Consider the following 111,272-nt stretch of genomic DNA (forward strand, 5'->3'; position numbering starts at 1 on the left):
CTTCCTCGGCGACGATCTCGACCCGCAGACCTCGCACGGCGATCTCTGCATCCAGGCGTGCGCCGACGACCCCCAGGTCGCCGTGCACGCGATCCGCAACCTGAGCCGCATCGCCTTCGGCCGTGCCAAGCTGCGCTGGTCCCAGCTCGGGTTCGGCAAGACGTCCCGCACGACGTCGGCGCAGGCGACGCCCCGCAACCTGTTCGGCTTCAAGGACGGGACCGCGAACATCCTCGCCGATGACTCCGTCGCCCTCGACGAGAACGTGTGGCTCGGCCCCGATGACAGGCCCGAGTGGATGGTCGGCGGGTCGTACCTCGTGGCGCGCAAGATCGCGATGCGGATCGAGACCTGGGACCGCGTGCGGCTCTCCGAGCAGAACACCATCATCGGGCGAGACAAGGGCGAGGGCGCTCCGCTCTCCGGCGGCGACGAGTTCGCGGCGCCGGATTTCGGTACGTCGGCCATCGATCAGAACGCGCACGTGCGTCTCGCGCATCCGGACCAGAACGACGGCATCCGGATCCTGCGGCGAGGATTCAACTACGTCAACGGCAACAACGATCTCGGACGGCTGGACGCGGGGCTCTTCTTCCTGTCGTACCAGCGGGATCCCGCACAGTTCGTCTCGCTGCAGCGCCGGCTGTCGACGGATCGGATGAACGAGTACGTCACGCATGTCGGGTCAGGGATCTGGGCGGTCCCCGGAGGCTCGAAGCCGGGCTCGTTCGTCGGCGCCGACCTCTTCGCCTGATGCCGGTCGAGGGTCAGGAGCGCAGCGTCTCCGCGACGAAGGTCGCGTAGGCATCCGCACCGAAATGGTCGTCGGCTGTGATCGTGACGACGGCATCCTCACCGAATATCAGCAGCTGTCCGTACGCCCCGTGCAGGCGCCACACCTGGCCCGGGCCGTCCCAGCCCGCGAGCGCATAGCGCTCGTAACCGGCATTCTCACCGGCGACCACCCAGTCGGAGTGCATCGCGTCGATGATCTCGGTCGGCACGAGTCGTCGGCCCTGCCATTCGCCACGGTCGCGGATCAGCCGACCGAGGCGCGCCATCTCCTCCGTGCGCAGTGCGATGCCGCCTCCCGCGACGATGCGTCCCTGCGGGCACCGCTCCCACTCGAGGTCGTCGAAGCCCAGAGGCGCGAGCAGCCGGGGGCGCAGATACTCGACGACGTCACCGGTCCGCGTGGCCAGGATCATCATCGCCGCGTACGTGCTGGCGTTGGAGTACTGGAAGACGTGACCGCGAGACGGGCGAGAGAGGAACTCTCGTGCGAGATCGGGCCAGTCCGTCATCATGGTCTCCGACCAGGCGAGATCGACTCCGCTCGACATCGAGAGCAGTCGTCGCAGCGTGAGGTGCTCGACGCCGTCTCCGAAGGTGAGGTCCGGCACGTACTCTGCGATCGGGGCATCGAGCGAGATGAGACCGTCGGCGGCAGCGATTCCGGCCGCGAGGACGCACACGCCCTTCGCAACCGAGTGGATCTCCTCGCGGACGTCGGCAGTCCACCGGTGCTCGGCGACATCGTCGCCCACGAGCACGTGGAGCCCGTGAGCCCCGAACCCCGACGCTTCCGCATGGTCCACGAGGCGGTCGCGGATCATCTCGGCTCTCGTCACTCCTTCAGGCTAGCCGCTGCGCCCTGACGGGGCCGACGAGAGCCGGTCGGGTCGCTGCGGTGGCCCTCGCGTCGAGCCAGCTCGGGGTCTCGGAAGAGCCAGGACGGGCGGGGCTCCACCAGCGGGCGGAAGAGCCAGCGCACGGGCTTGGTGGCGAGCGCGAGAGCCAGCACCACCGACAGCAGCGTCACGAGCGGCAGCCACAGCCACGTCGGGTCGAGGTCGCGCAGCACCCCGGTCTCGCGGAAGGGGTACAGCACGAACGAGTGGAGCAGGAACACGTACATCGTGTACTGGCCGAACTTCGTCCACCAGTAGGTTCCGCGGGGGATCAGGGCGAAGAAGGCGGCGCTCAGGATCACTGCCATCAGCATGAGTGCGACGCGCACACCGCCGGCCCACCACTGCTCTCCGCCGAGGTCCGCGTACGCGTCCTCGTAGAACAGCCAGTGGCGCAGATCGAGCTCCTTCCAGACATCGATCCACCGCCAGGCCGAGAACCCTGCCGCGGCGAGGAGTACGACGCTGACGACGCGGATCCACCACGGGCGGATCTCGAGGAGGCGGAAGCGAGTGACGACGTCGCGTTCGCGCAGCCACCAGCCGAGTGCGAAGAAGGGCAGAAGGCCCAGGGTCCGCGAGAGCGAGAACGTGCTGTCGACGTTGGGCAGATAGCCCACGCCGATCGAGATGATGACGGTCCACAGCAGCGGCCACCGCAGCAGCGCGAGGTAGGGGAGGACGAGGCGGAAGATGCCGAGCGCCAGGAGGAACCAGAGGGTCCAGGACGGTTTGGTGAAGTTCGGGTCGGCCTGACCCTCGACCAGCCATTTCGTGAGGGTCCACAGGAACTCGAAGATCACGTAGGGCAGCAGGATGTCGGTGATCACCCTGGCCATCTGCACACGCGTCGGGGAACCGGACTTCGAGAAGTAGCCCGAGATGATCGCGAACGCCGGCATGTGGAAGGCGTAGAGGGCGAGATAGGCCGCGAGCGCGATGTCGGAGTCGTAGGTGAGGCGCTGGATCGCGTGGCCGAGCACCACGAGGACGATGCACGCATATCGCGCGTTGTCCCAGAACGGCACGCGCTTGCGGGGCTTCTGGACGGATCCGGTGGCGGGGTTCGTCAGGGCGGATCCGTCGCTGTGCATGCTCTGAGGCTACTCGGGGAATAAAGTTGCTCGCATCGCGTTGACTCAGATACATTCAAATGAATAGAACCGGATGCAGGGCACCCGATTCGGAGAAGACGGAGCAATCATGAGTGAGCAGGCAGGCGTCCCGGTGCAGTTCGGCATCATGTCGGTCAGCGACATCACCCGCGACCCGACCACCGGCGAGACGCCGAGTGAGCAGGAGCGGATCAAGGCGACCCTCGCGATCGCCAAGCACAGCGAGGAGGTCGGCCTCGACGTCTTCGCGATCGGCGAGCACCACAACCCTCCGTTCTGGTCCTCGAGCCCCACGACGTTCCTCGCCGCCCTCGCGGCTCAGACCGAGCGTCTGATCGTCTCGACGTCGACCACCCTGATCACGACCAACGACCCGGTGCGCATCGCCGAGGAATACGCGATGCTGCAGCACGTCTCGGACGGGCGCATGGACCTCATGCTCGGCCGCGGCAACACGGGTCCGGTGTACCCCTGGTTCGGTCAGGACATCCGTCAGGGGCTCCCGCTGGCGATCGAGAACTACGCCCTGCTGCACAAGCTGTGGCGTGAGGACGTCGTGAACTGGGAGGGCAAGTTCCGCACCCCGCTGCAGGGCTTCACCTCGACGCCTCGTCCCCTCGACGGAGTCGCGCCGTTCGTGTGGCACGGATCGATCCGCACCCCGGAGATCGCCGAGCAGGCCGCGTACTACGGCGACGGCTTCTTCGCGAACAACATCTTCTGGCCCAAGGAGCACTACCAGCGCCTGATCGAGCTGTACCGCCAGCGCTACGCGCACTACGGACACGGCACACCCGAACAGGCGATCGTCGGCCTCGGCGGCCAGGTGTTCATGGCGGCGAAGTCGCAGGATGCCGTGAATCAGTTCCGCCCCTACTTCGACAATGCCCCTGTATACGGTCACGGACCGAGCATGGAGGACTTCACCGAGATGACCCCGCTGACGGTGGGCTCGCCTCAGCAGGTCATCGACCGCTATGCCGCCATGCGCGAGCACTACGGCGACTACCAGCGTCAGCTGTTCCTGATCGACCACGCGGGCCTTCCGCTGAAGACCGTCCTCGAGCAGCTGGACATCCTCGGTTCCGAGGTCGTGCCCGTGCTGCGCAAGGAGCTGGCGAAGGATCGTCCGGCCGGCGTGCCGGATGCTCCGACCCATGCCGCACGGGTGAGGGCCGAGTTCGGCGACGGACCGACGCGTCAGGCTCGTCCGGGTGCGAACCGCGGTGACAACCTGACGGGGGATTCGCCCTATCAGGACTCTCCCGCTCCGGCGGGAGCCGCGTTCGGACTCAGCCGGAAGGGGGCCTGAGATGACCACTCGTCGTATCGCCGTCGTGTCTGCCGGGCTCTCGAACCCGTCGTCCACGCGCATGCTCGCGGATCGCCTCGCGGCCGAGACCGTGAAGGCCCTCGCGGGGCACGACATCGAGGCGAGCGTCGACGTGATCGAGCTGCGCGACTACGCCCACGACATCACGAACAACCTGCTCACCGGATTCGCACCGCCCGCGCTCGAGACCGCGATCAACACAGTGGTGTCGGCGGACGCGCTCATCGCCGTCACGCCGATCTTCTCGACGAGCTACAACGGGCTCTTCAAGTCGTTCATCGACGTGCTCGATCCCGACGCGCTCACGGGCAAGCCGGTGCTGATCGGAGCGAACGCCGGCACGGCTCGGCACTCGCTCGCCATCGACTACGCCATCCGTCCGCTCTTCGCCTACCTGCATGCCGACGCCGTCTCGACCGGTGTGTTCGCGGCGTCGAGCGACTGGGGCGGGGGCGGCGACGACGTCGCGCCTCTGGCCAAGCGCGTCGAGAAGGGCGCTCGCGAGCTGGCTGAGGCGATCGCGAAGCGCGAGGTGGCTGCGGCCGCCGACCCGTACGACCCGGCGACGTATCTCGGAGAGGGCCGTTCGTTCGGCCACATGCTCGGCGGTCTCGCCGGCGAGTGATCGATCCCCGGCACGACCGGGAATGAGCGCAGGGCCATGAGGCCGTAGACGATGTCCGAAGGGAGTCGTACGGTGACCTCATGGCCCTTCGCTCTGTCCTCGAATCCGCGCGGCATGCCCTGCGCGGCGCTCTCGTCCTCCCCGGCGACGAATCCTTCGACGCGGCGCGTCGTCCGTGGAACCTGGCGATCGAACAGCATCCGGCGGGCGTGGCCGCACCGGCCGATCTGCGCGATCTGCGCGCTCTTCTCGACGCCGCGGGCGACGCGGGCGTGACGCTCGCGGTCCAGCCCACCGGGCACGGCGCCGGCGGAGACCTCGCCGACGCCGTCATCGTCCGAATGGCGGCCTTCGACGAGCTGTCGATCGACCTCGGTTCGGGGGTGGTCCGCATCGGCAGCGGAGTCCGCTGGGGCGCCGTCGTCGAGGCGCTCGAAGGAACGGGCTGGGTGGCTCCTGCCGGCACGAGCCCGGTCGTCGCCGTCGCGGGGTACACCCTGGGCGGCGGCCATTCCTGGTTCAGTCGCACAGCAGGACTCGGGTCGGACAACCTCAGGGCCGCGTGGGTGCTGCGGAGCGACGGGACCCATGATCGGGTCGACGACGAGAGCGACCCGGAGATGATGTGGGCGCTTCGCGGAGCGGGCGGCGTCGTCGGAATCGTGACGGCCCTCGAGATCGACCTGGTTCCCGCGCCGTCGCTGTGGGGAACCGAACTCACTTTCGACGCCGCAGACGCCGGGTCGGTGCTGCGGGCCGTCCGCGATCTGTCCGCTGAGGCCCCGGCATCGCTCAACGTGTTCGTGAGTTCGATGCGTATGCCCGACGCTCCGCAGCTTCCCGAGGAGATCCGCGGACGCAGCTTCCTCAGCGTGCGGGCGCTGTCCACGGTCGGATCCGCCGATGAGCTGTTCGAGCGGGTGCGGCGAGCAGGCACGGTCCGTCGTGAGATGTCGGGGGCCACATCGCCGAAGACCGTCGCGGCGTCGAGCGGCGAACCCACCGAACCGACGCCGGGCAAAGGCGTGTCTGCTGCGCTCTCGTCGCTCGACGACGCGACGATCGACGATCTCTTGCGGTTCCGCGAGCTGCCGGATCAGTGGCCGATCATGGGCATCGACATCCGGATGCTCGGTGGCGCGCTGAACGATCCTCGACGCGCCGGATTCGCGACGCTTCAGGGCGTCGGCTGGCTGCTCCACGCCCTGGTGCCCGTCTTCCCCGGGGTGCCGAGCGAACCGGGGGAGGCGAGCATGGCGGGCTTCCGTGAGGTGCTGGCGCACGCGATCGCCCCGTGCACGATCCCGACGTTCCTGGGTCCGGGTGAGACCCTCGAGCGCTGCGGTGACCCGACGGCGATCGATCGTCTTCGCGCCATCAGGGCCGCCGCCGACCCCGACTCGCTGATCCACGAGGGGCGGCTCCCGCGCTGACACCGGGCTGAGACCGGGCCGCATCCAGCGGAAAGGATCCGCGTCGTTCTAACGATCGGGACGGGCGGGGGTGCCGCGCCGGCATCATTCGTCTCCGTCGACGCGTCTCGTCCAGCGGTACTCCGTCTCCGGGCGTCCACGTGCGCCGTAGCGGGCGCTGCGTGTGATGATGCCCGAATCGGTGAGATGCTCCAGGTACCTCCGTACGGACACGCGTGACATCCCGAGTCGCGCGGCGGCCTCGCTCGCCGAGACCGCGGCGCTGGAGGAGCGCAGCTCTGTCGTCACCTTCTGCAGCGTCGCGGTCGACAGCCCTTTGGGAATCGGGATCGTCCCCGTCGTGCGCCCGAGAAGCGCATCGATCTCCGCCTGGGTCGCCTCTCCGGCCGTCGACCGTGCCTGCTCCCGATGGATGCGATACGCGGTGAGACGCTCGTGGAACACCGCGAAGGGGAACGGCTTGACGAGGTACTGGTAGACGCCGAGAGCTGCCATCTGCCGGACGGTGTCCGCATCGCGCACGCCGGTGATCGCGATCACATCGACGGCAGCGTGTCGGGCACGCAGCCCTCGGAGCACATCGATGCCGGAGCCGTCGGGCATCGTGATGTCGAGAAGGACCAGGTCGAACGGCTCGTCGTGCGGCTGATCGAGCACGGCGGTCAATGCGGCCCTGGCGCCGGTGCACTCGCCGCCCACGATGAAGCCGTCGATCCTCTCGAGGTACGAGCGGTGGAGCTCGAGTGTCAGAGCGTCGTCATCGACGATCAGCGTGCGGATCATGGGCTCCTGCGTCCTCTCGCTGGCGGGAGGGTGACGGTGAACGTGGTCGGATGAGCGGAGAGCTCCACAGTGCCGCCCACTCCGGCCACCACCGCGCGGACGAGAGCGAGCCCGACTCCGCGCCCGTGGTTGTTTGCAGGCTTGGTCGAGAAGCCCTGGGTGAAGACGCGCTCGCGCAGGTCGGAGGGTATGCCGTCACCGCCGTCGGAGACCTCGAGGACGATTCCGCCGTTCTTCGAGGGGCGCAGCGAGACCCCCACCCAGCGCTCGGCGCCGGCGGCGGCGGCATCCATGGCGTTGTCGATCAGGTTGCCGAGCACGGCGACGCTGCCGACGGGGGAGAGCGGGGAGGCGGGAGTGTCCGGGTCGATGCTCACCCGCCAGTCGATCCCGCGCTCCCTGGCCTGCGACGCCTTGCCGAGAAGCAGGGCACCGACGGCGGGGTCGCCGGCCTGTCGTGCGGTGACCTGATCGACGAGCGACTGACTCTGGCGCGAGGTCTCGGTCAGGATGTCGATCGCCTCCTCGCTACGGCCGAGCTCGAGAAGCGCGACCGCCGTGTGCATGCGATTGCCGTGCTCGTGCGTCTGAGCGCGCAGCGCGTCGCCCAGAGTGCGCAGGGATTCGTATGACGACACGGCGTCCCTCACCTGACCCGGCGGCAGGTCTCCTGCGATACCGCGCGTGAACCGGCGAGCGATCCACGCGCCGAGCGCACCGAGAGCGATGAGGCCGACGGTGATGCCGAGTGACAGGGGGAGACGACGGATCAGGGTGTCGGAGATGGTCTCGGTCGTCACGCCGGCCGAGACCCAGCCCACCGGTTCGCCATCGGAGGCGAGTACCGGAACGATGGTTCGCACCGAGGGCCCGAGAGTGCCGGTGAACACCTCGGTGAAGGTTCGAGGCGTGTCGGGGATGGTGCCGAGGTATCTCGCCCCGATCTGCTCGATGTCAGGGTGGGTCACGCGGGTGCCGTCAGGCGTCATGATCGTCACGAAGTCGAGATCCGCGTCCGAGATCACATCGAGCGCATAGGGCTCGAGGGTCTGCGTGGCCGTTGCGGCATCGCCGGCCTCGAGGGTGTCGATCACGAGCGGCGACACGGCGAGAGTCACTGCTGTCGCCGCCGTGACGCGCTCGGCCTCGGCATGCGTGGCGCGTTGCGCATCGATCACGAGGAAGACGGCGACCAGAGCTCCCACGACGAGCGCGGCGACCAGGAGCACGGCGAACACCCGTGAGGCGATGCTGCGGGCAGGTCTCATCGCGTCCTTCCGATCGACGGTGATCGCGGAGTCCGGCATATCGGTAATGACCAATACGACCACAAATGGCTTTGCCGAGTGATGTCCGCGACGGTGAGCTTACCGAAGGCGAGGGCGCCCGAGGGCATGAGACGAAGACGTTCATGATCAAGGAGGAAAACATGGCCATCACGACAGGGTTCTCGCTTCCCGGATTCCATTGGCGGCGCGGCAAGCAGGCATGGGACAGGCATACGTGGCTGTACGTGTCGGTGATCATCGCCGTCGTGCTGGGAGCCGCGGTCGGCCTCATCTGGCCCGAGGTCGGACAAAGCCTCGAACCGATCGGCAAGGGCTTCGTCTCTCTCATCAAGATGATGATCGCGCCGATCATCTTCTGCACGATCGTGGTGGGCGTCGGCTCGATCGCCAAAGCAGCGACCGTCGGCAAGATCGGCGGACTCGCGCTGCTCTACTTCATGGTCATGTCGACGTTCGCGCTGGCGATCGGGCTGGTGGTCGGCAACATCATCCACCCCGGTGCGGGCCTCGATATGGCGAATTCCAGCTATGACGCGACAGCGACCGAGGCGAAGACCACCACGGAGTTCATCCTGGGCATCATCCCGACGACGTTCTTCTCCGCCTTCACGGGCGAGAGCGTGCTGCAGGTGCTGTTCATCGCGCTGCTCGTCGGCTTCGCACTCCAGGGACTCGGCGAAAAGGGCGCCCCGATCATGGATGCGGTCAAGAACCTCCAGAAGCTGGTCTTCCGCATCCTGGGCATGATCTTGTGGCTTGCACCGCTCGGCGCGTTCGGAGCCATCGCCGCGGTCGTCGGCAAGACGGGCATCGCCGCGATCTGGAGCCTCGGCGTGCTGATGGTCGCGTTCTACATCACCTGCATCCTGTTCATCGTGGTCGTGCTCGGAACCCTGCTCTTCGCCGTCACCCGGGTCAACATCTTCAGCCTGGTGAAGTACCTCGCCCGCGAGTACCTGCTGATCGTCGGCACCTCGTCATCTGAGTCCGCCCTTCCCCGGTTGATCGCGAAGATGGAGCACATCGGGGTATCCAAGCCCGTCGTCGGCATCACGGTCCCCACCGGGTACTCGTTCAACCTCGACGGCACGGCGATCTACCTCACGATGGCGTCGCTCTTCATCGCGACCGGCATGGGGCAGCCGATGACGATCGGTGAGCAGATCGGCTTGCTCGTCTTCATGATCATCGCCAGCAAGGGTGCCGCCGGTGTCACCGGAGCCGGACTCGCCACTCTCGCCGGCGGGCTGCAGGCTTACCGTCCCGACCTGGTCGACGGCGTCGGCGTGATCGTGGGCATCGACCGGTTCATGTCGGAGGGACGGGCCCTGACGAACTTCACCGGCAACGCGGTGGCGACGCTGCTCATCGGCACCTGGACGCGCCAGATCGATCGCGAACGCGTGCAGCAGGTGCTGAGCGGCGCGCTGCCGTTCGAGGAGTCCTCGCTCGACGGCGTGGACGATCACGGCATGGCGGACGAGCGCACGGCCGTGGACATCCAGGGCCTCAAGGAATCCGCGCTCGACGAGATGGCGGCGAAGGAGGAGCGGGCACGGGCGCGCGCGGCGCGAAGCTGAGCTGCCTGCTGAGAAGAGGGATGCGGGAGTCGACGGCAGTCGGCTCCCGCATCCGTGTGGTCAACCGCTCTTGCGTCGGAACTCGCGCCGCGTCTGCGGGGCGGGCGCGCCATGGACGGCGGAGTCGCCATCCAGGTGGGCCTCGCCCTGCCGGTGGTGCGCGTTCTTCTTCTCGAGCGCTTCCTTGAACTTGCGCTTCATCTCCTCGCTGGAGGAGGCGCCTTCTTCGGTGCTCATGCTCGCCAGCCTAGGGCACGCATCTGAGGCATGGGTGGATCAGTTCCGTGCTCGGCGCGACACGACATCGATCGCGGCGCCGAGCCCGACGGCGACGATGACGGACACGAGGACAGCGACCAGAGGGCCTCCCGGAAGCAGCATGGCGACGATGGCGCCCACGGATGCCTGGTAGGCGGACCACCCGAACGCCGCGATCGTCACGAGCGGCAGATACCGAGCCGGCGGGATCCGCGAGGCCCCTGCCATGAGGTTGATCGCCAGTCGAGCGAAAGGGACGAAGCGCGCGGTGAAGAGCACGGTGGCGGTCCCGCCTTCCAGACGCAGCCGCGCCCAGGTGAGCGCTCGGCGCACTCGGGGCGTGCGCATCCAGCGCCACCTGTCGACGCCCACGCTGCGACCCACGAGATAGCAGGTGACGTCTCCGGCGACCGCGGCGATGCCCGCCCACAGGATCACACACCACAGCGGAGGATCGCCGGTCGTCGATGCGACGGCGCCGAGCGCGGTCACCGCGATCTCTCCCGGAACCACCACGAAGAACGAGTCGCCCAGCACGAGCAGGCTCATGACCACCAGAGCCCAGGGGCCGTCGAGCAGTTCAGTGGACACATTCCCACCGTGGTCGTCGGAGGTGAACGGGAACCAACGCCGGGATAGCCGGTGAAGAGCCGTCCAGCATCCGGTGAACTTCTGGTGCTCCGACCCGATTCGCGCCTCGGGTGGGAGTCGAGCGCTGCATCCTGAGGACGTGAGAGTCGCGATCGTGACAGAGTCCTTCCTTCCGCACATGAACGGTGTCACCGGATCCGTCCTGCAGATCCTCAGTCACCTCGAACGTGCTGGCCATGATGCGCATGTGATCGCGCCCGATGGGAACGGCGTCCCCGGGGAGGTGCACGGAGCCGCTGTGGAAGCGGTCGCCAGCCTCGCGCTGCCGGGGTACCGCAGTGTGCGCGTGGGAACCCCGCCTGCACGTCAGGTCGCGGCATCGCTGCGACGCTTCCGCCCCGATGTCATCCACCTGGCTTCGCCCTTCGCCCTCGGCTGGCGAGGCGCGCTCGCCGCAGAGCACATCGGCGTCGCCGCCGTCGCCGCGTACCAGACCGATGTCGCGGCATACACGCAGAGGTATCGCATCCCTGTGGCGACCGGTGTCGCCGAATCGCACATCGCGCGGCTCCATCGGCGCGCGACCATCACGCTCGCGCCGTCGCCCGACTCGGCGCAGCAGCTCGCGCAGCTCGGTGTGGATCGCATCCGTCTGTGGGGGAGAGGCGTGGATGCCGAGCGGTTCCAGCCGGCCCGCCGGAGCGCGACACTGCGCGCGGAGTGGGCGAGCGAGGTCGTGATCGGCTACGTGGGCAGGCTCGCACCCGAGAAGCAGGTGGAAGACCTGGCAGTGCTGCAGACGATCCCCGGTGCGCGCCTCGTGATCGTGGGGGACGGACCGAGCAGGCCTCGACTCGAGTCCCTGATGCCCGGTGCGTGCTTCCTCGGGCACCTCGAAGGCGACGCGCTCGCAGCAGCCATGGCATCCTTCGACGTGTTCGTGCACCCGGGAGAGAGCGAGACCTTCGGACAGACCCTCCAGGAGGCCCACGCCAGCGGGGTGCCCGTCGTCGCCACCGGTCGCGGCGGCCCCCTCGGCCTCGTCCGGATGGGAATCGACGGATGGCTCTACCGTCCCGGCGATCTCGGCGACCTGCGGATGCGCGTGGTGGACCTCACCGGCGACGGCCGCAAACGCCGGGCGTTCGGCGCAGCAGGACGCGAGGCCGTGCAGGGTCGCAGCTGGGCGAACGTCTGTTCTCAGCTGATGGGGCATTACGAGGAGGCCCGAGAGCTCAGGATGATCGATGAGGGAGCGCGCGCTCGCCGCCTGACGCGGCCGGAGCCCATCGCCCCGGTGCAAGCGCGCACCTGGCGGCGTTACGTGGCGCTGGGGGACTCGCTCACGGAAGGCCTCTGCGATCCGGCACCGGATGGTGCGCTCCGTGGATGGGCCGACCGGCTCGCCCTGCTGCTCGCCGCACGCGGAGGTCTCCGGTATGCGAACCTTGCCGTCCGGTCGAAGCGTGTGCGTGATGTGTGCGGCACCCAGCTCGATCGAGCGCTCGAACTGCAGCCGGACCTCGTGTCCATCCTGATCGGCGCCAACGATCTGGTTAAGTCGACGGTCGACGTGCCCGCGCTCGCCGCGGAGCTCGAGGGCGCGGTCACCCGGCTCCGCGACATCGGGGCCGACGTGCTGCTCGTCACTCCGTTCCTGCCCCGTCGGAGAGCGGCCGGGATCTACACCAGGAGGTTCGCGGCATTCGCCACGGCACTCTCCGGCATCGCCGCGCGGACGGGCGCGATCCTGATCGACACCGACCTGTACCCGTCGCTTCCGGATCGCCCGAACTGGGGGGAGGACCTCGTGCACCTCAGCAGTCGTGGTCACAGATTCCTCGCGTATCGCGCGGGCGAGGTCCTCTCGGTACCGCACGCCGACGCGCTGGGGGTGCTCGATGCCGCGCTGCATGAGAACGAGCAGATCGGCGCGGGACTGTGGTGGCGCCGCCATGCGCTGCCCTGGGTGTGGCGACGACTGCACGGTCGGGCGGCCGGCGATGGCCGGGTCGCGAAGCACGACGACTACGTCTACCTCGGACGATCGAGCGCTCCGCAGGACGTCAAGGTCCACTGAACGAACCCGCCGCGGACGGAAACGGAGGACATTCAAGACCGCGCTGATAGGCTGGAGGAGGTCGACGTGTGTCGGCCGCACAACTTCATATCGACTCATGGAGCGATCGGCGGAGAGCTGGTCCCCTGTGGTGGGTTCCTCGGCGCGACGTCGGGTGGCTTTCTACTGGTGGCCAGCGCAGGTGAGATTCGCGGGGATGCCCGCGCGCCCGTATCCGGCTGAATCCGCTCCTTCATGAATGCGCTCGCGCGTCACACGGACTCGCGAGTCTAAACAAAGAAGGAGAGACCTCTTGGAAGGTCCTGAAATCACCGCCACCGAGGCCGTTCTCGACAACGGCCGCTTCGGCACCCGCACCATCCGCTTCGAGACCGGCCGCCTCGCGCAGCAGGCTCAGGGCGCAGTCGCCGCGTACCTCGACGGCGAGACCATGCTCCTCTCGGCCACCAGCGCAGGCAAGCACCCGCGCGAGGGCTTCGACTTCTTCCCGCTGACGGTCGACGTCGAAGAGCGTTCGTACGCAGCAGGCAAGATCCCCGGCTCGTTCTTCCGTCGTGAGGGACGTCCCTCGACCGAGGCGATCCTCGTCTGCCGTCTGATCGACCGTCCGCTGCGTCCGTCGTTCGTCGACGGCCTGCGCAACGAGGTCCAGATCGTCATCACCGTCCTGTCGATCGCCCCGGGCGAGTTCTACGACGCCCTCGCGATCAACGCGGCTTCCGCGTCGACGCAGATCTCGGGTCTCCCGTTCTCGGGTCCCGTCGCCGGTGTGCGCCTCGCGTTCATCCCCGGCCACGGCGAGCACGCGGACCAGTGGGTCGCGTTCCCGACGGCTGAGCAGGTCAGCGAGGCCGTGTTCGACCTGATCGTCGCCGGTCGCGTCGTCACCAAGTCCGACGGCACCGAAGACGTCGCGATCATGATGGTCGAGGCTGAGGCCACCGAGGGCAGCTGGAACCTCATCAAGGCCGGCGCCACCAAGCCCGACGAGGCTGTCGTCGCGCAGGGCCTCGAGGCATCGAAGCCCTTCATCGCTCAGCTCGTCAAGGCTCAGGCCGAGCTCGCCGCCAGCGCGTCGAAGGAGCCGGGTGTGTACCCGGTCTTCCCGCCGTACTCCAGCGAGGTCTACGACTTCGTGGCCGAGCGCTCCTACGACGACCTGGTGAACGTCTACCAGATCGCCGACAAGCAGGAGCGTCAGGGCAAGGACGACGAAGTCAAGGACCGCGTCAGGGCGCAGCTCATCGAAGCGGTCGAAGCAGGCAACCTGCCCGCTGGAGCCCCGATCGAGTTCTCCGCAGCGTACAAGTCCGTCACGAAGAAGATCGTCCGCGGCCGCATCCTCACCGAGAGCGTGCGCATGGACGGCCGCGGCCTGGCCGACATCCGTCCGCTCGACGCCGAGGTCCAGGTCATCCCGCGCGTTCACGGCTCCGCGATCTTCCAGCGCGGCGAGACCCAGATCATGGGAATCACCACGCTGAACATGCTCAAGATGGAGCAGCAGATCGACTCGCTGTCGCCGACCACGAGCAAGCGCTACATGCACCACTACAACTTCCCGCCCTACTCGACCGGTGAGACCGGCCGGGTCGGTTCGCCGAAGCGTCGCGAGATCGGGCACGGCTTCCTCGCCGAGCGCGCGCTCGTGCCGGTGCTGCCCAGCCGCGAGGAGTTCCCCTACGCGATCCGTCAGGTCTCCGAGGCGCTGAGCTCCAACGGCTCGACGTCGATGGGTTCCGTCTGCGCGTCGACCCTGTCGCTGCTGAACGCGGGTGTGCCTCTGCGCGCAGCCGTCGCCGGCATCGCGATGGGACTCGTCTCCGATGAGGTCGACGGAGAGACGCGCTACGCGGCCCTCACCGACATCCTCGGCGCAGAGGACGCACTGGGCGACATGGACTTCAAGGTCGCCGGTACCAGCGAGTTCGTCACGGCCATCCAGCTCGACACGAAGCTCGACGGCATCCCGTCGTCGGTGCTCGCCGGCGCGCTGACCCAGGCTCGCGACGCCCGTCTGACCATCCTCAACGTGCTGAACGCCGCGATCGACGCTCCCGACGAGATGGCGCCGACCGCGCCGCGCGTCATCAGCGTGCAGATCCCGGTCGACAAGATCGGTGAGCTGATCGGCCCGAAGGGCAAGACGATCAACGCGATCCAGGACGAGACCGGCGCGCAGATCTCCATCGAGGAGGACGGCACCGTCTACATCGGCGCGACCGACGGCCCCTCGGCCGAGGCTGCCCGTGCTCAGGTCAACGCGATCGCGAACCCGACCAACCCGGAGGTGGGAGAGCAGTTCCTCGGAACCGTCGTGAAGATCGCGACGTTCGGTGCGTTCGTCTCGCTGCTGCCCGGCAAGGACGGCCTGCTGCACGTCACCGAGGTGCGCAAGCTCGCCGGTGGCAAGCGCGTCGAGAACGTCGACGACGTCCTGTCCGTCGGGCAGAAGATCCTCGTGAAGATCACGAAGATCGACGACCGCGGCAAGCTGTCGCTCGAGCCCGTGCTCGACGACGCCCCCGCAGCGGACGCAGCTCCTGCTGACGAGGCTGCTGCCGAGTAATCGCCAGCGCTTCGACACGAGGCCCGGGCTGTCCTCACGGACGGTCCGGGCTTCGTCGTATCCGATGTGATCAAACCGTTATGGGAAGTTCTTGCGCCGTTCCCCGTATTGGTCGGGGAGTTCGCAGATCTCGCCTACTCTCGAAGTACGCACCGGGGGGTGCATTTCAGGCAGTGACGCAGGTCGGTACGCACCGATTGACGCGGGGGTGAGGATATGCGGTTGTTCAGTGTAGGCGCAGGAGCGCCGGCCGATCGCGCGCAGCAGGGCGCCGCAGAGCACCCGTCCGCTCCCATCCCGATCGTCGGACCCGGAATAGGGGAGACCATCCGCGTCCCTCTCGGAGAGACCGGACTCGAGACCTTTCCGCTCATGCTCGGTGCGGCGGAGTTCGGCTGGAACGTCGACCTCGAGACGAGCCATGGGATCCTCGATCGCTACGTGGAATTCGGTGGCAACGCCATCCACACCGCCGACGGATTCTCCGGCGGTCGCAGCGAGCACATCATCGGCCAATGGCTGCAGTCCAGAGGGCGACGCGACCGCGCCCTGCTGAGTGTGCGGATCGGTGCTCACGCAGACAATCCGGGTCTCGGTTCGGTGAACCTCGTCCGCGCTGTCGAGGGGTCGCTCACGCGGCTCGGCGTCGAGCGCATCGACGTGCTGTACCTCGACGCGACGCTCGACCGCACGACGAATCTCGAGGACACCCTCGCGACGGTCGAGTGGATGGTCGACGCGGGCAAGATCGGCGCACTCGGCGCATTCGGCTTCGCACCCGAGCGGCTCGTGGAGGCGCGCATCCTCGCCTCGGCCGGGTACCCACGCATCGAGGTCATCGATTCGCCGTACAACCTCGTCCGCCGTCAGCCGTTCGAAGGGGACCTGCGTCTGGTGGCGGGTGCGCAGAGCCTCGCGGTCACGCCGTCGCACGCTCTCGAGCACGGTTTCCTCTCCGGTCGCCACCGCAGCAAGGCGCTGACCTCGCGGGGCGTACGCGGGGAGCAGCTGCGGGGGCATCTCAACAGGCGTGGCACGAAGATCCTGCGGGCTCTCGACCAGGTCGCGACCGAACTCGAGGTTCCCGTGGCCGCCGTGTCCATCGCGTGGCTGCTCGCGCAGCGGACCATCGCGGCGCCCATCGTCAACACCTTCGCGACCGAGCACGTCGACGAGCTGATGCAGGGCGCCGGCGTCACGCTGTCGCGCGCACAGGTCACCGAGCTCACTCGCGCCGGCAACTGAGCGTCGTAACGCCTCTGTCACAGACCTGGCATAGGGTGGAGTGAATCCCGGCGGACGCTGTCGATGAAGCGAGCGAGTTTGTGACGCATTACATATATCTGGTCAGACATGGTGAACATCAGGACGCCGAGCACGGTCTCGCCGACGGACCCCTGTCGCCGCGTGGCCAGCGTCAGGCCGAACTCATCGCAGATCGGCTCTCGGGACTCCCGCTCGACGCCGTCTGGCACTCTCCGCTCCTGCGCGCCAACGAGACGGCCCGTGCGATCGCCGAGCGGCTCCCGTCGGTCGATCCAGAGCCGACCGCACTGCTGTTCGACTGCGTGCCCACGGGGATGACCGACGAGACCCCGGCCGCCTACGAACCGTTCTTCGGCTCGGTGACCGAGGCGGAGCTCGATGCCGGGCGTGCTCAGATGTTCGACGCGGTCAACGAGTTCCTGGTGCGCAAACCGGGTGACGTGCACGAGGTTCTCATCACGCACAACTTCGTGATCTCGTGGTTCGTGCGTGAGGTCCTCGGTGCCCCCGAGTGGCGATGGATGACCTTGAACCAGGCGCACTGCGGCCTCACGGTGATCGCCCAGAAACAGGGCCGGCCCTGGACGCTCCTCACTCACAACGACACCGGGCACCTCCCAGTCGAGCTGCGCACCGGCATCCCCGATGCGATGCCCGTCTGATTCCCCGTTGATTCCCTGAGTTCCGGCCCGCCGCGCCGGGCGGATCGACGTCGCGAAATAGACTGAACGCATGACCACCCAGGTAGCACTCGTCGGCGGAACCGGGAAGCTCGGATCGATCATCGGTGCGGTGATCGACGAGCTCGACGGCTTCGAGGTGACGCGCGTGCTGACGTCTCGTAGCGACCTCGCCGAGCTCGACGGTGCGGACCTGGTGATCGACGCGACCACGCCTCAGGTCAGTGTCGACGTCGTGCGCGCGGCGGTCGAGCGCGAGATCAACATTCTCGTCGCCACGTCGGGATGGTCCACCGAGCGGATCGCACTCGTGCGTCCTCTGGTGGAGAACGCCGGAACCGGGGCTGTCTTCATCCCGAACTTCTCGCTGGGATCGGTGCTCGGTTCGGCTCTGGCCGCAGCAGCCGCGCCGTTCTTCGGATCGGCGGAGATCGTCGAGGCACACCATGAGGCGAAGGTGGATTCGCCGAGCGGCACTGCGGTGCGCACGGCCGAGCTCATCGCCGCCGCACGCGCCGAACAGGGTCCCGTCAGCGCACCGCACGCCGACCAGCGAGCGCGCGGACAGCAGGTCGGCAGCGTGCCGATCCACTCGCTCCGGCGTCCCGGCGTCATCGCCAAACAGGAGGTCGTCCTGTCCGGCCCCGGTGAGTCCCTCACGTTCACGCATGACACGGTCGACCCCGCACTCGCCTACGCCCCGGGCATCCGTCTCGCGGTGCCGTTCGCGGCCCAGGCGATCGGCGTCTTCGTCGGGCTCGAGAGCATGATCGACATCGGCATCCGCTCGTGATGTCGCGGATCGGCGTCGGCCTGATGGCCGCCGCACTGCTGGTCTACCTCGCCGTCGCCATCTGGTTGGCCGTGATGTTCTTCGCTGTCGGCACACCGGTGTCCATCGGCATGGGCATCGCGCTGATCGTTCTCGCCCCGATCGGGGCATGGGCGCTCGTCCGAGAGATGCAGTTCGGGTTCGCTGCCGACCGGCTCGGGCGTGAGCTCGATGCCGAGGGCGGTATGCCCGCGGCGGAGTCCGAGCTGACGCCGAGTGGCCGAATCGCTCGTGCCGACGCCGACCCGCTCATCGCGAGATACGCGGGGGAGGCGGATGCGGAGCCGACGGACTGGCGCGCGCGCTACCGACTCGGCGTCGTCCAGGATGCCGCTGGCCGCCGCAAGGACGCTCGCGCCAGCATCCGCGAGGCGATTCGCATCGCTCGCGGATGACCGACGTCAGGCGAGCGTGGCCTCGAGCGTGATCTCGATGCCGGCGAGCGCCTGCGATACGGGGCAGCCGACCTTCGCCTCGGCAGCGATCGACTGGAACTCCTCAGGGCTGAGCCCGGGAACGACCGCGTTCACGTTGAGGTGGCTTCCGCTGATTCCGACACCGGGCTTGAAGGTGACGGACGCGCTCGTGTTGACGCGCTCCGGCGGAGTGCCGTTCTCGGACAGCGCGTGAGACAGCGCCATGCTGAAACACGACGCGTGGGCTGCGGCGATCAGCTCTTCAGGCGTGGTGGTGGTGTCGCTGCCCTCGCTGCGGGCCTTCCAGTTGATCGGGAAGGTCCCGAGCTTCGACGAGGAGAACGCGACTGTGCCCGAGCCCTCGGTGAGGGATCCGGTCCAGGTGGTGGTGGCTTCGCTGGTGACGGGCATGATTCCTCCGTTGTATCGCGCGCTGCTCGATGCGGGTCGCGTGTGCGGCCAGCCTATCGAGCGTGGGCGTGCGGCGGAACAGCGCTCAGGCGGTCGACGCCGCGCGACCGAGGATGCCTGCTCGCTGCAGCAGCAGATAGATCTGGCATCCGAGGCAGAAGGAGAACGCCGCATTGAGGAAGGCGGCGATGAAAGCGGCGGCGGTCGCGATGGGCAGCGCCCACGGGACCCCGGCGAGGTGCAGCACGAGACCGATCGTGACGACGACGAGACCGACACCCTGGGCGAACCGCGGTGGACGCGGATCCTCGAGCTCGGTCGGAGCGGCCAGTCTCGGACGGATGACCCTGCGGAACACGACGCCCCATGGTGCAGTCGCGGGTGACAGGACGCCCCACAGGAACAGCAGGGCGATCACGATCGTGAGGAGGAACCCCGGGTCCAGCGCGCGCTGTGCAAGGGTCGCCGACGTCACGGCCCACGTGGCCGAGCCGATGTCGGCCGAGTCGAGCGGCTGATAGGCGAACCAGCCGAAGGTCCGTGCGGTCGAGATGCCGACCAGCGCCAGATATGTCGCGACGAGCAGCAGCACTGTCGTGACCGTCGCTGCGAATCGCGGGCCGCGGGGATCGATGCCGGCCGGTGTCGTCATGTGCTTTCCGTCCTCGTCATACGGTTGCCAGCGCGTCGTTCAGCGCGTGTCGATGGGGCACTCCATGGAAGCGTGCGCGGACGGCTCCTGATCCGTCGACGATGAAGGTCGTCGGTGTCTGCATGACCTTGTATCGAGCCGACAGATCCGGTCGATGCGTCAGGTCGACCTCCACGTGGTCCAGGCCCTCCGATTCTGCGACGTAGCTGCTGAGCATGCGTCGTACCTGGGGGCAGCGGGTGCACATCTCGGTGCTGAACTGCACGACTGTCGCTCTCGCGCCCAGGCGCGACACGCCCGCGTCGTTCGGATCGAAGCGCAGATGGCCGCCTCCGCGACGCCGTCCGTCGAGAAGTCTCAGCACGACACCGATCGTGCCGGCGAGCACGAGCAGCGCTGCGGCGAGGAGAAGGGCGACGGCGGGTGACATGCGTCGAGAATACGGGTGATCCGGCACCGCCCGGGCCGATATGTCGCATCGTGACGATCCGACTCGACAGCCCCCAGGGCGGGTAGTCTGGCACACATGAGCGCAGCCGTCCCGACGCCGTACGAAGACCTTCTCCGAGACGTGCTGGAGTCCGGCACTCACAAGTCCGATCGAACAGGAACCGGCACCACCAGCGTCTTCGGGCGGCAGATCCGCTTCGATCTCTCCGAGGGCTTCCCGCTCATCACCACGAAGCGGGTGCACTTCAAGTCGATCGCCTACGAGCTCCTCTGGTTCCTCAGGGGCGACTCGAATGTGAAGTGGCTGCAGGAGCATGGCGTCACCATCTGGGACGAATGGGCGGATGCCGACGGCGATCTGGGTCCTGTCTATGGAGTGCAGTGGCGCAGCTGGCCGACGCCGGAGGGTGAGAGCATCGATCAGCTCGCTCAGGTGATCGAGCAGATCCGGCAGACGCCCGACTCCCGGCGACTCATCGTGTCTGCCTGGAACCCGGCCGACATCCCCGACATGGCGCTTGCTCCTTGTCACGCCCTGTTCCAGTTCTACGTGGCGGACGGCAAGCTCTCCTGCCAGCTCTATCAGCGCAGCGCCGACCTGTTCCTCGGCGTCCCGTTCAACATCGCGTCCTACGCCCTGCTGACGCTGATGATCGCCCAGCAGGTGGGACTCGAGCCTGGCGACTTCGTCTGGACCGGGGGTGACTGCCACATCTACGACAATCACCTCGACCAGGTGAACGAACAGCTCACGCGCGAACCGTATCCATACCCGACGCTGAGGTTCGCCCGGAAGCCCGAGTCGATCTTCGACTACGGCTACGAGGACTTCGTCGTCGAGGATTACCAGCACCACGCTCCGATCAGGGCGGCGGTCGCGGTATGACCTGGGTCGGGCTGATCTGGGCAGAGGCGCACGGCGGCGTCATCGGAGCAGAGGGCGGCATGCCCTGGAACGTCCCCGAGGATCTCGCTCACTTCAAGGAAGTCACCCTCGGCGCTCCCGTGATCATGGGTCGCAAGACGTGGGACTCGCTCCCTGAGCGCTTCCGCCCGCTTCCAGGGCGAGAGAACATCGTCATCACCCGCCAGCAGGACTGGTCCGCGGACGGCGCCCGTCGTGCCGCGACCGTCACGGACGCGGTGCGGGGCCACGAGAAGGTATGGATCATCGGCGGCGCCGAGATCTTCCGCCTGGTGATCGCCGACGCCGACCGCCTCGAAGTCACCGAGCTCGACATCGAGGTCTCCGGCGACGCGTATGCGCCGTCCAAAGCCGGGTGGCGGCTCGTGAACGAGGGGGAGTGGCAGACGTCGCGCTCCGGCATCCGGTTCCGCTTCCTGGGATACGAGCGCTGATGCCCACCGCACTGATCACCGGAGCGAGCGCCGGCCTCGGCGCAGAGTTCGCGCGCCAGTTGGCCCGGCGCCGAGCCGATCTGATCCTCGTCGCACGTTCCGCCGGCGATCTCGAGGTCGTGGCGGCCGAGTTGCGCAGCGAGCACGGTGTCGCGGTCGAGGTGCTTCCCGCCGACCTGTCGATCGACGAGGATGTCGAGCGCGTGGCCGACCGTCTCCGTGATGCCTCCGATCCGGTCGACCTTCTCATCAACAATGCAGGCTTCGGCCTCCCGCTGCAGTTCGCCGACAACGACATCGACGACGAGGTGCGCCATCTGCGCGTTCACGTCGAGGCGTCGATGCGGCTCATGCACGCGGCGCTTCAGACGATGCGCGGCCGTGGGGGCCGGATCATCAACGTCGCGTCCGTCGCAGGGTTCATCTCGCGCTCCACGTATTCCGCGTGCAAGAGCTGGTTGATCGGATTCAGCCGCTGGGCGAATGTCGAGTACGCACCCGACGGAGTGACGGTCACCGCCGTCTGCCCGGGTTTCACGCACACGACCTTCCACGAGCGGATGGGACTCGAACCGGGGCACGAGGGCGTTCCCGGCTTCATGTGGCTCGACGCGCGGAATGTGGTCCGCGAGGCGCTCCGTGACGCGGCGCGCGGAAGGGCCGTCTCGATCCCGTCGCTGCGTTACAAGGCGATCGTCGCTGTCGCGTCCCTGCTTCCGAGCGCGCTGACCTCCGGCGTCGCACGTCGCGGCCGCGTCTGATCTGAACCGCGACCGCGTCCCGCTGTGGGCGCGCCGTGCGCGAATGAGGGCGCTAGGAGATCAGCGGAATCTGCCCAGACGGATACCGGCGTATCCGATCGCCGCCACGGTCTCTCCATCGGTGATGCGGCCATCGGAGATCATGCCGAGGACGTCGGAGAACGGTACCCAGGTGACGGCGTCGATGCCCTCCTCCGCCTGCGTGTGAGTGGAGTCGTCGGACGGAGTCAGACCCCGAGCGAGGAACACGTGCTCGGGGGCGTGGGCGATCCCGTTCAGGGCGTTCATCGTTCCGAGTTCCGTCCAGTCCTCGGCGACGAAGCCCGTCTCCTCGAGCAGCTCGCGCTGCGCTGCAGCGAGCGGTTCTTCGCCGTCGCTTCCTCCGGCAGGAATCTCTATCGACACTCCGGTCGTGTAGCGCTCGAGAGTGATGAGGCAGACGCGGTCCTCGTCATCGAGTGCGACGACGAAGACCGCCGGATGCCGCATGGTCACCACGCCGTAGATGCCATCGCCCCCGGGCCCCGTGACCTGGTCCTCCCGAACCTCGATCCACCGGTTCTCGTACACCGTCGACGATTCGCGTGTGACCCATGCCATGGAGTCGAGCCTATGTGGATCCCAATCAAGATGATGGTCGCGATCGTCCGGGGAGATGTCATCCGCCGTCCCTCGTCTGGGTGAGCGGCATCCGAACCGATACGCTGGGGGCATGACGCACTCGGGCAACCCCTTCGGACAGGTTCTCGTCGCGCTCGTCACTCCGATGACGGCCGACGGCGAAGTCGATTGGCCCGCCGTCGAGAAGCACATCGATGACGTCATCACCGCCGGTGCTGACGGAATCGTCGTGACGGGAACGACCGGCGAGACCTCGACCCTGACGGACCCTGAGAAGCTCAAGCTCGTCGAGGTCGGAAAGTCGGTCTCGGCCGGACGCGCCAAGATCATCACCGGCGGTGGATCCAACGAGACCGCGCACGCGATCGAGCTCTACAAGGCGAGCGAGAAGGCCGGCGCAGACGCCATCATGATCGTCACGCCGTACTACAACAAGCCGACCCAGGCCGGGATCCTCACGCATTTCCGCCTGGTGGCCGACGCCACCGACCTGCCGGTGATCCTCTACGACATCCCCGGTCGCACCGGCGTGCCGATCAAGTACGAGACCATCCTGCGCCTCGCCAAGCACCCGAACATCCTCGCAGTGAAGGACGCCAAGGGCGACTTCTCCGAGGTGAGCCGCGTCCTGAACCAGACCGACCTCATGTACTTCTCGGGAGACGACGCGAATGTTCTGCCGCATCTCGCCATCGGCGCGACCGGCCTGATCGGCGTGACCGCCAACGTCGCGGCGGCTCCGTACCGCACCATCATCGACGCCGTCAACCGAGGCGATCTGACGACGGCCACGGCAGAGCACAAGAGGCTCGAGCCGCTCGTGCGCGCGGTCATGACGCATGTCCCGGGAACCGTCGCCGCGAAGTACATCCTGCACGGCCTGGGCCGGATCTCCAGCCCCCGCGTGCGTCTGCCCCTGGTGGGTCCCGAAGAGTGGGAGGCCGCGCTCATCGAGGACGAGCTCGATCTCGTGAGGGACGTTCCGGGAGCAGACTTCTCCAACTTCCGCCCCGACCGCAACGCGGCCGCGGGCGGCGCCCTGCCGAAGGTGCACGGCACGACCCGCTGAGAACGCACGCGCCGAGGCGCGTCACCATGAACGAACGGACGCGTGGAGTGTCCGACTGAGGAGACAGCATGTCCATCCCGCTCGCAGAACCCGCAGCTCTCGACGAGGGGACGCTGCGGGTCACTCCGCTCGGCGGACTCGGTGAGATCGGTCGCAACATGACCATCTTCGAGTTCGACGGCAAGATCCTGATCGTCGACTGCGGAGTGCTCTTCCCGGAAGAGCACCAGCCCGGAGTCGACCTGATCCTGCCGGACTTCGAGCCGATCAAGAGCCGCCTCGACGACATCGTCGGAGTCGTCCTCACCCACGGGCACGAGGACCACATCGGTGCCGTTCCCTACCTGCTGCGCCTGAAGAGCGACATCCCCGTGATCGGATCGGGCCTCACGCTCGCGCTGGTCGAGGCGAAGCTCAAGGAGCACCGCATCAAGGCGTACACCCTCACGGTGAAGGAGGGCCAGCGGGAGCAGGTCGGACCGTTCGACCTCGAGTTCGTCGCGGTCAACCACTCGATCCCGGACGCACTCGCCGTGGCGATCCGCACTCCCGCGGGCCTCGTGCTGGCGACCGGCGACTTCAAGATGGACCAGCTTCCGCTCGACGGACGCATCACCGACCTCCGCGCGTTCGCCCGCCTCGGCGAGGAAGGGGTCGACCTGTTCCTCGTCGACTCGACGAACGCCGACGTGCCCGGGTTCACTCCCACGGAGCGCTCGATCGGCCCCGTGCTCGATCAGGTCATCGGCAAGGCGCCTCGCCGGGTCATCGTCGCGAGCTTCTCGAGTCACGTGCACCGCGTGCAGCAGGTTCTCGACGCCGCGCATGCGCACGGCCGACGGGTCGCGCTGCTCGGACGCAGCATGCTGCGCAACATGACGATCGCCGAGGACCTCGGATACCTGAAGGTGCCAAGCGGTCTTCTCATCGACTACAAGAAGGCCCGCGACCTTCCGGACGACAAGATCGTCTACATGTCCACCGGCTCGCAAGGCGAGCCCATGGCCGTTCTGAGTCGCATGGCCAACCTCGACCATGCGATCGAGCCCGGACCGGGTGACACCGTCATCCTGGCCTCGAGCCTCATCCCCGGCAACGAGAATGCCGTGTACCGCGTGATCGACGGTCTGACCAAGCTCGGCGCGAACGTGGTGCACAAGGCGAACGCCAAGGTGCACGTCTCGGGCCATGCTGCAGCGGGTGAGCTCATCTACTGCTACAACATCCTGCGACCCAAGAACGTGCTGCCCGTGCACGGCGAGTACCGCCATCTGATCGCCAACGCCAAGCTGGCGCAGGACACGGGCATCGAGGCCGAGCGCACGATCATCGCCTCGAACGGCACGGTCATCGACCTGAAGGGCGGCGACGCCCGAGTGGTCGGCCAGCTCGATCTCGGTTTCGTGTACGTCGACGGCTCGACCGTCGGCGCGATCACGGACGCAGACCTCAAGGATCGTCGGATCCTGGCTGAAGAGGGCTTCGTCTCCGTGATCGTCGTGGTCGATGCCGCCACAGGTCGCATCATCTCCGGTCCGGAGATCCACGCGCGCGGCATCGCCGAAGACGATTCCGTCTTCGATGACGTCACCCCGAAGATCATTGCCGCCCTCAAGGAGGCCTCCGGCAACGGCGTGCGCGACACGCATGCGCTCTCGCAGGTCATCCGTCGGACCATCGGGCGCTGGGTCAACCAGAAGCTCCGTCGTCGTCCGATGATCGTCCCGCTGGTCATCGAAGCGTGATCGGAGCCCGGTGGTTCGCGGGTTCCCAGTCGACCGACACTCGGCTGTAACGCGAACGGCCTAGGCTCACTCCATGCCGGACGTCTTCTCGATTCGACCCGCCGACCAGGCGGACGGGAGCTTCCTCGGCGACATGGTCGTCGAGGCGGCGAACTGGCGCTCCGGCGGGGCACGCGCTCGGCATGAGATTCTCAGCGCCGTCGAGCACCGGCGCTACATCGCGGGGTGGATGCGGCCGGCGGATGCCGGTTTCATCGCGCTCGACTCCGATCTGCGACCCATCGGTGCGGCGTGGTATCGGATGCTCGCGCCGGACGACGCAGGCTTCGGTTTCGTCGGAACCGCGGTGCCCGAGCTCATCATCGGAGTGCAGCCGATCTGGCGGGCGCACGGAGTCGGACGGACCCTGCTTCGACGCCTCGTCACCCACGCGCGCGAGCAGGGGCACCCTCGGATCAGCCTCAGCGTCGAACGGGACAACTTCGCGCACGCCCTGTATCGGTCGGAGGGCTTCGTGGTCACCGACGCGGGGGATCTCCGTGACACGATGGTGCATCGCACGTCCTGATCTCCCTTCGCGGGCCCGGGAACCGGCCGGAATGCCGCGTCATTACGGGTGAATGTCGGCCTCTGGCCGTAACGTGAGAGCATGGCCAGGAGTACCACGAAGTCCGCGCGCGCGTCCGAGAGCGCCACGCCTCGCCCGAAGCGGCAGGCTGCGCCGAAGGCCCAGGCTGCGCCGAAGAAGTACATCGACGAGATCGACAAGCCTCCGGTGGCGGTACGAGCGTGGAACGGGCTCGCCCACGGCGTCGGCGGTCTGTTCCGGGCATTCGGCCCGGAGACGCTCGAAAAGGATGACCGGCGCGACGGATTCCCCTTCCTGCTGGTGCTTCTGGCGATCGCCGGAGCGGTCAACGAATGGTTCTTCATCGGCAACGAGGTCGCGTCGAACATCAGCGCCTACTCGGTGGGGCTTCTGGTCGGGCGCGTGGCTTTCGTCATGCCCGTGCTGCTGCTGCTGCTGGCAGGGTGGCTGTTCCGCCATCCCTCGTCCGTCCACGACAACGGGCGCATCGGCATCGGCTTCGGACTCTTCGTGCTCACCCTGGCTGGCTTCTGCCACATCGCAGCGGGTCGAGTCGACTCCGCCGGACTGCTCGTTCGTGCGCAGCCCCGGGACGGCATGCCTGCGCTCAGCGAAGCGGGCGGTCTCTTCGGCTGGATGATCGGTGAGCCGCTCTCGTATCTCACTCCGGTGGGTGCCTACATCGTCCTGGCCCTGCTGGCGGGACTCAGCATCCTGATCCTGACCAAGACTCCGCCGAACCGTATCGGGCAGCGCCTGGGCGACCTCTACGCGTGGATGTTCGACGCTGAGCGCACCGAGAAGCCTGCGAAGGAAGCCGCGGCGATCGACGAGTCCGACAAGGTCGACGACCCCGACGTCCTTCCCTGGTGGCGGCGGAACAAGACCGGCCGTGAGGAAGACCCCGACGAGGGGACGCTGGGCTCCGACGACATCACCGCGCTGCTGACGACCTCCGAGCCGACTCCGGCTTACGATCAGGCCGTCGTCGTGGAAGATCCGTATGACGCGGCGACGGAGGTGCTGACGGACGTGCGGTCCGTGACGGAATCCCTGGCAGGGCAGCAGACCACCGCACTGCTCGACGACGAGTCCGACACCGGAGAGATGCCGGAGCTTCCGGGTCTCGACGGCTTCGGCACGGCAGGGCCGGGGGAGCGAGGCCCCCAGGCCCCCGTCGCCCCGTACGTGCTGCCGTCGCCAGGTCTTCTGGTCGAAGGGCCTCCACCGGTCGCGCGCTCCGAGGCGACCGACAAGGTGATCGAGCAGATCACGAGCGTGCTGACGCAGTTCAAGGTCGACGCGAAGGTCACTGGTTTCTCGCGTGGCCCCACGGTCACCCAGTACGAGGTCGAGGTGGGGCACGGCGTCAAGGTCGAGAAGATCCTCCAGCTGAGCAACAACTTCGCGTATGCGGTCGCATCGAACGATGTGCGGATCCTCTCGCCGATACCCGGAAAGAGCGCGATCGGAATCGAGATCCCGAACGCCGACAAGGAGATGGTCGCGCTCGGCGATGTGCTCAGGTCTCCGGCAGCGCACAAGAGCACCCACCCGATGACGATCGGCGTCGGAAAGGACGTCGGTGGGAACATCGTCATCGCCAACCTCGCGAAGATGCCTCACCTGCTTGTCGCCGGTTCCACCGGCTCCGGAAAGTCGAGCTTCGTCAACTCGATGATCACGAGTCTGCTCATGCGCGCCCGACCCACGGATGTGCGGATGGTCCTGATCGACCCCAAGCGCGTGGAGCTGACGAGCTACGCCGGGGTGCCGCACCTGATCACACCCATCATCACGAACCCCAAGAAGGCGGCGGAAGCGCTGCAGTGGGTCGTGAAGGAGATGGACATGCGGTACGACGACCTCGCGTCGTTCGGGTTCCGTCACATCGACGACTTCAACCGTGCCGTCCGCGCCGGCGAGGTGGAGCTTCCCGTGGGAAGCGAACGCGTGCTCAAGCCCTACCCGTACCTCCTCGTCGTCGTCGACGAGCTGGCGGACCTGATGATGGTCGCCCCGCGCGATGTCGAGGACTCGATCGTCCGCATCACCCAGCTCGCACGCGCGTCCGGTATCCACCTCGTGCTCGCGACGCAGCGACCCAGCGTCGATGTCGTGACCGGTCTGATCAAGGCGAATGTCCCCTCGCGCCTCGCGTTCGCCGTCACGAGCGTCACAGACAGCCGCGTGATCCTCGACAGCCCCGGCGCCGACAAGCTGATCGGACAGGGCGATGCGCTGTTCTCGCCCATGGGGTCGTCCAAGCCGTTCCGACTGCAGGGTGCGTGGGTCGATGAGAAGGAGATCGACGCGGTCGTCAAGCACGTGACGCGTCAGGCCCGTCCGGACTACCGCGCCGACGTCCAGGAAGCGCTGGAGCCCACGAAGAAGAAGGAGGTCGACGAGGACATCGGCGACGATCTCGAGCTTCTTCTCGCCGCGGCCGAACTCATCGTGTCGTCGCAGTTCGGGTCGACGTCGATGCTGCAGCGCAAGCTCCGCGTCGGGTTCGCGAAGGCCGGTCGCCTGATGGACCTCCTCGAGTCGCGAGAGATCGTCGGCCCGTCAGAAGGATCCAAAGCGCGCGATGTGCTGGCGACGGCCGAACAGCTGCCCCAGGTCATGGCGAAGCTGCGAGGCGACGACACTCCGCCGAAGCCGCCTGCCCCCTCCTCGGCGGCGACTGCTGCCGGGACGCCGCACGACCCGGTCGAGGCGCAGTTCCAGGGACTCCCTGTGGTCGAGGCTGAAGACGATGGCGACGAAGACGCCTGGGGACTGACGGGACGCGACTGATGGCCATTCCACGGCAGCTTCCCAACGCGATCACGGTCGCGCGCATACCGCTCGCGGTGATCTTCTTCGTCCTCCTGCTGATCGGTGGCACGTTCGGACTCGACGACATCGCTGTCCGCTGGATCGCCGCCGTTCTCTTCATCGTCGCGATCTCGACCGATTGGGTCGATGGCTATCTGGCCCGCCGCTACGAGATCGTCAGCGACTTCGGAAAGCTCTGGGACCCGATCGCCGACAAGCTGCTCACCGGCGCCGGTTTCATCGGTCTCGCGATACTCGGCGAGCTGAACTGGTGGCTGGTGATCATCATCCTCATTCGGGAGTGGGGCATCACGATCCACCGTCTCATGGTGGCGAAGGAGCACGTCGTGGCTGCGGCCTGGATGGGCAAGATCAAGACGGCAGTGCAGGCGGTGGCCCTGTCCTGGGCGCTGCTTCCGTTGCACGTCGTGATCGGGCTGGAGCCGTGGCTGCTCGTGACCGCGATCCTGATGGTGCTCGTGCTGATCCTGACCGTGGCGAGCGGAATCGACTACATCGTCGCGCAGGTGCGAGGCGCGCGGCAGCCCTCGTGACATCTGCGTCGGCCGTGCTCGCCGCGCTGGTCGAGCGTGGCTGGACGCTCGGTGTCGCGGAGTCGTTGACGGGCGGTGCTCTCGCGGCCGAGTTCGTCTCCGTGCCGGGGGCGTCCGCCTCCCTCCGCGGAGCGATCGTCGCGTACGCCACTCCGGTGAAGCACACGCTGCTGGGCGTCGACGACGCGCTGCTCGACGCGCACGGTCCCGTGCACCCCGACGTCGCTCTTCAGATGGCGGCGGGGGTGCGCGGTGCGTTGAACGTCGACGGGGCCCCTGCCGACGTCGGCGTCTCGACCACGGGTATCGCGGGGCCGGACTCACCTGACGGTCAGCCGGTCGGCACGGTGCATGTGGCCGTGGTGACGCCGGATTCCTCGGTGACCGAGTTGTTTCGATTCGCCGGTGATCGTGCCGAGGTGCGGGCGCGGGCGGTCGACGCGGCGATCGATATGCTCGCTCGGGTTCTGCGGGAATAGGGGGTGGGTGCGCTCCGTTATGTCCTATGTGCTCACACCGAAAGCACAGCGTGCGAAGGTAGATTTTGTGAAGGTCGGTAGGACTAGACTGGCGGTCTCTTCGAGGGAGACCTCGAGAAGGCGATCTGGGAGGAGGTTCCGATGATTCTTGTGCGACAGGAAATCGGCGATGTGCTGAGGGACTTCCGCCTGCAGAAGGGGCGGACGCTCCGGCAGGTTGCGAGCAAGGCTTCTGTGGCGCTGGGCTATCTCAGCGAGGTCGAGCGGGGCCAGAAGGAAGCATCGAGTGAGATTCTCGCCTCGGTGGCTGACGCTCTGGATGTTCCCATCTCGATCATCATGCGCGAGGTCGGCGACCGGATCTCGGTCCTCGAAGGCATTCAGGTCTTCCCTGATGTCGTTCCGGACGACCTCGTGGCTTCTGTCGAGCCCGAGCTGTCGCTCCACTGAACGTCGGACTCTCATAGCCTCTGATGCGACGTAGTGAGTTCCTCCGCGCAGTCGACGCGGAATTCGGCGGTCGCGGGTCATCTCTGATCAGCGACCTGGTTCTGACTCAGCTCGCCGGGCGCACTGCCGACGAAGCGCTGGACGCTGGCGTCGCACCGCGCGAGATCTGGCTGGCGCTGTGCGCCGAGACGGATGTCCCCCTGGAGCGGCGACACGGTGCAGGTCGTCTGGAGCCGCGCAAGCGATGACCCTCTGAGGTGTTCGCGGCGAGGGCGCGTTCGAGGCGGTTTCGATTTGCGACACGCCGCGACGGCGTGTCGTCGAATATGTGTTCGAAACGGGCGTAGTCTTCTGCACAAGTGGTTCAGAGACGTTTCTCTCCCTGTTTCGCGGTGCTGACGACGCAATGTCGGAGGCTCCTCCTACGGTGAAGAACAAGCCGAAGAGCCATACGCCTTGTCGGAGAGTTCCGCCCAGCCGGGAGGACCGCGACAGCCTACAGGCGGCACCACGCGAGCATAAGGAGCACGTCATGCCATCACCCGCTGACCGCGAGAAGTCCCTCGAGACCGCCCTCGCCCAGATCGATCGTCAGTTCGGAAAGGGCTCGGTCATGAGACTGGGCAGCGACGAGCGTGCGCCTGTCGCCGTCATTCCGACCGGTTCCATCGCTCTCGATGTCGCCCTCGGCGTCGGAGGACTGCCGCGTGGGCGAATCGTCGAGATCTACGGTCCTGAGTCGTCGGGTAAGACGACGCTCACCCTCCACGCGATCGCCAACGCTCAGCGCGCCGGCGGAATCGCTGCCTTCATCGACGCCGAGCACGCGCTCGACCCTGACTACGCCGCGAAGCTCGGTGTCGACATCGACGCCCTTCTCGTCTCGCAGCCCGACACGGGTGAGCAGGCGCTCGAGATCGCGGACATGCTCGTCCGCTCCGGGGCGATCGACCTGATCGTCATCGACTCCGTGGCCGCGCTCGTGCCTCGAGCCGAGATCGAGGGCGAGATGGGTGACTCCCACGTGGGTCTGCAGGCTCGTCTGATGTCTCAGGCGCTGCGAAAGCTCACCGGTGGGCTCAACCAGACGAACACCACGATGATCTTCATCAACCAGCTGCGCGAGAAGATCGGTGTCTTCTTCGGCTCGCCGGAGACCACCGCGGGTGGAAAGGCGCTGAAGTTCTACGCGTCCGTCCGAATGGACATCCGCCGAATCGAGACTCTGAAGGACGGCACCGACGCAGTCGGAAACCGTACGAGGGTCAAGGTCGTGAAGAACAAGATGGCTCCGCCGTTCAAGCAGGCTGAGTTCGACATCCTCTACGGCGTCGGCATCTCCCGTGAGGGCAGCCTGATCGACTTCGGTGTGGAGCACGGCATCGTCAAGAAGTCCGGGTCCTGGTACACCTATGACGGTGACCAGCTGGGACAGGGCAAGGAGAACGCGCGAACGTTCCTGCTCAAGAACCCCGACATCGCGCTGGCGATCGAGACCCAGATCAAGCAGAAGCTCGGCATCGGAGGAGCCACCGAGGCACCTGCTGACGAGCTCGCCGAGCGCCGCCCGGCATGATCGTGATGGTTCGCGGTTGTGGCGCAACCGGAGCGAACCATGAGTGATGGCGGGGGCGAGCCTCAGGAGCTCGCCCCCATCATCCCTCTGTTCGGCCGTGATTCCGCGCGGATGAAGCCGGTCGATCGAAGCTCTGCCGGGTCCGATGCAGGCACCCCCCGCGCTGCGGAAGACGCAGGCCACGAGGAATCGACGGCGGCAGGAGTCGCATCCACCGGCGACTCGGCTCCAGCTCCACTCGTCGACTCTCGTGGGCCCAGCGAACGGCATCCAGCTCGTGGCGCTGCGGCTCGGTCTGCTCCCCGATTGCGTGCACTGCAGCCGCACGAAGACTCAGCAGATGAGAGCGGAGTCGATCCGTCGAAGCTGCGTGTCGACGCCGAGGAGCTTCTCGTGCGCAAGCTGAGGGCTCGATCGCTCTCGTTGTCCGAGGCGCGGATGGTGCTCAGGGGCTACGAAGAGAACGGCGTCCGGCTCGACTCCGGATCGATCGACGACGTGATCGACGACTTCTGTCGCCGCGGCTACCTCGATGACGCGGTTCTCGCCGATCAGCTCGTGATGTCGGGAATCGAGCGAAAAGGACAGGGGCGCGTCGCTCTGTCGCGGGCGCTCTCGCTGCGGGGGATTCCCCGCGATGTGATCGACGCGGCATTGGGCGATGTTCCCGACGACGACGCGGAGCGCGCACTCGAGTACGCTCGCTCGAAAGCACGATCGATGTCCCGCCTCGACCCGGATACTGCTCTGAGACGCCTCGTCGGTCAGCTATCACGTCGCGGGTACAACGGTTCTGTCGCGATGACGGCTGCGAAGACGGCCCTCGCCGAGGGTTCTTCCGGCTCTTCCTCGTCGCGGGTCCGATTCGTCGATTCGGACTGAGGCGGCGGAGGGCGCGCACCTGCCCGGTAGCCGGCCCGGTCAGCGGCAGCGAGGGGGGAACCGCTCGTACAATGGGGAGATCATGACTATCCCGCGCAGTGAACCGACGATCATCGCGTCGTCGTCAGCCGCAATCGACCGTGACGGGCGCCAGCGTTCGTACGAGGTCCGCACCTTCGGCTGCCAGATGAACGTCCACGATTCCGAACGTCTCTCGGGCTCGCTCGAAAGTGCGGGATACGTCCGAGCCACGGACGGCGCCGAGGCCGATGTCGTGATCATCAACACGTGCGCAGTTCGCGACAATGCCGCGGGCAAGCTCTACGGGACCCTCGGTCAGCTCGCTTCGGTGAAGCGCCGCAAGGACGGCATGCAGATCGCCGTCGGGGGCTGTCTCGCCCAGATGGACAAGCAAGCCGTTCTCGACAAGGCCCCATGGGTCGATGTGGTCTTCGGCACGCACAACATGGGGTCGCTTCCCGGCCTTCTCGAGAGAGCGCGACACAACGGTGACGCCGAGCTGGAGATCCTCGAGTCGCTCGAGGTGTTTCCCTCGACGCTCCCGACCAAGCGCGACTCTGCGCACAGCGGGTGGGTGTCCATCTCGGTCGGATGCAACAACACGTGCACCTTCTGCATCGTTCCGAGCCTTCGCGGCAAGGAGAAGGACCGCCGTCCGGGTGACATCCTGAACGAGATCCGCCTCCTCGTGGAGGACGGTGCCATCGAGGTCACCCTGCTCGGACAGAACGTCAACTCCTACGGCGTGGAGTTCGGCGATCGCCAGGCATTCGGCAAGCTCCTGCGCGCGGCGGGCGAGATCGAAGGACTCGAGCGCATTCGCTTCACGAGTCCTCACCCGGCTGCGTTCACCGACGACGTGATCGACGCGATGGCTGAGACTCCCACTGTGATGCCGCAGCTTCACATGCCGCTGCAGTCCGGCAGCGATCGCATCCTCAAGTCCATGCGTCGTTCTTATCGCAGTGAGAGGTTCCTCGGAATCCTCGACCGCGTCCGTGATCGCATTCCGCATGCCGCGATCACCACCGACATCATCGTCGGGTTCCCCGGTGAGACCGAGGCGGACTTCGAGGACACGATGCGGGTGGTCGAACAGGCCCGCTTCTCGAGCGCCTTCACCTTCCAGTACTCGATCCGCGAGGGCACACCGGCGGCGACCATGGAAGACCAGGTTCCGAAGGCCGTCGTGCAGGAACGCTACAACCGGCTCATCGCGCTGCAGGAGCGCATCTCGCTCGAAGAGAACCAGAAGCAGATCGGCCGCGAGGTCGAGGTCCTCGTCTCGACGGGCGAGGGTAAGAAGGACGCCGAGACGCATAGGCTGACCGGCCGGGGGGAAGACAACCGCCTCGTGCACTTCGAGGTGACCCCGGGGTCGGCTGTTCCCCGGCCCGGTGACGTCGTCTCGGTGACCATCACCCATGCGGCTCCGTTCCACCTGCTCGCCGATGACCCGACGGGCTCCCCGCTCAAGATCCGTCGCACGCGCGGCGGGGACGCGTGGGATCGCGCCCAGGCGGAATCGTGCGCCGTGCCGGCGCCTGCGGCGCCCGACGGCACGCGGGCGGTGTCTCTCGGCCTGCCGACGCTGCGCGTCGGCAGGTGACCGCTGCTCGCGACGAAGCCGGTATCCAAGGGATGACGGGTACGGAGCCGGGCGGCACGCACGATGCGCCGCGGCTCTGGGCGGTCGTCGGCGCGACCGGGACGGGCAAGAGCGATCTCGCGCTCGATCTCGCCGCGGCGCTGCGCCGGCGGGGCAACGCGGCCGAGATCGTGAACGCCGATGCGATGCAGCTCTACCGCGGAATGGACATCGGCACGGCGAAGCTTTCCGCTGCTGAACGACGCGGCATTCCGCACCACCTCTTCGACGTGCGCGAGGTCGACGAGGAAGCGGCGGTGGCCTGGTATCAGCCTCTTGCGCGCTCCGTGATCATCGATATCCAGCGCCGTGGTGCTGACGCCATCCTCGTCGGCGGCTCCGGGCTTTACGTCTCCAGCGTCGTCTTCGACTTCGCCTTCCCGCCGCGCGACCCGGTCATCCGCGCTCGGCTCGAACGCGAGCTCGAGGACGAGGGTGCGGGGGCGATGCTCGACCGGCTGAGAGCGCTCGACCCGGCCACGGCGGCGCGCGTCGACCCGCACAACGGGAGACGGGTGATCCGCGCCCTCGAGGTGCTCGAGCAGGGCAGCGCCACGCACGGTGCCGCTCTGCCGGAACAGCCGTCGCTCTGGCAGGCGGACACCCGACTGATCGGTCTCCATGTCGAGCGCAGCGTCCTCGTCGAACGGCTCGACGCGCGGGTCGAACAGATGTGGCGTGCAGGCCTCGTCGACGAGGTGGCGGGGCTCCGGCGGCAAGGGCTCGAGGATGGCGTCACTGCGCAGCGTGCCATCGGCTACTCCCAGGCTCTGGGGCAGATCGACGGGCGGCTCAGTCAAGACGAGGCGATCGCCGAGACGCAGGCCCTCACGCGTCGGTATGCCCGACGTCAGGTGTCCTGGTTCAAGCGGTATCCGGGTCTCACCTGGCACGAACCCCCGGTCGACGCGACGGCACTCGTCGAGTCCTGAGTCGACATCTCCCTCACCGCCATCGCGCGATGTCGGTGACCGATGAGAAGGTGGATGCATGGCCACCCACTTCTACACGGCGAGCAGCCTCGACGGTTTCATCGCGACTGACCAGCACTCCCTCGATTGGCTCCTCAAGCAGGACATCGACGCCGAAGGACCGATGTCCTATGGGGCGTTCGAGAAGACGATCGGGGCGCTGGCCATGGGGGCATCGACCTACAACTGGGTCATGCAGCACGAAGAGGGGCGCTGGGGCTACGAGCAGCCGACCTGGGTGTTCACGCACAGGGAGCTCGAGATTCCCGTCGGCGCCGACGTCCGCAAGGCGCAGGGCGATGTGACCGCCGTTCATTCCGAGATGGTCACTGCCGCCGGCGGCAAGGATCTGTGGGTCGTCGGTGGCGGAGACCTGGCCGGGCAGTTCGCGGATGCGGGTCTTCTCGATGAGGTGTGGGTGCAGTACGCGCCGGTCACTCTCGGATCCGGGGCACCCCTGTTGCCGCGGATGCTGGACCTCGAGCTCCTCGAGGTGGCTCGCAACCGCAACTTCATGTGCGGGCGTTACCGCGTGCGCCGTGGCTGAGGCGTCAGCCCCTCGGCGCGCAGTCGAGAGCTGGCCGGTCCGGGCGTTCGACCGGGCGCACACCGAGGCGGTTGTCGCGCTCTGGGACGAGGCCGGGCTCACGCGCCCGTGGAACGATCCGCGGCTCGACATCGAGCGCAAGCTCACGGTGCAGCCGGAGCTGTTTCTGGTCGTCGAGAGCACCGAGCCCGAATCGAGCTCAGCGACGATCCTCGGGACGGTCATGGCCGGCTACGACGGCCACCGCGGCTGGCTGTACTACCTGGCGACCGCCAAGTCGCACCGCCAGCGGGGGATCGCGCGAGCACTCGTGCACGAGGCCGAACGGCTTCTCGTCGCCATGGGCTGCCCGAAGGTGCAGCTCATGGTCAGGGAGGGGAACGAAGGCGTCCTCGTTTTCTATGACGACCTGGGCTACGAACGATTCTCCGTGTCGAACACGGGCAGACGCCTGATCGTCGACGCCTAGCCGAGATCTCTAGACTGGACGAATGGTCGCATTCACGAAAGGGCACGGTACGGGCAACGATTTCGTGATCATCGCCGACCCCGACGGCTCACTGGAACTCAGCTCGGAACAGGTCGCAGTGCTCTGTGACCGGCACCGCGGCATCGGAGCCGACGGCATCCTTCGTGTCGTGCGCTCTGCAGCGATCGTGGACGGGCGGGCGTCACTCGCTGAGGAGCCGGCAGCTGAATGGTTCATGGACTACCGCAACGCCGACGGATCGATCGCCGAGATGTGCGGCAACGGCATCCGCGTCTTCGCGCACTATCTCGTGCGATCCGGGCTCGCCACGATCCAGCCCGGCTCGACGCTCCCGATCGGAACCCGAGCGGGCGTGCGCGACGTGACCCGCAGTGAGACGGGATATCAGGTGGATCTCGGCCTGTGGAAGCTCTCCGGCGACGACCCTCTTGTCACGGCGGACGGGCTCCCCGTCACGCGCCCGGGGCTGGGCATCGACGTCGGGAATCCTCATGTGGTGGTCGCCCTCGCATCCGAGGCGGAACTCGCCTCACTCGAACTCCACCGTGCTCCGGTGCTCGAACCCACCCCGCCCGCGGGTGCGAACGTCGAGTTCGTCGTCCCGGGTGAGCCGCTTGTGCGGGACGGGATCGGGCACGTCTCGATGCGCGTCTCCGAGCGCGGTGTGGGGGAGACCCTCAGCTGTGGCACGGGTGTGGCGGCCACAGCTCTGGCGGTGCGCTACTGGGCAGGTGCGAAGGCGCCCGACAACTGGCGGGTCGAGGTGCCGGGTGGCACGCTCGGCGTGCGCATGTTCCCCGCGGAGGACGGCGAGCACGTCGCGCTGTCCGGCCCCGCGCAGCTCGTGTTCAGCGGCGAGGTCGACCTGATCTGATGGGCGCGACCGGTCCGATCGATCTGCTCATCTTCGACTGCGACGGAGTCCTCGTCGACAGCGAGCGGCTCTCGATCGAGGTGGACCGGCGGGTACTCGCCGATCTCGGGTGGGAACTGTCCTCGGACGAGATCGTGCACCGGTTCGTCGGACGTTCTGCCGCCTACTTCCGCTCGGAGATCGAGTCGTTCCTCGGGAGCCCGCTTCGCGATGACTGGGAGGCGACCTATCAGCCGTGGTACGTCGCTGCCTTCGCTGAGCTGATCGCGGTGGACGGCGTCGAGCACGCACTCGACGAGATCGTGACGGCCACGTGCGTGGCTTCGAGCGGTACCCATGCGAAGATCCGGCGAACGCTCGGGATGACCGGTCTCCTTCCGCGATTCGAGGGAAGGATCTTCAGCGTGGAAGACGTGGTCGTCGGTAAGCCCGCCCCGGATCTCTTTCTGCACGCCGCAGATCGGCTCGGGGTGCACCCCGAACACTGCGCGGTGGTCGAGGACAGCCGGTTCGGCGTCCGCGCCGCTCGAGCCGCCGGGATGCGGGTATACGGCTACGCCGGCGGGCTCACCCCAGCCGAGTGGCTCGAACAGGAAGGAGCCGTCGTGTTCGCCGACATGCGCGACCTTCCCGACCTTCTCGGTCGCTGATGTCGCTGCGGCGAGAGGTCAGACGAGAGCGATCGGCTCGGTGGGTGGGGTGCCGTGCTTGCGCACCTTGAGGATGCGATAGCCCTTGGAGGTCGCGGTGCGGTGCACGCTGAAACCAGGATGGAACGTCGAGCCGATCCACCGTTGCAGCGAATCCGCGCCGAGGTTGCGCTGCACGACGAGCCACGCGTCGCTGCGCTCGTCGAGGCGGGGGATCCACTTCTCGAGCAGGCCGTGAAGCTCGTTCTTGCCGACGCGGATCGGAGGATTCGAGCGGATCGAGCGGAAAGTCACGTCAGCGGGAACATCCTCGGGCAGTGAGGCGTTGACATTCTTGAGACCATGAGCCGCGGCGTTGCGACGCACGAGATCCAGAGCCCGCTCGTTCACATCGACCGCCCACACGGTCGCATGGGGCGCGGCCAATGCCATCGACAGCGTGACCGGTCCCCACCCGCTTCCGAGGTCGAGAAGATGGCCTCCCGGCGGAACCGGAGGCGTGTTTGCGAGAAGGACGGCAGTACCGGCATCCAGCCGATCCGGGCTGAAGACGCCGCCAGCAGTGGTGACGTCCAGCTCTCGGCCTGCGAGCGTCACACGGATCGATCGCAGGTTCTCGGGGCTTGCCGGGGCCGCGGTGAAGTAATGGTCGGACCCCATACCGTGAGCGTAGCGGACAGCGCGGGCTAAGGTTAAGGCTCGCAACAAAACCCAGAGATAAGGGACGGATGACGGAGACCAGCACACACTCCACCGGTGACGAAGCAGTCGATCGCGTTCTCGCGAATGCGGAGAAGCGGACGGAGGCACGAGTCTTCGGCGCCGCTCAGGCGCTGCAGGACCAGTCCACCGCGTCACACGCGTTCTCGGACGGCGACCAGTGGGACCTCGAGGATCGTCATGCGCTGCGGCGCGTCGGCGGTCTCTCCACAGAACTCGAAGACGTCACGGAGGTCGAGTACCGCCAGCTCCGGCTCGAGAACGTGGTGCTGGTCGGCGTGTATCCGCAGGGCGCTCAGGAAGACGCGGAGAACTCGCTCCGCGAACTCGCAGCCCTCGCGGAGACCGCAGGAGCCGTCGTCCTCGATGGCGTTCTGCAGAGGCGACCGCACCCGGACGCCGCGACCTACATCGGGCGCGGCAAGGCGCAGGAGCTGAAGGACATCGTGGCGGCCACGGGCGCGGACACGGTGATCGCCGACACGGAACTCGCCCCCAGCCAGCGACGAGCTCTCGAGGACGTGGTCAAGGTCAAGGTCATCGACCGCACCACCGTCATCCTCGATATCTTCAGCCAGCACGCCAAGAGCCGTGAGGGCAAAGCCCAGGTCGAACTCGCGCAGCTCGAGTACCTCCTGCCGCGCCTGCGCGGCTGGGGCGACTCGATGAGCCGTCAGGCGGGTGGCCAGGTCGGTGCCGGCGGTGCCGGAATGGGCTCCCGTGGCCCCGGTGAGACGAAGATCGAGCTCGACCGTCGCCGCATCCGCACCAAGATGGCGCTCCTTCGTCGGCAGATCCGTGACTTCGGCCCGGCGCGAGAGGCCAAGCGTGCCGAGCGCAAGCGCAACACGATTCCTTCCGTGGCCATCGCCGGATACACCAACGCCGGCAAGTCGAGCCTTCTCAACGCTCTCACGAGCGCAGGGGTGCTCGTGGAGAACGCACTGTTCGCGACGCTGGATGCGACGGTCCGCCGCTCGGAGACGTCGGACGGGCGTGTGTACACGCTGACGGACACCGTCGGCTTCGTGCGCAACCTTCCGCACCAGCTCGTCGAGGCTTTCCGATCCACGCTGGAAGAGGTCGGCGACGCCGACGTCGTGCTGCACGTCGTTGACGGATCTCACCCCGACCCCGCCGGTCAACTGCAGACCGTGCGGGACGTCATGGGCGACGTCGGTGTGCGTGATATGCCCGAGCTCGTGGTGTTCAACAAGGCCGATCTGATCGACGACGACGAGCGTCTCGTGCTGCGAGGCCTCGAGCCCACGGCGCATTTCGTCTCATCCCGGTCGGGCGAGGGCATCGAAGAGCTTCGAGCGGCGATCGAAGAGGCGCTTCCGAAGCCGGCCGTGGAGGTGCACGCGGTCGTTCCCTATGACAGGGGTGATCTGGTCGCGGCGATCCACGAGACCGGGATGCTGCTGGCGGTGGACCACAGCGAGCAGGGCACAGTCGTGCACGCGCGTGTGTCGGAGCGACTTGCCGCCGATCTGGCGCCGTTCGCGATCGACGCCTGACCGCTTTGCGGTGCGGGGCGCGGTTCAGCGCGCGACGAATCGCGCCTCGACCGTTGCGGAGATGAGGATCTCGTCGGGTTCGTAGTCCATTGACGGCCCGCCCACGTCCTGGGACTCCTGCATCATCGCCCCGCGCATCTTGGGCATGCCCGCGAGCGGCTGAACGGGTGCGGGGGTTATCAGCCCGACATCGGCGATCTCGACGGGAACGACGGAACCGAGTCCGAGCGCTGTGGCGTATGCCTGCGCGCGCGTCACGGCCGCTCCGACGGCCTGCGCCGCGACCTCCCGTTCGACCCGGGCCCTCGTCTCGGCGGTGAGGTGCCAGTCGACCCAGCCGACCTCGACACCGCCCCATGCCGAGACCTCGGACACCCAGAGCGAGAGCGCCGAGGCTTCGGCGAACGTCGCAGTCAGATCCACGCCGGCGTAGTGAACGGGCGCGAGCTGCGTGCCCTCCGAGTTCCACGGGCGCTCGGCGCGCACGGACAACCGCTTGCTGGACCAGTCGACGACGATGCCCGTGTCCAGCCGCGCGGTGATGCTCTCGCGCACCGTCTCGGTGAGATGCATCACGCTATCGACCACTCCTGCGCGGTCGGCGCCGTCTGCGCGGACACTGACGTGGATGGTGGCGCGCTCGGGCGCAACTCGCGCCTCGTGATCGCCGCGGACGGTGACGGTGACTTCGCTCATGTCGTGACTCTACGCCAGGGCATGGAATGGCGAAGGCCTCGCGAACGTTGTAGTCTGTGAGGCTCGGGGACTCCGGTTCCCGGGATGATAAGTACACAGAGTGACAGCGGCTCCTTCGAGAGAAGGACCACGGGGCTGATCGGTTTCGACAGCGCCTGTGAATCCACGAGAAGCGGGCCGAGGATGCAGAGTTATCTCGTAAACGCTCTCTGCAAAAAAATAGTTGCCGAAACCAAGCGCAACGACTTCGCCCTCGCTGCATAAGCGAGCCCGATAGTCCGTCAGGCCGTAGGTGATTCCGATACGGATCCTGGCGTCATTTAGGAATCTTGCTGCGTGATGGCGTCTGGACGTCACGTGGGACTCTTCCCAGGCTGGGCTCGTCGACTTAGGTGTCTGTGACAAAGGTCGGAGCCGAGCAGAACGTCTTCACAGACTGCGCCCGGAGAAGGCGTGGAGACTCAGCGTTGGACGGGGGTTCGATTCCCCCCAGCTCCACCACGTCGCTGTCACAAGCAAGAAGGCCCGCCTCCCTGGTGAAGATCACGAAGGGAGGCGGGTCTTTTGTGTGCGTGATCGGGAATCGACGCGGCTCAGGCTCGGCCTACGGCGCGCCAGGCAGGGTCTCGCAGGGGATGCCGTCGTTGTCGAAGTCGAGCTTTGCGACGTCGCCGTAGTAGGGGTAGAACCGGTCGAACCATTCCTTCGCTGCAGCGTAGTTCGCGAAGTCCGTGCAATTCCGCGTGTCCCCGGGGTTCCCCGGTTGCTGAGGCGGTTGAGGTTGCTGAGGCGGCTGAGGGACGGGGATGCCTGAGGACGGTACTCGGAAGTTGTCGCCTTCGTAGATCCACACCCGCCACCACTTGGCGAGGACTGCATCTCGTTCGGCCGCGTCCGCGGTGTAGAAGTGATGAGCCGCGGAGTTCGACCAGAACCGCGCGACGGGAACGGTGCCGGCCTGCGTGGAGTCGGCCGGGTAGACGTAGTACGCGATCCCTTCGTCTTTCCAGATGTTCGGCCACTTGGCGATGACAGCCGCGCGCTCGGCGGGGTCTGCGGTGTAGAAATGTCCCGAGTACGTGCTGCTCCAGAACCTGTAGAGCGGGATGGTTCCGGCGACCTGGGTCGTGAACGCGGTGTACCGCTGCCCCTCGTAGGTCCAGACATTCGGCCAACGGGCGATGATCTGATCGCGCTCCGTCGGGTCAGTGGTGAAGAAGTGCCCCTGGTAGACGGGGCTCCAGAACCGGTACACGCCGACGGGGTCTGGCATCGGCGGCGCGGAGGGCCGTCCGACGGTGGGCGTCGCCGGCATCCAGGCGTCCCACTGGGGGCCGCATTCTTGGAGGAGCGTCTGGATGGCGCTCTTCTCGACGGGGTCGACGGACAGGTTCCACCGCCACTTCACCGCGACCCACTCGGAGACATAGGTGCACCGCATCGGCCGGTATGGAGGCAACCAGGATGCAGGATCCTTGTCGGCCTTCGCGGTGTTCACGGCGGCGGTGACCATGGTCAGGGTGCGCTGGTCGTCGAGGTCGTTGGAGTAGCTCTGTCGTTGCGCGTCGGTCCAGGCCCACGCGCCGGACGCCCACGCTTCCTTGAGCGCGACAAGGTGATCCATCTCGATCGCGGCGGGGTCGATGTGCGTGACGTTGTCGTAGTAGGAGAACCACTGACCTCCAGTGACGGTGCACGCGCCGGTGACGGTCGTCGGAATGTCGGACTCCTCGAGCAGCACCTCCTGACGGGTGCGGCATCCGTCCCCGTCGAGATCCGCGCCTTCGAAGAAGAGGTCGCGGTTGTACTTCACGGTGGACGGAGCCTCGACACGCAGCTGATCGAGGAGCGTGCCGACGGGTACCCTTTCCGTCGATGGCGGAGGCGCTGCCACCGCCGCTGACGGAGTGAGCGAGCCTGCGACGACCGCGGTCGCGACGAGGATGGCACTCAGGAACCGATTGCGCATGCCACTCCCTGTGAAATCGGCTCCGCCGTGGAGCCTCGCGCTCAGGATACACACAGAATACCGGTACGCTGTCGAGGTCGTTCGACGGCGCGTGCGTCCGCTGACACGTCCTCCCGCGTCGGTGGTCAGCCGGTGGTGAGCCGGTCGAGAGCGTCCTCTGCGGTGCGGAGATGCTCTTCCGACTCCCGCACTCGCTGCGCGAGCGATTCCTGTTCGGCCTTCGCCTCCTCGGCGTCCTCTCGCGCGCGCTTCGTTTCATGTCGGACCTTCGCCAGGTCAGCTTCGAGTTCACGCTCACGACGTGTGAGGGCTTCGATCCTCACCGCAGCATCGCGGAGTGCTCGGTCGGCCGTCGCCGCTTCGCGTGCCGCCGTGTCGTGAGCCTTCTGGGCTTCTCTGACGGCCCGTTCCGCGTCCCGTCGCTCTCTGCGTGACCGCACCTCGTCGACGGGTGTGGGCGAGATCGCGGGTGGTGCGGGTGCGCCTCCACCCACGAGGGTGTCGGCGATGTCGGCGAACGTGCCGGCCGGTTCCAGCTCGCGCACGAGCCTCGCCGAGGCGACGGCGGCGGCCGCAGTCGGATCGAAGAAGGCCGCGCTTATGGTCTGCTGAACCGCCTCTCTCGTCGAAGCCGTGACGCGCTGTCCGCGCGCTTCAGCGAGCGCAGCGGCATCTGCCGCGAGTCGGCTCGTGAGGGCGCGGCGGTCGCGACCGAGCTGCGCGAGCGCGCGAGCATCCAGGTCCGCCTGAGCTTCGCGGAGCTTTTCGGCGAGTTGAAGCGCTTCTCCGAGTTGCGCGGCGCGCTCGTGTGCGAAGACGTTGACCACCCAGGCGGCGACCGACGGCTTCTTCAGATCGCGAATCTGCGCGGCGAGGCCCGCGTCGTCGGCCTCGGCGGCGCGCGCGTTGCGTGCGCTCACGAACTCTGCAGGTGACCCCGTGTACAGCTCCACTGCGATGTCAGCGAGCGGGGAGTCCATGCGTGCGACGATACACCGGGCAGGATGAGCTCCTCCCTGCCACGTCAGATGCGCGTTCCGAGCCACCTGCGCCAGTATTCTGGTTCGCATGGCAACGCTGTTCTATGGCGCGTCGGACGTTCCGATCCACATCGAGGATCGAGCACTCGCGCATCTGAAGATCGTCATCGCGACCAAGCTCCGCCGTCAGGAGAGCTTCACCCTGTCATGGCGTCATCCCGAGGGAGAGCCCGGCGGGCGATCCACCATCTGGATCCATCCGTCCATCCCGCTGCGCTTCACCTTCGACGAGCCGGAGCAGCCTCAGCTGAACCCACGGTGGATCGACGATCTGATGCAGTCGGTGAACTCGACAGGCGGCATCTTCCTCGTCGACGAGGTGATCGATTCTCCGGTCGAGTGAGCGTCAGCCGGCCCACTCGATCAGGATGAGGCCCTGGCGCGTGTCCGCGAACTTCACCCAGCCGTCGCCGAACAGATACGTCATGCCGTAGCCGTCTTCGTCGGTGCCCATCGCGAACTGCGGGTTCTCGGTGATGTAGATGCCGTCGGGCCCGTCCTCGCGGGTCCAGCCTTCTCCGAGGAGGGAGGTCTGTGCGGCAGTGGCGTCTTCAGCGCTGATCGTCGACCACCCGTAGAGCTGACCGTGATCTGAGGCGACGCTGTAGTCGGCCCAGAAGCAGAGGAGCCCGTCGGCGAGCGTCACGCCACCCACCACGAACTCCTTCTCCTCGAAGGTCCAGCCCTGATCGGTGAGTGCCTGCACGGTTCCGGCCGAGACGATCGTGTCGCAGGCTGGCTCCACCGCCGCGGAGGGTGTGGGAGTGGCTGCCGGCTCCGCAGTCGCCGTGGGGGAGGGCTTCGGCGAGTCGGGGGTGGGCGACGGCGCTCCCTCGGGCGTCGCTGCGCAGGAGACGAGCGCGACGGTGAGCAGGAGCGCACCGAGTGCGGCGGAGGTGAAGCGGTTCATCGCGCGTGCCTTCATCGGGGGTCAGTCGTGCAGAAGTGCGAGGAACGCGTCATGGAGGATGCCGTTGGTGGCGAGCGCCGAGAGGTCGGAGATCGTCTCTGCGCCGTCGAAACCGGTCATCCGACCGCCCGCCTCGCGCACGATCGGGACTGCGGCCGCGACGTCGTACTCCTTGACGCCGAATTCCGCGACCATGTCGATCCGCCCCTCGGCCAGGAGCATGTAGGCGTAGATGTCTCCGTAGGCACGGTCGCGCCATACCCGGTCGGCCAGCTTCAGCAGTTGGTCGAGGTGACCGGACTCGGCCCACTGGGTGATGCTCTGGAAGCTCACGCTCGCGTCGTCGAGAGATGACACGGAGGATGCCGAGACGCGGCGCGGTTCGGCATCGGTCGCCGTCCATGCCCCTGACCCTGACGCCGCCCACCAGCGGCGTCCGATCGCGGGCATGCTGACCACTCCGACCTGCGGTACGCCGTCGACCGCGAGGGCGATCATCGTGCCCCACAGCGGCACTCCGCGGAGGAAGTTCGCGGTGCCATCGATGGGATCGATGATCCACTGCCGATGGGTGCTGCCCTCGGCGCCGAACTCCTCGCCGAAGATGCCGTCATCGGGCCGTTCGGTCGACAGGATGGCGCGGATCGCCCGCTCGGTGGCGAGGTCCGCATCGGTGACATGAGAATTGTCCGCTTTGGTCGAAATCTCCAGGTCGGAGCTGTCGAACCGGGGGAGCGACTGCGCATCTGCGGCGTCGGCGAGTCGAAGGGCGAGTGCGAGGTCGCGAGAGAAGTCGTCGACGCGGGGGGAGGCGGTCACATCTCCAGGATAACCGCCCCGCCCGGGGACCCGAGGGCTCGTGACACGGGGCGACACGCGCGGCGAACACGTGGGACCCGACTCGATTTCGCACCGCGGCGATCGGCTGGTAATGTAATTCCTCGGCCGGGGAATACCGCGCCACGCACCTCTAGCTCAATCGGCAGAGCAACTGACTCTTAATCAGTGGGTTCTCGGTTCAAGTCCGAGGGGGTGCACGGATCAGCCCTGATGACTCTCGCCAGTCATCGGGGCTTTTCTGCGTCGCGATGATGCCGCCGACATCGCTTTCCGTGCGCTAGTTTGATGCAAACGCTAAGGGGTGGCGATGCGCGCACGGGTGAAGAGACTCGCAGTCGGTGCGATCGTGGCCGTCTGCAGTCTTCCGCTCACCGCATGCTCGGCTGGGCTCGAGACGAGCATCGACTACACGGCCTCTTCGGTGACGCTGGCCCCGGATGAGGCGCTCGTGGTCGACTTCGGTGACATCAATCCCACCGTCGGTGAGGAGTGGGTGCTGACGCGGGAGCCCGATCCGGCGGTTCTCGGACCGGGCGACGAGCGGTCGCGGTACCTGGGCGAGGAGGGTGAGACCGGAGCGCCGAGCGCGCTCACCTACCGCTTCGCGCCCGTGGGTGAGGGAACCACCGTGATCCAGTTCGAGTACCGATTCCGCGGCGCCGTTCCCGAGGACCTCGACGACCAGAAGACCGCGGAGATCACGGTCACCGTCAAGTAGGTCGATCAGGCGACTGCGATGACAGCGCCGCCGGTGGGCCTGCTGCGCTCTGAGAGCTCGCTCATCGCCCCACGGCATCGAACGCAGCAGGCTGGCGTGTCACCCGGCGTCGCCGAGCAGGATGGCCTGCGCGTCCTCGATCGCGGCGTCGTCGGGTTCGTCGTCGATGTGCGCGAGGATCTTCCTGCCGCAGAAGATCGTCGCCGCTGCGATGAGCACGGCGAGAGCGGCGACCAGATACGGGATCGTCGCGTTGAACGCGTGCCAGAGAGCCGCTGCGAGGGGCGGCGCGATGGCTCCGCCGAGGAATCTCACCGACGAGTACGCCGACGATGCGACCGAGCGAGGCAGGTCCGTCGCCTCCATCACCGCTTCGGTGAGCACGGTGTTCATCACACCCAGCAGCAGTCCGCCGATGACGATGCACACGACCAGCGCAGTGGCGGATTCGACCAGCAGGCCGGCGATGATCAGATCCACGGCGAGAAGCGGCAGGACGGTGAGGATCACGCTCGTGCGGGACATCCGGCGCATGAGCAGGGGAGCCACCCAGACGCTCGTGATGGCGAGGGCGAGGCCCCAGCCGAAGAACGTGAAGCCGATCCCCATGGCCCCGAAGCCCAGAGGGAACGGCGAGAACGCGAGCAGGATGAAGAAGCCGATGTTGTAGAAGAATGCCGCGATCGCGAGAATCGCGAGCGCAGGACGACCCAGGGCCCTGAAGGGTGCCGAGAACGGGATGGGCGCGCGCTTGTTCTCGGGTCCGCGCAGAAGCACGAGCACGGCGAGGAAGGCGATCGCCATGAGCACCACCACTCCGAAGAACGGGGCGCGCCAGCTCTGCTCGCCCAGCAGGCCGCCCAGAAGCGGACCGATGGCGATACCGAGCCCGAGGGCTGCCTCGTAGAGGACGATCGCAGCTGAGCTGCCCCCCGACGCCGCGCCCACGATCGTCGCGAGAGCGGTGGAGATGAACAGCGCGTTGCCCAGACCCCATCCTGCGCGGAAGCCGATGACCGCGTCGACGCTGCCGCTGAGCGCGCAGAGCAGGGCGAACACCACGATGAGCGCCAGCCCGATTAGAAGCGTCTTCTTGGCGCCGATGCGGCTCGAGATCCAGCTGGTCACGAGCATCGCGAGACCGGTAACCGCGAGATAGCTCGTGAACAGGAGCTCCGTCTCGAACGGGGTCGCCTGCAGGGATTCCGCGATCGCGGGGAGGATGGGATCCACGAGTCCGATGCCCATGAATGCGACGACGCATGCGAAGGCGACGGCCCAGACCTGGGCTGGTTGCTTCCACACTGAGGTGGCGGGGGTGTTCACGCTGCTGCTCCTGTCGAGTCGGTGGTGGTGTGCGCCGCGAGGATCTCGGCGGCGCGCATCAGGATGCTCCATTCGTCGCCGTCGAGGTCGGCGAAGCGAGGGGCGAGCGTGTCACGGAACTCTTCGCGCCATGACTGCAGCGCGTGGGACCCGGCCGCGGTGATGGCGACGGCTGTCGCGCGAGAGTCCTCGGCGACGGGGGAGCGAAGGACCAATCCCTCGCGCTCGAGATTCCCGATGAGCCGGGTCATCCCGGGCTGGGTCGTGCGTGCGGCTGCCGCGAGCTCTCCGACCCGCTTGGGCCCGGACTGCTCGAGCAGACTCAGCACCCGCCACTGCGCGGCAGGCGCATCATTGCCGGCGTCCTGTGCGGCGATCCGGCCGAGCGCATACCCGGAGAGCACGAGCGAGGGGATGACATCCTGACGATTCATACCAGAAAGTATATACCCACTGGTATGTATAAGTCGGGGTCAGCGCCGAGCCCCCGCGATCCGAGCCGAGAGCTGGTGCGCATGGGCGAGGAGCGTCCTGCCCAGCTCGCCGATCCGATCAGGGCCGAAGCGGAATCCCACGCCGGTCAGGCTCAAGGCCCATTCCGGTCGACCCGAGCGATCGAAGACCGCCGCGCCGAGACCCCAGCTGCCCTCCACGATCAGCCCCGGATTCACCGCATAGCCTCTCTCCTTCGTCTCGGCCAGCCGTGTTCGCAGAGGTGCGGCGCCGTGAGATCTGCCCCAGTTGGCCTCGAGCTCCGGATGACGTTCCAGATAGGCGTCCACATCGTGGTCAGGGAGGAATGCCAGGATGGCGAGCCCGGCGCTTGCTACGCCGAGCGGAAACCGCACGCCCTCGCTCAGCACGAATGACCGGATCGGGAAGGAGCCCTCCTCGCGGACGAGGCACACCGTCTCATCGGCACGGCGCACCGAGAGGAAGGCGCTCTCCTCGGTCTTGACCGCGAGCGAGCGGACGATATCACGCCCCAGTGCAGTCACGTCGTAGCGGGCTGCGGCGACGGATCCCATGAGATAGAGCTCCGGCCCGGGCATCCAGCGAGTGGAGGACTCGTCGCGGTCGACCAGACCCTCGGCGCGAAGTGCGGAGAGCAGGCGATGCGCGGTCGAGCGGGACAACCCGGCGGACGCGGACAGCTCCTGGAGCGACGCACCGTCGTGGCCGCTGGAGGTCACGAGCCTCAAGAGCTTCGCGGCGCGCGCGATCGCCTGCGTTCCGGGAATCGAGGCGGAGGGTTCCATAATGTGGACGCTATTCGTTGATGTGTCCACATCGCAAGAGTGTTCTTCCCTCGAGGATGCCGGAGAGCGGATGCTGAAGGAACGAGCGTCATTCGAAGGAGCATGCGTGATCGACAAACAGTGGGCGAGCGCCGAAGAAGCGGTCGCAGACATCGAGGACGGTGCGTCTCTCGCCGTCGGAGGATTCGGGCTCTCCGGGAATCCGACTGCGCTCATCGACGCACTGCTCGCCCGGGGCACGAGCGGGCTCAGCATCGTCAGCAACAACTGCGGAGTGGACGACTGGGGGCTCGGCATCCTGCTCGCCGCTCGCCGGATCCGCAAGATGACCTCGTCCTACGTCGGGGAGAACAAGGAGTTCGAACGGCAGTTCCTCTCCGGCGAACTCGAGCTCGAGCTGACACCGCAGGGAACCCTCGCCGAGAAGCTCAGGGCGGGAGGGTCTGGGATCGCCGCATTCTTCACCCAGACCGGCGTCGGCACGCAGGTCGCCGAGGGTGGGCTCCCGCGACGCTACAACCCCGACGGCAGCATCGCGGTGGCGTCTCCGGTGAAGGATGTTCGTACCTTCGACACCGCGGCAGGGCCGCGTAAGTATGTGCTCGAAGAGGCCATCACCACCGATTTCGCGCTGGTGCATGCGCTGGCGGGGGACAGGCACGGGAATCTGATCTTCAACAAGGCGGCGCGCAACTTCAACCCGCTCGCGGGGATGGCCGGACGAATCTGCATCGCGCAGGTGGAGCAGCTCGTCGAACCGGGGGAGCTGGATCCGGACCGCGTCCATCTGCCGGGCGTCTTCGTGCACCGCGTCGTCGAGGTCGGCACCGACATCCCGAAGCGCATCGAACGTCGAACCGTCACGCCGGAAGGAGCCTGACATGGCGCTCACACGCGATGAGATGGCCGCTCGCGCTGCCGCAGAGCTGCGGGACGGCTCCTATGTCAACCTCGGCATCGGGTTGCCCACGCTCGTGCCGAACCACGTGCCCGACGGCGTGACCGTCGTGCTGCAATCCGAGAACGGCATCCTCGGCGTCGGACCGTACCCGCACGAGGGCGCGGTGGATCCGGACCTGATCAACGCCGGCAAAGAGACCGTCACGGTGCTGGCCGGTGCCGCGTACTTCGACTCCGCGACGAGTTTCGGCATGATCAGAGGCGGCAAGATCGACGCGGCGATCCTCGGCGCCATGCAGGTGTCCGCCACCGGAGACCTCGCGAACTGGATGATCCCGGGCAAGATGGTGAAGGGACCCGGCGGCGCGATGGATCTCGTGCATGGTGCCGCGCGCGTCATCGTGCTGATGGAGCACACCGCGAAGGACGGATCGGCGAAGATCGTGCACGACTGCTCGCTTCCACTCACAGGCCGCGGGGTCGTCGATCGCATCATCACCGACCTGGCGGTGATCGACGTGACACCGGACGGTCTCTCGCTCGTCGAGCTCGCACCGGGCGTGACGGTGGAGCAGGTCGTGGCGGCGACGGAGCCGACACTCACGGTCCCCGAAGAACTGCACGACCGATGAACGCACAGAACGGAGAGGCGGAGATGAACGCCCCAGACCACTCGAGCGACGCGGACGTCGTGATCGTCGCCGCGGCACGCACTCCCCAGGGCCGCCTCAAGGGACAGCTGGCGAGCTTCAGCGCGCCGGAGCTCGGCGCATTCGCGATCCGAGGTGCCCTGGAACAGGGGTCCATCGATCCCTCGGACGTGGACGCCGTGATCGTCGGCCAGGTCCTCGCGGCCGGCTCGGGACAGAACGCAGCGAGACAGGCGGCGATCGGAGCCGGTATCGGCTGGGACGTTCCCGCCCATTCCGTGAACAAGGTGTGCCTCTCAGGTCTCACGGCGATCATCGACGCGGCTCGGATGATCCGGACGGGAGACGCGGCGGTCGTCGTCGCGGCGGGCATGGAATCCATGACCAGGGCTCCGCACCTGCTCATGGGGTCGCGGGACGGATGGACGTACGGCAGCGTGGAGGTGCTCGATCACATGGCCCACGACGGCCTCACCGACGCGTACGACAAAGAGAGCATGGGCGCGTCCACCGAGCGCCACAACACCCGCTACGAGCTGACGCGCGGGGCTCAGGATCAGGTGGCGGCGCTGTCGCATCAGCGTGCTTCGGCGGCTCAGGCCGCCGGCGTCTTCGACGATGAGATCGTGTCCGTCGCCGTTCCCCAGCGGCGGGGGGAGCCGACGCTCGTCACCGCCGATGAGGGCATCAGGCCCGACACGACCGTCGAGTCTCTCGCGGGCCTTCGGGCGGCGTTCGCCGAGGGCGGCTCGATCACGGCCGGCAATTCGTCTCAGATCTCCGACGGAGCGTCGGCGGTCGTCGTGACGACCCGCGCCACGGCGGCGACCAGAGGCTGGCCGGTGCTCGTCACCGTCGGCGCCAGCGGGCAGACCGCAGGGCCGGACAACTCGCTGCAGGCGCAGCCCGCACGGGCCATCGAACGCGCGTGCGAGAAGCAGGGCATCACGGCCGCAGACCTCGATGTCGTCGAGATCAACGAGGCCTTCGGAGCGGTCGTCGCCCGATCGCAGCTCGAGCTCGGGCTCTCCAGCGACATCGTGAACGTCCACGGCGGCGGCATCGCGATCGGTCATCCGATCGGCGCGTCAGGCACACGTCTGGTCGTCCACATGGCACACGAACTCGCTCGCAGAGGAAGCGGTGTCGCGGCTGTGGGGCTGTGCGGAGGAGGCGGTCAGGGCGAGGCGCTGATCCTCACTCGCTGAGACTCAGCGCTTGATCGGCTTGACGCCCTCGGAGCGCTGCTTCTTGGCTTCCTTCTCGCGCTCCTTCTGCTGCTTGGCATAGACCGGCGAATCGGGCGACACGGGGCGACCCTGCTTCGCGCGGCGGGTGTCGATGACAGCGCCGATCGACAGCGCGAGCGTGATTCCCCAGCTCACCCACGCGAGGGCGGAGCGCCAAGTGATCTTGGTGTCGCGGGATCCGCGGAGCAGAGTGACGCCCGTCATGATCGCGCCGACGATTCCGGTGCCCGAGAGGTAGTTCATGACTTCACGCTACCTGTCGACGGCTGCGTCGCGCCCCGCCTTGACAACTCGGCGGGGAATCTGTCAGAGCCGTCCGTCGATGAGGCGGCCCGGGAACCCAGGCGTCGTTCCGTCGACCGCGCTACCATGGAAGGGTCGCGGCTGGTCCGCGGCCGCAATCCGTGTATCTACCGGCCGCCGGCTTCCCGGCGGACAGCGGCGGCACCCGACCCCGCGTCCGCGGACGCGCGAGAGCCCATGACACACGCAACTCCCATTCCCGAGCACCCTGCCCCGATCCCCGCGGCTGAGGAGCGAGGACTGCTCCGCATCGCGGGGCTCCCGTATTTCATCATCGCGTTCATCGCCCGGCTTCCGTTCGCGATGATGGTCGTCGGAGTGCTCACGGTCGTCGTTTCGGCGCGCGGTTCGCTCTCGCTCGGCGGACTCACCTCCGCGGCCGTCGGACTCGGCACAGCATGCTTCGGACCTCTGCTCGGCGCCGCCGCCGATCGGTTCGGACAGCGCATGGTGCTGCTGATCCTGGCGATCGCCAACGGGGCGATGCTGGTGCTCTTCACCGTCGTCGTCTACACGGGGGGAGCGGACGCGCTGGTGCTGATATCCGCGTTCGGCATCGGCGCCACCGCTCCGCAGGTCGCTCCGATGTCTCGATCCAGACTCGTGACGATGATCGCCGATCGGATGCCTGAGGCGGCGCGCACGCGCACCGTCTCAGGGACCATGGCGTATGAGTCCGCCGCCGATGAGACCGTGTTCGTATTCGGCCCGTTCATCGTCGGCATCCTCGCCTCCGCCATCGCGCCGTGGGCCCCGCTCATCGGTGCGGCGGTGCTCACGGTCGTGTTCGTGGGCGCGTTCGCCCTGCATCCGAGCGCGCGTGTCGTCTCGGTGCACCGAGGCGAGGACGGGCGGGCGCCGTCGGCCGTGACCGAGCTCTTCAGCCCGCGTCTCCTGATCGTCGTCGTCGGCATCCTCGGCGTCGGCATGTTCTTCGGCACGATGCTCACATCGCTCACCTCCTTCATGGCGGACCGCGGCGCCGCAGAACAGGCAGGGCTCCTCTACGGCGTGATGGGCGTCGGGTCGGCGATTCTCGCGCTCGGCGTCGCGTGGCTCCCGGTGCGGTTCTCGCTCCGCGCGCGCTGGCTGCTGTTCGCCGGCATCCTGCTCGGCGGAAGCCTGCTGCTGCTCCTCGTCGACTCGCCGGCGACCATGATGATCGCTCTCGGGATCATGGGGATCGGCATCGGCCCGACCCTCGTCACGCAGTACAGCTTCGGGGCTGCGCGCAGCCCTCTGGGGCGCTCGGCGACCGTGATGACGATGCTCGGCTCGGGGATCGTCGTCGGCCAGTCCCTCGGCGCGGCCGTGGCGGGAGAGCTCGCCGAGAGCGCGGGAACGACCAGCGCTCTCGTGCTGCCGATCATCTCTGCGGCGATAGCCTTCGTCGCCGGGCTTGTCAACTGGTGGCTGAGCGGCACCCGACCTCGCGTAGCCTCGGTCTGAGCTTCTGTAGCCTGAGGAGCACCCCCACTGCATCGTCAGGAGCACTCACCCATGTCAGTCGCAGATTTCGTCGTCGTCGCCAACCGACTTCCCGTCGACCGGGTCGTGGGTCCTGACGGAGACGAGGAGTGGCGGACCTCCCCGGGCGGTCTGGTCGCCGCACTCGAGCCGATGATGCGCAGTGCGCGCGGAGCCTGGGTCGGGTGGGCCGGCCAGCCGGATGTCGAGCTGGATCGATTCGAGATCAACGGCATCGACCTGATCCCGGTGCCGCTCAGCGCCGAGGAGGTCGCCGACTACTACGAGGGCTTCGCTAACGACACGATCTGGCCGCTGTACCACGACGTCATCGCGCCGCCGCAGTACCACCGCGAATGGTGGGAGGCGTACGTCAAGGTCAACCGCCGTTTCGCGGAGGCAGCCGCCGACGTCGTCGCACAGGACGGCACCGTCTGGGTGCACGACTACCAGCTGCAGCTGGTGCCGCAGATGATCCGCGAACTGAGGCCCGATGTCACGATCGGCTACTTCCACCACATCCCGTTCCCTGCGCACGGGCTCTATGCCCAGCTCCCGTGGCGTGATCAGGTGCTCAAAGGCCTGCTCGGCGCTGATGTCATCGGCTTCCAGCGCGCACAGGACGCCACCTACTTCCTGACCGCTGTGCGCCGTCGTCTGCGTCACGAGGTGAAGGGGTCGGCGGTCACCATCCCGACCGAGGGGGGCGGCACGCGCACCGCCGTCGCTCGGGCCTTCCCGATCTCGATCGACACCGCTCCGTACCTCGAGCTCGCGGCACGCCCCGATGTCCGAGCGCGCGCGGCCGAGATCAGAGCGAGCCTCGGCAACCCGAAGAAGATCCTCCTGGGCGTCGACCGCCTCGACTACACCAAGGGCATCCGGCATCGCATCAAGGCGTACGGCGAGCTCCTCGAAGACGGCAAGCTGAGCGTCGACGACGTCACCTTCGTGCAGGTCGCGAGTCCGAGCCGAGAGCGTGTCGACGCGTACGTGCATCTTCGCGATGAGATCGAACTCGCGGTCGGGCGCATCAACGGCGATCACGACACCATGGGGCACACCGCCATCCGCTATCTGCACCAGGGCTACCCGCGCGAGGAGATGGTCGCACTGTACCTCGCCGCCGACGTCATGCTCGTGACCGCGCTGCGCGACGGCATGAACCTCGTCGCGAAGGAGTACGTCGCGACGCGGGCCGACAATCGCGGGGTGCTCGTGCTGAGCGAGTTCACGGGCGCCGCCGACGAGCTGCGGCAGGCGGTGCGCGTCAACCCGCACGACATCGCCGGGTTGAAGGACGCGATCATGACCGCGGTCACCATGACGCCCGCTGAGCAGGGCAAGCGGATGCGGTCGCTGCGACGTCGCGTGCTGGAGAACGACGTGAACGCGTGGTCGTCGTCGTTCCTGCGCGCACTCGCGGACGTCCGCGGACGCTGATCGGCCGGGTCGCACCGTTCCGCCGGGTCATACTGGGAGGACACCGCCTCGATTGGAGACACTGTGACCCGTAGCTGGACCCCCGGAGCCGCAGACCCGGCGCTGAGCGCCATCGCCGCCACACCCAGACTGATCGTCGCGCTGGACTTCGACGGCACGGCATCTCCGCTCGTCCCCGATCCGATGGCCGCCAGGGCTCTGCCCGAGGTCGCGGTGCAGGTCGCCCGTCTCGCGGCGCTCCCCGACACGGTCGTCGCCTACGTCTCCGGGCGCAGCATGCACGACCTGCGGGTGATCACCGAGCACACGGATGACTCGCTGATCGCGCTGGCCGGATCGCACGGTGCGCAGTACTGGTATCCCGGGGTCGGCGCCAACGAGGCCGACGGCGACACCGCTGAGGGGTCGCGAGAGGAGCTGTGGGAGGCCGCGCGGCCGATCATCGATCGATACGAGGGGGCGGAGCTCGAGCCCAAGACCTTCGGAATGGGTGTGCACACCCGCACGGCCACACCCGAGGTCGAGAAGGCGGTGTTCGCCGAGATCGATGCACTCGTCGCGGAGCGCTTCCCGCACTGGCGACGCCGCTCGGGGCACCGCGTGCTCGAGTTCTCGTCGCGGAACGAGGGCAAGGATGCCGCGATGACGGCGCTGCGCGAGCATTTCGACGCCACCGCTATCCTTTTCGCCGGCGATGACGTCACGGACGAGGACGCCATGCGCGTGCTCAGCGGCGACGATCTGGGCGTCCGCGTGGGACCGGGGGAGAGCGCCGCCGAGCTTCGTGTGGAGAACCCACAACAGATCGCCCTGCTTCTGGAGGCGCTCGCGGACGAGCGCACCTCCCGGCGGGAATAGACTTCCGTCATGTCCTCGCATGATCCCTCCACCAGCGCGCCCATCGACATCAAGCCCCGCAGCCGCGTCGTCACCGACGGCATCGAGGCGACGACCTCCCGAGGCATGCTCCGTGCCGTCGGCATGGGCGACGCCGACTGGGACAAGCCCCAGATCGGCATCGCCTCCAGCTGGAACGAGATCACACCCTGCAACCTAAGCCTCGACCGGCTCGCGCAGGGTGCCAAGGAGGGCGTGCACTCCGGCGGCGGGTACCCGCTGCAGTTCGGCACGATCTCGGTCTCGGACGGCATCTCGATGGGCCACGAGGGCATGCACTTCTCGCTCGTGTCGCGCGAGGTCATCGCCGACTCGGTCGAGACCGTGATGATGGCCGAGCGACTCGACGGATCGGTGCTGCTCGCCGGTTGCGACAAGTCGATCCCCGGGATGCTGATGGCCAGCGCCCGGCTCGACCTGTCGAGCGTGTTCCTCTACGCAGGCTCCATCGCACCGGGCTGGGTCAAGCTCTCGGACGGCACCGAGAAGGACGTCACGATCATCGACTCGTTCGAGGCCGTCGGCGCCTGCCGCGCGGGACTCATGAGCGAAGAGGACCTCAAGCGCATCGAATGCGCGATCGCACCGGGTGAGGGCGCCTGCGGTGGCATGTACACGGCGAACACGATGGCGTCGGTCGCCGAGGCCCTGGGCCTGAGCCTTCCCGGGTCTGCCGCTCCGCCCGCCGCAGATCGTCGTCGTGACTACTTCGCGCACCGTTCCGGCGAGGCCGTCGTCAACCTGCTCCGCCAGGGCATCACGACCCGCGACATCCTCACCAAGGAGGCGTTCGAGAACGCGATCGCCCTCGCGATGGCCCTGGGCGGTTCGACCAACGTTGTGCTGCACCTGCTCGCGATCGCGCGCGAGGCCGAGGTCGAGCTGAGCCTGCACGACTTCAACCGCATCGGCGACAAGGTGCCGCACGTCGCGGACATGAAGCCGTTCGGCAAGTACGTCATGAACGACGTCGACCGCCACGGCGGCATCCCCGTGATCATGAAGGCGATGCTCGACGAGGGCCTGCTGCACGGTGACGCGCTCACCGTGACGGGCAAGACGCTCGCCGAGAACCTCGCGGACCTCGACCCGCAGCCGATCGACGGCGAGGTCATCCACACCTTCGACAACCCGATCCACGCGACCGGCGGCCTGACGATCCTGCACGGGTCGCTCGCGCCCGAGGGTGCCGTCGTGAAGACCGCGGGCTTCGACGCGGCCGTCTTCGAGGGCTCCGCCCGGGTGTTCGAGCGCGAGCGCGCGGCCATGGACGCCGTGGCCAACGGCGAGATCGAGGCGGGCACCGTCATCGTCATCCGCTACGAGGGTCCGAAGGGCGGACCCGGTATGCGCGAGATGCTCGCCATCACCGCGGCCATCAAGGGCGCGGGGCTCGGAAAAGATGTACTACTCTTGACTGACGGACGATTCTCAGGCGGCACAACCGGCCTGTGCATCGGCCACATAGCACCCGAAGCGGTGGACGCAGGTCCTATCGCCTTCGTGCGCGATGGTGATCTGATACGGGTCGATATCGCAGCTCGCTCTCTCGACCTACTCGTCGACGAGGCGGAGCTCGCCTCCCGCCGCTCTGGCTGGGAGCCGCTACCCCCGCGCTATACCCGTGGCGTTCTTGCCAAGTACTCGCGTCTCGTGCGGTCCGCTGCCGAGGGCGCGACGACCGGCTGATCCGCGTCGGCTCCGGCATCCCAGCCTCCGACGTCGCCAACAGACCATCAGAAGGAGTGTCATGACTGCTGACACCGTCTCGGCTGTGCCGAGGCCGCCCGCACCCAAGTCCGCCGCACCGGAGATCTCCGGAGCCGAGGCCGTGGTCCGCACGCTCGAGCTCCTCGGCGTCAAGGACGTCTTCGGTCTTCCCGGAGGCGCGATCCTCCCGGTCTACGACCCGCTGATGGACGCCGCCGAGCTGCGGCACATCCTCGTGCGGCACGAACAGGGAGCGGGGCACGCCGCCGAAGGCTACGCGTCGTCCTCGGGCAAGGTCGGCGTCTGCATCGCGACGTCGGGTCCCGGTGCGACCAACCTCGTGACCGCGATCGCCGACGCCTACATGGACTCGGTGCCGCTGCTCGCGATCACCGGGCAGGTGTTCTCGACGCTGATGGGCACTGACGCGTTCCAGGAGGCCGACATCGTCGGCATCACGATGCCGGTCACGAAGCACTCGTTCCTCGTGAAGGATGCGTCGGAGATCCCGGGCGCCATCGCGGCGGCCTATGAGATCGCCTCGACCGGCCGACCGGGTCCGGTGCTCGTCGACATCACGAAGGACGCCCAGCAGGCGATGGCGCCGTTCGTCTGGCCTCCGAAGTACGACCTGCCCGGATACCGCCCCGTGACCAAAGCGCACGGCAAGCAGATCCAGGCGGCGGCGGCCCTTCTGGCCGAGGCCAAGAAGCCGGTGCTGTACGTCGGCGGCGGTGTGATCCGCGGTCGCGCGTCTGCCGAGCTGCTCGCCCTCGCCGAGACCACGAATGCGCCCGTCGTGACCACACTCATGGCTCGCGGCGCATTCCCCGACTCCCACCAGCAGCACCTCGGCATGCCGGGCATGCACGGCACCGTTCCGGCGGTGCTGGCGCTGCAGGAGGCCGACCTGATCGTGTCCCTCGGGGCGCGGTTCGACGACCGCGTGACCGGCAAGGCCGCGCTCTTCGCGCCGAACGCCAAGGTCGTGCACGTCGACATCGATCCGGCCGAGATCTCGAAGATCCGCACCGCAGACGTGCCGATCGTGGGCGACGTCCGCGACGTGCTGGTCGATCTCGAGTCGGCGTTCCGCACCGCGATCACCACCACGACCCCTGACACCGAGGAGTGGTGGTCGTACCTCGACGGGCTGCGCAACGAGTTCCCGCTCGGGTACGCGCCGACGACCGACGGCCTCCTCGCGCCGCAGTACGTGATCCAGCGGATCGGTGAGCTGACCGGGCCGGAGGGCATCTACGCCGCGGGCGTGGGACAGCACCAGATGTGGGCTGCGCAGTTCATCAAGTACGAGCGCCCCAACGCCTGGCTGAACTCCGGGGGCGCAGGAACCATGGGCTACTCGGTTCCCGCTGCGATGGGCGCGAAGGTCGCCGAGCCCGACCGTGTGGTGTGGGCGATCGACGGTGACGGCTGCTTCCAGATGACCAATCAGGAGCTCGCCACCTGCACGATCAACAACATCCCGATCAAGGTCGCGATCATCAACAACTCGTCGCTGGGCATGGTGCGCCAGTGGCAGACGCTGTTCTACGACGGTCGCCACTCGAACACCGACCTCAACACCGGTCACGGCACCGTCCGCATCCCCGACTTCGTGAAGCTCGCGGAGGCATATGGCTGCCTCGCGATCCGTGTGGAGAAGGAGGAGGAGGTGGATGCCGCGATCAAGCTCGCCCTCGAGACGAACGACCGTCCCGTCGTCATCGACTTCGTCGTCAGCGCCGATTCGATGGTGTGGCCGATGGTTCCCCAGGGCGTGAGCAACAGCTACGTCCAGTACGCCCGCGAGCACGCGCCCGCATTCGACGAGGAGGACTGACCATGTCGACTCACGTGCTGAGCCTCCTCGTGGAGAACACCCCCGGCCTGCTGACCCGAGTCGCGGGACTGTTCGCACGCCGTGGCTTCAACATCGACTCTCTCGCGGTGGGCGTGACCGAGGTGCCTGGCATCTCGCGCATCACGGTCGTCGTCGACCTCGAGGATCTTCCTCTCGAGCAGGTGACCAAGCAGCTCAACAAGCTGATCAACGTCATCAAGATCGTCGAGCTCGACTTCCCGACCTCGGTGCAGCGCGAGCACATGCTCGTCAAGGTGCGCACCGACAACGCGACCAGGTCGAACGTCATCGAGGTGGCGAACCTGTTCCGCGCGTCTGTGGTGGACTACGCCTCCGACGCGCTGGTGATCGAGGTCACCGGTGACAGGGGCAAGGTCGATGCCATGCTCCGCGCCCTCGAGCCTTTCGGAATCAAGGAGATCGCGCAGTCGGGCCTCCTCGCCATCGGCCGCGGAGGCAAGAGCATCACCGAGCGCGTCCTGCGCGGCTGACCAGATTTCACACACGTACACGAACATCAATCAAGGAGAGAAACCAGTGAGCACCGAGATCTTCTACGACGCAGACGCCGATCTGTCGATCATCCAGGGCAAGAAGGTCGCGATCGTCGGCTACGGCTCGCAGGGTCACGCGCACGCGCAGAACCTTCGCGACTCGGGTGTCGAGGTCGCCATCGCCCTCAAGGAGGGATCGAAGTCGGCGCCGAAGGCGGAAGAGGCCGGATTCGCGGTCAAGACCGTCGCCGACGCGACGCAGTGGGCCGACCTCATCATGATCCTCGCGCCGGACCAGCACCAGCGCACGATCTACAGCGAGTCGATCGCACCGAACCTCACCGAGGGCAAGACGCTCGCCTTCGCGCACGGCTTCAACATCCGCTTCGGCTACATCGATGCTCCTGAGGGCGTCGACGTGATCCTCGTCGCCCCGAAGGCTCCGGGTCACACGGTCCGTCGCGAGTTCGTCGCCGGCCGTGGAATCCCCGACATCATCGCCGTCGAGCGGGACGCATCGGGCAACGCGTGGGCCACGGCGCTCTCGTACGCGAAGGCCATCGGCGGCACCCGTGCCGGCGTCATCAAGACGACCTTCACCGAAGAGACCGAGACCGACCTGTTCGGCGAGCAGGCCGTGCTGTGCGGTGGCGTCAGCCACCTCGTGCAGGCCGGCTTCGAGACGCTCACCGAAGCGGGATACCAGCCGCAGATCGCGTACTTCGAGGTGCTGCACGAGCTGAAGCTCATCGTCGACCTCATGTGGGAGGGCGGCATCGCGAAGCAGCGTTGGTCGGTCTCCGACACTGCTGAGTACGGCGACTACGTCTCGGGTCCCCGCGTCGTGACCCCCGAGGTCAAGGAGTCGATGAAGGCGATCCTCGCGGACATCCAGAACGGCAACTTCGCGAAGCGCTTCATCGACGACCAGGACAACGGCGCGGAGGAGTTCCTGGCACTGCGCGCCAAGGAGGAGACGCACCCGATCGAGGCCACCGGCAAGGAGCTGCGTTCGCTCTTCGCATGGAAGCAGCAGGACGAAGACTACGTCGACGGCAGCGCTGCGCGCTGATCTGAGACGGTCGAAGAGAAGGGGCCCGGTGCGGATCGCACCGGGCCCCTTCTCGCGGTTCTGCGGGTCACTCCGCCGGAGCCTCCTCGACCTCGATCGGGGCGTCGGCGGGGTCGGCCCATACCGGCGCGGGCAGAAGAGTGTCGACCGCTCCGCCCTGGATCTCGCGCAACGCGTCCTCGATCTCGTCGGCGTTCTCGGGCACGGCGAGACCGCAGGTGCGCAGCTCGGAGGCGAACTTTAGCGTGAGGCGGCTCTTGCCGGCCTCCACGGCCTCAGCCGTGGTGCCGGTGCGCTTCTCGCTGCCGGTCTGGATGTCGGAGACCTCATCGCACACGTGGTAGACCGCACCGCCGTCGACCCACACGACCTCGTCCTTTCCGAGCATCAGGATGACCGCCGACTGGTCGGCCGTGTACTTCTCGACGGACGGCGGGTTGAAGTCGACACCGATCACTGTGGCGAGCAGGGCGAGGACCACGCCGACGATGCCGGCCGTCGTCTTCTGCCCCTTGCTCATGTCCTTATTGAGGAAGATCAGGATCACCAGGGGGAGGAAGGCCACGACCGCGATGATCGCGCCGAGCTGGTTCTGCACGAAGAAGCGCACGGTCTCGGATCGGCGCGCGGGGTCGAGCCTGTTCGCCTTCTTCCAGAGCAGCGAGCCGGTGATCGCGAGCGCGGCGATGACGACGAGCAGGACGAGAAGCGTGACGAACGCCCACTGCGGGAACTGCGCCGTGACGCCCTGCTCCTCCAGGAGGCCCGTGTCGGGGTCGCGCACGAGCGTGCCGTCCTCGCCGACGTACTCGCGCTGGCGGAGCAGCCAGAAGATCGACACCGCCTCGGCCGCGATGGCGAGACCCCACAGGACCGCGGCGATCCAGCGGAAGGTCGTCGCCCGCGACTTCGCCGCGGCTGTCGGCTTCCATCCCGCGGCGGGCTCGTCGGCTCCGCCCGGTGTGCTCTGGTCGACCCTGTCGTTCTGCTCGGCCACTGGCTTCCCTTCCGGAGAGGGCCCCGGTGGCCCAGATGCCCCCGAGCATAGTGGACGACGTGTCCTACGCTGGGGACATGACTTCCGACTCCGACGATGCCCTGAGCTGGGACGGCGACGACGGCGTCGCGCCGAAGGCGCGCACTCCGAAGCGCTCTGAGAGCGAGGCGTCCACCCAGCGGGATCACGCCGATGATGCGGCGCTGCCGGACGGCTGGAACGCCGTCGGCCGCGGCAGCGAGGCCGTCGGTCGCGTCGAGACCGACGGCACCGTCACGATGCCGGACGAGCAGGAATCAGCACACCTGAGCACCGCGATGCTGCTGACCCTCGGGGTCGTCGGCGGCGTGTACCTCCTGTACAGCATCGGCTGGGTCGTCGGAGGGCTGCGGCTGAAGCCGCTGGCCAATCTGATCGTGGCCGATTCCATGTACGTGCCGTGGTTCGTGCTCGCGGTCGCGGCGCCCGCGCTCTGGTTCCTCGCGGTGTGGGTCTTGACCCGTGCGAAGGCGACGTGGGTCCGGGTCGGACTGCTGCTGCTCGGAGTCGTGCTGCTCGTGCCCTGGCCTTTCGTGACGGTGGGGGTGATCGGATCATGACCGATCAGTCGACCTCTCCGGCGACCTCCGCCTCCCCGCGGTGGCTCAATGCACTCGTGCTCGGAGTCGCAGGACTCTTCTACGCCTATGCGATCTGGAATGCCGTCGCTCATCTCGTCTCCATGGCCCAGAGCGGACTCACCGGCATCGGCTGGGTGACCCTTCTCTTCGGAGTGGTGTTCCCGGCGCTCGTCTTCGTGTTCGCGTACGTGATCGGGCGACGGCGACGCGCGGGCGAGCTCGCTCTGGTGCTGCTGGCGGGTCTCGGCGTCGTGGCGGTGTTCTGGCTGAGCCTGATCGGCTACAGCATCCTCAACATGTCCGATCTCGTGACCGTCGCTCTCTGACAGACGGCGTCACACGGCACGGAGCAGCGGAGCCGCTCGGGTACAGTTGAAGTGATCGCGCCCCCACGGTGTGCGGCGCATCGGCCCCCTGTCGCGCTGCCCCGAAGGATCCCTGTGCCGAAGCCCGTCGTGCTCATCGCTGAAGTTCTCTCTCCCGCCACGATCGAGGCCCTCGGCCCCGACTTCGACGTTCGCAACGTCGACGGCACCGACCGCGAAGCGCTGTTCGCCTCGCTCGCGAATGCCGATGCGGTGCTCATCCGTTCGGCGACGCACATCGACGAAGAGGCGCTCACCCACGCTCCGAAGCTCAAGGTCGTCGCCCGCGCGGGCGTCGGGCTCGACAACGTCGACATCAAGGCGGCCACCGCCGCGGGTGTCATGGTGGTCAACGCGCCGACCTCGAACATCGTCTCGGCCGCCGAGCTGACGGTCGGCCACATCCTCAGCCTCGCCCGTCGCATCCCCGCCGCACACGCATCGCTCGCGGCCGGTCAGTGGAAGCGCAGCTCGTTCACGGGAGCCGAGCTCTTCGAGAAGACGGTCGGCATCGTCGGCCTCGGCCGCATCGGAGCTCTCGTCGCCGCGCGCCTCGCCGCGTTCGACATGCGCGTCGTCGCTTACGACCCCTACGTCACCTCGGCCCGCGCGCAGCAGCTCGGTGTGCAGCTCCTCTCGCTCGACGAGCTCGTCGCAGAGGCGGACTTCCTCACGATCCACATGCCGAAGACGCCGGAGACGACCGGCATGATCGGTGCCGAGCAGTTCACGGCCATGAAGCCCACGGCCTTCGTCGTCAACGTCGCCCGCGGTGGCCTCATCGACGAGGAAGCGCTGCACGCGGCCCTCGTCGCCGGTGAGATCGCGGGTGCGGGTCTCGACGTCTTCACCTCCGAGCCCCCGGCCGAGGGCGGAACTGCTCGTCCGCTGCTCGACCTCCCGAACGTCGTCGTCACTCCGCACCTGGGTGCCAGCACGGAGGAGGCGCAGGAGAAGGCCGGAGTCTCGGTCGCGCGTTCCGTGCGCCTCGCGCTCGGCGGCGACCTCGTTCCCGATGCGGTCAACGTGGCCGGGGGAGTCATCGACCCGTATGTGCGCCCCGGCATCTCGCTCGTCGAGAAGCTCGGCCAGATCTTCGCGGCTCTCGCGACGTCGCCTCTCACGAGCCTCGATGTCGAGGTGCACGGCGAGCTGAACGACTACGACGTGAGCGTGCTGAAGCTCGCCGCGCTCAAGGGCGTCTTCACGAACATCGTCAGCGAGACCGTGTCGTACGTCAACGCACCGCTGCTCGCCGATCAGCGCGGTATCGCGGTCCGTCTGCTCAAGGACGACGTGAGCGACGAGTACCGCAACGTCATCACTCTGGCCGGAGCGCTCTCGGACGGCACGCAGCTGTCGGTGTCGGGCACCCTCACCGGTCCCAAGCAGGCAGAGAAGCTGGTCGCCATCAATGACCACGCCCTCGAGCTGCCGATCGAGAAGCACCACGTCGTGATGCTCTACACCGACCGTCCCGGCATCGTCGCGGTCTACGGTCAGAAGTTCGGCGAGGCCGGCATCAACATCGCAGGCATGCAGATCTCGCGCCTGGGGGCGGGCGATCAGGCGCTCAGCGTTCTCACCCTCGACTCGCCGGTCTCTGACGATCTGCTCGACGACCTGCGCAACGAGATCGACGCAGACCTGTTCCGTCAGATCGAGATCACCGAGGTCTGATCGCAGGGGAGACTCCGACAGAGCGGGAGGAGCGGCCGGGAGGTCGCTCCTCCCGCTCTGTCGTTCCCGGCCTCAGGGAGCGGTGGCGCGCAGCACGAGCGCGATCAGGTCGGACAGCTCGGCACTTCTCGGCACCAGGCGCTCGGGACCGTGCACATCGAGCGAGTTGTTGAAGTACAGGCCGTCACTGAGCAGCATCACGAGATCGAGGCTCGCGGCATCCCGCACATGAGGACGGATCGTGTCCTCCCAGCGGTCGCGGTTGCGTCGCAGCGCGTCGGCGGCGGGTGCCGAGCCGCCTTGGGCCAGGCGGGTGGCGGCGATGAGGACGCGGTCCAGCGCGTCGTCCTCCATCACGGAGGTACGCACGTAGTACGCGACGGGGCCCTCTTCCGCCGAGGTCATCCGCTCGAGATCCAGAGTGGTGAGCGCATCGAGGCGCTCGATGAGGCCCGCTGCCAGCTCGTCCTTCGAGCCGAAGTGATAGAGGAGGCCGCCCTTCGACACGCCGGCGGCCTTCGCTGTCGCATCCAACGTGGCCGCCCGCTCACCGTCTTCGATGACGATCGATTCGAAGGCGTCCAGGACGCGTTCGCGGGCGAGGGGAGGTCGGGGCATCGGGGATCCTCTGTTCGTCTCGATTCACAGTAGCGCGGACGTATGACGATTCTGTTACTATACCATCTGGACGGTTTAGTAACGATGCCGTCGTGATCCTGAGAGGTGTTCCATGACCCGTACTGCGTCGATCCCGACGACAGAGACGGATGCTCCCCGCGTCGGCGCCCGTGGCTGGGCGGCACTCGTCGTCCTCATGCTGCCGGTGCTCCTGGTGTCGGTGGACAACACGGTGCTGAGCTTCGCACTGCCCGAGATCTCCATCGCGCTCGCGCCCACCGGAGCGGAGCAGCTGTGGATCATCGATGTGTATCCGCTCGTGCTCGCCGGGCTGCTCGTGACCATGGGCACACTCGGAGACCGCTTCGGGCGTCGTCGGATGCTGCTGATCGGCGCGACCGGCTTCGCGGCCGTGTCGGCACTCGCTGCGTTCGCCCCCACGGCAGGTCTTCTCATTGCCGCGCGAGCGCTGCTCGGCTTCTTCGGTGCGATGCTGATGCCGTCGACCCTCTCGCTGCTGCGCTCGATCTTCACGAACCGCGATCAGCGGCGCCTCGCCATCGCGGTCTGGGCGTCGGCGTTCTCCGCGGGCTCGGCCCTCGGGCCGATCGTCGGCGGCTTCCTGCTCGAGCACTTCGACTGGGGCTCGGTCTTCCTGATCGCCGTGCCCGTGCTGATCCCGCTCCTCATCGCGGCGCCGCTGCTCGTTCCCGAAAGCCGTGACCCGCACCCCGGACGCATCGACATCGTCAGCATCATTCTCTCGATGGCAGCGATGATCCCGGTCGTCTACGCGATCAAGTCGCTCGCCGTCGACGGCCCCAGTCTCACTGCGGGGGCGTGGGCGCTGCTCGGCATCGCGATGGGGTATCTCTTCGTGCGGCGTCAGCTCGCAGCCGAGGTCCCGATGCTCGACATGCAGCTGTTCCGCCGGGGCTCCTTCTCGGGGGCGATCCTCGTGAACCTCCTGAGCGTCGTGGCGCTCGTGGGCTTCCTCTACTTCGTGTCGCAGCACCTGCAGCTCGTCCTCGGCCTCTCGCCGATGACGGCCGGCGCAGCGCTCGTGCCCGGAATGGCCGCGATGATCGTCGCCGGCCTCTCGGTCGTGCCGATCTCACGGCGAGTGCCACCGCACGTGCTCGTGCCCGCCGGTCTCGCGTTCTCTGTCGCCGGTTACCTCCTGGTCGCGTTCACGACGGCGGATCACGGCGTCGCTCCGCTGATCATCGCCTTCGTGGTGCTGGGCATCGGCATCGGGGCGGCGGAGACGATCTCGAATGAGCTGATCCTGTCCAGTGCTCCGGCCGAGAAGGCGGGCGCGGCCAGCGCCGTCTCCGAGACCGCCTACGAGCTGGGAGCGGTGCTCGGCACCGCCGTCCTCGGCGGCCTGATCACCGCGTTCTACCGCGGGGCGCTGGTGATTCCCTCCGGCATCCCAGCGGAGGCGGCGCACGCCGCGACGGAGACGCTGGCCGGCGCCTACACTGCCGCGAAGGATCTGCCCGCGCAGCTCGGAGACGCGTTGTGGGATGCGGCTGCCGCCGCCTTCGGATCGGGTGTCCTGGTGACCTCGCTGATCGGCGCGGGCCTGGTGATCGTGGCCGGGGTGATCGCCGCCGTCACACTGCGCAAGGCGCCCTCGCACTGACCAGTACGCTGGGAGGACCGGCCCGCTCGGCATGCATCCGAGCGTCGGCCGGTCCATCCCGATGCAAGGAGTGTCATGTCGCGTGTCGTGAAGCTGGCCGTCATCCCCGGTGACGGAATCGGCCCAGAGGTCGTCGCCGAGGCCGAGAAGGTCCTCGACGCGGTCACCGCATCGAGCGATGTGACGTTCGACAAGACGCGCTTCTCGCTCGGCGCCGCCCGTTTCCTCGAGACGGGCGACACTCTCACCGACGATGATCTGCAGTCGATCTCCGAACACGACGCGATCCTGCTCGGCGCGGTCGGCGGCACGCCAGGAGACCCGCGCCTGAAGGACGCGAACATCGAGCGCGGCCTGCTGCTGAAACTCCGCTTCACGCTGGATCATTACGTCAATCTGCGTCCGTCCAAGCTCTTCGCCGGTGCCTCGGGTCCGCTCGCGAATCCCGGCGAGATCGACTTCGTCGTCGTCCGCGAGGGCACTGAGGGGCCGTACGTCGGCAACGGCGGCGCGATCCGCAAGGGCACACCGCACGAAGTCGCCAACGAGACGTCCGTGAACACGGCATTCGGTGTCGAGCGGGTCGTGCGATACGCGTTCGATCTCGCCGAACGTCGCAGCAAGAAGATCACCCTCGTGCATAAGACGAACGTGCTCGTGCACGCCGGCGCCATCTGGCAGCGCGTCGTCGACGAGGTCGCGTCCGAGCATCCCGACGTGTCCGTCGACTACCTGCACGTCGATGCCGCGACGATCTTCCTCGTCACCGATCCCTCGCGCTTCGACGTGATCGTCACCGACAACCTCTTCGGCGACATCCTCACCGATCTCGCAGGCGCTGTCACCGGCGGCATCGGACTCGCCGCATCGGGCAACATCAACCCCGACGGCACCTTCCCGTCGATGTTCGAGCCGGTGCACGGCTCGGCTCCCGACATCGCGGGGCAGCAGAAGGCCGACCCCACCGCGGCGATCCTGTCGGTCGCGCTGCTGCTCGACCACCTCGGACTCGGAGCGGAGGCCGCTCGAGTGAGTGCCGCCGTCGAATCCGACATCGCGACCCGCACGGGTGCGCGCACGACCGCGGAGATCGGCTCCGCGATCGCTGCTCTGCTCTGACCGACAGGCGTAGGCTGAGACGGCGCGAGGATGCGCGCCGCATGAGGAATGGATGACGAGATGACGACCATCGACGCCGAGACCACCGTGGCTCCGCTGGAGTTCGCTGTGACCAAGAACCTGACCGCCGCGACGCCCGGTCGGGTCGCCGAGGTTCACGAGAACCCGGGGTTCGGTGTCGTGTTCACCGACCACATGGTCGACATCTGCTGGTCCGTCAAGGGCGGATGGCACCGACCGCGCGTGCAGCCCTACGGACCCATCCCGCTCGACCCGGCCGCGTCCGTGCTGCACTACGCCCAGGAGATCTTCGAGGGCATCAAGGCCTATCGTCACGCCGACGGCTCGATCCACACGTTCCGCCCCGACCGCAACGCGGCACGACTGCAGGCCAGCGCGCGTCGACTCGCGCTCCCGGAGCTGCCCACCGAGTACTTCATCCAGTCGCTGCGCGAGATCATCGCGGTCGACGGTCGCTGGGTTCCCTCAGGTGCCGACCAGAGCCTGTACCTGCGTCCGTTCATGTTCGCCAAGGAGGCCTTCCTCGGTGTTCGCGCGGCTCAGAAGGTCGCGTACTACGTGATCGCCAGCCCAGCCGGAGCGTACTTCACCGGGGGAGTGAAGCCCGTGCGGATCTGGCTCTCCGAGGACTACGCCCGTGCCGGCAAGGGCGGCACCGGCAAGGCGAAGACCGGCGGCAACTACGCCTCGAGCCTGCTCGCGCAGAGTGAGGCGAGCGCGAAGGGCTGCGACCAGGTCGTGTTCCTCAACGAGCAGCGCAACGTCGAGGAGCTCGGCGGCATGAACGTCGTGTTCGTCTTCAAAGACGGCCGCGTCGTGACGCCCGAGTCCGACAGCATCCTCGAGGGGATCACACGCGATTCGCTGCTGCAGCTCGCCGAAGACCGCGGCTACACGGTGGAGAAGCGTCCGATCTCCATCGACGAGTGGCGCGAGGGTGTGGCCTCAGGCGACATCGTCGAGGTCTTCGCCTGCGGCACCGCCGCCGTCGTGACTCCCATCGGTGCTCTCGTCGGCGAGGGCTTCGATGAGCCGCAGCCGCTCGGCGAACTCGCCCTGTCGCTGCGCGAAGAGCTCACCGACATCCAGTACGGCCGCCGTGAGGACAAGCACGGCTGGCTTCTGCGGCTCGACGCCTGAGCCTTCGTACTCTCGAGACCCCGCTGCGCTTCCGTGCAGCGGGGTCTCGTCGTGCATCACGCTGGATAGGCTGGTGGCATGAAGATCGCCCGATTCAGCCATGACGACGCCATCCTCTTCGGGATCGTCGATGACACCGACCTCGTCGTCCTCTCTGGAGATCCGCTCTTCGCGGGCTACGAGCCCACGGGTGACCGGGTGCCGATCGCGGACGCGGTGATCCTCGCTCCGGTGATCCCGCGCTCCAAGATCGTCTGCGTCGGCAAGAACTACCACGATCACGCCGCTGAGATGGGCGGAGTGGCCCCCGAGGAGCCGCTGCTGTTCCTCAAGCCCAACACCGCCGTCATCGGCCCGGGAGACGCCATCGTGCGCCCCTCGATCTCGGAGCAGACCGAGTACGAGGGTGAGCTCGCTGTCGTGATCGGCAGGGTCGCGAAGAACGTGAAGGCCGCGGATGCCCTGGATCACGTGCTCGGCTACACGATCGCCAACGACGTCACCGCGCGTGACCTCCAGCGCAAGGACGGTCAGTGGGCTCGGGCGAAGGGCTTCGACACCTTCTGCCCTCTCGGCCCGACCATCAGCACCGACTTCGACCCCTCGGTCGCGACGATCGAGACCCGCGTCAACGGCGAGGTGCGGCAGAAGGCGCCGCTCACCGACATGATCCACTCGGTCGAGGCGATCATCGAGCATGCTTCGGCGGCCTTCACGCTGCTGCCCGGCGACGTCATCCTCACGGGTACGCCGGCAGGTGTGGGGGAGTTCGTCGCCGGGGACACCGTCGAGGTCGAGATCACCGGACTGGGTATCCTGCGCAACACCGTGCGCGACGCCGTGCGCGCATCATGACCGGCGTCGCCCTCACGGCTGCTCAGCAGGCGGCGGTGCAGCGGCGAACCGTGCTGGTTCTCTCCACAGGGCAGGTACTGGGCGGGATCGCCTTCGGGGCGACGGTGTCTCTCGGCGCTCTGCTTGCGGCTGACATCTCGGGCAGCGACGCCCTCTCGGGGCTCGCGACGGCGTCGGTCACCCTCGGCGCCGCGCTGTGCGCCATCCCGCTCGCGCGCCTGGCTGCCAAGGTGGGCCGACGCCGAGCCCTCACCTTGGGAAACCTCTTCGCACTCGTCGGCATCGCGGTGGTGATCCTCGCGGCGTCGGTGCGGGTGTTCCCGCTGCTGCTCGTCGGCATCCTGATGATCGGCGCCGGCAATGCGGGCAATCTGCAGTCGCGGTTCGCCGCGACCGACCTCGCCGCACCACAGCATCGCGGAAGGGATCTCTCGATCGTGGTCTGGGCGACCACCATCGGCGGTGTCGCTGGGCCGTTGCTGCTGGGGCCGGGGGAGATCGTCGGGGCGGCGATCGGCATGCCGCCACAGACCGGTTCCTACGCCTTCTCGTTCGTCGCTCAGTGCGTCGCGCTCGTCCTGTACCTCGTGGCGCTCCGGCCCGACCCGCTTCTGGCAGCGCAGCGGCTCGCCTCGGCGGCCGCGAAGGCGACGGGCGCCGTCGTCGCCGACCGACCTGTGGTCGCGCGCTACGCGATGTTCGCGGTGGCCGGTTCGCACGTGGTGATGGCCTCCGTCATGGCGATGACCCCTGTCCACCTCGCCCACATGGCGCACGGTGCACACGGCATGGCGCCCACCCCGGCCGATGTCTCGGCTCTCGTGGGCATCACGATCGCCCTGCACGTCGGAGGCATGTACGCGCTGTCGCCCGTCTTCGGCATCCTCGCCGACAGATGGGGCCGGCTGCGCGTGGTTCTGCTGGGTCAGATCCTTCTCGGCGGGGCGCTCGCCTTCGCCGTCTTCGCGAACGATCGGGAGTGGGGCGTGATCGTCGCTCTCATCCTGCTGGGACTCGGATGGAGCGCGGCGACGGTGGCAGGGGCCGCGCTGCTGACCGAGTCGAGTGCCCCCGAGATCCGCACGCGCAGGCAGGGCCGCAGCGATTCGCTGATGAGCCTCTCGGCCGCAGCAGGCGCTGTGCTCGCGGGTGTGGTGCTCGCGAACTTCCAGTACGCAGGGCTCGGGATCGCGGCATCGGTGATCGTCATCGCCATCGTCGCGCTGTCGCCGCTCGGCCGCTCGCGCGGATGAAGGACTGGACGGGCACCGGGCGCGCATACGCCGACTCCTACGCGTCGCTCTGCGTCGGGACCGCGGAGGCCCTGCTCGGAGCGTTCGGAACCCCTGGGAAACGGACGCTGCTCGACGTGGGGTCGGGCACGGGAATGCTCACGGCCGCATTCGCCGATGCCGGCTGGGATGCGACCGGATGCGAGCCCGAGCCGACGATGCGAGACGTCGCGCTGCGCGAGCATCCCGAGATTCCGGTGCGCGACGGAACGCTGCCTGACCTGCCTTTCGAGGACGGCCAGTTCGACGTCGTCGTCGCGAACTTCGTGCTGAACCACGTCGCCGACCCCCGAGCATCCGCGGCGGAGCTCCTCCGCGTCTCCGTAGATCTGGTGTCGGCGACGATCTGGACGAACTCGCCCACCTGGCTCTGGCGGGAGGTGTGCGAGCGTGCGGCACTCATTCCTGCGACGGGGGAGCGACTGCCGCCGGAGAAGGACTTCGAGCGCACCGTCGACGGCTTCGCGAGGATGCTCGACGACGCGGGCTGGCCGCGCCCGCAGGTGTCTGAGATCACCTGGACGTGGTCGGCCGATGCGACTGCGCTGTGGGCGTCCGCCGAGGGAGGCGTCGGGGGAGCCGGTCAGTTCTACCGTGCGCTCGACGACGCCGGTCGGCGCTCGTTCCGCGCGGCCTTCGAGTTCGTGTGCGCCGAGCGGTCGATCGCCGGACGCCTGCCGCTGGCGCATTCTGCGGCGGTCGCCGTCGCGCCGCGAGGCTGAGACCGCCCAGGGCAGAATACCCAGGGCTCCCCGGTGCCGCGACCGCCTCCGTGAGCGCGGCACCGAGGAGCACCTGAATCGCGGCGATCAGGTGTACCAGGTCGGCTCAGGCACCTCGTTGCGCAGCACGTAGTCGCCGACCTCCCGCTTCTTGTACGCGATCGGGTCGTGCAGGCTGTGCGTGCGCAGGTTGCGCCAGAAGATGTCGAGGCCGACCGAGTTGGCCGAGGCCCTGGCGCCGGTGAGCTCGTAGATCTTCGTGGCGACCTCCAGGCCGTCGTCGACGATGCGCAGCTTCCCCGCCGCGATGCGCACGGCGATCTCGCCACGTCGACGTGCAGTGAGTTCTTCGCGCGGGGCGTGCAGCACCGCACTGATCTCGGCGCCCACGGCATCGAGCAGCGCTTCGTCGGCCCACAGCTTCGATGCCAGCTCGCCATAGCCTTCGAGCAGATACCACTCGTCTGTCGCGTGCTGCTTGTCATCGCCGCCGTACGGCCACGGGCGGGTCACAGATCGCGTGTAGGCGGATGCCGTCTGGAGGGCACCCTGTGCGATGCCGAGGTAGAAGTTCGCGAAGACGAGCTGGATGGTCGGCACGTTCAGAGTGTTGTAGGTCAAGGGGCGGAACACCCGGTCGACGAAGCCGGCTGCCGCCGACCAGGGGACTCGGACGTCGCGGATCTCGACCGAGCCCGATTCGGTGAGTCGCTGCCCCAGGTTGTCCCAGTCGTCTCCGAAGACGATCCCCTCCTGAGCCGTGGGGACGATCGCGAAGATGTGCGTCTCGGTGCCTTCGAGGACGCCTTCGAGGACGGTCAGGTCCGAGATCTGGCCGCCCGTCGAGAAGGACTTGCGCCCGGAGAACACGAGATCATCGCCGTCTTCGCGGATCGCCAAGTCGGAGTCGCGCGGGTTGACCGCGCCGCCGAAGACGAAGTCGTTCGCGGTGTACAGCTCCTCGACCGCGGCGATCTGCTCTTCGGTTCCGACGAGACGGGCCGCCCACGCCCAGAGGTAGTGATACCCGAGGACCTGTCCGATCGACCCGTCGCCGCGGGCCACCGCCCTGATCACCTTGTAGGCGGTGTCCCAGCTCTCACCGGCGCCGCCGTGGGCGCGAGGGCCGAGCAGGGTGACCAGCCCCGAGTCCTTGAGCAGCTGGACCTCGGCCCGAGGGGTCGCATTCGCGCGGTCCCGCTCGACGGCGTCCACCGCGAGGATGTCGGCCACCTCCTCGGCGCGGTCGATCCACTCGAGGCTGGTCTGAGGTCTTGGCGTGCCGCGCCAGCGATCGCTGAGGCCTGTCGTCACTGCATCCGTGATTGTCATGTTGTCACCCTTCCGGTTGGTCGATGCGGCAACGATAGGAGCGCGTCGGCGTCGAATGCGGGTTGTTACCCAGGGTGAGGGACTGTTACCCACGGTGACCCCTCCTGAGCGGCCCGCGACCGCTGGCGATCGGGGAGGTCGAGACGCCACCCGGCAACTAGAATCGAGGGGATATGGCTACCCCGCACCCCCTCACCACGACCGCCAGCGGCTCCGACGTACGCGTCCGCTTCTGCCCCTCGCCCACCGGACTGCCGCACGTCGGCATGGTCCGCACGGCCCTCTTCAACTGGGCGTACGCCCGCCACAACGGCGGGAAGATGGTGTTCCGCATCGAGGACACCGACGCCGCGCGCGACAGTGAGGAGAGCTTCCGCCAGCTCGTCGACGCTCTGACCTGGCTCAAGATCGACTGGGATGAGGGCGTCGAGGTCGGTGGGCCGCATGCCCCGTACCGCCAGTCCGAGCGTCACGACATCTATCGCGGCGTGATCGACAAGCTCCTCGCCTCCGGCGCCCTGTACGAGAGCTTCTCCACGGCGGAGGAGATCGACGCCCGCAACGAGGCGGCCGGACGCGCGAAGCAGCTCGGCTACGACAATCACGACCGGGATCTCACGACCGAGCAGAAGGACGCCTTCCGCGCGGAGGGTCGTCAGCCGGCACTCCGACTGCGCGTGCCTGACGAGGACCTCACCTACGTCGATCTGATCCGCGGTGAGGTGACCTTCCCCGCCGGTTCCTTCCCGGACTTCGTGGTGGTGCGTCCGAACGGGATCCCGCTCTACACGTTCGTGAATCCCGTCGACGACGCGCTCATGGGCATCACGCACGTTCTGCGCGGCGAAGACCTGATGCCCTCCACGGCTCGTCAGCTCGCGCTGTACGCGGCCCTGATCGACGCCGGCGTCACCACGTTCGTCCCGCGGTTCGCTCACATGCCTCTCGTGCTCGGCGAGACGGGCAACAAGAAGCTCTCCAAGCGCGACCCTCAGGCGGATCTTTTCCTGCACCGGGATCGCGGATTCATCCACGAGGGTCTCCTGAACTATCTGGCGCTGCTCGGCTGGTCCATCGGTCACGACCGCGATGTCTTCACGCTCGAGGAGTTCACCGAGGCGTTCGACATCGTGGACGTCAACCCGAACCCGGCTCGGTTCGACCAGAAGAAGGCCGAGTCGATCAACGGCGACCACATCCGCAAGCTCGACGAGAAGGACTTCGCCGAGAGGACGATCCCGTACCTCGCGGCCGCCGGCCTCTTCGACGAGCCGACTCACGAAGAGCTCGTGCTCGCCTTCCGGGTCGCCCCGCTCGTGCAGGAGCGCGTGCAGTTGCTCGGCGACGTGCCCGGCATGGTCGGCTTCCTCTTCTCCGACGACATCTCGTATGACGCCGACGCGCTCAAGGGGCTCCCTGCGAACGCCGGCGAGGTGCTCGACGCGTGCGTGGTGGCTCTCGAGCCGGTGACCGACTTCACGCCCGAGAAGATTCAGGAGGCTCTCGCAGCGGCGCTCGTCGAGAGCCTCGAGCTCAAGCCGCGTGTCGCCTACGGTCCTCCGCGTGTCGCGATCACGGGACGCCGCATCTCGCCACCGCTGTTCGAATCCATGGAGCTCCTGGGCAAGGACGAGTCGCTGCGACGGCTCCGGTTGCTGTCGGAGTTCCTGGCCGGCTGAGACGGCAGGGTCGACGAGGGAGAGTCGCCGATGAGTGCTCTCCCTCGTCATCTCCGCCCGCGACGCGCCCGGACGAACGGCGGCGTTTTGGCATTAGGGCCGCGGCTCGGGTAAGCTTGACTCTCGGTGCGAGACTCCGGTTTCGCCCTTGGGGTATGGTGTAATTGGCAACACGGCGGTTTCTGGTTCCGTTGTTCTTGGTTCGAGTCCAGGTACCCCAGCAAGACAAAAACCCCCGCTCAGGCGGGGGTTTTGTCGTTACTGGATGCGTGCCTACTCGCACTCTCCGATGAACCCGAGGTAGCACACCGCTTCGTGCGTGACGGCCGGCTCGTAGTCGTCGTTCGACACCTGACGTGTATCGATCTCAGGCGTCCGGTGAAGGCTGCCATAGCTGCCGAGCGTGGCCACGAAGTAGCCGTCGCCGTCCTGAGCCTTCATCTCGTCTATCGCCGCGCTGTATTCGGCGCACAGGCGGGTCGCGCTCTCGGTGAGCTCGACATCGACGCAGGCTGCCGTGTAGGTCGCGACCATGAGGTTCGTGCAGTCCGTCCAGTCCTGGTTCACGCTGCAGGGGTTCACGTCGTCCATCGTGACGTCGTAGCGCCCGGTCTCGTACTCCTCGCTGCGGAAGGTCTCTGGCTGCTCGGGTACATCGGTCTTGGTCCAGTGTCGCGCCGTGGCGAAGGCGAAGATCACGACGATCGCGGCGATGAGAAGGAGAGCGCCCACGATCGAGAGCGCCACCCAGAGCCCGACACGTCTCTTCCGGTCCGGAGGGACGTCGGGCGCGGCCGTGTATCCCGGGTACATCGGCGGGCCTGCTGGCGCCGGGGCCTGCGTGGCGTACACGGGCGCTATGTCGTGTGCGGGAGGAGGTGCGTCGTATGCCGGAGGAGGTGCGTCGTATGCCGGAGGAGGTGCGTCGTATGCGGGGCCTGTGGGCGGCGGGGGAGCGGTCGGCTGAGTCGACACCCAGTAGGCGTACCAGCTCTGAGCGGACGCGGTATCGTCGGCCACCTGTCGGGCTTCGAGGTCGGTGAGCTGCAACCCGAGTGGGGCGCGCAGATCTGCACGGGTCAGGGACGCACGGAACTCCTCGAATGACATCGCCATAGTCACGAGGATGGCAGACCATCGGGTGCCCGGACAATCCGATCGGCGCGATGCCGCTGCCGACGGAGCATGCCGTCCGGAGGGAGATATCGCCTAGCAGAGCGCGCCCGTGTCGCGCCATGCCCTTCACTGCCGGCGCCGGGGCGGGCATCGTGATCGCAGATGCCCGACGCGGCATGACAGGGAGGATGCCAATGGCACTCACGAGAGTCGTCCCCGGCGAGACGCCGGGAATTCGACGCGTGCGATCGGGCTCCGGCTTCCGATACGTCGATGCCGGTAACACGCCCGTGGCCGAGGCCGATCGAGAGCGCATCCGGGACCTCGCGATACCTCCCGCGTGGAAAGACGTGTGGATCGCCGCCGACCCCCTCGCCCACATTCAGGCGGTCGGCACAGACGATGCGGGCAGACGTCAGTATCTCTACCATCCCCTCTGGCGCACCGGCAGAGATCAGCGCAAGTTCGCCCGGGCGCTCAAACTGGCCGAGGCGCTGCCCGCCGCCAGGGCGAAGGTCACCCGTGCCATCGGTGAACCGGGACTGACACGTGAACGCGCCCTCGCCGTCTCCTTCCGGCTGCTGGACGACGCTGCACTGCGCATCGGCTCGGAGCGTTACCTGGTGAAACACGGCAGTCGCGGCCTGAGCACGCTTCGGCGACGGGACGTGCGGATCGACGGGAGTACGGTCGCGCTCAGCTTCCCGGCGAAGAGCAAGCAGCTCGCCTCGATCGAGATCACCGATGCGCCGCTCGCCGAGGCGCTGTCGGAGTTCGCCGTCGGTTCGTCGAAGGCTCCGCTGCTCGCCTATCGCAAGGGCCGTCGCCGGGTGCGCCTCACCTCGAGCGAGGTCAACGACTATCTACGGCAGGTGGCGGGATCGTCGTTCACCGCGAAGGACTTCCGCACGCTGCACGGTACGATCCTCGCGGCGGACGCGCTGGCGCGGATCGGCCGACTCGAGACGAAGACCGATCGACGGCGCGCCGAGCGCCTCGCTGTGCAGGCCACGGCGTCGGCGCTCGGCAACACTCTCGCGGTCGCCCGAGGGAGCTATATCGACCCGCGGGTCTTCCGGCTCTACGCGCGCGGTCGCACTCTCGACCTGTCGGTGTCGCCGGAGACTGCCATCCGCAAGCTCCTCGGGCGGTGAGGGGCGTCAGCTCTCGCGAGGGTAGGTGTAGAACCCCTCGCCCGTCGCGACCCCCAGCTTGCCGTGGTCGATGTACTGCTCCTTGAGCAGGTCTGCGAAGCGCTGCTGCTTCTCGCCGCCCATGCGCGAGATGTTGTAGGCGGTCGTCAGACCGACGATGTCGTAGATCTCGAAGGGGCCCGCCGGCGCGCCCGTGCCGATCCGCCAGGTCGCGTCGATGTCCGCGGGCTCGGCGATGCCGTCGACGAGCAGCTCGGCCCCGGCCTGGAGGAAGGGCACGAGCAGCGAGTTCAGCAGGTAGCCCGCCTTCTCCTTCTTGATCTGGATGGGGACCATCCCGATCTGCGTCGCGAACTCGACGACCGTCTCGTAGACGGTGGGGTCGGTTGCGGGGGTTCCCATGACCTCGGCGGTGTTGTGCAACCAGATCTCGTTCGCGAAGTGGAGGGCGAGGAACCGGTCGGGGCGACCCGTCGATTCCGCGAGCGCGCTCGGCAGGAGGGTCGAGGAGTTGGTCGCGAAGATCGTGGTCGCCGGTGCGGCATCGGCGAGGGTCCGGTAGATGCTCTGCTTGAGTTCGAGGTTCTCGGGCACCGCCTCGATGATGAGGTCAGCCGCAGCGGCTGCATCCGCGAGGTCGGACGTGAGCCGGATGCGGTCGATCGCGGCTTTCGCGCCGCCGTCAGCGGCATTCTCCACGCCGTCTGCGACGTAGCGCGAGGCGAGACCCTCGAGTCGTTCGGCCGCGCGATCGAGCGCGGACTGATCGATGTCGTATGCGACGACGTCGAAACCGTGGAAGGCGGTCTGGAACGCGATCTGCGATCCGAGCACGCCGGTGCCGAGAACAGTGATGTTCTTCATTTCTCTTCTTCCTCTGGTGGCCTTGTGGGCCGTGGTCAAGCTTGTTCGTCGCCGCTGTCGAAACGCCGGAGATCACGCGCGAAGCGCTGCACCTCGTCATCCGTCCACTGCGCGAGATGGGCGTCGATGACGTCCTGCAGCGATCGCAGTGTGCCGCGGAATGCCTCTTCGCCCTCGGCGGTCAGCTCGAGCGGTCGGCCGCGTCCGGAGTTCGAAGGGGTCTCCTGCACGAGGCCGAGGGACATGAGTGCGGACAGCTGACGCGAAACGGTCGAGCGGTTCAGCCGGAACATCCGGGCGATGTCCGTCGACCGGATCCCGGGCTGGTCGGCGATCGCCATGACGATGGACTGGTCGGTCATCGAGAGCGTCGGCTCTCCCGCGCGGGCGTCGACCAGGCCGCGCCGCGTGATGGCGACGAGCGACTTCAGGACGGCGGCGCTGTCGGTTCGGCGTTTGTCTGACCCGGTCTCATGTTGCATAGCGCAACTCTACGCTCTTCTGTTGCGTGATGCAACGTACGTGGGTTCCGCAGGGCGGGAACGCGGATGAAAGGATGGAGGCATGGACACAGCCAATCTCTCCCGAGAGGAGACCGCGGCGCGATCCGCCGCCGTCTCCGTGCGCAGCATCCGCGTAGAACTCGACCTCACGGGTGCACCGGAGCGGGCACGCAGCGGGTTCTCCACGACCACGACCCTGGATTTCACCGCGACGGCGGACTCGACCTGGGTGGACTTCATCGGAGAGCGCGTCGAGAGGGTCGTCGTCAACGGCGTGGACCGCGATGTCGTCTACGACGGGTCACGCATCGAGCTGAGCGGCCTCGGGACCGAGAACGTCGTCCGTGTCGAGGCTGTCGCGAGCTACAGCCGATCCGGCGAAGGCCTGCACCGGTTCCACGACCCGGTCGATGACCGCACCTACCTCTACACGCAGTACGAGCCCGCCGACGCGCGACGGGTGATGGCCTGCTTCGAGCAGCCCGACATCAAGGCGCCCTACACGTTCGTGATCGATGCTCCGGCGGGTTGGCAGGTGCTGTCGAACCAGGCGGCGGTCAGCGTCGACGCCGGCGTCGGCGTGCAACGTGTCGAGTTCGCTCCTACGCTTCCGATCTCCAGCTACATCACGTCCATCGCGGCGGGACCCTACGCTCGAGTCGACGGCGAGTGGCAGCGCGACGATCAGCGCATCGCGCTGGGCCTGTTCGCGCGACAGTCCCTCGCGCAGTACCTGGAGTCGGACGAGATCCTCGAGATCACCCGCCAGGGTCTCGATTTCTTCACCGACGCGTTCGCCTACCCCTATCCCTGGGGCAAGTACGACCAGATCTTCGTGCCCGAATACAACCTCGGCGCGATGGAGAACCCCGGCCTCGTGACATTCACAGAGTCCTACCTGTCGCGAGGGGCCGCCACGGATGCCCAGCGTGCCGCTCGCGCGAACACGATCCTGCATGAGATGGCGCACATGTGGTTCGGCGACCTGGTCACGATGAAGTGGTGGGACGACCTGTGGCTCAAGGAGTCGTTCGCCGACTACATGGGTTCGCACGCCTCGGCGGTGGCGACGCGCTTCCACGACGCCTGGGTGAAATTCGCTGCGAACCGCAAAGCGTGGGCGTACCAGCAGGACCAGTTGCCCACGACGCACCCGATCGTCGCGGACATCCCCGATCTCGAGGCGGCGAAGCTGAACTTCGACGGCATCACCTACGCCAAGGGTGCCGCCGTGCTCAAGCAGCTCGTCGCGTTCGTCGGCGACGAGGCGTTCTTCGAGGGCGCGCGGCGGTACTTCGCGGCGAACGCCTTCGGCAACACGACCCTCGACGACTTCCTCGTGCAGTTGAGTGCGGTCTCCGGGCGGGACATGACCGATTGGTCGCGTGCCTGGTTGCAGACCACCGGGGTCTCGACGCTGTGGGTGGAGCGGGATGCCGACGGCGGCGCCGCCGTCATGCAGAGCGACCCTCGGCCGCACCGCCTGCGCATCGGTCTCTACGATCGTGTCGACGGGAGGGTCGTCCGTCGCGATCAGATCGCGCTCGACATCGACGACGAGCGGACACCGGTCGTCATCCCGGCTGCGGATCTCGTGCTCCTCAATGATGACGACCTCACCTATGCCAAGGTGCGTCTCGATGACGCCTCTCTGGCGACGGTGCGGGAATCACTGTCTTCGCTCGACGATCCTCTCGCCAGGGCTGTCATCTGGTCATCGCTCTGGAACGCCACCCGCGACGGCGAGCTCGCGGTCGCTCGGTACGCCGAGATCGTTCGTGCCCACGCTCCGCGGGAGTCGAACATCGGCCTTCTCGCCGGCATCCTCGCGAATACGCTCTTCGCGATCCGCAACTACGCGAGCGATGACGCGCGACAGCGCGAGTTGACAGCATGGGTCGAGACCGCGTGGACTGCGCTCCAGGCATCCGATGCCGGCAGCGATGCACAGCTCTCCTGGGCGCGTGCGCTCGCATCGGCATCAGCTTTCGACGATGTGCGTGCAGACGACATCCGCGCGATCCTGCATGGCGATGCCCCCGACGGGCTCACGATCGACCCGGATCTGCGGTGGCAGCTCCTCACCGCCCTCGTCACCACGGGACACGCGGATGCCGATGCGGTGGCCGCGGAGCTGGAGTCCGACGACACGGGCAGCGGACGCACCGCTGCCCGCAGGGCCCTGGCCTCGCGTCCCGAACCGGACGTCCGGGCTGCCGCCTGGGACGCGGCGTGGAACGACGGATCGCTCAGCAACGATCATCTCGACGCGGTGATCGGCGGGTTCCGAGCCGGAGGACGCCGCGATCTCATCGAGAGGTTCGATGCCGAGTACTTCGGGCGGATCGGCGATGCGTGGGCGACACGGAGCATCGAGCTGGCGCAACGCCTCGTGGTCGGACTCTTCCCCGCCTCGCCCACACTCGATGCCGTGGATGCGTGGCTCGCGGACAACGACACGGCGCCCGCCGCTCTGCGCCGAATCGTCATCGAACAGCGCGACCACCTGGCTCGAGCTCTGCGCGTTCGAGCCGCGCAGAGCTAGTCCTCTTCGAGCGCGTCGGCCGTGCTCGCTCCGACGGCGAAGTACTCGGGCCTGTCATCGCTCTGAGTCATCAGGACGAGGGCGATGTACGCCGCCCAGCCTCTCGCGCGGGTCCAGGTGGCGTCGTCGTAACGCTCCCTCGTCGCTCGCCGGAATGCCTCTCGGCCGCAGGCGTCGAAGAGCATCCAGGCCGAGGCGAGGTCGTAGGCGGGGTCGCCGACCGTGACATCGCCGAAGTCGATGAGCGCGGTGAGCGTGCCGTCGGCGACGAGCACGTTGCCCGGGTGCAGATCGCCATGGATCCAGACCTGCTCCGATGCGGGCGGCGCTGCGAGTGCCGCGGCCCAGGCGTCGCGCAGTGCCGTCCGGCGGTCGAACGCGTCCAGACGTGGCCGAATAGCGGCGTCTCGAGTGGACAGGGCGCGTCCGCGCACCGGGTTGCGGGGAGCATCGACCGGCGCGGCCACGTGCAGCGCGCGCAGGGCGTCCGCGAGTCGGGGCGCCCAGGTCGCGTTGTCCGGGCGGGAGGAGGCGAGCGCCGTCGTTCCGGGGATCCAGGGCAGAACGGACCAGGGTCGCGGAAAGTGCGCGCTCGGCTCGCCCACGATCACGGGGACGGGCGCACGGATGTCGACGGCGGCGAGAGCCGGCCCGATCGTGCGCAGGGCACGCTGCTCGTGGGTGATGAGCGGCACCGAGAGATCGCGTCGAGGCAGCCGCACGGCGAGTTCGGAGCCGAGGCGCCACATCGAGTTGTCCCAGCCGTCGGCGAACAGCCTCAGCGGAAGCTCGGCGAGGGCGGGGTCCGTGCTTCGGAGGAGATCTCGTACGCCGCCCTCGTTGAGCGAGTACTCGGCAGAGGGGGAGTCCGCCACGTCAGATGTCGAGCGAGTCGCCCGGTTCGAGTATCGAGAACTCGCCGCCGCCCTGCTCGGTCGCCCACTGCAGCCGCTGCCGGTGCATCGTCTTGCCCGCGACGGACAGCGTCATGTCATGAGTGCCGAACGCCCGCCGTGGTTTCACGGCCAGGACGTAGTCCATGGCCTCGCCGATCTTCAGCCACGGCGCGCCGAGCGGTGCCGCGAGAGTGCCGACCTCGACGCCCTCGGGGATCGCGTACGAGTCGCCCGGATAGTAGAAGACATCGTTGATCAGCACGCCGACGTTCTCGACCACCGGCAGTGACGAGTGGATCACCTCATGCGTGCCGCCGAAGAAGCGGAGCGTGAACGCACCGACCTCCACCGTCTCGCCCGGAGCGACCACGGAGATGTCATAGCCGTCGGCGGCGCGCGCGACGCCCGCCGGGGCGTAGATCGGGGTGCCGGGGGCTGCGCGCAGGATCCGATCCAGGTGCTCGGGGGTCCAATGGTCGGGGTGCTCGTGAGTGATCACGACAGCGACGAGACCCGAGAGATCGTTCAGGGGAGAGGTGAACGAGCCCGGGTCGAGGAGAAGGACGTCATCGCCCTGCTGGATGCGAAGAGCGGCATGTTCGAATTTGGTGACGCGCATGAGATGAGTCAACTCCTTCAGGGGCGCCGTGGCAAACCCCTCGGCAGGTGCGCCACGCCCGGGATCTGAAGACCGCCCCGCTCGATTTGGCGACGTGAGAATCGTCGTGGCATACTTGAACAGTTGTCGCGGCACGGAAACGTTCCGCCAGACGGCCCCATCGTATAGCGGCCTAGTACGCTGCCCTCTCACGGCGGTAACGCGGGTTCGAATCCCGCTGGGGTCACAACAAGCGAAAGCCCTCGGTTCTCCGAGGGCTTTCGTCGTCTCCGCATCCATCATGTGGATCCGACGGCTGTACGCAGCGACATGCTCCGGAACGCGGGGTTGGCCAACGGCGCCACCATCGATGCCGTCATCGCTCCACCGAAGAGGGCGAAGGGAACCCAGAGCGCGGTGGTCGACGCGAGCAGACCGAACGCGGCCATCGCGAGCGGCATCAGGCAGTCGTCGCCCAACCGGGTGATGGAGCTCATGCGGCCGAGGTACGCGGTGTCGACGGTTGCCGAGAACGTGGCGCTGAGCAGCACCGATGCGTAGCCGGCGGTCGCACCGATGACGAAGGCAGCGACTCCGACACTCCACGCGGGACCCCAGCCGAGTGCGACGATGGCCATTCCCTGCAGCATCAGAGCACGGAATCCCGCGCGTGCCTCGCGCCGAGGCCGCCACCTGGCGACGGACACGGCGCCGATCGCCGCGCCGAGTCCCAACAGAGCTTCGAACAGCCCTACAGCCGGCGCGCCCCAGCCTTCGTCGTGTGCTCGGAGCGCGAGGCCGATCCCGACGGCCGGACCGACCGCGAGGTTGAGCCCCGAGAGGGCGATGACGAGCGTGCGGGTGGTCGGATGTGCGCCGAGGTGGGCGAATCCACCCGCGATGTCGCGAAGAGCGGACTGTCGGTCTGCCCGTGCGAGCAGGAACCGCGGTCTGAGCCAGATGGCGATGAACGCGATGACGACGGTGAAAGTCACCGCGTTCACCGCCGCGCTTCCGACGAGGCCCGCGGACGCGACGATCACACCGCCGACGGCCGCGCCGGCCATCGTTCCGAGTCGCGATGCGGTCTGCGAGAGAGCGCCGTAGGACGGCAGGTCAGCGGCTCGCACGAGCTGGCGGGCGACGGTGCCCGCCGAGGGCTCGTAGAAGGCGTCGCAGACGCCGAATGCGGTGGCGGCGAGGAGGAGCACACCCACGGTGGGCGGCGCGGAGAGCACCCAGAGCGCCACCGTCACGAGAACGCCCACCCGGACGGCGTTGAACAGCATCATCACTCGGCGCGCGTCCGCGCGGTCGGCGATCATGCCGCCGAACAGCAGGACGACCGCACGAGGCAGAGTGCCGGCGGCGACGATGAGTCCTGCGACCGCAGGCGAGGCCGTCTGCACGGCGGTCCACGCCAGCGCGATCGTCCACAGGGCGTCGCCCGCGTCCGAGAGCGCCTTGACGAGGATCCACGCATGCACTCGATGGTCTCGTCGGAACGCCGGCGGCTCGACGAGCTGCACAGGGTCTGCGGCGGTCATGGTGTCGTCGGGAAGGCGTGCGCGAAGAAGAAGATCGGTGTCCGCTGCTGCCCGTCTTCGAGATCGACCGAGTCGCGCCAGTCCTTCAGCGTCGCCGACAGCCTCGAGCTGAGGTCGCGCAGCTCGTCCGGCGTCGCCCAGGCCGTGGTCTCGGTGTTCGAGGCGTCATAGCCGGCGACGGCCGGATCATCGTGCCGGCGCTGCCAGCGTTGGAGGCGCTCGATCTGCATCCGGATGCTCTGCCGTTGCGCTTCGCGCGCCAGAAGCGCGTCGGCGGGGGAGTCCGCGAAGTCTTCCGCCGACCAGGTCAGGCCGCGACGGGCGATCTTCCACCAGCTCGTGCGCCGGTCGCCCGACGGGTCCTCGGCGCGCTCGACGAGGCCCGCCCGCTCCAGCATGCGCAGATGATGGCTGATGCTGCCGACCTGCGCATCGAGCGACCGGGCGAGTGCCGTCACCTGCGATGTGCCGTACAGCAGCAGGTAGTCGTAGATGCGTCGGCGCAGCGGGTGGTGCACGGCGGTGACGACCGAGATGTCTTCCATGAACGTCACGTTAGAACCGGTTCCCGATTCTCACAAGAGTTCTTGTATACCCCAGAAATCCGAGATTTAACGGGTCATCTAGCTGTCGGTACCCGCCGCGTCGGAGCCTCGACGACCGCGGCGTGCTCGGCGGACGCCCCATATGATCAGCACGACCAGCCCGGCCACGGCGAGCCACGGAAGCAGGAATCCGACAGAGACCACCAGGGCGTTCAGCGAGACCACGAGCCCGTTCCATCCCGCGACGAGCCCATCGGAGAATCCTGCGGGATCGGCCGTCGTCGGCGCGGCGGTGCGGGTCAGCTGCACCGAGAGACTCGACATCGCAACCTGGTCCTCGAGCGAGGCGAGCTGCTGCTCGTACGACTCGAGCTGCGCCTGACGATCGGTCAGCGCCACCTCCGCCTCGATGAGCTCCGCGACGGTGCCGGTCTGGGACATGAGCTCGCTGAGTCGCTGGACGGATGCCCTGGTCGCATCGATGCGCGCTCGCAGATCGATCGCGGTCGAGGTCACATCCTGCTGCGCGATGGAGGAGGAGAGCACCTCGCCGGATTCGGTGAGCTCATCGATGACGGCGGGAAGATCCGCCGACGGCACGCGGATGCTGATCCAGCCGTACTCCGAGTCCGCGGCGACAGGATCGGAGGAGGCGTCCACGGCAGGGGTCCCGCCGATCTCGGTGCTCTCGACGTAGCCGCCATGCGACTCTGCGAGTGCCCCGATGGCGACCGCGGCGTCCGAGACGTCCTTCACCTCCACCGTGGCGTTGGCCGTGGCGATGATCTCACGATCACCCGCTGCGACATCTCCGGCGACCGCGCCCGACTCGGCTGACTCGGTCAGAGCCGAGGGCGCGCTCTGGTCGACGGCGCCCGAGCGAGCGTCCTCGACGACAGTCACGCCCCCGCCGTCGGCCGAGCTCGTCGCCGAACCGCCGACCGCGGTGAGGATGGGCGGGGTGATGAGGACGCCGATGACGAACGCCGCGGCGATGCCGGTGCCGGTGAGCCACCGACGACGACGAACGCGACCGCGCTTCTCTGCAGGCGACTGCCGCGGCAGCTCGGCGGCGATGTCCTCGAACACGGCTCTCTCGATACGCTCCACTGCGGCATCGGTGAGCTCGGGCAGTGGCTCGGTGGAGGTGTCGTTCATGCGTCGCTCGCTTCCTTCACGGCACCACGCAGTCGGGTGCGGACTCGGGAGAGACGGTTCCGGACGATGGCGTGGCTCACGCCGAGCTCCTCGGCCGCAGCCTGGTAGGCGTAGCCTTCCGCGGCGCAGAGGCGGAAGATCGCGCGATCGAGGTCGCTGAGGGTGCCGACCTCGGCCGCGATCCGCTCTGCGAGGTCCGCGGTGATCACCTGCTCCTCCACGCTGACCGTCGAGGGGAGGGTCTCATCGACCGCATCCGCGGTGTTGGCCTGGTCGCGTCTGCGCTGGCGCAGGCGGTTCGCGGCCTGGAAGCGGCAGATCGTCGCGAGCCACGGGAGGATGGAGTCTCCCTGCAGCTCGAACCCCGGCAGCTTCCGCCACGCCGTGACGAAGGTCTCCTGAGTCACGTCCTCGGCATCCGCGGCGGCGCCGACGATCCCGTGTGCGATCCAGTAGACCGGGCGGGCGTACGCGCGGTACAGCTCGCGGAAGGCGCTCTCGTCACCTGCCGCGGCCCGCGCCGCCACTCTCTGGTCACTCGTCTGCACTGGCATCCCGATTCCGTTCGGTGTCTCTCACCCAGGAAGTGTCGGTCGACGCCCCATCGTCTCAGATCGGTGCCGGCGGCATCCGCAAGCGTCTTCGACTCCGCTACCATTGCTGAGGCGAGAGGGAGTATCCCGCAAGCGCATCCACCGTCATCACGAGCACCGACATCGCTGCTCCGGTCGTGCGACGCACTCTGTGCGTGGGAGAGACTTTCGGCGTTTTTCCGACCCTCCCGAAAGGTGCTGTACGCCCTTGGAAATCCCTGTCTGGTTCGAGATCACCTCGATGATCGTCCTCACGATCATCCTGATCGGCGACCTGCTTCTGATCCGACTTCGTCCCCACATCCCCTCGACCAAGGAGTCGACCCTGTGGGTGGTGTTCTACGTCGGACTCGCGCTGCTCTTCGCGGTTCTTCTCGGAAACGTCGCAGGCTGGCGAAACGCCGGCGACTTCATCACCGGCTGGGCGCTCGAGTACAGCCTCTCGATCGACAACCTCTTCGTCTTCGTGCTGATCATGGCGCAGTTCGCGGTGCCGCGACGCTTGCAGCAGCAGGTGCTGATGGTCGGCATCATCATCGCCCTCGTCCTCCGCGGAGCGTTCATCCTCGTCGGCGTCACGATCGTCGAGCACTTCTCGCCGATCTTCTACATCTTCGGTGCCTTCCTCATCTACACCGCGATCAAGCAGGCGATGCCCGAGGGCGAGCACGAAGACGATGTGAAGAAGGAGAACTTCATCGTGCGCCTGCTGCGGCGCCGCATCGACATCAGCGAGGAGTACGACGGCTCGAAGCTGCGCACGACCGTCGACGGCAAGCGCATGTGGACGCCGATGGTCATCGTGTTCATCACGATCGGCGTCACCGACCTGATCTTCGCGATCGACTCGATCCCGGCGATCTTCGAGATCACCACCAACGGGTTCCTCGTCTTCGCCGCGAACATCTTCGCGCTCATGGGTCTGCGCCAGCTCTACTTCCTGCTCGGTGATCTGCTCGATCGTCTGCGCTACCTCCACTACGGGATCGCGGTCATCCTCGGATTCATCGGCATCAAGCTGATCCTTCACGCGCTGCACGAGAACGAGCTGCCGTTCATCAACGGCGGTCAGCATGTCGAGTGGGTTCCCGACATCGACAACATGGTGTCGCTGGGCGTCATCGTCGTGGCGATGACCGTGGCCACCGTCGCCAGCCTCATCGCCTCGTCTCGGGAGAAGCGGGCGCAGCGGGTCAGCCCGACGGTCGAGTGAGGCGGTCGCTCTCCGCGGCGCCCGCGATTCCCGCGACGAGCAGGAGACGTGTCACTCCGCTGTCCAGAGCGCCTCGGCGTCGAGCGTGAGATCGATCACCTGACGCAGCAGAGCGCCCACCGTGGTGGACTGCAGCAGCGTGTACTGGTCGTATTCGCCCAGCGGCGCGATGGCGGCGAGCTGCCAGGCGGCCGCGAGCGGTTCTTCCGACAGCTCGGTGTCGGCGTCCCAGGGCGAGTCGGTGCGTGCCAGCACCCGGCGCACGATCGCCTCGGCTTCGGTGCGCAGGGGGGTGAGGGCATCGTTCCAGGTCAGCTCGGGCAGCGGGGTCACCTCTGCGCGCGGGTAAGGAGCTTCGTCCAGCCACTGCTCGACGGTGAAGCGTGCCGTGCCGACCGCCAGGGTGTGCAGCACCTGGGCATCGGCCGCCACGCTCACCAGGCGCGCCATCGTGCCGAATCCACTGCGGCGGTCGCCACCGCCGACCTCATGTCCGCGCTCGATGAGCACGACGCCGAACTGAGGGTCGTCCTCGTCGAGCAGCTGCCCGATCATGGTGAGGTACCGCGGCTCGAACACGCGGAGCGGGAGCGGGGTGTACGGGAAGAGCACCGACCCCAGCGGGAACATCGGTATTTCTGACATGGCCCCAGTCAACACCGTGCGACGTACAGTGAACAGATGCGCAGACCCCGCCCTCTGATGCCCTCGCCCGGTCAGGAATCCGTCTGGGACTATCCTCGACCGCCGAAGGTCGAGCCCGTGGCTGCGCGCATCACCGTTCGCCTCGGCGGCCAGCTCATCGCCGACACGCGCGACGCGGTGCGAGTCCTCGAGACGAGCCATCCTCCCGTGTACTACCTGCCGATCGCCGACTTCACCGCGGGCTCGCTCTCTGACGCGCCGGGCTCCTCGTTCTGCGAGTTCAAGGGAGCCGCACGCTACCTCGACGTGCGAGGTGGAGCGCAGACGGCGGCCGGGGCCGCCTGGAACTACCCGAATCCCTCTCGAGGTTTCGAGATGCTGGCAGACCGGGTCGCCGTCTATGCGGGTCCGATGGACGAGTGCACGGTGGGGGACGAGGTCGTCACACCGCAGCCGGGCGGGTTCTACGGCGGGTGGGTCACGTCGACGGTCGTCGGCCCCTTCAAGGGCGCACCCGGCACCCTGGGCTGGTGACCCTGCTCGCGTACGCGTCAGAACGCGCGGAGGTTCGCCTGCAGCCCTCCGTCGACGTAGTCCCGGCGCAGGATGCCCCGGCGTCGAAGAACGGGCACGAGTTCATCCAGCGTCCGATGCAGCGTGACGGGGTGGAAGTCGCCCCACAGCAGGACGCCGTCGTTGCCCCACTCGCCGAGCTCTTCGATCAGATCTGCGAACTCCTCGGCAGTGCCGACGAAACCCGAGCGATCGGAGATGCGGCCCGTCCGAGCGAGCGCGGCGAGATGGGCTCGCAGAGGAGCATCGTCTCCGCGGTCGCCGATCAGGCGCTGGATGCTCCCGCGCGAGACGTGCTCGCCGAAGATCTCGAGGTCGAGTGGTCTGTCGAGATCGAGCGAGGTCAGATCCGTCTCGAGGTCGCTGGACTGCTTGCGTGCGATCTGCACGAGGGTCGCGTCGCCGGGATGCGCGGAGGCGGCGACGATTCGGTCGGCCTCCTCGGCGGATGATGTGATCACCGGCTGGATCGCGAACAGGATCTTGATGTCGTCCGGCGAGCGTCCGGCGGCGATCGCCGCATCGTGGATCTTCGCTCGATAGGCACGCACCGAGGCTTCGTCCAGCGGCGCGAGGGCGAGCTGCACATCGGAGTTGGCGCCGGCGAATCCGAGGCCGCGGCCGGAGCCGCCGGGGGAGACGATCGACGGCTCCCCGTCGGTGAACGGCACGGCGTTCAACGGGCCGTCGAAGTCGAAGTGCGTTCCGCGGTGCTGCACGGAGCGCAGCTTCGATCCGTCGGCGAACACGTCGGTCTCGCGATCGCGGACCAGTGCACCGTCGTCCCAGCTGCGCCAGAGCGAGCGGATGCCGGCGAGCCATTCTTCGGCGCGGTCGTATGCCGCATCGTGCCCGAGCTGTTCCGCGGCGGAGAAATGTCGCGCACTGCCGGTGTCGGTCACCACGTTGAGCCCGAGGCGGTGGCCACTGAGGTGCTGAAGCGTGGAGAACTGCCGAGCCGCGGTATACGGCAGGTACGCCGCCGGGTTCACGGTGGGCACGACCCCGAGATGCCGTGTCGCCTGGAAGAGGTAGGGAGCGAGCAGCAGCGGGTCGTGCTTGGGGCCGCCGAAGGCATGGCGCACCCGGAGGTCGATCGTGTCGGGAGAGCCGAGCGACGGCGCGTCCTCGATGATGAGGAGGTCGAAGCCTGCCTGCTCGAGCGTGCGAGCCGCCTCCTGGTAGATCTCCGGACGGGTCCAGTCGTAGTCCCAGTCCAGCGACGGATAGCCCCACCCCTGCGGGCCGAAGCCGCGTGCCAGGAACCACCCGAAGTGCTGGGGCCTGGTCATGAGACGGCCTCTCGTGCGGGTTCCAGGACTCGGGCCAGGTCGCCGAGGAGGTCGGCGACGTCTTCGATGCCGACCGACAGCCGCAGGGTTCCCGGCTGCACTCCGAGGACGTCTCGCTCCTCGGGCGTGCGATGCGAGTGGCTGGTGGTCGCGGGGTGCAGCACCAGCGAGCGCACGTCGCCGATGTGGGTCATGTGCGTGAACACGTCGACGCTCTCGACGAAGTCGCGTGCGGCGTCGAGGCCCCCGCGGAGCGTGAAGGTGAAGATCGAGCCGTACCCTCCCGAGAGGTACCTCTCGGCGAGGCCGTGGTCGGGATGCGTGTCGAGGCCGACGTAGTCGACGCTCTCGACCGCTTCCTGCGCGGCGAGCCAGCGGGCGATCTCGAGGGCGTTCCGGGACTGCCGCTCGACCCGCAGACCGAGGGTCTCGGCGCCCTGTCCGATCAGGAACGCGTTGAGCGGCGACGGGGACGCGCCGAATCGCGGAGCGACGGACTCGCGCGCGTAGGCGATGCGCGCGTTGCCGCCATGACGCGAAGCCACGCTCGGGAACCCGCCGCGCCCCGGAAGAACGAGATGCGGAGCGTTGTGCCCCGCCTTCGCCGGGTCGAAGCGACCGTCGTCGAGGATCACGCCTCCGAGCACCGACCCGTGACCGGCGAGGAACTTCGAGGCGGAGTGCACCACCATGGCGGCGCCGTGCTCGAGCGGCCGGAGCAGGAACGGCGTCGCGAGGGTGTTGTCGACGATGAGCGGGATGGCGAACTCGTCGGCGACCGCGCTCACCGCGGAGATGTCGAGGATGTCGTTGCGCGCGTTCGCGATGGATTCGCCGAACAGCGCCCGGGTGGTCGGGCGGATCGCACCCCGCCAGGCGCCGGGGTCGGCGATGTCGTCGATGAACGTCGTCTCGATGCCGAGGCGAGCGAGGTTGTCGAGCAGAAGCCCTCGCGTGCCTTCGTAGATGTGCGTCGAGGAGACGATGTGATCGCCCGCTCCGGCGACGGTCAGCAGTGCGGTGACGACCGCGGCCTGGCCGCTGGCGACGAGCACGGCCTCTGCGGCGGATTCGAGTGCGGCGAGCTGGCGCTCGACGGCGTGCACCGTCGGATTCCCCGTGCGCGTGTATCCGAACCCCGCGCCGGTGCCGAAGTGGTCGGCGGCGTGGTCGAAGTCGTCGAACTCGAAGCCCGCCGTCAGGTAGATCGGCGTCGCCCTCGACGATGCGGGCCCCTGATTCCGGGCCGCGTGGACCGCTCTCGTGGCGAATCCGGTGCTGTCGTCGGTCATGCGGGTGCCTCTCGAAGGTGTGGGTGACAGTAGCGTGTCACGCGGAGACTCCGGGCGCTGAAGCGGTGGTAATCTGACGTCATGCGGATCGTGCTCCTTCTTAGCGGCCGCGACGAGACCTCGTTCTGAGCCCCTCCTCGTCGCGGAGTCCATCGTGGGCCGAACCGCCAGCTTCAGGAGACACGCAATGAACACCCCCGCAGCAGACACTGCTCCCGTCCGTCCCAGGACCCTCGCCGAGAAGGTCTGGGACGACCATCTCGTCGTCAAGGGCGAGAACGGCGAGCCGGACCTCATCTACATCGATCTGCACCTGGTGCATGAAGTGACGAGCCCGCAGGCGTTCGACGGACTGCGATCGGAGGGGCGACCGTTGCGGCGCCTCGACCTGACGATCGCCACCGAGGACCACAACACGCCGACCTGGGACATCGACAAGCCCATCGCCGACCTCACGAGCCGCACGCAGATCGAGACGCTGCGCCGCAACGCCGCGGAGTTCGGCGTGCGTCTGCACTCACTCGGCGACGCCGAACAGGGCATCGTCCACGTCGTGGGGCCGCAGCTCGGTCTCACCATGCCCGGCATCACGGTGGTCTGCGGCGACTCGCACACATCGACGCACGGCGCGTTCGGCGCCATGGCCTTCGGCATCGGCACGAGCGAGGTCGAGCATGTCATGGCGACGCAGACGTTGCCGCTGAAGCCGTTCAAGACCATGGCGATCAACGTCGAGGGCACGCTGCGACCCGGCGTCACCGCGAAGGACATCATCCTCGCGGTGATCGCGAAGATCACCACCGGCGGCGGTCAGGGCTACGTCCTGGAGTTCCGCGGCAGCGCGATCCGGGCGTTGTCGATGGAGGGCCGGATGACGATCTGCAACATGTCGATCGAGGCCGGCGCTCGTGCCGGCATGGTCGCGCCCGACGAGATGACCTTCGAGTACCTGAAGGGTCGCCCGCACGCCCCGAAGGGGCAGGACTGGGACGACGCCGTCGCGTACTGGCGAACGCTGCCGACGGATGAGGGGGCGACGTTCGACGCCGAGGTCTTCATCGATGCCGATGAGCTCGAGCCGTTCGTGACGTGGGGCACCAACCCCGGTCAGGGCAGCTCGCTGTCGGCGGCGGTTCCCGACCCGGCAGAGATCGCCGATGCCAATGAGCGTGCCGCAGCCGAGCGGGCCCTCGAGTACATGGATCTCACGCCTGGCACGCCTCTCAAGGAGGTGCCGGTCGACGCCGTCTTCATGGGGTCGTGCACGAACAGTCGCATCGAGGATCTCCGCGCGTTCGCGTCGATCGTCGAAGGCAAGAAGAAGGCCGACGGCGTCCGCGTCATGGTCGTTCCCGGCTCTGCCCGGGTGCGGCTCGAGGCGGAGGCCGAAGGGCTCGACAAGATCATCAAGGACTTCGGAGCCGAGTGGCGATTCGCGGGGTGCTCGATGTGCCTCGGGATGAACCCTGATCAGCTCGCGCCGGGGGAGCGCTGCGCGTCGACCTCCAACCGCAACTTCGAGGGCCGGCAGGGCAAGGGTGGACGCACGCACCTGGTGTCGCCGCTCGTCGCCGCCGCGACCGCGATCCGCGGCACGCTGTCGAGTCCGAGCGACCTGAACGAGATGGCGGAGGTCTGACCATGGAGAAGTTCACCACCCACACCGGCATCGCCGCCCCGCTGAAGCGCTCGAACGTCGACACGGACCAGATCATCCCCGCCGTGTTCCTCAAGCGGGTCACGAAGACCGGCTTCGAGGACGCACTGTTCCACGGCTGGCGTCAGGATCCCGAGTTCGTGCTCAACCAGCCGGCTTTCCAGGGCGCATCGGTGCTCGTCGCCGGCCCCGACTTCGGCACCGGATCCAGCCGCGAGCACGCCGTCTGGGCGCTGCGCGACTTCGGCTTCGCGGTGGTCCTGAGCCCGCGCTTCGCCGACATCTTCCGGGGCAACTCGGGCAAGCAGGGGCTCCTCGCCGCCACCATCTCCGAAGAGGATCTCGAGCGGATCTGGGCCGAGATCGACCGGAATCCCGGGGCTTCGATCACGGTCGACCTCGAGGCGCGAGTCGCATCGATCGGTGAGATCCAGGCTGACCTCGGGATCGACGATTACACTAGATGGCGGCTCCTCGAAGGGCTCGATGACATCGGGCTCACTCTGCGCAACGAAGACAAGATCGCGCAGTTCGAGGCCCGTCGCGAGTCGTGGCGGCCCCGGACCCTTCCCGTTCAGCAGTGAACGGCGGGGCGGGGGAGCCGAGGGCGACCCCGCCCCGAATTCCGTTGAATGAAGTGAGGCTCCGAATGACGACACCTGTGCGCGACGCTCTTCCGGACGGAGTCCCCCCACTCACCGGAGACGTCCTCGCCATTCGCGGAGGGCGCCCGCTGCGCGGCCGCGTCGACGTCAAGGGCGCGAAGAACCTCGCGACCAAGGCGATGGTCGCGTCCCTGCTCGGAGAGACCGTCAGCGTGCTGCGCGACGTGCCGGCCATCAGCGACGTCGCGGTCGTCCGCTCGCTTCTCGAGGTCCATGGCGTGCGGGTCTCCGACGGCGATGAGCCCGGAGCTCTCGTCTTCGACCCCAGCGACGTCGAGTCGGCCCACTTCGAGGAGATCGACGCTCACGCGGGTGCCTCGCGCATCCCGATCCTCTTCTGCGGCCCGCTGCTGCACCGTCTCGGTCAGGCCTTCATCCCCGACCTGGGCGGCTGCCGCATCGGCGACCGCCCGATCGACTTCCATCTGGACGCGCTCCGCAAGTTCGGCGCCATCGTCGAGAAGCTGCCGAGCGGCATCCGCCTGTCGACGGGTGGTGCGCGCCTGCACGGTGCGAACATCCACCTCCCGTACCCGAGTGTCGGAGCGACCGAGCAGGTGCTGCTCACGGCCGTTCGCGCCGAGGGCACCACGGAGCTTCGCAACGCCGCCATCGAGCCCGAGATCATGGATCTGATCGCGGTGCTGCAGAAGATGGGCGCGATCATCTCCTACGAGCCGAACCGCGTCATCCTCATCGAGGGTGTCGAGACGCTTCGGGGGTACGACCACCGCTCGATCTTCGACCGCAACGAAGCCGCATCCTGGGCGTCCGCCGCACTCGCCACCGACGGCGAGATCTTCGTGGGCGGCGCGAAGCAGCAGGAGATGCTCACGTTCCTCAACGTGTTCCGCAAGGCCGGCGGATGGTTCGACATCAAGGAGGACGGGATCCTGTTCCGTCGCGACGGCGAGCTCAAGCCGGTCATCGTCGAGACCGACGTGCACCCCGGGTTCATGACCGACTGGCAGCAGCCTCTCGTCGTGGCGCTCACTCAGGCCAAGGGCCGCTCGGTCGTGCACGAGACGGTCTACGAGAACCGTCTGGGCTTCACCGAGGCGCTCGTCAAGATGGGCGCCGACATCGTCGTGCACCCCCGCGGACTGCAGGACGGAGCCCGTCGTGTCCCGCGCCGGGACCTCGAGCAGGCCGCCGTCATCACCGGCCCGACGCCGCTGCACGCCGCAGACATCGTCGTTCCCGATCTTCGCGGCGGATACAGCCACGTCATCGCGGCGCTGACCGCCGAAGGCGAGTCGAGGGTGTCCGGAGTGGACATCCTCAGCCGCGGCTACGAGAAGTTCCTCGCCAAGCTCGATGCCGTGGGCGCCGACTTCGACGTCATCCGGTGACCCCGATGGGTTCCCGCTCGACGGAGACCACGCGACCGAGTGCGTTCTGGCCGGTCGCGGCGATCGCCGTGCCGCTGATCTCGCTCGTCGCGAAGCTCCGCATCACGGGAAGCGAGAAGCTCCCGCGTGAGGGAGCGTACGTTCTCGCCCCGAACCACTACTCCGAGTTCGATCCGCTCGTGGTCGCACTCGCGGTGTGGCGCATCGGTCGAGCTCCGCGCTTCATGGCGAAGGAGAGTCTCTTCAAGGTTCCTGTGCTCGGAGCCGTGCTCCGCGCGACAGGAATGGTCCCCGTGGCACGCGCCTCGTCGGCATCCGCGGCGAAGCAGACGCTCAAGCAGTCGGCCGAGCTCGTCGAGCACGGTCGCGGTGTGATCGTCTATCCGGAGGGCACGCTGACCCGCGACCCCGACATGTGGCCGATGCGCGGAAAGTCCGGGGCTGTCCGGCTCGCGCTGACCGACGGCATCCCGCTCATCCCGATGGCCCACTGGGGCACCCAGCGGATCATGGGGCGTTACCAGAAGGGGCTCAGCCTCTGGCCGCTGCGCAAGCCCGTGGACGTCGTCATCGGCGATCCCGTCGATCTGTCGGACCTCCGTGGTCGTGCAGGCGAGGCATCTGCGCTGAACGAAGCCACCGAACGACTGATGCAGGCCATCACGGCGCTGCTCGAGGACCTGCGTGACGAGAAGGCTCCGGCCGAGCGCTGGAACCCGTCCGCCCATGGACAGAAGGAGACGGGTCGCCTTGACTCCTAAGCGCAACGCTCCCGCAGGACCACGCGTCGCGGTGATCGGTGCCGGAAGCTGGGGCACCACGTTCGGAAAGATCCTCGCCGACGGCGGGGCGCAGGTCACGATGTGGGCGCGCCGAGCCGAACTCGCCCACGAGATCGACGAGGCCAAGCGCAACTCCCGCTATCTGCCCGGCATCAACCTGCCGCGCACGATGTCCGCGACGCACGAGTTGGCGATCGCGCTCCGCGATGTCGACCAGGTGTATCTCTCGGTGCCGAGTCAGTCGCTGCGGGAGAACCTCAAGGCGCTTCGGCCGCTGCTCGCCGACAACGACGCGAAGATCGTCAGCCTGATGAAGGGCGTCGAGCGCACGACGGGGCTCCGGATGAGCCAGGTCATCGAGCAGGAGCTGCGCTGCGATCCCGACCGCATCGCGGTCGCCTCCGGGCCGAACCTCGCGCTCGAGATCGCTCGCGAGCAGCCCACGGCCGCCGTGATCTCCTCACGCAGTCGGGAGACCGCCGAGGAGGTCGCGCGCGCGGCACGTAACAGCTACTTCCGGACGTTCGTGAACACCGACGTGATCGGCACGGAGTTCGGGGGAGTGCTGAAGAACCTCATCGCGGTGGCCATCGGCATCGTCGACGGCGTCGGGTACGGCGAGAACACCAAGGCGTCGATCATCACCCGCGGGCTCGTGGAGATGACCGATTTCGCCGTCGCCAACGGCGCTCACCCCGAGACCCTGCAGGGACTCGCGGGCTTGGGCGACCTCATCGCGACATGTCAGTCCCCGCTGAGCCGCAACAACACGGCCGGGCGCCTGCTCGGCCAGGGATACAGCTTCCAGGACGTCGTGAAGCAGATGCAGCAGACCGCTGAGGGCCTCGCGTCCGTGGCGCCCGTGCTGCAACTCGCCCGCGAGTCCGACGTGCACATGCCCATCGTCGAGCAGGTGAAGATGGTGCTCGACGGCAAGATGAACCCCCGTGACATCGCACCCCACCTGACGACGGACGACGACACCCCGCAGGGTGAGAGGACCAACCATGGACAAGCAGACGGTGGTGGTGCTCTTCGGAGGGCGCTCCAGCGAGCATTCGATCAGTTCCGCAACGGCGGGCGGAGTGCTGGGCGCGATTGATCGCGATCGGTACGCCGTGATCCCGGTCGGGATCACCCGCGACGGCGCCTTCGTCCTCGAGGACGACGACCCGGCGAAGTTCCCACTGGATGCCGCTCACCTGCCCGAGGTCGCCGACAACGGCACACGGGTGCTGTGGCCGGAACCCGGCGGAGACCGCAGCCTGCGCGTCGTGCGCACCGACGGCACCACCGAATCCCTCGGCGAGATCGATATCGTGCTGCCGATCCTCCACGGCCCGCACGGCGAGGACGGCACCATCCAGGGGTACTTCGACACCCTCGAGGTCCCCTACGCCGGCGGCGGGGTGCTCGACTCCGCACTGTGCATGGACAAGCACTTCATGAAGATCGCGCTGCGGGCCGCCGGTATCGCGGTGGCGGCCGGACTGACGGTGCGCGCGCGCCAGTGGGAACAGGATGCCGTCGCGATCCGCGACTCGGCGGCGGCGCTCGGCCTGCCGCTCTTCGTGAAGCCGGCTCGCGCGGGATCCAGCGTGGGCGTCTCGAAGGTCGAGAGCGCCGACGAGCTCGATGCGGCGCTGGCGATCGCGTTCGCAGAAGACGACAAGGTCCTGATCGAGGCGGGCGTGGTCGGCCGCGAGATCGAGGTCGCCGTGCTCGAAGGCGCCGACGGCGTCCGAGCGTCGCTTCCTGGCGAGATCGTGCTGACGACTCGAGGGTTCTACGACTTCGAGGGAAAGTACCTCGGCGGCGACGGCGTCGACGTCGTGTGCCCGGCGGCCCTCGAGGATTCCGAGGTCGCGGCCATTCAGGATGCGGCAGTCCGTGCGTTCGAGGCGGTGGACGGGCGAGGTCTTGCGCGCGTCGACATGTTCCTCACGCCTACGGGAGAGCTCGTGGTCAACGAGCTGAACACGATGCCCGGATTCACTCCGATCTCGATGTTCCCGAAGTGCTGGGTGGCGTCCGGACTCAGCTACGGCGACCTGATCTCCGAGTTGATCGAGGCGGGCCTGCGCCGCTGACCCTCGACGCGTCAGCCTTCGGTCGATCCGTCGTCCGGGTTCTCGTCGGTGGGCACCCGGTCGGTGCAGCGTGCCGTGGCCGGTGCGAGGCCCGACTGGATGCTCGTGGAGAGGCTCTCGACGACCGTACGGAAGTCGATCTCCTCGCCACGGCGGATGATCACCTCGATGGCGGGCTCGCGACCGTACGTCACGAGACGCTGCCGGTCTTCCTCCTGATCGAGAACGAGCCAGTCGACGCTGCCGATGGTCGTGCACACCTCTGTCGACGGCGCCGGCGGTTCGACGCCGCAGCGCAGCACGACGGTCGGGTCGCCCCAGGCTCCGGTCGCCTGAGCATCGGTCCACACCCGATCGAGATCGCCGACGGCGTCGGGGAGGAGCACGGACACCTCGGCGCAGGCCGGATCGTTGGCGTCCTCAGCGGGTTCGAGGTGGATCGTCGTCGAGCAGCCGGACAGTGCGGCGAGGAGGACCAGCGAGCCCGCGACGACGGCGAGACGGCGAGAGCGGGGCATGCATCCAGGCTACCTTTGACTGCATGTCCTCCCGACCTCGCGACGATGATCCGACCCTCGGCGAACTGTCGGAGGGGGAGATCCTCAGAGCGATCCTGGCGAGGACGGCGCGGGCCTCTCACACGCTCGTCGGACCCGGCGACGATGCAGCGGTGATAGCCGCTCCCTCGGGTTCGGTGGTCGCCACGACGGACACTCTCGTGCACGGCCCGGACTTCCGGCTCGCGTGGTCGTCGGGGTACGACCTCGGTTGGAAGGCCGCCGCAGTCAACCTCGCCGACGTGGCGGCCATGGGCGCGCGGCCGACGGCGCTCCTGGTGGCGCTGGCCGTTCCCCGCGACCTTCGACTGTCGTTCATCGAGCGCCTCGCAGACGGCTTCCGAGAAGCCTGCGCCGCACTCGCACCGGGATGCGCGGTGGTCGGCGGCGATCTCACGGTCTCGGACGTCCTGACCGTGGCCGTCACCGCGCTCGGCGATCTCGAGGGCCGGCCGCCCGTGACCCGGTCGGGCGCACGGGTCGGTGACGCGGTCGCGGTCGCAGGCGAACTGGGGCACGCCGCTCACGGACTCTCGGTGCTCTTCGGAAGGTTCCGCGCGGGGGAGGCACCGGTCCCCGTCGATGCGTCCCTGCTCGCCCCGGGTGAGAGCGCTGCTCTGGCGGCTCAGCTCCGTCCATCGCCGCCGATCGGTCTCGGCCCCTTCGCTGCCACCGCGGGCGCGACCGCGATGATGGACATCTCGGACGGGCTCGCGCTCGACGCGCGACGGATGGCAGCGGCCTCCGAGGTCACCATCGCACTCGACAGCGCAGCCCTCGGCGACAGCCCCCAGCGAGCTCTCGCCGGTGGCGAGGATCACGCCCTGCTCGCCTGCTTCCCGCCGGGGATCGTGCCGGCGGGCTTCCGCGTCATCGGCACTGTCATGCCCCGGGGCGAGCACGAGCTGCTGGTCGACGGCGCACCCGCGGACGTCAGCGGCTGGGATCCCTATCGCGACTGGGACTCGGCCTCGGGCTGAGACGACTCCGTCGCGGGAGTGGGCTCGGCCCACCAGAGCGCGGTGTCGCCGTAGGCCTTCTCGCGGATCAGCTCCAGTCCGGCCGCAGCGAGGTCGGGAGGGGTCGATCGCCGGGCGCGCTCGATGATCACGAGGGCGTCGGGAGCGAGAAGCGGCGCGAGCGTGACGAGGTCCGCCGTCATCGCCTCGTCGTCGAGGTCGTACGGGGGATCCGAGAACACGAGGTCGTACGGGCCGGAGGCGCGCAGCAGGAACGATCGGACGGTGCTCTGGTGCACCCTCGCGCTCGGCGCTCCGGCCTTCGCGACGGTGGCGGCGTTGCGGCGGACCACCGACGCCGCCTCTCGGCCGTGCTCGACGAGATCCGCGCTCGTCGCGCCGCGGCTGAGGGTCTCCAGTCCCAGCGCACCCGAGCCGGCATAGAGGTCGAGTACCCGCGCGCCGACGATGGCGTCCGCCGACTCCAGCGCTCCGAAGAGCGACTCCCGCACGCGGTCGCTGGTGGGTCTCGTTCCCGCGCGGGGCACGTCGAGCCGCGCGCCGCGCGCTGTTCCGGCGATGATCCTCGTCACCCGTTCACGATACGACAGCTGCGGCGCACGTCGTGTCCGTGCGGACTCCTAGACTCGGATCATGTCGCTCACGCTGGATTCGTCGCTCGAGGAGGCGCTGGGCGCCACGCCGGCGAAGTCTCTCGACAGAGCCTTCAGCATGAAGACGGTCGGCGATCTCGTGTCGCACTATCCCCGACGGTACGCGGATCCGGGCGAGCTGACCCCGATCCGTGAACTCCCTCTGGGCGAGACGGTGACGATCGTCGCCGAGGTGCTGTCCTCCAGCGCCAGGGCGATGCGCAACCGTCGTGGTGCGATGGTCGACGTCGTGATCGGCGACGGCATCGGCAAGATGTCTCTGACGTTCTTCGCGAAGAACCTGGGCGCGGCCAAGTGGCGCTCCGAGGACCTCGCGGTCGGACGTCGAGGTGTCTTCTCGGGCAAGGTCGGCGAGTTCAACGGCATGACGCAGTTCGCGCATCCCGAGTACGAGCTGTTCGACGACGAGGATGCGGCCAGACGCCGGGCGGACGCGCGCGCTGCCGTGCTGATTCCCATCTATCCCGCGACGTCGACGCTGCAGACGTGGCAGATCGCGAAGTTCATCACGCGGGCGCTCGACGGCCTCGGCGACGTGCCGGAGCCTCTCGCCCCCGATGTCCGCGCGCGGGAGGAACTTCTGACCGCCCGAGAGGCGCTCGAGCAGATTCACCGCCCGAAGACCCGCAACGACATCGATCCTGCGGTCCGCACCCTGCGGATGCACGAGGCGCTCACTCTCCAGACCGCCCTCCTGCAGCAGCGCGATGCGGTGCGATCGCTGTCGGCGACCGCGCGTCCGTCGAAGCCCGGTGGGCTGCTCGAGCGCTTCGACGCCTCGCTGCCGTACGACCTCACGCCCGACCAGAAGACGGTCGGCGAGCAGGTGGCGAGCGACCTCGTCGCCGCCTGGCCGATGAATCGTCTCGTGCAGGGTGAGGTCGGGTCCGGCAAGACCCTCGTCGCGCTGCGTGCGATGCTCCAGGTGGCCGAGTCCGGCGGTCAGGCGGCGCTGATCGCCCCGACCGAGGTGCTCGCAGGGCAGCACCTGCGATCGATCGCGAAGATGCTCGGGCCGCAGATGTCGCCGCTCGTGATGCCCACCCTGCTCACCGGTCAGATGCCGGCCGCCGAGCGTCGCAAGGCTGCGCTCCGCGTCGCCTCCGGACAGGCGCTGATCGTCGTGGGCACGCACGCGCTGCTCGGCGAGAAGACGACCTTCGCTGATCTCGGCCTCGTCGTCGTCGACGAGCAGCACCGGTTCGGAGTCGAGCAACGAGAGGCGCTTCGCGCGAAGGGGGCCAGCCCGCACGCGCTGGTTCTCACCGCGACCCCGATCCCGCGCACGGTCGCGATGACGGTGTTCGGCGATCTCGACACTTCCGTGATCCGCACGATGCCCAAGGGACGAGCCGGAATCGAGTCCTTCGTCGCTCCGCTCGCAGAGCATCCCGGCTGGTTCAATCGAGTCTGGGAGCGCGCCGCCGAGGAGATCTCTCAGGGCCGACAGGTGTTCGCGGTATGCGCGGCGATCGACACGACCAAGAAGACGGCGGAAGCGGGGGAGCAGCCCGTGATCCCGCCCGAGGGTGCGTCAGGTCCTCGCTGGGGCGTGGTGCAGCTCGATGAGGCCCTGGCGACGCACCCCCGGCTCGGGAACGTCCGACGGGCCGTGCTGCACGGTCGCATGCCGTCCGACGAGAAGGACGCCGTCATGCAGTCCTTCGCGCGCGGTGAGATCGACCTGCTGGTGGCGACGACCGTGATCGAGGTCGGCGTCGACGTCCCGAACGCCTCGACCATGATCGTTCTCGACGCCGATAGGTTCGGGGTGTCGCAGCTGCACCAGCTGAGGGGCCGTGTCGGTCGAGGAGGCGTTCCAGGGCTCTGCCTGTTGGTCACCGAAGCCGAAGAGGGGTCAGTGGCGCGCGAACGCGTGGACGCGGTGGCAGCGACTCTCGACGGATTCGCTCTCGCGGAGGTCGATCTCGAGCTCCGCGGTGAAGGTGACGTGCTCGGTGCCGCACAGGCTGGAGCTCGGTCCTCCCTGAAGCTGCTGCGGGTCGTCAAGGACTCGGGCCTGATCGTCCGAGCCCGGGAGCTCGCGGAGGGCATCCTCTCCGACGACCCGGATCTGCGGGCGAATCCCGGACTCCGCTCGGCGATCGAGCGACGCGTGAGCGACGACGACCGGGCGGCACTCGCGAAGAACTGACCGCGGCATCGCGTGCTTTAGGCTGGGGGCATGAGCAGCCGGATCGCCGTCGTCCCTGGATCGTTCGATCCGCCGACCCTGGGTCATCTCGACGTGATCCGTCGCGCAGCCAAGCTGTACGACGAACTCCACGTGCTCGTGGTGCACAACCCCGGCAAAGAGGCGCTGCTCCCGATCGCTCAGCGGATGTCGCTGCTCGAGCAGTCGATCGCTGAGGACGGGATCGGCGACAACGTCGTCGTGGGCTCCTGGAGCATGGGGCTGCTCGTGGACTACGCCCGCGACGTCGGTGCGGGAGTTCTCGTGAAGGGCATCCGTTCGCAGATCGACGTCGCGTACGAATCCCCGATGGCGATCGTCAACCGTCACCTCGCCGACATCGAGACGGTCTTCCTCCTGCCCGACCCCGCGCATGCCCTGGTCTCCAGCTCCCTGGTCCGCCAGGTGGCCGGCCTCGGCGGTGACGTGTCGCCGTTCGTGCCTCCGGCGGTCGCCTCCTTCCTCGACACCGGATCACGCGGGATCTGATTTCCGGAGGCGCCGTCTCCACACAGCGCGGAACCAGCCTCCATCCCGCAGGAGCCGGTACCATTGCCGGGTGCGTTCCCGAATGAATGGTCCCTTCGTCCTGCCCGTCCGTGACATCGTCCGCAAGCCGGGCGAGATGCGCGAGCACGAGTTCTCGGTGACCCTCGGCGAAGGCTGGGGAGAGGGAATCGTCGCGTATGAAGCCGGTTCTGCGCTCGACCTGGACGTGCGTCTCGAGTCGGTTCACGAGGGCATCCTGGTCTCCGGAACCGCCGACGCTGAGTACTCCGGCGTATGCGGAAGATGCCTGATCGACATCACCCGGCCCGTCGAAGTCGAGTTCCAGGAGCTTTTCGCGTATCCTGGTGAGGAAGAAACTGACTTCGAGGTTCAAGACGACCACGTGGATCTTGAAACTCTAGTCAGGGATGCGGCCGTATTGGCGCTTCCATTTCAGCCGGTGTGTCAGCCGGATTGCCCCGGGCTCGACCCGGAGACGGGCGAGAGGCTGACCGCGAGCACCGGGACGGAGCAGGTGGCTCCCATCGATCCTCGGTGGAGCGCGCTCCAGCAGATCACAGACCAAGACGGTGAGGCACAGAGCCGAGCCGCCGAGAAAGAAGAGAGCTAGTCATGGCTGGTAACCCCCCGAAGCGCAAGGTATCCCGTTCGAACACCCGCTCGCGCCGCGCGCAGTGGAAGGCGGCGCCCGTCGCACTCGTCAAGACCATCGAGAACGGTCAGGTCGTCTACAGCCGTCCTCACCAGGCCAAGGTCGTCACCGACTCGCAGGGCACCGAGCTCTTCCTCGAGTACAAGGGTCGCAAGGTCGCCGACGTCTGAGTCGCGACTTCACGATTGTGACTGAGGTCCCTGGGGGGACGAGACCGCTCCCAGAGAAGCTCCGCGTCGATATCGACGCGGAGCTTCTGGAGTTGGCGCTCACCCATCGCTCCTATGCCTACGAGCACGGCGGCATCCCCCACAACGAACGTCTCGAGTTCCTCGGCGACTCCGTTCTCGGACAAGCCGTGACGGTGATGCTCTTCACGACCCATCCGGGGCTGGACGAGGGGGAGTTGGCCAAGCGGCGCGCGAGCGTCGTCTCGACGGTCGCTCTCGCCGAGGTCGCGAGAGCGATCGATCTCGGCAGCCATCTGCTGCTGGGACGCGGTGAGGAACAGACGGGCGGTCGCGACAAGGACTCGATCCTCGCCGACACGATGGAAGCCGTGATCGGCGCGACGTATCTGTCAGCGGGTCCTGAGGCGGCGACCGAGCTCGTGCTCCGGCTGACCGCGCCACTCCTCGCCGACCCCGAGCGCTACGGCGCGGCGATGGATCCGAAGACGAGCCTGCAGGAGCTGGCTGCGCGAGTCGGTGCGACTCCGCCCCAGTACTCGGTGGAGGCGAGCGGCCCCGACCACGATCGTCGATTCCTCGCAACCGTGGTCGTCGGCGATCTGGCGATGACCGGCAAGGGCAGCAGCAAGAAGACGGCAGAGATGGCCGCCGCGCTCAGCGCGTGGCGACTGCTCAACGAGCGTGCCTGAGCTTCCCGAGGTCGAGGTCGTCCGGGCGGGTCTCGCTCCCGCGGTGATCGGCTCGCTCATCACGGCCGTGAGCGTGTTCGATGAACGAGCTCTCACACGGCATGCGGCCGGGCCGTCCGACTTCGTCGCGCGCCTGGAGGGACGCAGAGTCACTGCAGCCGACCGACGGGGCAAGTTCCTCTGGCTGCCGCTGGACACCGCTGATTCCGCGTTGATCGCGCACCTCGGAATGAGCGGACAGATGCTGCTGCGCGCGCCGGACGCCGAAGCGGAACGCCACGAGCGCATCCGTATCAGCATCGAGCATCCTCGGCATGGCGAGCTCGCGATCGTCTTCGCCGACCAGAGGACTTTCGGGTCGTTGGCGGTCGACGGTCTGGTGCCGGACGGACCGACGTGGATCCCGACTCAGGTCGTGCACATCGCCCGTGATCCGATAGACCCGCTGTTCGACGACGATCGCTTCCTGCGTGCACTCCGCACACGCGGCAGTGCGATCAAGCGAGTGCTGCTCGATCAGCAGACGATCAGCGGCGTGGGCAACATCTATGCGGATGAGGCGCTGTGGGCTGCGCGCATCCATCCGGCGACTCTCGCGAGTGCGCTGTCGACGCAAGCGAGCAGGCGACTCCTCGCCGAGATCAGAGTGGTGCTCGTGAAGGCCCTTGCCGAGGGCGGCACGAGCTTCGACTCCCAGTACGTCAATGTGAACGGTCAGGCAGGCTACTTCGCCCACTCGCTCAACGCGTACGGTCGAGGCGGACAGCCGTGCCCGCGCTGCGGCATTCTGATCCGCCGGGAGGCTTTCATGAACCGCTCGAGTCATTACTGTCCGCGCTGCCAGCGGCGTCGCTGAGACTCACACCATCTCGAATGACCGGGCAAGCAGGGGCCGCGTCACTCGAGTGCTCATCCAGACGATTCCGATCCCCACGGCCAGTACGAGCGCGATCGTGAGGAGAGACTCGGGTGCCGTGACCAGGGCGATCCCCAGCAGCGGGAAGACCAGCACGCCGGCACAGGTCGCCGAGCCGATCGCGGTCACAAGGAGTGGAGACATGATCGCCCGTCGGCGTGCGCTGTCGACGATCGCGAGCGGCACGCCCAGCCGGTGCAGACTCCGGTGGAGTTCCTGCTGATCGAGAACGGCCGCGGCTTGATTGACCCCCACGGATGCCGCGACCATCAGGAATGAAGCGACGAGGGTGATGACGAGGCCGGTGCGCATGTCTGTCACGAGGGCCGCATCCGCGGACGTCGTGTCGCCGCTGTTCATCACATTCATCAGGGAGACGCCGGTTCCTGCGAACACGGCCATGAAGCTCGCCATCGCGATGCCGCTCACCTGACGCCACGCGGCTTTGGGGGAGTCCAGCACCAGACGGGCGGCGAGCAGCCGATCTGCGTGCTCGGCCTTGCGCAGCTGACGCCCGGCGGCGACCTTCAGGACCCATGGTCCGATCACGTTGAGCACCGCCAGGGAGACGGCGAACAACAGGGCGAGGACGGCGATGGTCGCCGCGAGTCCTGCGACGGAAGGGAAGACCGTGACAAGGACGAACATGAGCGCAAGAACGGAGAGTGCGATGATCGCGCGGAACCAGTGCGCGGTGGAGACGGTCGTCCGCAGGCGCACGCCGAGGGGCGAGATGATCACGCGCCGGAGCCCCAGCACAGCACTCGCTGCCGCCACGAGAAGGACGGCTCCCACGACGGCGAGAACGCCGAGGGGCGAGAGCATGACCGCCTCGACGCCGAGAGTGGTGCCACGGAACGGGATGAGTCCGACGAGAGGGGTGAGGGCGAGATGTACGACGACTCCGGCGACGGCACCGGCGGCCGCGACGATCATGGATTCGATGACCGTAGCGACGCCGACGCCCAGAGGCGTCACGCCGAGAAGCCGCAGGGTCGAGAGACGCTCGTCACGACGGCGGGCTGAGAGACGGGCGGCCGCCCCGCCGAGATTCATCAGCGGGACGATGAGGAGCACGAGCGCGATCGCGGCCAACGCCTGGTACACCGGCGCGTACTCATCGGTCCAGGTCCAGAACGACTGAGCCCCGCCCACGACGGTCAGCACGAGGGCGGTGACGATGCCGAAAGCGATGAGCGGAAGCGCGAGCACCGCTTTCTCTCCCGCCCCGGCGCGAAGAAGCACAGCCAGGACGCGGGCGTTCATGCGGTCACCGCCGACGAGATGATCTGGCCGTCGCGCACGGAGACGATCCGCGAGCAGCGCGCCGCCACGTCTGCATCGTGTGTCACGACGAGCAGCGTGCGCCCTTGGCCCGTCGTCGACCACAGCAGCGCATTCATCACGTCTTGCGACGTGTGCGAGTCGAGGGCGCCGGTCGGCTCGTCGGCGAACACGAGTTCCGCACCCGTCGCCTGAGCTCGTGCGATCGCGACGCGCTGCGCCTGCCCGCCGGACAGCTCGCCGATTCGGCGGTCCTCCATCCCGGCCAGCCCGAGCGCGGCGAGCCAGGACGCCGCGTGAGCGGTGGCCTGTGCTCTCTTCACTCCGTTGATCATCGATGCGAGCGCCACGTTCTCGACCGCCGTGAGCTCCGGAATGAGCAGACCCTGCTGGAAGACGAACCCGAACCGCTCTCTCCGCAGCCGGGAACGAGCGGATTCTCCGAGTCCGGCGAGTTCCACCGACTGACCGACCGAGGGCTGGAACGACACGGTGCCCGAGTCCGGACTGATGATGCCGGCGAGGACGTGGAGGAGAGTGGTCTTGCCCGACCCGGAGGCACCCATGATGGCGACCGACTCGCCGCGGTGGATGGTGAGATCCACCCCGGCGAGTGCGCGGGTCGTTCCGTAGGACTTGGCCAGAGAGCGTGCGTCGAGGACCGTCGTGTTCATGCATCCAGCCTCGCGGCCATATGGAGACCGCTGCGTCGGCCGGGCGGATGATCCGTGGCCGGCCGCGTACACCGCTCGGATGATTCCGATCAGATCCGCTTCTGCCACGCTCCCGCATAGGAGACAGGCGCGAAACCGATCGCCTCGTTGATGCTCAGCATGGGACGGTTCTCCTCTGCGTTGAACGTCGAGACCGTCGGGGTGAGCGGCATGAGCTCTCTCCAACGGAGGAGATTCGCGCACTTGACGATCGTGCCGAGACGATGCCCGCGGTGCTCGCGAGACACCAGAGTGCCGAGCTGGTGGGTCACTCCTGAGCGATCCGCCCCGACGAGCAGCTCGTTGTAGGCGACCATGTCTCCGCTGGGCACATGCTGCACCGCGACGATCGACAGAGCCTGACCGGCCCCCGTGAGCCGTCGCTCACGTCGCACGACACGTTCCGCATCCCACTCCTCGGCCACGAAGTCCATGTCGCCGCTCGGGGCGTCGGTAGACAGGCGAGCGAGGATCGCCGCGTACCCGTCACGGAACTCGGGCGGTGTCGGTGCCATCCACTGGAGCACCCGGTAGTCGCCGCCGGCGGCGGTCTTCGCCGATTCCAGAGCGGCCCGCAGCGGGGCGGGGTCGGAGCGCAGATCGAGCTCGCTGTTGCGTTCGACCTGTTCGAACTCATATCCGCGGGCGACGAGTGCGTCCGACAGCGGAATCGCCGGAATGCGACCCCACCCTGTTCGCGGTGTGATCATCCGGTCCGACTCCATGGGCCTGTGCAGCGTCCAGGTCTGCACCAGAGATCGGCCGTGTGCGCGCGCCTCCGACTCGGCGAGCGACAGGAGAGCGTCTTCGACACCGCGTCCCCAGTGCTTCTCCGGCACGAGGAGGTCCGCCTCTGCGGCGTTCGCGTCCGCCTCCTGAGCGTAGGAGAGAGTGATCATGCCGACGATCTCGGTTCCGAGCCTGGCGACGAAACCGGTCTGCAGGGTATCGCTGGGATCCTGCCACGATGCGAGCATCTGCGCGGCATCGGGGGCGATGTCGGGCAGACCGACCAGCTCCTCGCAGATCTGCCTGTTGAGCTCTCCGTATGCGCGGAATTCCGCGGCATCCTCGGCGTCCAGCGCGCGGGGGACGGCCAGAGGTGTGATCGTCAGTGTGCTTGTGTTCATGACAGCTCCTTCTTCCACGCGCCTTCGTAGGCGATGGCCGTGAATCCCATCGCCTCGTTGATGGCGAGCATCGGCCGGTTCTCCTCGGCGTTGTAAGTGATCACGTCGCGTGACGCGGGAGCGATGCCTGTCCACGACAGGAACGCTTCGCACTTCACGAGCTGCCCCAGACGATGGCCGCGGTGCTCGGTGAGTACCAGAGTGTCGTGCTGGTGTGTGGTGGCGGTGGGATCCGGACCGATTCCGAGTTCGGTGAATGCGGTGAGCTCGCCTGTCGGGATGTGCTGCGCGACAGTGACCTGCATGATCTGGCCCATCTCCGCGACCCTCTTCTCCGTGGCGACCAGACGCTCTGCGTCCCAGGCCTCCTCGTCGGTCTCGAGATCGGCCGAGGGGGCGTCGGTCGACATGCGCGACTTGAGCCATGCGTAGCCGTCGACGTGCTCCGGTGGCGTCGGAAGCATCCACTGGAGCACGCGATAGTCCTGTGAGAGCGCTCGCGCGTCCTCCCGCAGCTCCTCGGCACGCTGAACCGTCTCCTGGGTGACCGCGAGGCGGCTCACCCGATAGACCTGCTCGAGGGCGAATCCGTGGCGGATGAGGAATCGTGCGACGTGATCGTCCGGAACGCTGCCGAAGCCCGTCTTCGCCTGCAGCCTGGGTCCGTCGCTGGCCGGCTGCTCCGACCAGTTCTGAATGACCTCGCGGCCGTGGAGACGGGCGAAGGCCTCGACGTGCGGCAGGATCGCGGTTCCGATCCCCTGACCCCAGACACGGGGGTGGATCTCGATCGCGGCGATCGCCACACGCGACCCCTCCTCATGAGGAATGTCGATGACTGTGCGCCCGACGATCTCGCCTCCGACGCGCACCGCCCACACGGCAGTCGTGCGCTCTTTGCGAGAGCGCAGGATCGGAAGCAGCGCCTCTGGCGTCAGATCCTGCTCGGTGCGTCCGGTGAGCTCTCGGTAGACGGCGTTGCGAACGCGGGCGAGCTCGCGGAATTCGGCGGCGTCAGCTGCATCCGCTCGTGCCGGCAGCACGAGCGGATGCAGCGACGCATCAGGGGTGAGCGGAATGCTCATGGCGATCTCCAGGTCAGCGCAGCTGACGCTGCAGGTCGTAGGTGAGCAGGGCGTAGGTCTCGCCGGGCGTGCGATCACGTCGATCGAGACGCAGCGCATCCGCTTCGGCGGCGGCGATACGACGTACCGGGCGAGGGCGCTGTGCCCTCTGGAGCAGCCAGAGGCCGATCCGGAGAGAGAGACGATCTGCCAGCGCGAGGCGCCGCAGCTCATCGGGTGCGGGGATGTGGAGGACCTGCTGGTCCTCGGTATCCGGAGGGTGGGGGATGCTGCGGTACAGCGTGGTGTTCACGATGATTCCTTCGAGATGAATGGTGGTGATGGGTGCGGCGAACGCGGCCGCAGGGCCTTCGTTGAAGGGCGGCGGTGCGCGGTGAGAGTCGAGAGCCCGGTGCGCCCGAAGGCGAGCGCCGGGATCGGCGGAGAGCCGTGATCCGGAGAGGATCAGAGGGCGGAGCGCGGAGTAGAGCGGGCGAGAAGCCCCGTCACAGGTCGGAGACCGGTGGATGGTTCGGGGCAGAGTTCTCGGGCTGCGGTTCTACGAGAGAGCGCTTCGACGGACGCCGGCGGTTACCGAGTGCGCAGAGCGCGGCGCGAATGGCGCGGCGAGGCCAGTGGCCTGAGCAGTGAGCTGAGTGATCATCGGTAACCTCCTTTCGTGTGGCGATCCGGAGGTTACGGTAGCGAAACCCGGGCGTGTCCGTCAAGCATGACCGGCGTGGATCGGCGTGTCGCGCGGAATTCCGGTTCACTGCGAACCCGCGCGGGATGCCCGTTCTGAGCCGTCATTCCGGTAGCGTATGGGCGTGATTCACCCCCGAGACGCGGTACGCGCATGCATCTGAAGAGCCTGACCCTCAAGGGGTTCAAGTCCTTCGCGCAGCCGACCAGCTTCGTCTTCGAGCCGGGTGTCACCTGCATCGTCGGACCCAACGGGTCAGGCAAGTCCAACGTGGTGGACGCCCTCGCCTGGGTCATGGGCGAACAAGGGGCCAAGACGCTGCGCGGCGGCAAGATGGAAGACGTCATCTTCGCAGGCACCTCGACCCGGGGGCCGCTGGGCCGCGCCGAGGTGCAGCTGACGATCGACAACAGCGACGGAGCACTGCCGATCGAGTTCGCCGAGGTCACGATCAGCCGGACTCTGTTCCGCAACGGATCGAGCGAGTACGCGATCAATGGAGAGAACTGCCGTCTGCTCGATCTGCAGGAGCTCCTCAGCGACTCGGGGCTGGGCCGCGAGATGCACGTCATCGTCGGACAGGGCCGGCTGGACACAGTGCTCCAGGCATCGCCGGAAGACCGTCGTGGCTTCATCGAAGAGGCCGCCGGCATCCTCAAG

Annotated in this window: 113 protein-coding genes, 3 tRNA genes and 1 other RNA gene (2 of these 117 running past the window's edge); 75 read left to right on the forward strand and 42 right to left on the reverse strand. The window is 67.6% G+C overall.

Going from position 1 to position 111,272, the window contains the following annotated elements; translation table 11 throughout:
• Positions 1-754: the 3' portion of an iron uptake transporter deferrochelatase/peroxidase subunit gene (gene efeB, locus BEP68_RS06195; protein WP_053095810.1), read on the forward strand. It extends 560 nt beyond the left edge of the window; the window shows 754 of its 1,314 coding nt (coding positions 561-1,314); its start codon lies off the left edge, out of view; it ends in the stop codon at positions 752-754.
• Between the two features lie 13 nt (positions 755-767).
• Here the strand turns inward: efeB and BEP68_RS06200 are convergent, their stop codons facing one another.
• Together BEP68_RS06200 and BEP68_RS06205 are read right to left on the reverse strand one after the other, a co-directional pair.
• Entirely contained in the window at positions 768-1,631 is an 864-nt protein-coding gene (locus BEP68_RS06200; protein WP_187249518.1) for a serine hydrolase domain-containing protein, read from the reverse strand.
• Positions 1,628-2,785, reverse strand: coding sequence for an acyltransferase family protein (locus BEP68_RS06205; protein ID WP_072591142.1), 1,158 nt, complete (start codon positions 2,783-2,785; stop codon positions 1,628-1,630). Before BEP68_RS06205 ends, BEP68_RS06200 begins: the two co-directional genes overlap by 4 nt.
• A gap of 109 nt (positions 2,786-2,894) precedes the next feature.
• Between BEP68_RS06205 and BEP68_RS06210 the strand changes: the two genes are divergently transcribed.
• From BEP68_RS06210 to BEP68_RS06220, 3 genes are all read left to right on the forward strand, one after another.
• On the forward strand, positions 2,895-4,118 hold the full coding sequence (locus tag BEP68_RS06210) for an LLM class flavin-dependent oxidoreductase (RefSeq protein ID WP_056279032.1): 1,224 nt from the start codon (positions 2,895-2,897) through the stop codon (positions 4,116-4,118).
• Position 4,119: 1 nt separating this feature from the next.
• Positions 4,120-4,764, forward strand: a complete 645-nt coding sequence (locus BEP68_RS06215; RefSeq protein WP_053095813.1) for an FMN reductase — start codon at positions 4,120-4,122, stop codon at positions 4,762-4,764.
• 80 nt (positions 4,765-4,844) lie between these two features.
• Positions 4,845-6,197 (forward strand): FAD-binding oxidoreductase, encoded by a 1,353-nt coding sequence (locus tag BEP68_RS06220; protein WP_187249519.1) that lies wholly within the window; start codon positions 4,845-4,847, stop codon positions 6,195-6,197.
• 84 nt (positions 6,198-6,281) lie between these two features.
• On the opposite strand, the gene BEP68_RS06225 is transcribed toward BEP68_RS06220, so the two are convergent.
• Positions 6,282-6,980 carry a response regulator gene (locus tag BEP68_RS06225; RefSeq protein WP_187249520.1) on the reverse strand — a complete coding sequence of 233 codons (699 nt, stop codon included), beginning with the start codon at positions 6,978-6,980 and terminating at the stop codon, positions 6,282-6,284.
• A complete protein-coding gene (locus tag BEP68_RS06230) occupies positions 6,977-8,248 on the reverse strand; it encodes an ATP-binding protein (RefSeq protein WP_187249521.1) in 1,272 nt (423 codons plus the stop codon). Before BEP68_RS06230 ends, BEP68_RS06225 begins: the two co-directional genes overlap by 4 nt.
• Before the next feature lie 161 nt (positions 8,249-8,409).
• On the opposite strand from BEP68_RS06230, the gene BEP68_RS06235 reads away from it, so the two are divergent.
• On the forward strand, positions 8,410-9,849 hold the full coding sequence (locus BEP68_RS06235; RefSeq protein ID WP_072591145.1) for a cation:dicarboxylate symporter family transporter: 1,440 nt from the start codon (positions 8,410-8,412) through the stop codon (positions 9,847-9,849).
• Between the two features lie 60 nt (positions 9,850-9,909).
• On the opposite strand, the gene BEP68_RS06240 is transcribed toward BEP68_RS06235, so the two are convergent.
• Together BEP68_RS06240 and BEP68_RS06245 are read right to left on the reverse strand one after the other, a co-directional pair.
• Positions 9,910-10,086: a DUF5302 domain-containing protein gene (locus BEP68_RS06240; protein ID WP_091232420.1), complete on the reverse strand. Its 177-nt coding sequence runs from the start codon at positions 10,084-10,086 to the stop codon at positions 9,910-9,912.
• A gap of 39 nt (positions 10,087-10,125) precedes the next feature.
• Positions 10,126-10,698 carry a DedA family protein gene (locus tag BEP68_RS06245; RefSeq protein ID WP_315985279.1) on the reverse strand — a complete coding sequence of 191 codons (573 nt, stop codon included), beginning with the start codon at positions 10,696-10,698 and terminating at the stop codon, positions 10,126-10,128.
• Between the two features lie 154 nt (positions 10,699-10,852).
• On the opposite strand from BEP68_RS06245, the gene BEP68_RS06250 reads away from it, so the two are divergent.
• The 6 genes from BEP68_RS06250 (at position 10,853) to BEP68_RS06275 (ending at position 18,520) form a co-directional block, all read left to right on the forward strand.
• A complete protein-coding gene (locus tag BEP68_RS06250) occupies positions 10,853-12,778 on the forward strand; it encodes a GDSL-type esterase/lipase family protein (protein ID WP_315985280.1) in 1,926 nt (641 codons plus the stop codon).
• A 292-nt stretch (positions 12,779-13,070) separates the two neighbouring features.
• The gene (locus tag BEP68_RS06255) at positions 13,071-15,347 is read left to right on the forward strand and encodes a polyribonucleotide nucleotidyltransferase (RefSeq protein WP_053095817.1); all 2,277 of its coding nucleotides are present in this window, start codon (positions 13,071-13,073) and stop codon (positions 15,345-15,347) included.
• A gap of 216 nt (positions 15,348-15,563) precedes the next feature.
• A complete protein-coding gene (locus tag BEP68_RS06260; RefSeq protein ID WP_053095818.1) occupies positions 15,564-16,592 on the forward strand; it encodes an aldo/keto reductase in 1,029 nt (342 codons plus the stop codon).
• A gap of 80 nt (positions 16,593-16,672) precedes the next feature.
• A complete protein-coding gene (locus tag BEP68_RS06265) occupies positions 16,673-17,275 on the forward strand; it encodes a histidine phosphatase family protein (protein WP_053095819.1) in 603 nt (200 codons plus the stop codon).
• 70 nt (positions 17,276-17,345) lie between these two features.
• Positions 17,346-18,086: a 4-hydroxy-tetrahydrodipicolinate reductase gene (dapB, locus tag BEP68_RS06270; protein ID WP_187249523.1), complete on the forward strand. Its 741-nt coding sequence runs from the start codon at positions 17,346-17,348 to the stop codon at positions 18,084-18,086.
• Entirely contained in the window at positions 18,086-18,520 is a 435-nt protein-coding gene (locus BEP68_RS06275) for a hypothetical protein (protein WP_083569321.1), read from the forward strand. The genes dapB and BEP68_RS06275 overlap by 1 nt, the downstream gene beginning before the upstream one ends.
• A gap of 6 nt (positions 18,521-18,526) precedes the next feature.
• On the opposite strand, the gene BEP68_RS06280 is transcribed toward BEP68_RS06275, so the two are convergent.
• The 3 genes from BEP68_RS06280 to BEP68_RS06290 all read right to left on the reverse strand — a co-directional run bounded on the left by BEP68_RS06280 (position 18,527) and on the right by BEP68_RS06290 (position 20,034).
• On the reverse strand, positions 18,527-18,952 hold the full coding sequence (locus BEP68_RS06280) for an OsmC family peroxiredoxin (RefSeq protein WP_056278497.1): 426 nt from the start codon (positions 18,950-18,952) through the stop codon (positions 18,527-18,529).
• Positions 18,953-19,037: 85 nt separating this feature from the next.
• The gene (locus tag BEP68_RS06285; RefSeq protein ID WP_053095823.1) at positions 19,038-19,604 is read right to left on the reverse strand and encodes a DUF4395 domain-containing protein; all 567 of its coding nucleotides are present in this window, start codon (positions 19,602-19,604) and stop codon (positions 19,038-19,040) included.
• 16 nt (positions 19,605-19,620) lie between these two features.
• Positions 19,621-20,034 carry a thioredoxin family protein gene (locus tag BEP68_RS06290; RefSeq protein ID WP_053095824.1) on the reverse strand — a complete coding sequence of 138 codons (414 nt, stop codon included), beginning with the start codon at positions 20,032-20,034 and terminating at the stop codon, positions 19,621-19,623.
• Between the two features lie 96 nt (positions 20,035-20,130).
• Between BEP68_RS06290 and BEP68_RS06295 the strand changes: the two genes are divergently transcribed.
• Genes BEP68_RS06295 through BEP68_RS06305 form a run of 3 tightly spaced genes read left to right on the forward strand, consistent with a single transcriptional unit; the run spans position 20,131 to position 22,174 of the window.
• Positions 20,131-20,940, forward strand: coding sequence for a thymidylate synthase (locus BEP68_RS06295; RefSeq protein WP_187249524.1), 810 nt, complete (start codon positions 20,131-20,133; stop codon positions 20,938-20,940).
• The gene (locus BEP68_RS06300; RefSeq protein WP_053095826.1) at positions 20,937-21,413 is read left to right on the forward strand and encodes a dihydrofolate reductase; all 477 of its coding nucleotides are present in this window, start codon (positions 20,937-20,939) and stop codon (positions 21,411-21,413) included. The genes BEP68_RS06295 and BEP68_RS06300 overlap by 4 nt, the downstream gene beginning before the upstream one ends.
• Positions 21,413-22,174: an SDR family NAD(P)-dependent oxidoreductase gene (locus BEP68_RS06305; protein ID WP_056278502.1), complete on the forward strand. Its 762-nt coding sequence runs from the start codon at positions 21,413-21,415 to the stop codon at positions 22,172-22,174. Before BEP68_RS06300 ends, BEP68_RS06305 begins: the two co-directional genes overlap by 1 nt.
• A 60-nt stretch (positions 22,175-22,234) precedes the next feature.
• Here the strand turns inward: BEP68_RS06305 and BEP68_RS06310 are convergent, their stop codons facing one another.
• Positions 22,235-22,774 carry an NUDIX domain-containing protein gene (locus BEP68_RS06310; protein WP_056278504.1) on the reverse strand — a complete coding sequence of 180 codons (540 nt, stop codon included), beginning with the start codon at positions 22,772-22,774 and terminating at the stop codon, positions 22,235-22,237.
• A 112-nt stretch (positions 22,775-22,886) separates the two neighbouring features.
• Between BEP68_RS06310 and dapA the strand changes: the two genes are divergently transcribed.
• From dapA to BEP68_RS06390, 16 genes are all read left to right on the forward strand, one after another.
• Entirely contained in the window at positions 22,887-23,864 is a 978-nt protein-coding gene (gene dapA / locus BEP68_RS06315; protein ID WP_053095829.1) for a 4-hydroxy-tetrahydrodipicolinate synthase, read from the forward strand.
• Positions 23,865-23,932: 68 nt separating this feature from the next.
• The gene (locus BEP68_RS06320) at positions 23,933-25,609 is read left to right on the forward strand and encodes a ribonuclease J (protein WP_053095830.1); all 1,677 of its coding nucleotides are present in this window, start codon (positions 23,933-23,935) and stop codon (positions 25,607-25,609) included.
• A 73-nt stretch (positions 25,610-25,682) separates the two neighbouring features.
• A complete protein-coding gene (locus BEP68_RS06325; protein ID WP_056278507.1) occupies positions 25,683-26,177 on the forward strand; it encodes a GNAT family N-acetyltransferase in 495 nt (164 codons plus the stop codon).
• Positions 26,178-26,258: 81 nt separating this feature from the next.
• A complete protein-coding gene (locus BEP68_RS06330; protein ID WP_056278509.1) occupies positions 26,259-28,997 on the forward strand; it encodes an FtsK/SpoIIIE family DNA translocase in 2,739 nt (912 codons plus the stop codon).
• Positions 28,997-29,572: a CDP-diacylglycerol--glycerol-3-phosphate 3-phosphatidyltransferase gene (gene pgsA / locus BEP68_RS06335; protein ID WP_053095833.1), complete on the forward strand. Its 576-nt coding sequence runs from the start codon at positions 28,997-28,999 to the stop codon at positions 29,570-29,572. Before BEP68_RS06330 ends, pgsA begins: the two co-directional genes overlap by 1 nt.
• Positions 29,569-30,051, forward strand: coding sequence for a CinA family protein (locus BEP68_RS06340; RefSeq protein WP_187249525.1), 483 nt, complete (start codon positions 29,569-29,571; stop codon positions 30,049-30,051). Before pgsA ends, BEP68_RS06340 begins: the two co-directional genes overlap by 4 nt.
• Positions 30,052-30,192: 141 nt before the next feature.
• Positions 30,193-30,501: a helix-turn-helix domain-containing protein gene (locus BEP68_RS06345; RefSeq protein ID WP_042541772.1), complete on the forward strand. Its 309-nt coding sequence runs from the start codon at positions 30,193-30,195 to the stop codon at positions 30,499-30,501.
• 23 nt (positions 30,502-30,524) lie between these two features.
• A complete protein-coding gene (locus BEP68_RS06350) occupies positions 30,525-30,749 on the forward strand; it encodes a DUF3046 domain-containing protein (protein WP_053095835.1) in 225 nt (74 codons plus the stop codon).
• 284 nt (positions 30,750-31,033) lie between these two features.
• Positions 31,034-32,077, forward strand: coding sequence for a recombinase RecA (recA, locus tag BEP68_RS06355; protein ID WP_053095836.1), 1,044 nt, complete (start codon positions 31,034-31,036; stop codon positions 32,075-32,077).
• Positions 32,078-32,383: 306 nt separating this feature from the next.
• Positions 32,384-32,959 (forward strand): regulatory protein RecX, encoded by a 576-nt coding sequence (locus BEP68_RS06360; protein ID WP_261987735.1) that lies wholly within the window; start codon positions 32,384-32,386, stop codon positions 32,957-32,959.
• Positions 32,960-33,041: 82 nt separating this feature from the next.
• Positions 33,042-34,589, forward strand: coding sequence for a tRNA (N6-isopentenyl adenosine(37)-C2)-methylthiotransferase MiaB (gene miaB / locus BEP68_RS06365; RefSeq protein WP_072591155.1), 1,548 nt, complete (start codon positions 33,042-33,044; stop codon positions 34,587-34,589).
• Between the two features lie 32 nt (positions 34,590-34,621).
• Positions 34,622-35,560 (forward strand): tRNA (adenosine(37)-N6)-dimethylallyltransferase MiaA, encoded by a 939-nt coding sequence (gene miaA, locus BEP68_RS06370; protein WP_187249608.1) that lies wholly within the window; start codon positions 34,622-34,624, stop codon positions 35,558-35,560.
• Between the two features lie 58 nt (positions 35,561-35,618).
• Positions 35,619-36,146 (forward strand): dihydrofolate reductase family protein, encoded by a 528-nt coding sequence (locus BEP68_RS06375; protein WP_056278524.1) that lies wholly within the window; start codon positions 35,619-35,621, stop codon positions 36,144-36,146.
• Positions 36,139-36,615, forward strand: a complete 477-nt coding sequence (locus BEP68_RS06380) for a GNAT family acetyltransferase (protein WP_187249527.1) — start codon at positions 36,139-36,141, stop codon at positions 36,613-36,615. Before BEP68_RS06375 ends, BEP68_RS06380 begins: the two co-directional genes overlap by 8 nt.
• Before the next feature lie 22 nt (positions 36,616-36,637).
• Complete coding sequence (dapF, locus tag BEP68_RS06385; protein WP_053095842.1) at positions 36,638-37,510, forward strand: diaminopimelate epimerase; 873 nt, start codon at positions 36,638-36,640, stop codon at positions 37,508-37,510.
• Positions 37,510-38,160 carry an HAD family hydrolase gene (locus tag BEP68_RS06390; RefSeq protein WP_187249528.1) on the forward strand — a complete coding sequence of 217 codons (651 nt, stop codon included), beginning with the start codon at positions 37,510-37,512 and terminating at the stop codon, positions 38,158-38,160. Before dapF ends, BEP68_RS06390 begins: the two co-directional genes overlap by 1 nt.
• 18 nt (positions 38,161-38,178) lie before the next feature.
• On the opposite strand, the gene BEP68_RS06395 is transcribed toward BEP68_RS06390, so the two are convergent.
• Positions 38,179-38,820, reverse strand: a complete 642-nt coding sequence (locus tag BEP68_RS06395; RefSeq protein ID WP_053095844.1) for a class I SAM-dependent methyltransferase — start codon at positions 38,818-38,820, stop codon at positions 38,179-38,181.
• Positions 38,821-38,888: 68 nt separating this feature from the next.
• On the opposite strand from BEP68_RS06395, the gene hflX reads away from it, so the two are divergent.
• A complete protein-coding gene (gene hflX / locus BEP68_RS06400; protein WP_053095845.1) occupies positions 38,889-40,400 on the forward strand; it encodes a GTPase HflX in 1,512 nt (503 codons plus the stop codon).
• 24 nt (positions 40,401-40,424) lie between these two features.
• Here the strand turns inward: hflX and BEP68_RS06405 are convergent, their stop codons facing one another.
• On the reverse strand, positions 40,425-41,096 hold the full coding sequence (locus BEP68_RS06405) for an SIMPL domain-containing protein (protein ID WP_187249529.1): 672 nt from the start codon (positions 41,094-41,096) through the stop codon (positions 40,425-40,427).
• 131 nt (positions 41,097-41,227) lie between these two features.
• Between BEP68_RS06405 and ssrA the strand changes: the two genes are divergently transcribed.
• Positions 41,228-41,597: a transfer-messenger RNA gene (gene ssrA, locus BEP68_RS06410) on the forward strand.
• Positions 41,598-41,700: 103 nt separating this feature from the next.
• Here ssrA and BEP68_RS06415 read toward each other — a convergent pair.
• Positions 41,701-43,065 (reverse strand): DUF1524 domain-containing protein, encoded by a 1,365-nt coding sequence (locus BEP68_RS06415; RefSeq protein WP_187249530.1) that lies wholly within the window; start codon positions 43,063-43,065, stop codon positions 41,701-41,703.
• 125 nt (positions 43,066-43,190) lie between these two features.
• A complete protein-coding gene (locus tag BEP68_RS06420; RefSeq protein WP_187249531.1) occupies positions 43,191-44,045 on the reverse strand; it encodes a transposase in 855 nt (284 codons plus the stop codon).
• An 88-nt stretch (positions 44,046-44,133) separates the two neighbouring features.
• Between BEP68_RS06420 and BEP68_RS06425 the strand changes: the two genes are divergently transcribed.
• The gene (locus tag BEP68_RS06425) at positions 44,134-44,448 is read left to right on the forward strand and encodes a hypothetical protein (protein ID WP_187249532.1); all 315 of its coding nucleotides are present in this window, start codon (positions 44,134-44,136) and stop codon (positions 44,446-44,448) included.
• Between the two features lie 3 nt (positions 44,449-44,451).
• On the opposite strand, the gene BEP68_RS06430 is transcribed toward BEP68_RS06425, so the two are convergent.
• Together BEP68_RS06430 and hisN are read right to left on the reverse strand one after the other, a co-directional pair.
• The gene (locus BEP68_RS06430) at positions 44,452-45,015 is read right to left on the reverse strand and encodes a hypothetical protein (RefSeq protein ID WP_056279038.1); all 564 of its coding nucleotides are present in this window, start codon (positions 45,013-45,015) and stop codon (positions 44,452-44,454) included.
• 21 nt (positions 45,016-45,036) lie between these two features.
• Positions 45,037-45,834: a histidinol-phosphatase gene (gene hisN, locus BEP68_RS06435; protein ID WP_056278626.1), complete on the reverse strand. Its 798-nt coding sequence runs from the start codon at positions 45,832-45,834 to the stop codon at positions 45,037-45,039.
• Between the two features lie 145 nt (positions 45,835-45,979).
• Between hisN and BEP68_RS06440 the strand changes: the two genes are divergently transcribed.
• Both BEP68_RS06440 and BEP68_RS06445 read left to right on the forward strand, forming a co-directional pair.
• Positions 45,980-46,052, forward strand: a tRNA-Lys gene (locus BEP68_RS06440).
• A 122-nt stretch (positions 46,053-46,174) separates the two neighbouring features.
• Complete coding sequence (locus BEP68_RS06445; protein WP_187249533.1) at positions 46,175-46,573, forward strand: protease inhibitor I42 family protein; 399 nt, start codon at positions 46,175-46,177, stop codon at positions 46,571-46,573.
• A gap of 99 nt (positions 46,574-46,672) precedes the next feature.
• Here BEP68_RS06445 and BEP68_RS06450 read toward each other — a convergent pair whose 3' ends face one another.
• Genes BEP68_RS06450 through BEP68_RS06460 form a run of 3 tightly spaced genes read right to left on the reverse strand, consistent with a single transcriptional unit; the run spans position 46,673 to position 49,158 of the window.
• On the reverse strand, positions 46,673-47,899 hold the full coding sequence (locus tag BEP68_RS06450) for an MFS transporter (RefSeq protein ID WP_315985282.1): 1,227 nt from the start codon (positions 47,897-47,899) through the stop codon (positions 46,673-46,675).
• Positions 47,896-48,333: a MarR family winged helix-turn-helix transcriptional regulator gene (locus tag BEP68_RS06455; protein ID WP_187249535.1), complete on the reverse strand. Its 438-nt coding sequence runs from the start codon at positions 48,331-48,333 to the stop codon at positions 47,896-47,898. The genes BEP68_RS06450 and BEP68_RS06455 overlap by 4 nt, the downstream gene beginning before the upstream one ends.
• A gap of 39 nt (positions 48,334-48,372) precedes the next feature.
• Entirely contained in the window at positions 48,373-49,158 is a 786-nt protein-coding gene (locus BEP68_RS06460) for an IclR family transcriptional regulator (RefSeq protein WP_053095854.1), read from the reverse strand.
• A 106-nt stretch (positions 49,159-49,264) separates the two neighbouring features.
• Here BEP68_RS06460 and BEP68_RS06465 point away from each other — a divergent pair, with 106 nt between their 5' ends.
• Genes BEP68_RS06465 through BEP68_RS06475 form a run of 3 tightly spaced genes read left to right on the forward strand, consistent with a single transcriptional unit; the run spans position 49,265 to position 51,916 of the window.
• Positions 49,265-50,038, forward strand: a complete 774-nt coding sequence (locus BEP68_RS06465; protein WP_187249536.1) for a CoA transferase subunit A — start codon at positions 49,265-49,267, stop codon at positions 50,036-50,038.
• Position 50,039: 1 nt separating this feature from the next.
• Positions 50,040-50,690, forward strand: a complete 651-nt coding sequence (locus BEP68_RS06470) for a CoA transferase subunit B (protein WP_187249537.1) — start codon at positions 50,040-50,042, stop codon at positions 50,688-50,690.
• Positions 50,687-51,916, forward strand: coding sequence for an acetyl-CoA C-acetyltransferase (locus BEP68_RS06475; protein WP_261987736.1), 1,230 nt, complete (start codon positions 50,687-50,689; stop codon positions 51,914-51,916). The genes BEP68_RS06470 and BEP68_RS06475 overlap by 4 nt, the downstream gene beginning before the upstream one ends.
• 3 nt (positions 51,917-51,919) lie before the next feature.
• On the opposite strand, the gene BEP68_RS06480 is transcribed toward BEP68_RS06475, so the two are convergent.
• Positions 51,920-52,201, reverse strand: coding sequence for a hypothetical protein (locus tag BEP68_RS06480; protein ID WP_053095855.1), 282 nt, complete (start codon positions 52,199-52,201; stop codon positions 51,920-51,922).
• Between the two features lie 237 nt (positions 52,202-52,438).
• Between BEP68_RS06480 and BEP68_RS06485 the strand changes: the two genes are divergently transcribed.
• From BEP68_RS06485 to ilvC, 7 genes are all read left to right on the forward strand, one after another.
• The gene (locus BEP68_RS06485) at positions 52,439-53,710 is read left to right on the forward strand and encodes an MFS transporter (protein WP_072591164.1); all 1,272 of its coding nucleotides are present in this window, start codon (positions 52,439-52,441) and stop codon (positions 53,708-53,710) included.
• 51 nt (positions 53,711-53,761) lie between these two features.
• On the forward strand, positions 53,762-55,171 hold the full coding sequence (locus tag BEP68_RS06490) for a trehalose-6-phosphate synthase (RefSeq protein WP_056278630.1): 1,410 nt from the start codon (positions 53,762-53,764) through the stop codon (positions 55,169-55,171).
• A gap of 63 nt (positions 55,172-55,234) precedes the next feature.
• On the forward strand, positions 55,235-56,029 hold the full coding sequence (gene otsB, locus BEP68_RS06495; RefSeq protein ID WP_083569323.1) for a trehalose-phosphatase: 795 nt from the start codon (positions 55,235-55,237) through the stop codon (positions 56,027-56,029).
• Between the two features lie 9 nt (positions 56,030-56,038).
• Complete coding sequence (gene ilvD, locus BEP68_RS06500) at positions 56,039-57,757, forward strand: dihydroxy-acid dehydratase (protein ID WP_053095858.1); 1,719 nt, start codon at positions 56,039-56,041, stop codon at positions 57,755-57,757.
• A 61-nt stretch (positions 57,758-57,818) separates the two neighbouring features.
• Positions 57,819-59,621 (forward strand): acetolactate synthase large subunit, encoded by a 1,803-nt coding sequence (locus BEP68_RS06505; RefSeq protein WP_053095859.1) that lies wholly within the window; start codon positions 57,819-57,821, stop codon positions 59,619-59,621.
• A 2-nt stretch (positions 59,622-59,623) separates the two neighbouring features.
• The gene (gene ilvN, locus BEP68_RS06510) at positions 59,624-60,133 is read left to right on the forward strand and encodes an acetolactate synthase small subunit (RefSeq protein ID WP_056278631.1); all 510 of its coding nucleotides are present in this window, start codon (positions 59,624-59,626) and stop codon (positions 60,131-60,133) included.
• Positions 60,021-61,208: a ketol-acid reductoisomerase gene (gene ilvC, locus BEP68_RS06515; RefSeq protein WP_261987737.1), complete on the forward strand. Its 1,188-nt coding sequence runs from the start codon at positions 60,021-60,023 to the stop codon at positions 61,206-61,208. Before ilvN ends, ilvC begins: the two co-directional genes overlap by 113 nt.
• 67 nt (positions 61,209-61,275) lie before the next feature.
• Here ilvC and BEP68_RS06520 read toward each other — a convergent pair whose 3' ends face one another.
• A complete protein-coding gene (locus BEP68_RS06520; protein ID WP_187249538.1) occupies positions 61,276-62,205 on the reverse strand; it encodes a hypothetical protein in 930 nt (309 codons plus the stop codon).
• Positions 62,206-62,282: 77 nt separating this feature from the next.
• Here BEP68_RS06520 and BEP68_RS06525 point away from each other — a divergent pair, with 77 nt between their 5' ends.
• The 3 genes from BEP68_RS06525 (at position 62,283) to serA (ending at position 64,870) form a co-directional block, all read left to right on the forward strand.
• Complete coding sequence (locus BEP68_RS06525) at positions 62,283-62,804, forward strand: hypothetical protein (protein ID WP_187249539.1); 522 nt, start codon at positions 62,283-62,285, stop codon at positions 62,802-62,804.
• Positions 62,801-63,151, forward strand: coding sequence for a hypothetical protein (locus tag BEP68_RS06530; RefSeq protein ID WP_187249540.1), 351 nt, complete (start codon positions 62,801-62,803; stop codon positions 63,149-63,151). The genes BEP68_RS06525 and BEP68_RS06530 overlap by 4 nt, the downstream gene beginning before the upstream one ends.
• 114 nt (positions 63,152-63,265) lie before the next feature.
• Positions 63,266-64,870, forward strand: coding sequence for a phosphoglycerate dehydrogenase (serA, locus tag BEP68_RS06535; RefSeq protein ID WP_187249541.1), 1,605 nt, complete (start codon positions 63,266-63,268; stop codon positions 64,868-64,870).
• A gap of 72 nt (positions 64,871-64,942) precedes the next feature.
• Here the strand turns inward: serA and BEP68_RS06540 are convergent, their stop codons facing one another.
• Positions 64,943-65,488: a TetR/AcrR family transcriptional regulator gene (locus tag BEP68_RS06540; RefSeq protein ID WP_187249542.1), complete on the reverse strand. Its 546-nt coding sequence runs from the start codon at positions 65,486-65,488 to the stop codon at positions 64,943-64,945.
• 112 nt (positions 65,489-65,600) lie between these two features.
• Here BEP68_RS06540 and BEP68_RS06545 point away from each other — a divergent pair, with 112 nt between their 5' ends.
• The 6 genes from BEP68_RS06545 to BEP68_RS06570 all read left to right on the forward strand — a co-directional run bounded on the left by BEP68_RS06545 (position 65,601) and on the right by BEP68_RS06570 (position 72,285).
• Positions 65,601-67,136 (forward strand): MFS transporter, encoded by a 1,536-nt coding sequence (locus BEP68_RS06545; protein WP_187249543.1) that lies wholly within the window; start codon positions 65,601-65,603, stop codon positions 67,134-67,136.
• 75 nt (positions 67,137-67,211) lie between these two features.
• Positions 67,212-68,255: a 3-isopropylmalate dehydrogenase gene (locus tag BEP68_RS06550; protein WP_053095867.1), complete on the forward strand. Its 1,044-nt coding sequence runs from the start codon at positions 67,212-67,214 to the stop codon at positions 68,253-68,255.
• Between the two features lie 60 nt (positions 68,256-68,315).
• Positions 68,316-69,416, forward strand: coding sequence for a branched-chain amino acid aminotransferase (locus BEP68_RS06555; protein WP_187249544.1), 1,101 nt, complete (start codon positions 68,316-68,318; stop codon positions 69,414-69,416).
• 78 nt (positions 69,417-69,494) lie between these two features.
• Entirely contained in the window at positions 69,495-70,271 is a 777-nt protein-coding gene (locus BEP68_RS06560) for a fumarylacetoacetate hydrolase family protein (RefSeq protein ID WP_187249545.1), read from the forward strand.
• Positions 70,268-71,524 carry an MFS transporter gene (locus BEP68_RS06565; protein WP_187249546.1) on the forward strand — a complete coding sequence of 419 codons (1,257 nt, stop codon included), beginning with the start codon at positions 70,268-70,270 and terminating at the stop codon, positions 71,522-71,524. The genes BEP68_RS06560 and BEP68_RS06565 overlap by 4 nt, the downstream gene beginning before the upstream one ends.
• Positions 71,521-72,285, forward strand: a complete 765-nt coding sequence (locus BEP68_RS06570; protein WP_187249547.1) for a class I SAM-dependent methyltransferase — start codon at positions 71,521-71,523, stop codon at positions 72,283-72,285. The genes BEP68_RS06565 and BEP68_RS06570 overlap by 4 nt, the downstream gene beginning before the upstream one ends.
• An 87-nt stretch (positions 72,286-72,372) precedes the next feature.
• On the opposite strand, the gene BEP68_RS06575 is transcribed toward BEP68_RS06570, so the two are convergent.
• Complete coding sequence (locus BEP68_RS06575; protein ID WP_187249548.1) at positions 72,373-73,617, reverse strand: acyl-CoA dehydrogenase family protein; 1,245 nt, start codon at positions 73,615-73,617, stop codon at positions 72,373-72,375.
• Positions 73,618-73,790: 173 nt separating this feature from the next.
• Between BEP68_RS06575 and gltX the strand changes: the two genes are divergently transcribed.
• Together gltX and BEP68_RS06585 are read left to right on the forward strand one after the other, a co-directional pair.
• Entirely contained in the window at positions 73,791-75,296 is a 1,506-nt protein-coding gene (gene gltX, locus BEP68_RS06580) for a glutamate--tRNA ligase (protein WP_187249549.1), read from the forward strand.
• 149 nt (positions 75,297-75,445) lie between these two features.
• Positions 75,446-75,517, forward strand: a tRNA-Gln gene (locus BEP68_RS06585).
• A 52-nt stretch (positions 75,518-75,569) separates the two neighbouring features.
• Here the strand turns inward: BEP68_RS06585 and BEP68_RS06590 are convergent.
• On the reverse strand, positions 75,570-76,412 hold the full coding sequence (locus BEP68_RS06590; protein WP_187249550.1) for a hypothetical protein: 843 nt from the start codon (positions 76,410-76,412) through the stop codon (positions 75,570-75,572).
• A 194-nt stretch (positions 76,413-76,606) separates the two neighbouring features.
• Here BEP68_RS06590 and BEP68_RS06595 point away from each other — a divergent pair, with 194 nt between their 5' ends.
• Positions 76,607-77,566, forward strand: coding sequence for a DNA topoisomerase IB (locus BEP68_RS06595; RefSeq protein WP_410054838.1), 960 nt, complete (start codon positions 76,607-76,609; stop codon positions 77,564-77,566).
• Positions 77,567-77,572: 6 nt separating this feature from the next.
• Here BEP68_RS06595 and BEP68_RS06600 read toward each other — a convergent pair whose 3' ends face one another.
• Both BEP68_RS06600 and BEP68_RS06605 read right to left on the reverse strand, forming a co-directional pair.
• Positions 77,573-78,430 carry a 3-hydroxyacyl-CoA dehydrogenase gene (locus tag BEP68_RS06600; protein WP_187249551.1) on the reverse strand — a complete coding sequence of 286 codons (858 nt, stop codon included), beginning with the start codon at positions 78,428-78,430 and terminating at the stop codon, positions 77,573-77,575.
• Between the two features lie 35 nt (positions 78,431-78,465).
• On the reverse strand, positions 78,466-78,912 hold the full coding sequence (locus BEP68_RS06605; RefSeq protein WP_187249552.1) for a MarR family winged helix-turn-helix transcriptional regulator: 447 nt from the start codon (positions 78,910-78,912) through the stop codon (positions 78,466-78,468).
• Between the two features lie 82 nt (positions 78,913-78,994).
• Between BEP68_RS06605 and pepN the strand changes: the two genes are divergently transcribed.
• Complete coding sequence (pepN, locus tag BEP68_RS06610) at positions 78,995-81,478, forward strand: aminopeptidase N (protein ID WP_187249553.1); 2,484 nt, start codon at positions 78,995-78,997, stop codon at positions 81,476-81,478.
• On the opposite strand, the gene BEP68_RS06615 is transcribed toward pepN, so the two are convergent.
• Together BEP68_RS06615 and BEP68_RS06620 are read right to left on the reverse strand one after the other, a co-directional pair.
• Positions 81,475-82,353 carry an aminoglycoside phosphotransferase family protein gene (locus BEP68_RS06615; protein ID WP_187249554.1) on the reverse strand — a complete coding sequence of 293 codons (879 nt, stop codon included), beginning with the start codon at positions 82,351-82,353 and terminating at the stop codon, positions 81,475-81,477. The genes pepN and BEP68_RS06615 overlap by 4 nt on opposite strands.
• A gap of 1 nt (position 82,354) precedes the next feature.
• The gene (locus tag BEP68_RS06620) at positions 82,355-82,993 is read right to left on the reverse strand and encodes an MBL fold metallo-hydrolase (protein WP_053095878.1); all 639 of its coding nucleotides are present in this window, start codon (positions 82,991-82,993) and stop codon (positions 82,355-82,357) included.
• Positions 82,994-83,146: 153 nt separating this feature from the next.
• Between BEP68_RS06620 and BEP68_RS06625 the strand changes: the two genes are divergently transcribed.
• Positions 83,147-83,219 (forward strand) — tRNA-Glu (locus BEP68_RS06625).
• 52 nt (positions 83,220-83,271) lie between these two features.
• Here the strand turns inward: BEP68_RS06625 and BEP68_RS06630 are convergent.
• From BEP68_RS06630 to BEP68_RS06645, 4 genes are all read right to left on the reverse strand, one after another.
• On the reverse strand, positions 83,272-84,519 hold the full coding sequence (locus BEP68_RS06630) for an MFS transporter (RefSeq protein ID WP_187249555.1): 1,248 nt from the start codon (positions 84,517-84,519) through the stop codon (positions 83,272-83,274).
• Complete coding sequence (locus BEP68_RS06635; RefSeq protein ID WP_072591187.1) at positions 84,516-85,064, reverse strand: ArsR/SmtB family transcription factor; 549 nt, start codon at positions 85,062-85,064, stop codon at positions 84,516-84,518. The genes BEP68_RS06630 and BEP68_RS06635 overlap by 4 nt, the downstream gene beginning before the upstream one ends.
• Before the next feature lie 78 nt (positions 85,065-85,142).
• Entirely contained in the window at positions 85,143-86,222 is a 1,080-nt protein-coding gene (locus tag BEP68_RS06640) for a DUF4349 domain-containing protein (protein WP_187249556.1), read from the reverse strand.
• A complete protein-coding gene (locus tag BEP68_RS06645) occupies positions 86,219-86,776 on the reverse strand; it encodes an RNA polymerase sigma factor (protein WP_056278648.1) in 558 nt (185 codons plus the stop codon). Before BEP68_RS06645 ends, BEP68_RS06640 begins: the two co-directional genes overlap by 4 nt.
• Before the next feature lie 247 nt (positions 86,777-87,023).
• Between BEP68_RS06645 and BEP68_RS06650 the strand changes: the two genes are divergently transcribed.
• The gene (locus BEP68_RS06650) at positions 87,024-88,028 is read left to right on the forward strand and encodes a TerC/Alx family metal homeostasis membrane protein (RefSeq protein WP_053095882.1); all 1,005 of its coding nucleotides are present in this window, start codon (positions 87,024-87,026) and stop codon (positions 88,026-88,028) included.
• A 51-nt stretch (positions 88,029-88,079) separates the two neighbouring features.
• On the opposite strand, the gene BEP68_RS06655 is transcribed toward BEP68_RS06650, so the two are convergent.
• Positions 88,080-88,673, reverse strand: coding sequence for an LON peptidase substrate-binding domain-containing protein (locus tag BEP68_RS06655; protein WP_053095883.1), 594 nt, complete (start codon positions 88,671-88,673; stop codon positions 88,080-88,082).
• Positions 88,674-88,709: 36 nt separating this feature from the next.
• Between BEP68_RS06655 and BEP68_RS06660 the strand changes: the two genes are divergently transcribed.
• The gene (locus tag BEP68_RS06660; RefSeq protein WP_056278650.1) at positions 88,710-89,207 is read left to right on the forward strand and encodes a DUF427 domain-containing protein; all 498 of its coding nucleotides are present in this window, start codon (positions 88,710-88,712) and stop codon (positions 89,205-89,207) included.
• A gap of 17 nt (positions 89,208-89,224) precedes the next feature.
• Here BEP68_RS06660 and BEP68_RS06665 read toward each other — a convergent pair whose 3' ends face one another.
• A complete protein-coding gene (locus BEP68_RS06665) occupies positions 89,225-90,538 on the reverse strand; it encodes an LLM class flavin-dependent oxidoreductase (protein ID WP_187249557.1) in 1,314 nt (437 codons plus the stop codon).
• The gene (locus BEP68_RS06670) at positions 90,535-91,830 is read right to left on the reverse strand and encodes an O-acetylhomoserine aminocarboxypropyltransferase/cysteine synthase family protein (RefSeq protein ID WP_187249558.1); all 1,296 of its coding nucleotides are present in this window, start codon (positions 91,828-91,830) and stop codon (positions 90,535-90,537) included. Before BEP68_RS06670 ends, BEP68_RS06665 begins: the two co-directional genes overlap by 4 nt.
• 187 nt (positions 91,831-92,017) lie before the next feature.
• On the opposite strand from BEP68_RS06670, the gene leuC reads away from it, so the two are divergent.
• The 6 genes from leuC to BEP68_RS06700 all read left to right on the forward strand — a co-directional run bounded on the left by leuC (position 92,018) and on the right by BEP68_RS06700 (position 98,376).
• On the forward strand, positions 92,018-93,469 hold the full coding sequence (gene leuC, locus BEP68_RS06675) for a 3-isopropylmalate dehydratase large subunit (RefSeq protein ID WP_187249559.1): 1,452 nt from the start codon (positions 92,018-92,020) through the stop codon (positions 93,467-93,469).
• Positions 93,470-93,471: 2 nt separating this feature from the next.
• On the forward strand, positions 93,472-94,071 hold the full coding sequence (gene leuD / locus BEP68_RS06680; protein ID WP_072591193.1) for a 3-isopropylmalate dehydratase small subunit: 600 nt from the start codon (positions 93,472-93,474) through the stop codon (positions 94,069-94,071).
• A 65-nt stretch (positions 94,072-94,136) separates the two neighbouring features.
• Positions 94,137-95,504, forward strand: coding sequence for a UDP-N-acetylglucosamine 1-carboxyvinyltransferase (gene murA, locus BEP68_RS06685; RefSeq protein ID WP_053095889.1), 1,368 nt, complete (start codon positions 94,137-94,139; stop codon positions 95,502-95,504).
• A gap of 5 nt (positions 95,505-95,509) precedes the next feature.
• On the forward strand, positions 95,510-96,265 hold the full coding sequence (locus tag BEP68_RS06690; protein ID WP_053095891.1) for a lysophospholipid acyltransferase family protein: 756 nt from the start codon (positions 95,510-95,512) through the stop codon (positions 96,263-96,265).
• Positions 96,231-97,388 (forward strand): NAD(P)H-dependent glycerol-3-phosphate dehydrogenase, encoded by a 1,158-nt coding sequence (locus tag BEP68_RS06695; RefSeq protein WP_150115057.1) that lies wholly within the window; start codon positions 96,231-96,233, stop codon positions 97,386-97,388. Before BEP68_RS06690 ends, BEP68_RS06695 begins: the two co-directional genes overlap by 35 nt.
• Entirely contained in the window at positions 97,294-98,376 is a 1,083-nt protein-coding gene (locus BEP68_RS06700) for a D-alanine--D-alanine ligase family protein (RefSeq protein ID WP_187249560.1), read from the forward strand. The genes BEP68_RS06695 and BEP68_RS06700 overlap by 95 nt, the downstream gene beginning before the upstream one ends.
• Before the next feature lie 11 nt (positions 98,377-98,387).
• Here the strand turns inward: BEP68_RS06700 and BEP68_RS06705 are convergent, their stop codons facing one another.
• Entirely contained in the window at positions 98,388-98,894 is a 507-nt protein-coding gene (locus BEP68_RS06705; RefSeq protein WP_187249561.1) for a DUF3515 family protein, read from the reverse strand.
• Between the two features lie 23 nt (positions 98,895-98,917).
• Between BEP68_RS06705 and thiL the strand changes: the two genes are divergently transcribed.
• Complete coding sequence (thiL, locus tag BEP68_RS06710; protein WP_187249562.1) at positions 98,918-99,913, forward strand: thiamine-phosphate kinase; 996 nt, start codon at positions 98,918-98,920, stop codon at positions 99,911-99,913.
• Here the strand turns inward: thiL and rsmD are convergent.
• Positions 99,883-100,485, reverse strand: a complete 603-nt coding sequence (gene rsmD / locus BEP68_RS06715) for a 16S rRNA (guanine(966)-N(2))-methyltransferase RsmD (protein WP_187249563.1) — start codon at positions 100,483-100,485, stop codon at positions 99,883-99,885. The genes thiL and rsmD overlap by 31 nt on opposite strands.
• 61 nt (positions 100,486-100,546) lie before the next feature.
• On the opposite strand from rsmD, the gene BEP68_RS06720 reads away from it, so the two are divergent.
• The 6 genes from BEP68_RS06720 to mutM all read left to right on the forward strand — a co-directional run bounded on the left by BEP68_RS06720 (position 100,547) and on the right by mutM (position 105,658).
• Positions 100,547-102,721: an ATP-dependent DNA helicase RecG gene (locus BEP68_RS06720; protein WP_187249564.1), complete on the forward strand. Its 2,175-nt coding sequence runs from the start codon at positions 100,547-100,549 to the stop codon at positions 102,719-102,721.
• Between the two features lie 30 nt (positions 102,722-102,751).
• A complete protein-coding gene (gene coaD / locus BEP68_RS06725) occupies positions 102,752-103,249 on the forward strand; it encodes a pantetheine-phosphate adenylyltransferase (RefSeq protein ID WP_053095905.1) in 498 nt (165 codons plus the stop codon).
• Positions 103,250-103,331: 82 nt separating this feature from the next.
• The gene (locus BEP68_RS06730; RefSeq protein ID WP_053095906.1) at positions 103,332-103,880 is read left to right on the forward strand and encodes a YceD family protein; all 549 of its coding nucleotides are present in this window, start codon (positions 103,332-103,334) and stop codon (positions 103,878-103,880) included.
• A gap of 2 nt (positions 103,881-103,882) precedes the next feature.
• On the forward strand, positions 103,883-104,092 hold the full coding sequence (rpmF, locus tag BEP68_RS06735; RefSeq protein ID WP_017830754.1) for a 50S ribosomal protein L32: 210 nt from the start codon (positions 103,883-103,885) through the stop codon (positions 104,090-104,092).
• Positions 104,093-104,109: 17 nt separating this feature from the next.
• The gene (rnc, locus tag BEP68_RS06740) at positions 104,110-104,802 is read left to right on the forward strand and encodes a ribonuclease III (RefSeq protein WP_053095908.1); all 693 of its coding nucleotides are present in this window, start codon (positions 104,110-104,112) and stop codon (positions 104,800-104,802) included.
• Positions 104,795-105,658, forward strand: coding sequence for a bifunctional DNA-formamidopyrimidine glycosylase/DNA-(apurinic or apyrimidinic site) lyase (gene mutM / locus BEP68_RS06745; protein WP_187249565.1), 864 nt, complete (start codon positions 104,795-104,797; stop codon positions 105,656-105,658). The genes rnc and mutM overlap by 8 nt, the downstream gene beginning before the upstream one ends.
• Positions 105,659-105,661: 3 nt before the next feature.
• Here mutM and BEP68_RS06750 read toward each other — a convergent pair whose 3' ends face one another.
• The 5 genes from BEP68_RS06750 to BEP68_RS06770 all read right to left on the reverse strand — a co-directional run bounded on the left by BEP68_RS06750 (position 105,662) and on the right by BEP68_RS06770 (position 110,222).
• Positions 105,662-106,984 carry a permease gene (locus BEP68_RS06750; RefSeq protein WP_187249566.1) on the reverse strand — a complete coding sequence of 441 codons (1,323 nt, stop codon included), beginning with the start codon at positions 106,982-106,984 and terminating at the stop codon, positions 105,662-105,664.
• Positions 106,981-107,676: an ABC transporter ATP-binding protein gene (locus tag BEP68_RS06755; protein WP_187249567.1), complete on the reverse strand. Its 696-nt coding sequence runs from the start codon at positions 107,674-107,676 to the stop codon at positions 106,981-106,983. The genes BEP68_RS06750 and BEP68_RS06755 overlap by 4 nt, the downstream gene beginning before the upstream one ends.
• Positions 107,677-107,765: 89 nt before the next feature.
• Positions 107,766-108,845 (reverse strand): GNAT family N-acetyltransferase, encoded by a 1,080-nt coding sequence (locus tag BEP68_RS06760; protein ID WP_187249568.1) that lies wholly within the window; start codon positions 108,843-108,845, stop codon positions 107,766-107,768.
• Positions 108,842-109,930: a GNAT family N-acetyltransferase gene (locus BEP68_RS06765; protein ID WP_187249569.1), complete on the reverse strand. Its 1,089-nt coding sequence runs from the start codon at positions 109,928-109,930 to the stop codon at positions 108,842-108,844. Before BEP68_RS06765 ends, BEP68_RS06760 begins: the two co-directional genes overlap by 4 nt.
• 13 nt (positions 109,931-109,943) lie before the next feature.
• Positions 109,944-110,222 carry a hypothetical protein gene (locus BEP68_RS06770; protein WP_053095916.1) on the reverse strand — a complete coding sequence of 93 codons (279 nt, stop codon included), beginning with the start codon at positions 110,220-110,222 and terminating at the stop codon, positions 109,944-109,946.
• 543 nt (positions 110,223-110,765) lie between these two features.
• Between BEP68_RS06770 and smc the strand changes: the two genes are divergently transcribed.
• Positions 110,766-111,272, forward strand: partial view of a chromosome segregation protein SMC gene (smc, locus tag BEP68_RS06775; protein ID WP_187249570.1) — the 5' end (the start) only. It continues 3,033 nt past the right edge of the window; only the first 507 of its 3,540 coding nucleotides appear in the window; its start codon is at positions 110,766-110,768; its stop codon lies off the right edge, out of view.

The organism is Microbacterium sp. 4-7 (genome assembly GCF_014332665.1).
GTDB lineage: Bacteria > Actinomycetota > Actinomycetes > Actinomycetales > Microbacteriaceae > Microbacterium.

Excerpts from the sequence above, each read along its gene's own strand:
- BEP68_RS06205 (WP_072591142.1), bottom strand. The coding sequence starts at position 2,785 with ATGCACAGCGACGGATCCGCCCTGACGAACCCCGCCACCGGATCCGTC.
- BEP68_RS06210 (WP_056279032.1), top strand. The coding sequence starts at position 2,895 with ATGAGTGAGCAGGCAGGCGTCCCGGTGCAGTTCGGCATCATGTCGGTC.
- BEP68_RS06215 (WP_053095813.1), top strand. The coding sequence starts at position 4,120 with ATGACCACTCGTCGTATCGCCGTCGTGTCTGCCGGGCTCTCGAACCCG.
- BEP68_RS06220 (WP_187249519.1), top strand. The coding sequence starts at position 4,845 with ATGGCCCTTCGCTCTGTCCTCGAATCCGCGCGGCATGCCCTGCGCGGC.
- BEP68_RS06225 (WP_187249520.1), bottom strand. The coding sequence starts at position 6,980 with ATGATCCGCACGCTGATCGTCGATGACGACGCTCTGACACTCGAGCTC.
- BEP68_RS06230 (WP_187249521.1), bottom strand. The coding sequence starts at position 8,248 with ATGAGACCTGCCCGCAGCATCGCCTCACGGGTGTTCGCCGTGCTCCTG.
- BEP68_RS06235 (WP_072591145.1), top strand. The coding sequence starts at position 8,410 with ATGGCCATCACGACAGGGTTCTCGCTTCCCGGATTCCATTGGCGGCGC.
- BEP68_RS06240 (WP_091232420.1), bottom strand. The coding sequence starts at position 10,086 with ATGAGCACCGAAGAAGGCGCCTCCTCCAGCGAGGAGATGAAGCGCAAG.
- BEP68_RS06260 (WP_053095818.1), top strand. The coding sequence starts at position 15,564 with ATGCGGTTGTTCAGTGTAGGCGCAGGAGCGCCGGCCGATCGCGCGCAG.
- dapB (WP_187249523.1), top strand. The coding sequence starts at position 17,346 with ATGACCACCCAGGTAGCACTCGTCGGCGGAACCGGGAAGCTCGGATCG.
- BEP68_RS06275 (WP_083569321.1), top strand. The coding sequence starts at position 18,086 with ATGTCGCGGATCGGCGTCGGCCTGATGGCCGCCGCACTGCTGGTCTAC.
- BEP68_RS06280 (WP_056278497.1), bottom strand. The coding sequence starts at position 18,952 with ATGCCCGTCACCAGCGAAGCCACCACCACCTGGACCGGATCCCTCACC.
- BEP68_RS06285 (WP_053095823.1), bottom strand. The coding sequence starts at position 19,604 with ATGACGACACCGGCCGGCATCGATCCCCGCGGCCCGCGATTCGCAGCG.
- BEP68_RS06290 (WP_053095824.1), bottom strand. The coding sequence starts at position 20,034 with ATGTCACCCGCCGTCGCCCTTCTCCTCGCCGCAGCGCTGCTCGTGCTC.
- BEP68_RS06295 (WP_187249524.1), top strand. The coding sequence starts at position 20,131 with ATGAGCGCAGCCGTCCCGACGCCGTACGAAGACCTTCTCCGAGACGTG.
- BEP68_RS06300 (WP_053095826.1), top strand. The coding sequence starts at position 20,937 with ATGACCTGGGTCGGGCTGATCTGGGCAGAGGCGCACGGCGGCGTCATC.
- BEP68_RS06305 (WP_056278502.1), top strand. The coding sequence starts at position 21,413 with ATGCCCACCGCACTGATCACCGGAGCGAGCGCCGGCCTCGGCGCAGAG.
- BEP68_RS06310 (WP_056278504.1), bottom strand. The coding sequence starts at position 22,774 with ATGGCATGGGTCACACGCGAATCGTCGACGGTGTACGAGAACCGGTGG.
- dapA (WP_053095829.1), top strand. The coding sequence starts at position 22,887 with ATGACGCACTCGGGCAACCCCTTCGGACAGGTTCTCGTCGCGCTCGTC.
- BEP68_RS06320 (WP_053095830.1), top strand. The coding sequence starts at position 23,933 with ATGTCCATCCCGCTCGCAGAACCCGCAGCTCTCGACGAGGGGACGCTG.
- BEP68_RS06325 (WP_056278507.1), top strand. The coding sequence starts at position 25,683 with ATGCCGGACGTCTTCTCGATTCGACCCGCCGACCAGGCGGACGGGAGC.
- BEP68_RS06330 (WP_056278509.1), top strand. The coding sequence starts at position 26,259 with ATGGCCAGGAGTACCACGAAGTCCGCGCGCGCGTCCGAGAGCGCCACG.
- pgsA (WP_053095833.1), top strand. The coding sequence starts at position 28,997 with ATGGCCATTCCACGGCAGCTTCCCAACGCGATCACGGTCGCGCGCATA.
- BEP68_RS06345 (WP_042541772.1), top strand. The coding sequence starts at position 30,193 with ATGATTCTTGTGCGACAGGAAATCGGCGATGTGCTGAGGGACTTCCGC.
- BEP68_RS06350 (WP_053095835.1), top strand. The coding sequence starts at position 30,525 with ATGCGACGTAGTGAGTTCCTCCGCGCAGTCGACGCGGAATTCGGCGGT.
- recA (WP_053095836.1), top strand. The coding sequence starts at position 31,034 with ATGCCATCACCCGCTGACCGCGAGAAGTCCCTCGAGACCGCCCTCGCC.
- miaB (WP_072591155.1), top strand. The coding sequence starts at position 33,042 with ATGACTATCCCGCGCAGTGAACCGACGATCATCGCGTCGTCGTCAGCC.
- miaA (WP_187249608.1), top strand. The coding sequence starts at position 34,622 with ATGACGGGTACGGAGCCGGGCGGCACGCACGATGCGCCGCGGCTCTGG.
- BEP68_RS06375 (WP_056278524.1), top strand. The coding sequence starts at position 35,619 with ATGGCCACCCACTTCTACACGGCGAGCAGCCTCGACGGTTTCATCGCG.
- dapF (WP_053095842.1), top strand. The coding sequence starts at position 36,638 with ATGGTCGCATTCACGAAAGGGCACGGTACGGGCAACGATTTCGTGATC.
- BEP68_RS06390 (WP_187249528.1), top strand. The coding sequence starts at position 37,510 with ATGGGCGCGACCGGTCCGATCGATCTGCTCATCTTCGACTGCGACGGA.
- BEP68_RS06395 (WP_053095844.1), bottom strand. The coding sequence starts at position 38,820 with ATGGGGTCCGACCATTACTTCACCGCGGCCCCGGCAAGCCCCGAGAAC.
- hflX (WP_053095845.1), top strand. The coding sequence starts at position 38,889 with ATGACGGAGACCAGCACACACTCCACCGGTGACGAAGCAGTCGATCGC.
- BEP68_RS06405 (WP_187249529.1), bottom strand. The coding sequence starts at position 41,096 with ATGAGCGAAGTCACCGTCACCGTCCGCGGCGATCACGAGGCGCGAGTT.
- BEP68_RS06415 (WP_187249530.1), bottom strand. The coding sequence starts at position 43,065 with ATGCGCAATCGGTTCCTGAGTGCCATCCTCGTCGCGACCGCGGTCGTC.
- BEP68_RS06420 (WP_187249531.1), bottom strand. The coding sequence starts at position 44,045 with ATGGACTCCCCGCTCGCTGACATCGCAGTGGAGCTGTACACGGGGTCA.
- BEP68_RS06425 (WP_187249532.1), top strand. The coding sequence starts at position 44,134 with ATGGCAACGCTGTTCTATGGCGCGTCGGACGTTCCGATCCACATCGAG.
- BEP68_RS06430 (WP_056279038.1), bottom strand. The coding sequence starts at position 45,015 with ATGAACCGCTTCACCTCCGCCGCACTCGGTGCGCTCCTGCTCACCGTC.
- BEP68_RS06455 (WP_187249535.1), bottom strand. The coding sequence starts at position 48,333 with ATGAATCGTCAGGATGTCATCCCCTCGCTCGTGCTCTCCGGGTATGCG.
- BEP68_RS06460 (WP_053095854.1), bottom strand. The coding sequence starts at position 49,158 with ATGGAACCCTCCGCCTCGATTCCCGGAACGCAGGCGATCGCGCGCGCC.
- BEP68_RS06470 (WP_187249537.1), top strand. The coding sequence starts at position 50,040 with ATGGCGCTCACACGCGATGAGATGGCCGCTCGCGCTGCCGCAGAGCTG.
- BEP68_RS06475 (WP_261987736.1), top strand. The coding sequence starts at position 50,687 with ATGAACGCACAGAACGGAGAGGCGGAGATGAACGCCCCAGACCACTCG.
- BEP68_RS06480 (WP_053095855.1), bottom strand. The coding sequence starts at position 52,201 with ATGAACTACCTCTCGGGCACCGGAATCGTCGGCGCGATCATGACGGGC.
- BEP68_RS06485 (WP_072591164.1), top strand. The coding sequence starts at position 52,439 with ATGACACACGCAACTCCCATTCCCGAGCACCCTGCCCCGATCCCCGCG.
- BEP68_RS06490 (WP_056278630.1), top strand. The coding sequence starts at position 53,762 with ATGTCAGTCGCAGATTTCGTCGTCGTCGCCAACCGACTTCCCGTCGAC.
- ilvD (WP_053095858.1), top strand. The coding sequence starts at position 56,039 with ATGTCCTCGCATGATCCCTCCACCAGCGCGCCCATCGACATCAAGCCC.
- BEP68_RS06505 (WP_053095859.1), top strand. The coding sequence starts at position 57,819 with ATGACTGCTGACACCGTCTCGGCTGTGCCGAGGCCGCCCGCACCCAAG.
- ilvN (WP_056278631.1), top strand. The coding sequence starts at position 59,624 with ATGTCGACTCACGTGCTGAGCCTCCTCGTGGAGAACACCCCCGGCCTG.
- ilvC (WP_261987737.1), top strand. The coding sequence starts at position 60,021 with ATGCCATGCTCCGCGCCCTCGAGCCTTTCGGAATCAAGGAGATCGCGC.
- BEP68_RS06525 (WP_187249539.1), top strand. The coding sequence starts at position 62,283 with ATGACTTCCGACTCCGACGATGCCCTGAGCTGGGACGGCGACGACGGC.
- BEP68_RS06530 (WP_187249540.1), top strand. The coding sequence starts at position 62,801 with ATGACCGATCAGTCGACCTCTCCGGCGACCTCCGCCTCCCCGCGGTGG.
- BEP68_RS06540 (WP_187249542.1), bottom strand. The coding sequence starts at position 65,488 with ATGCCCCGACCTCCCCTCGCCCGCGAACGCGTCCTGGACGCCTTCGAA.
- BEP68_RS06545 (WP_187249543.1), top strand. The coding sequence starts at position 65,601 with ATGACCCGTACTGCGTCGATCCCGACGACAGAGACGGATGCTCCCCGC.
- BEP68_RS06550 (WP_053095867.1), top strand. The coding sequence starts at position 67,212 with ATGTCGCGTGTCGTGAAGCTGGCCGTCATCCCCGGTGACGGAATCGGC.
- BEP68_RS06555 (WP_187249544.1), top strand. The coding sequence starts at position 68,316 with ATGACGACCATCGACGCCGAGACCACCGTGGCTCCGCTGGAGTTCGCT.
- BEP68_RS06560 (WP_187249545.1), top strand. The coding sequence starts at position 69,495 with ATGAAGATCGCCCGATTCAGCCATGACGACGCCATCCTCTTCGGGATC.
- BEP68_RS06565 (WP_187249546.1), top strand. The coding sequence starts at position 70,268 with ATGACCGGCGTCGCCCTCACGGCTGCTCAGCAGGCGGCGGTGCAGCGG.
- BEP68_RS06570 (WP_187249547.1), top strand. The coding sequence starts at position 71,521 with ATGAAGGACTGGACGGGCACCGGGCGCGCATACGCCGACTCCTACGCG.
- BEP68_RS06575 (WP_187249548.1), bottom strand. The coding sequence starts at position 73,617 with ATGACAATCACGGATGCAGTGACGACAGGCCTCAGCGATCGCTGGCGC.
- gltX (WP_187249549.1), top strand. The coding sequence starts at position 73,791 with ATGGCTACCCCGCACCCCCTCACCACGACCGCCAGCGGCTCCGACGTA.
- BEP68_RS06590 (WP_187249550.1), bottom strand. The coding sequence starts at position 76,412 with ATGGCGATGTCATTCGAGGAGTTCCGTGCGTCCCTGACCCGTGCAGAT.
- BEP68_RS06595 (WP_410054838.1), top strand. The coding sequence starts at position 76,607 with ATGGCACTCACGAGAGTCGTCCCCGGCGAGACGCCGGGAATTCGACGC.
- BEP68_RS06600 (WP_187249551.1), bottom strand. The coding sequence starts at position 78,430 with ATGAAGAACATCACTGTTCTCGGCACCGGCGTGCTCGGATCGCAGATC.
- BEP68_RS06605 (WP_187249552.1), bottom strand. The coding sequence starts at position 78,912 with ATGCAACATGAGACCGGGTCAGACAAACGCCGAACCGACAGCGCCGCC.
- pepN (WP_187249553.1), top strand. The coding sequence starts at position 78,995 with ATGGACACAGCCAATCTCTCCCGAGAGGAGACCGCGGCGCGATCCGCC.
- BEP68_RS06620 (WP_053095878.1), bottom strand. The coding sequence starts at position 82,993 with ATGCGCGTCACCAAATTCGAACATGCCGCTCTTCGCATCCAGCAGGGC.
- BEP68_RS06630 (WP_187249555.1), bottom strand. The coding sequence starts at position 84,519 with ATGACCGCCGCAGACCCTGTGCAGCTCGTCGAGCCGCCGGCGTTCCGA.
- BEP68_RS06635 (WP_072591187.1), bottom strand. The coding sequence starts at position 85,064 with ATGGAAGACATCTCGGTCGTCACCGCCGTGCACCACCCGCTGCGCCGA.
- BEP68_RS06640 (WP_187249556.1), bottom strand. The coding sequence starts at position 86,222 with ATGAACGACACCTCCACCGAGCCACTGCCCGAGCTCACCGATGCCGCA.
- BEP68_RS06645 (WP_056278648.1), bottom strand. The coding sequence starts at position 86,776 with ATGCCAGTGCAGACGAGTGACCAGAGAGTGGCGGCGCGGGCCGCGGCA.
- BEP68_RS06655 (WP_053095883.1), bottom strand. The coding sequence starts at position 88,673 with ATGTCAGAAATACCGATGTTCCCGCTGGGGTCGGTGCTCTTCCCGTAC.
- BEP68_RS06660 (WP_056278650.1), top strand. The coding sequence starts at position 88,710 with ATGCGCAGACCCCGCCCTCTGATGCCCTCGCCCGGTCAGGAATCCGTC.
- BEP68_RS06665 (WP_187249557.1), bottom strand. The coding sequence starts at position 90,538 with ATGACCAGGCCCCAGCACTTCGGGTGGTTCCTGGCACGCGGCTTCGGC.
- BEP68_RS06670 (WP_187249558.1), bottom strand. The coding sequence starts at position 91,830 with ATGACCGACGACAGCACCGGATTCGCCACGAGAGCGGTCCACGCGGCC.
- leuC (WP_187249559.1), top strand. The coding sequence starts at position 92,018 with ATGAACACCCCCGCAGCAGACACTGCTCCCGTCCGTCCCAGGACCCTC.
- leuD (WP_072591193.1), top strand. The coding sequence starts at position 93,472 with ATGGAGAAGTTCACCACCCACACCGGCATCGCCGCCCCGCTGAAGCGC.
- murA (WP_053095889.1), top strand. The coding sequence starts at position 94,137 with ATGACGACACCTGTGCGCGACGCTCTTCCGGACGGAGTCCCCCCACTC.
- BEP68_RS06690 (WP_053095891.1), top strand. The coding sequence starts at position 95,510 with ATGGGTTCCCGCTCGACGGAGACCACGCGACCGAGTGCGTTCTGGCCG.
- BEP68_RS06695 (WP_150115057.1), top strand. The coding sequence starts at position 96,231 with ATGGACAGAAGGAGACGGGTCGCCTTGACTCCTAAGCGCAACGCTCCC.
- BEP68_RS06700 (WP_187249560.1), top strand. The coding sequence starts at position 97,294 with ATGGACAAGCAGACGGTGGTGGTGCTCTTCGGAGGGCGCTCCAGCGAG.
- BEP68_RS06705 (WP_187249561.1), bottom strand. The coding sequence starts at position 98,894 with ATGCCCCGCTCTCGCCGTCTCGCCGTCGTCGCGGGCTCGCTGGTCCTC.
- thiL (WP_187249562.1), top strand. The coding sequence starts at position 98,918 with ATGTCCTCCCGACCTCGCGACGATGATCCGACCCTCGGCGAACTGTCG.
- BEP68_RS06720 (WP_187249564.1), top strand. The coding sequence starts at position 100,547 with ATGTCGCTCACGCTGGATTCGTCGCTCGAGGAGGCGCTGGGCGCCACG.
- coaD (WP_053095905.1), top strand. The coding sequence starts at position 102,752 with ATGAGCAGCCGGATCGCCGTCGTCCCTGGATCGTTCGATCCGCCGACC.
- BEP68_RS06730 (WP_053095906.1), top strand. The coding sequence starts at position 103,332 with ATGAATGGTCCCTTCGTCCTGCCCGTCCGTGACATCGTCCGCAAGCCG.
- rpmF (WP_017830754.1), top strand. The coding sequence starts at position 103,883 with ATGGCTGGTAACCCCCCGAAGCGCAAGGTATCCCGTTCGAACACCCGC.
- BEP68_RS06750 (WP_187249566.1), bottom strand. The coding sequence starts at position 106,984 with ATGAACGCCCGCGTCCTGGCTGTGCTTCTTCGCGCCGGGGCGGGAGAG.
- BEP68_RS06755 (WP_187249567.1), bottom strand. The coding sequence starts at position 107,676 with ATGAACACGACGGTCCTCGACGCACGCTCTCTGGCCAAGTCCTACGGA.
- BEP68_RS06760 (WP_187249568.1), bottom strand. The coding sequence starts at position 108,845 with ATGAACACAAGCACACTGACGATCACACCTCTGGCCGTCCCCCGCGCG.
- BEP68_RS06765 (WP_187249569.1), bottom strand. The coding sequence starts at position 109,930 with ATGAGCATTCCGCTCACCCCTGATGCGTCGCTGCATCCGCTCGTGCTG.